109 protein-coding genes and 2 tRNA genes (2 of these 111 only partly in view) are annotated in these 111,931 nt (G+C 62.5%); 53 read left to right on the top strand and 58 right to left on the bottom strand.

Annotated elements, in window-relative coordinates:
- The 5 genes from Q1B16_RS05605 to Q1B16_RS05625 form a co-directional block, all read left to right on the top strand.
- Window positions 1-27 carry the 3' end of a DUF1194 domain-containing protein gene (locus tag Q1B16_RS05605; protein ID WP_299785341.1) on the top strand. It extends 621 nt beyond the left edge of the window, so 27 of the gene's 648 nt are visible here — the last part of the coding sequence; its start codon lies beyond the left edge, outside the window; the stop codon is at window positions 25-27.
- Window positions 28-122: 95 nt separating this feature from the next.
- Window positions 123-626 carry a ClpXP protease specificity-enhancing factor SspB gene (locus tag Q1B16_RS05610; protein ID WP_299785343.1) on the top strand — a complete coding sequence of 168 codons (504 nt, stop codon included), beginning with the start codon at window positions 123-125 and terminating at the stop codon, window positions 624-626.
- A 79-nt stretch (window positions 627-705) separates the two neighbouring features.
- The gene (gene fumC, locus Q1B16_RS05615) at window positions 706-2,100 is read left to right on the top strand and encodes a class II fumarate hydratase (RefSeq protein WP_299785345.1); all 1,395 of its coding nucleotides are present in this window, start codon (window positions 706-708) and stop codon (window positions 2,098-2,100) included.
- An 81-nt stretch (window positions 2,101-2,181) separates the two neighbouring features.
- Window positions 2,182-2,355 (top strand): DUF4169 family protein, encoded by a 174-nt coding sequence (locus Q1B16_RS05620; RefSeq protein WP_299785347.1) that lies wholly within the window; start codon window positions 2,182-2,184, stop codon window positions 2,353-2,355.
- Window positions 2,352-2,594 (top strand): ribbon-helix-helix domain-containing protein, encoded by a 243-nt coding sequence (locus Q1B16_RS05625; RefSeq protein ID WP_299785349.1) that lies wholly within the window; start codon window positions 2,352-2,354, stop codon window positions 2,592-2,594. Before Q1B16_RS05620 ends, Q1B16_RS05625 begins: the two co-directional genes overlap by 4 nt.
- 107 nt (window positions 2,595-2,701) lie before the next feature.
- Here Q1B16_RS05625 and Q1B16_RS05630 read toward each other — a convergent pair whose 3' ends face one another.
- The 4 genes from Q1B16_RS05630 to Q1B16_RS05645 all read right to left on the bottom strand — a co-directional run bounded on the left by Q1B16_RS05630 (window position 2,702) and on the right by Q1B16_RS05645 (window position 5,634).
- On the bottom strand, window positions 2,702-3,919 hold the full coding sequence (locus Q1B16_RS05630; protein ID WP_299786007.1) for an aminopeptidase P family protein: 1,218 nt from the start codon (window positions 3,917-3,919) through the stop codon (window positions 2,702-2,704).
- A gap of 199 nt (window positions 3,920-4,118) precedes the next feature.
- A complete protein-coding gene (locus Q1B16_RS05635) occupies window positions 4,119-4,568 on the bottom strand; it encodes an RDD family protein (RefSeq protein WP_299785351.1) in 450 nt (149 codons plus the stop codon).
- 74 nt (window positions 4,569-4,642) lie between these two features.
- Window positions 4,643-5,065: a DUF2852 domain-containing protein gene (locus Q1B16_RS05640; protein WP_299785353.1), complete on the bottom strand. Its 423-nt coding sequence runs from the start codon at window positions 5,063-5,065 to the stop codon at window positions 4,643-4,645.
- 107 nt (window positions 5,066-5,172) lie between these two features.
- Complete coding sequence (locus Q1B16_RS05645) at window positions 5,173-5,634, bottom strand: YbaK/EbsC family protein (protein WP_299785355.1); 462 nt, start codon at window positions 5,632-5,634, stop codon at window positions 5,173-5,175.
- A 452-nt stretch (window positions 5,635-6,086) separates the two neighbouring features.
- On the opposite strand from Q1B16_RS05645, the gene Q1B16_RS05650 reads away from it, so the two are divergent.
- Entirely contained in the window at window positions 6,087-8,876 is a 2,790-nt protein-coding gene (locus tag Q1B16_RS05650; protein ID WP_299785357.1) for a ribonuclease E/G, read from the top strand.
- A 55-nt stretch (window positions 8,877-8,931) separates the two neighbouring features.
- Here the strand turns inward: Q1B16_RS05650 and Q1B16_RS05655 are convergent, their stop codons facing one another.
- The gene (locus tag Q1B16_RS05655) at window positions 8,932-9,153 is read right to left on the bottom strand and encodes a sulfurtransferase TusA family protein (protein WP_299785359.1); all 222 of its coding nucleotides are present in this window, start codon (window positions 9,151-9,153) and stop codon (window positions 8,932-8,934) included.
- Between the two features lie 103 nt (window positions 9,154-9,256).
- Between Q1B16_RS05655 and Q1B16_RS05660 the strand changes: the two genes are divergently transcribed.
- A complete protein-coding gene (locus Q1B16_RS05660; RefSeq protein WP_299785362.1) occupies window positions 9,257-10,009 on the top strand; it encodes a cytochrome c biogenesis protein CcdA in 753 nt (250 codons plus the stop codon).
- Window positions 10,010-10,122: 113 nt separating this feature from the next.
- Here Q1B16_RS05660 and Q1B16_RS05665 read toward each other — a convergent pair whose 3' ends face one another.
- Complete coding sequence (locus Q1B16_RS05665) at window positions 10,123-10,848, bottom strand: GntR family transcriptional regulator (protein WP_299785365.1); 726 nt, start codon at window positions 10,846-10,848, stop codon at window positions 10,123-10,125.
- 60 nt (window positions 10,849-10,908) lie between these two features.
- Between Q1B16_RS05665 and Q1B16_RS05670 the strand changes: the two genes are divergently transcribed.
- The 17 genes from Q1B16_RS05670 to Q1B16_RS05750 all read left to right on the top strand — a co-directional run bounded on the left by Q1B16_RS05670 (window position 10,909) and on the right by Q1B16_RS05750 (window position 28,184).
- Window positions 10,909-11,697 (top strand): DUF2182 domain-containing protein, encoded by a 789-nt coding sequence (locus tag Q1B16_RS05670; RefSeq protein ID WP_299785367.1) that lies wholly within the window; start codon window positions 10,909-10,911, stop codon window positions 11,695-11,697.
- 1 nt (window position 11,698) lies between these two features.
- Window positions 11,699-12,403 carry a DUF1326 domain-containing protein gene (locus Q1B16_RS05675; RefSeq protein WP_299785369.1) on the top strand — a complete coding sequence of 235 codons (705 nt, stop codon included), beginning with the start codon at window positions 11,699-11,701 and terminating at the stop codon, window positions 12,401-12,403.
- The gene (locus tag Q1B16_RS05680; RefSeq protein ID WP_299785371.1) at window positions 12,404-12,913 is read left to right on the top strand and encodes a DinB family protein; all 510 of its coding nucleotides are present in this window, start codon (window positions 12,404-12,406) and stop codon (window positions 12,911-12,913) included.
- Window positions 12,914-12,992: 79 nt separating this feature from the next.
- Window positions 12,993-14,096, top strand: coding sequence for a dimethylsulfoniopropionate demethylase (locus tag Q1B16_RS05685; RefSeq protein WP_299785373.1), 1,104 nt, complete (start codon window positions 12,993-12,995; stop codon window positions 14,094-14,096).
- Window positions 14,097-14,175: 79 nt separating this feature from the next.
- Window positions 14,176-15,168, top strand: a complete 993-nt coding sequence (gene acuI, locus Q1B16_RS05690; RefSeq protein WP_299785375.1) for an acryloyl-CoA reductase — start codon at window positions 14,176-14,178, stop codon at window positions 15,166-15,168.
- Between the two features lie 286 nt (window positions 15,169-15,454).
- Complete coding sequence (locus Q1B16_RS05695) at window positions 15,455-15,868, top strand: universal stress protein (RefSeq protein ID WP_299785377.1); 414 nt, start codon at window positions 15,455-15,457, stop codon at window positions 15,866-15,868.
- A 72-nt stretch (window positions 15,869-15,940) separates the two neighbouring features.
- The gene (locus Q1B16_RS05700) at window positions 15,941-17,584 is read left to right on the top strand and encodes a BCCT family transporter (RefSeq protein ID WP_299785379.1); all 1,644 of its coding nucleotides are present in this window, start codon (window positions 15,941-15,943) and stop codon (window positions 17,582-17,584) included.
- Between the two features lie 114 nt (window positions 17,585-17,698).
- Window positions 17,699-18,898: an aminotransferase class V-fold PLP-dependent enzyme gene (locus tag Q1B16_RS05705; protein ID WP_299785381.1), complete on the top strand. Its 1,200-nt coding sequence runs from the start codon at window positions 17,699-17,701 to the stop codon at window positions 18,896-18,898.
- 130 nt (window positions 18,899-19,028) lie between these two features.
- On the top strand, window positions 19,029-20,444 hold the full coding sequence (locus Q1B16_RS05710; RefSeq protein WP_299785383.1) for a deoxyribodipyrimidine photo-lyase: 1,416 nt from the start codon (window positions 19,029-19,031) through the stop codon (window positions 20,442-20,444).
- Between the two features lie 165 nt (window positions 20,445-20,609).
- The gene (locus Q1B16_RS05715) at window positions 20,610-21,818 is read left to right on the top strand and encodes a cyclopropane-fatty-acyl-phospholipid synthase family protein (protein WP_299785385.1); all 1,209 of its coding nucleotides are present in this window, start codon (window positions 20,610-20,612) and stop codon (window positions 21,816-21,818) included.
- A 1-nt stretch (window position 21,819) separates the two neighbouring features.
- Window positions 21,820-22,260, top strand: a complete 441-nt coding sequence (locus tag Q1B16_RS05720; RefSeq protein ID WP_299785387.1) for a TrgA family protein — start codon at window positions 21,820-21,822, stop codon at window positions 22,258-22,260.
- 6 nt (window positions 22,261-22,266) lie between these two features.
- Window positions 22,267-23,403: an NUDIX domain-containing protein gene (locus Q1B16_RS05725; RefSeq protein ID WP_299785389.1), complete on the top strand. Its 1,137-nt coding sequence runs from the start codon at window positions 22,267-22,269 to the stop codon at window positions 23,401-23,403.
- A 53-nt stretch (window positions 23,404-23,456) separates the two neighbouring features.
- Window positions 23,457-24,491 (top strand): cysteine synthase A, encoded by a 1,035-nt coding sequence (locus tag Q1B16_RS05730; RefSeq protein WP_299785391.1) that lies wholly within the window; start codon window positions 23,457-23,459, stop codon window positions 24,489-24,491.
- Between the two features lie 5 nt (window positions 24,492-24,496).
- A complete protein-coding gene (locus Q1B16_RS05735) occupies window positions 24,497-26,935 on the top strand; it encodes a DUF3772 domain-containing protein (RefSeq protein ID WP_299785393.1) in 2,439 nt (812 codons plus the stop codon).
- Window positions 26,932-27,651: an alanyl-tRNA editing protein gene (locus Q1B16_RS05740; protein WP_299785395.1), complete on the top strand. Its 720-nt coding sequence runs from the start codon at window positions 26,932-26,934 to the stop codon at window positions 27,649-27,651. Before Q1B16_RS05735 ends, Q1B16_RS05740 begins: the two co-directional genes overlap by 4 nt.
- Window positions 27,651-28,025 carry a hypothetical protein gene (locus tag Q1B16_RS05745; protein ID WP_299785397.1) on the top strand — a complete coding sequence of 125 codons (375 nt, stop codon included), beginning with the start codon at window positions 27,651-27,653 and terminating at the stop codon, window positions 28,023-28,025. Before Q1B16_RS05740 ends, Q1B16_RS05745 begins: the two co-directional genes overlap by 1 nt.
- A 69-nt stretch (window positions 28,026-28,094) precedes the next feature.
- A tRNA-Ser gene (locus tag Q1B16_RS05750) sits at window positions 28,095-28,184 on the top strand.
- A 121-nt stretch (window positions 28,185-28,305) separates the two neighbouring features.
- Here the strand turns inward: Q1B16_RS05750 and Q1B16_RS05755 are convergent.
- Window positions 28,306-28,803 carry an MgtC/SapB family protein gene (locus Q1B16_RS05755; RefSeq protein WP_299785399.1) on the bottom strand — a complete coding sequence of 166 codons (498 nt, stop codon included), beginning with the start codon at window positions 28,801-28,803 and terminating at the stop codon, window positions 28,306-28,308.
- Between the two features lie 134 nt (window positions 28,804-28,937).
- On the opposite strand from Q1B16_RS05755, the gene Q1B16_RS05760 reads away from it, so the two are divergent.
- A complete protein-coding gene (locus tag Q1B16_RS05760; RefSeq protein ID WP_299785401.1) occupies window positions 28,938-29,912 on the top strand; it encodes an SDR family oxidoreductase in 975 nt (324 codons plus the stop codon).
- Here the strand turns inward: Q1B16_RS05760 and Q1B16_RS05765 are convergent.
- On the bottom strand, window positions 29,909-31,486 hold the full coding sequence (locus tag Q1B16_RS05765) for an alpha-amylase family glycosyl hydrolase (protein WP_299785403.1): 1,578 nt from the start codon (window positions 31,484-31,486) through the stop codon (window positions 29,909-29,911). The genes Q1B16_RS05760 and Q1B16_RS05765 overlap by 4 nt on opposite strands.
- Window positions 31,476-32,330 carry an SDR family oxidoreductase gene (locus Q1B16_RS05770; RefSeq protein WP_299785405.1) on the bottom strand — a complete coding sequence of 285 codons (855 nt, stop codon included), beginning with the start codon at window positions 32,328-32,330 and terminating at the stop codon, window positions 31,476-31,478. The genes Q1B16_RS05765 and Q1B16_RS05770 overlap by 11 nt, the downstream gene beginning before the upstream one ends.
- On the opposite strand from Q1B16_RS05770, the gene Q1B16_RS05775 reads away from it, so the two are divergent.
- A complete protein-coding gene (locus Q1B16_RS05775; RefSeq protein ID WP_299785407.1) occupies window positions 32,329-32,859 on the top strand; it encodes a hypothetical protein in 531 nt (176 codons plus the stop codon). The two genes, Q1B16_RS05770 and Q1B16_RS05775, sit on opposite strands and share 2 nt — an antisense overlap.
- Window positions 32,819-34,003: a PRC-barrel domain-containing protein gene (locus tag Q1B16_RS05780; protein ID WP_299785409.1), complete on the top strand. Its 1,185-nt coding sequence runs from the start codon at window positions 32,819-32,821 to the stop codon at window positions 34,001-34,003. The genes Q1B16_RS05775 and Q1B16_RS05780 overlap by 41 nt, the downstream gene beginning before the upstream one ends.
- A gap of 90 nt (window positions 34,004-34,093) precedes the next feature.
- Here the strand turns inward: Q1B16_RS05780 and Q1B16_RS05785 are convergent, their stop codons facing one another.
- The 9 genes from Q1B16_RS05785 to Q1B16_RS05825 all read right to left on the bottom strand — a co-directional run bounded on the left by Q1B16_RS05785 (window position 34,094) and on the right by Q1B16_RS05825 (window position 44,086).
- Window positions 34,094-34,909 carry a metallophosphoesterase gene (locus Q1B16_RS05785; RefSeq protein WP_299785411.1) on the bottom strand — a complete coding sequence of 272 codons (816 nt, stop codon included), beginning with the start codon at window positions 34,907-34,909 and terminating at the stop codon, window positions 34,094-34,096.
- A complete protein-coding gene (locus tag Q1B16_RS05790; protein ID WP_299785413.1) occupies window positions 34,906-35,814 on the bottom strand; it encodes a diacylglycerol kinase family protein in 909 nt (302 codons plus the stop codon). Before Q1B16_RS05790 ends, Q1B16_RS05785 begins: the two co-directional genes overlap by 4 nt.
- A 110-nt stretch (window positions 35,815-35,924) precedes the next feature.
- Window positions 35,925-37,160: a hypothetical protein gene (locus Q1B16_RS05795; protein ID WP_299785415.1), complete on the bottom strand. Its 1,236-nt coding sequence runs from the start codon at window positions 37,158-37,160 to the stop codon at window positions 35,925-35,927.
- A 123-nt stretch (window positions 37,161-37,283) separates the two neighbouring features.
- Window positions 37,284-38,588: an FAD-dependent oxidoreductase gene (locus Q1B16_RS05800; protein ID WP_299785417.1), complete on the bottom strand. Its 1,305-nt coding sequence runs from the start codon at window positions 38,586-38,588 to the stop codon at window positions 37,284-37,286.
- Window positions 38,589-38,739: 151 nt separating this feature from the next.
- Entirely contained in the window at window positions 38,740-41,148 is a 2,409-nt protein-coding gene (ligD, locus tag Q1B16_RS05805; RefSeq protein ID WP_299785419.1) for a DNA ligase D, read from the bottom strand.
- Window positions 41,148-41,984 (bottom strand): Ku protein, encoded by an 837-nt coding sequence (locus Q1B16_RS05810; protein ID WP_299785421.1) that lies wholly within the window; start codon window positions 41,982-41,984, stop codon window positions 41,148-41,150. The genes ligD and Q1B16_RS05810 overlap by 1 nt, the downstream gene beginning before the upstream one ends.
- Before the next feature lie 208 nt (window positions 41,985-42,192).
- Complete coding sequence (locus tag Q1B16_RS05815) at window positions 42,193-42,393, bottom strand: CsbD family protein (RefSeq protein ID WP_299785423.1); 201 nt, start codon at window positions 42,391-42,393, stop codon at window positions 42,193-42,195.
- A gap of 96 nt (window positions 42,394-42,489) precedes the next feature.
- Window positions 42,490-43,743 carry a carbohydrate porin gene (locus Q1B16_RS05820; protein WP_299785425.1) on the bottom strand — a complete coding sequence of 418 codons (1,254 nt, stop codon included), beginning with the start codon at window positions 43,741-43,743 and terminating at the stop codon, window positions 42,490-42,492.
- Window positions 43,744-43,819: 76 nt separating this feature from the next.
- Entirely contained in the window at window positions 43,820-44,086 is a 267-nt protein-coding gene (locus Q1B16_RS05825; RefSeq protein WP_299785427.1) for a hypothetical protein, read from the bottom strand.
- Window positions 44,087-44,399: 313 nt separating this feature from the next.
- Between Q1B16_RS05825 and Q1B16_RS05830 the strand changes: the two genes are divergently transcribed.
- Window positions 44,400-45,323, top strand: a complete 924-nt coding sequence (locus Q1B16_RS05830; RefSeq protein WP_299785428.1) for a dihydrodipicolinate synthase family protein — start codon at window positions 44,400-44,402, stop codon at window positions 45,321-45,323.
- Between the two features lie 35 nt (window positions 45,324-45,358).
- Here Q1B16_RS05830 and ispD read toward each other — a convergent pair whose 3' ends face one another.
- From ispD to Q1B16_RS05850, 4 genes are all read right to left on the bottom strand, one after another.
- Window positions 45,359-46,039 carry a 2-C-methyl-D-erythritol 4-phosphate cytidylyltransferase gene (gene ispD / locus Q1B16_RS05835; RefSeq protein WP_299785430.1) on the bottom strand — a complete coding sequence of 227 codons (681 nt, stop codon included), beginning with the start codon at window positions 46,037-46,039 and terminating at the stop codon, window positions 45,359-45,361.
- A 151-nt stretch (window positions 46,040-46,190) separates the two neighbouring features.
- Entirely contained in the window at window positions 46,191-48,350 is a 2,160-nt protein-coding gene (gene purL / locus Q1B16_RS05840) for a phosphoribosylformylglycinamidine synthase subunit PurL (protein WP_299785432.1), read from the bottom strand.
- Between the two features lie 75 nt (window positions 48,351-48,425).
- Entirely contained in the window at window positions 48,426-48,839 is a 414-nt protein-coding gene (locus Q1B16_RS05845; protein ID WP_299785434.1) for a YbaN family protein, read from the bottom strand.
- Between the two features lie 182 nt (window positions 48,840-49,021).
- Window positions 49,022-49,933: a LysR family transcriptional regulator gene (locus tag Q1B16_RS05850; RefSeq protein WP_299785436.1), complete on the bottom strand. Its 912-nt coding sequence runs from the start codon at window positions 49,931-49,933 to the stop codon at window positions 49,022-49,024.
- 164 nt (window positions 49,934-50,097) lie between these two features.
- Between Q1B16_RS05850 and Q1B16_RS05855 the strand changes: the two genes are divergently transcribed.
- The 7 genes from Q1B16_RS05855 to ccmE all read left to right on the top strand — a co-directional run bounded on the left by Q1B16_RS05855 (window position 50,098) and on the right by ccmE (window position 59,731).
- Window positions 50,098-53,520, top strand: coding sequence for an indolepyruvate ferredoxin oxidoreductase family protein (locus tag Q1B16_RS05855; protein ID WP_299785438.1), 3,423 nt, complete (start codon window positions 50,098-50,100; stop codon window positions 53,518-53,520).
- A gap of 168 nt (window positions 53,521-53,688) precedes the next feature.
- The gene (locus Q1B16_RS05860) at window positions 53,689-54,492 is read left to right on the top strand and encodes a lysophospholipid acyltransferase family protein (protein ID WP_299786010.1); all 804 of its coding nucleotides are present in this window, start codon (window positions 53,689-53,691) and stop codon (window positions 54,490-54,492) included.
- A gap of 32 nt (window positions 54,493-54,524) precedes the next feature.
- The gene (gene murI / locus Q1B16_RS05865; protein ID WP_299785440.1) at window positions 54,525-55,337 is read left to right on the top strand and encodes a glutamate racemase; all 813 of its coding nucleotides are present in this window, start codon (window positions 54,525-54,527) and stop codon (window positions 55,335-55,337) included.
- Window positions 55,338-55,388: 51 nt separating this feature from the next.
- Window positions 55,389-56,417, top strand: a complete 1,029-nt coding sequence (gene argC / locus Q1B16_RS05870) for an N-acetyl-gamma-glutamyl-phosphate reductase (protein WP_299785442.1) — start codon at window positions 55,389-55,391, stop codon at window positions 56,415-56,417.
- A 78-nt stretch (window positions 56,418-56,495) separates the two neighbouring features.
- Window positions 56,496-57,728: a putative DNA modification/repair radical SAM protein gene (locus Q1B16_RS05875; protein WP_299785444.1), complete on the top strand. Its 1,233-nt coding sequence runs from the start codon at window positions 56,496-56,498 to the stop codon at window positions 57,726-57,728.
- 8 nt (window positions 57,729-57,736) lie between these two features.
- On the top strand, window positions 57,737-59,185 hold the full coding sequence (locus tag Q1B16_RS05880; RefSeq protein WP_299785446.1) for a UdgX family uracil-DNA binding protein: 1,449 nt from the start codon (window positions 57,737-57,739) through the stop codon (window positions 59,183-59,185).
- A 96-nt stretch (window positions 59,186-59,281) separates the two neighbouring features.
- Window positions 59,282-59,731: a cytochrome c maturation protein CcmE gene (ccmE, locus tag Q1B16_RS05885; RefSeq protein ID WP_299786012.1), complete on the top strand. Its 450-nt coding sequence runs from the start codon at window positions 59,282-59,284 to the stop codon at window positions 59,729-59,731.
- Between the two features lie 88 nt (window positions 59,732-59,819).
- Here ccmE and eno read toward each other — a convergent pair whose 3' ends face one another.
- The 6 genes from eno to Q1B16_RS05915 all read right to left on the bottom strand — a co-directional run bounded on the left by eno (window position 59,820) and on the right by Q1B16_RS05915 (window position 65,810).
- Window positions 59,820-61,097 (bottom strand): phosphopyruvate hydratase, encoded by a 1,278-nt coding sequence (gene eno, locus Q1B16_RS05890; protein ID WP_299785448.1) that lies wholly within the window; start codon window positions 61,095-61,097, stop codon window positions 59,820-59,822.
- A gap of 79 nt (window positions 61,098-61,176) precedes the next feature.
- Window positions 61,177-62,070 (bottom strand): DMT family transporter, encoded by an 894-nt coding sequence (locus Q1B16_RS05895; protein ID WP_299785450.1) that lies wholly within the window; start codon window positions 62,068-62,070, stop codon window positions 61,177-61,179.
- A 66-nt stretch (window positions 62,071-62,136) separates the two neighbouring features.
- A complete protein-coding gene (locus Q1B16_RS05900; protein ID WP_299785452.1) occupies window positions 62,137-62,547 on the bottom strand; it encodes a Fur family transcriptional regulator in 411 nt (136 codons plus the stop codon).
- A gap of 75 nt (window positions 62,548-62,622) precedes the next feature.
- Window positions 62,623-63,468 carry a DMT family transporter gene (locus Q1B16_RS05905; RefSeq protein WP_299785454.1) on the bottom strand — a complete coding sequence of 282 codons (846 nt, stop codon included), beginning with the start codon at window positions 63,466-63,468 and terminating at the stop codon, window positions 62,623-62,625.
- A 15-nt stretch (window positions 63,469-63,483) separates the two neighbouring features.
- Entirely contained in the window at window positions 63,484-64,266 is a 783-nt protein-coding gene (locus Q1B16_RS05910; protein ID WP_299785456.1) for a DUF533 domain-containing protein, read from the bottom strand.
- A 125-nt stretch (window positions 64,267-64,391) separates the two neighbouring features.
- On the bottom strand, window positions 64,392-65,810 hold the full coding sequence (locus tag Q1B16_RS05915) for a protein adenylyltransferase SelO (RefSeq protein WP_299786014.1): 1,419 nt from the start codon (window positions 65,808-65,810) through the stop codon (window positions 64,392-64,394).
- Between the two features lie 95 nt (window positions 65,811-65,905).
- Here Q1B16_RS05915 and Q1B16_RS05920 point away from each other — a divergent pair, with 95 nt between their 5' ends.
- The gene (locus Q1B16_RS05920) at window positions 65,906-66,445 is read left to right on the top strand and encodes a CBS domain-containing protein (RefSeq protein ID WP_299785458.1); all 540 of its coding nucleotides are present in this window, start codon (window positions 65,906-65,908) and stop codon (window positions 66,443-66,445) included.
- Between the two features lie 3 nt (window positions 66,446-66,448).
- Here the strand turns inward: Q1B16_RS05920 and Q1B16_RS05925 are convergent, their stop codons facing one another.
- Both Q1B16_RS05925 and Q1B16_RS05930 read right to left on the bottom strand, forming a co-directional pair.
- The gene (locus tag Q1B16_RS05925) at window positions 66,449-66,895 is read right to left on the bottom strand and encodes a GNAT family N-acetyltransferase (RefSeq protein WP_299785460.1); all 447 of its coding nucleotides are present in this window, start codon (window positions 66,893-66,895) and stop codon (window positions 66,449-66,451) included.
- Window positions 66,892-67,833: a nucleoside hydrolase gene (locus Q1B16_RS05930; protein ID WP_299785462.1), complete on the bottom strand. Its 942-nt coding sequence runs from the start codon at window positions 67,831-67,833 to the stop codon at window positions 66,892-66,894. The genes Q1B16_RS05925 and Q1B16_RS05930 overlap by 4 nt, the downstream gene beginning before the upstream one ends.
- Before the next feature lie 215 nt (window positions 67,834-68,048).
- Between Q1B16_RS05930 and zwf the strand changes: the two genes are divergently transcribed.
- The 3 genes from zwf to pgi are packed head-to-tail and all read left to right on the top strand — an operon-like array spanning window position 68,049 to window position 71,766.
- A complete protein-coding gene (zwf, locus tag Q1B16_RS05935) occupies window positions 68,049-69,503 on the top strand; it encodes a glucose-6-phosphate dehydrogenase (RefSeq protein WP_299785464.1) in 1,455 nt (484 codons plus the stop codon).
- On the top strand, window positions 69,500-70,177 hold the full coding sequence (gene pgl / locus Q1B16_RS05940) for a 6-phosphogluconolactonase (RefSeq protein WP_299785466.1): 678 nt from the start codon (window positions 69,500-69,502) through the stop codon (window positions 70,175-70,177). Before zwf ends, pgl begins: the two co-directional genes overlap by 4 nt.
- Window positions 70,178-70,182: 5 nt before the next feature.
- Window positions 70,183-71,766, top strand: a complete 1,584-nt coding sequence (gene pgi / locus Q1B16_RS05945) for a glucose-6-phosphate isomerase (RefSeq protein ID WP_299786016.1) — start codon at window positions 70,183-70,185, stop codon at window positions 71,764-71,766.
- Between the two features lie 75 nt (window positions 71,767-71,841).
- Here the strand turns inward: pgi and Q1B16_RS05950 are convergent, their stop codons facing one another.
- Both Q1B16_RS05950 and Q1B16_RS05955 read right to left on the bottom strand, forming a co-directional pair.
- Window positions 71,842-72,333: an acyl-CoA thioesterase gene (locus Q1B16_RS05950; RefSeq protein WP_299785468.1), complete on the bottom strand. Its 492-nt coding sequence runs from the start codon at window positions 72,331-72,333 to the stop codon at window positions 71,842-71,844.
- Window positions 72,334-72,346: 13 nt separating this feature from the next.
- A complete protein-coding gene (locus Q1B16_RS05955; RefSeq protein WP_299785470.1) occupies window positions 72,347-72,775 on the bottom strand; it encodes a cupin domain-containing protein in 429 nt (142 codons plus the stop codon).
- Window positions 72,776-72,886: 111 nt separating this feature from the next.
- On the opposite strand from Q1B16_RS05955, the gene Q1B16_RS05960 reads away from it, so the two are divergent.
- The 5 genes from Q1B16_RS05960 to Q1B16_RS05980 all read left to right on the top strand — a co-directional run bounded on the left by Q1B16_RS05960 (window position 72,887) and on the right by Q1B16_RS05980 (window position 77,442).
- Window positions 72,887-73,510 (top strand): holin-associated N-acetylmuramidase, encoded by a 624-nt coding sequence (locus Q1B16_RS05960; protein ID WP_299785472.1) that lies wholly within the window; start codon window positions 72,887-72,889, stop codon window positions 73,508-73,510.
- A complete protein-coding gene (locus tag Q1B16_RS05965) occupies window positions 73,501-74,043 on the top strand; it encodes a holin family protein (RefSeq protein ID WP_299785474.1) in 543 nt (180 codons plus the stop codon). Before Q1B16_RS05960 ends, Q1B16_RS05965 begins: the two co-directional genes overlap by 10 nt.
- A gap of 82 nt (window positions 74,044-74,125) precedes the next feature.
- The gene (locus Q1B16_RS05970; RefSeq protein ID WP_299785476.1) at window positions 74,126-76,093 is read left to right on the top strand and encodes a heme lyase CcmF/NrfE family subunit; all 1,968 of its coding nucleotides are present in this window, start codon (window positions 74,126-74,128) and stop codon (window positions 76,091-76,093) included.
- Window positions 76,090-76,578 carry a cytochrome c-type biogenesis protein gene (locus tag Q1B16_RS05975; RefSeq protein ID WP_299785478.1) on the top strand — a complete coding sequence of 163 codons (489 nt, stop codon included), beginning with the start codon at window positions 76,090-76,092 and terminating at the stop codon, window positions 76,576-76,578. The genes Q1B16_RS05970 and Q1B16_RS05975 overlap by 4 nt, the downstream gene beginning before the upstream one ends.
- 87 nt (window positions 76,579-76,665) lie before the next feature.
- Entirely contained in the window at window positions 76,666-77,442 is a 777-nt protein-coding gene (locus tag Q1B16_RS05980; protein ID WP_299785480.1) for an enoyl-CoA hydratase-related protein, read from the top strand.
- Here the strand turns inward: Q1B16_RS05980 and Q1B16_RS05985 are convergent.
- From Q1B16_RS05985 to gltX, 3 genes are all read right to left on the bottom strand, one after another.
- Window positions 77,439-77,948 (bottom strand): GNAT family N-acetyltransferase, encoded by a 510-nt coding sequence (locus Q1B16_RS05985; protein WP_299785482.1) that lies wholly within the window; start codon window positions 77,946-77,948, stop codon window positions 77,439-77,441. The two genes, Q1B16_RS05980 and Q1B16_RS05985, sit on opposite strands and share 4 nt — an antisense overlap.
- Window positions 77,949-77,986: 38 nt before the next feature.
- Window positions 77,987-79,282 (bottom strand): citrate synthase, encoded by a 1,296-nt coding sequence (gene gltA / locus Q1B16_RS05990; protein ID WP_299785484.1) that lies wholly within the window; start codon window positions 79,280-79,282, stop codon window positions 77,987-77,989.
- 84 nt (window positions 79,283-79,366) lie between these two features.
- Entirely contained in the window at window positions 79,367-80,779 is a 1,413-nt protein-coding gene (gene gltX, locus Q1B16_RS05995; RefSeq protein WP_299785486.1) for a glutamate--tRNA ligase, read from the bottom strand.
- A gap of 78 nt (window positions 80,780-80,857) precedes the next feature.
- Between gltX and Q1B16_RS06000 the strand changes: the two genes are divergently transcribed.
- Window positions 80,858-82,888 carry a ComEC/Rec2 family competence protein gene (locus Q1B16_RS06000; RefSeq protein WP_299785488.1) on the top strand — a complete coding sequence of 677 codons (2,031 nt, stop codon included), beginning with the start codon at window positions 80,858-80,860 and terminating at the stop codon, window positions 82,886-82,888.
- Here Q1B16_RS06000 and lexA read toward each other — a convergent pair.
- The 7 genes from lexA to Q1B16_RS06035 form a co-directional block, all read right to left on the bottom strand.
- Window positions 82,882-83,580, bottom strand: coding sequence for a transcriptional repressor LexA (gene lexA / locus Q1B16_RS06005; protein WP_299785490.1), 699 nt, complete (start codon window positions 83,578-83,580; stop codon window positions 82,882-82,884). The two genes, Q1B16_RS06000 and lexA, sit on opposite strands and share 7 nt — an antisense overlap.
- A gap of 86 nt (window positions 83,581-83,666) precedes the next feature.
- Window positions 83,667-84,836, bottom strand: a complete 1,170-nt coding sequence (glp, locus tag Q1B16_RS06010) for a gephyrin-like molybdotransferase Glp (RefSeq protein ID WP_299785492.1) — start codon at window positions 84,834-84,836, stop codon at window positions 83,667-83,669.
- Window positions 84,833-85,309 carry a cyclic pyranopterin monophosphate synthase MoaC gene (gene moaC / locus Q1B16_RS06015; RefSeq protein WP_299785494.1) on the bottom strand — a complete coding sequence of 159 codons (477 nt, stop codon included), beginning with the start codon at window positions 85,307-85,309 and terminating at the stop codon, window positions 84,833-84,835. Before moaC ends, glp begins: the two co-directional genes overlap by 4 nt.
- A complete protein-coding gene (gene trpC, locus Q1B16_RS06020; RefSeq protein WP_299785496.1) occupies window positions 85,306-86,109 on the bottom strand; it encodes an indole-3-glycerol phosphate synthase TrpC in 804 nt (267 codons plus the stop codon). Before trpC ends, moaC begins: the two co-directional genes overlap by 4 nt.
- A complete protein-coding gene (locus Q1B16_RS06025) occupies window positions 86,106-86,753 on the bottom strand; it encodes a uracil-DNA glycosylase (RefSeq protein WP_299785498.1) in 648 nt (215 codons plus the stop codon). The genes trpC and Q1B16_RS06025 overlap by 4 nt, the downstream gene beginning before the upstream one ends.
- Before the next feature lie 124 nt (window positions 86,754-86,877).
- Window positions 86,878-87,894, bottom strand: coding sequence for an anthranilate phosphoribosyltransferase (gene trpD / locus Q1B16_RS06030; protein ID WP_299785500.1), 1,017 nt, complete (start codon window positions 87,892-87,894; stop codon window positions 86,878-86,880).
- Window positions 87,891-88,472: an aminodeoxychorismate/anthranilate synthase component II gene (locus Q1B16_RS06035; protein ID WP_299785502.1), complete on the bottom strand. Its 582-nt coding sequence runs from the start codon at window positions 88,470-88,472 to the stop codon at window positions 87,891-87,893. Before Q1B16_RS06035 ends, trpD begins: the two co-directional genes overlap by 4 nt.
- 151 nt (window positions 88,473-88,623) lie before the next feature.
- On the opposite strand from Q1B16_RS06035, the gene Q1B16_RS06040 reads away from it, so the two are divergent.
- Window positions 88,624-90,306 carry a divergent polysaccharide deacteylase family protein gene (locus Q1B16_RS06040; RefSeq protein WP_299785504.1) on the top strand — a complete coding sequence of 561 codons (1,683 nt, stop codon included), beginning with the start codon at window positions 88,624-88,626 and terminating at the stop codon, window positions 90,304-90,306.
- A gap of 43 nt (window positions 90,307-90,349) precedes the next feature.
- On the opposite strand, the gene Q1B16_RS06045 is transcribed toward Q1B16_RS06040, so the two are convergent.
- From Q1B16_RS06045 to Q1B16_RS06055, 3 genes are all read right to left on the bottom strand, one after another.
- On the bottom strand, window positions 90,350-90,997 hold the full coding sequence (locus Q1B16_RS06045; RefSeq protein ID WP_299785506.1) for a DUF1638 domain-containing protein: 648 nt from the start codon (window positions 90,995-90,997) through the stop codon (window positions 90,350-90,352).
- Entirely contained in the window at window positions 90,981-91,154 is a 174-nt protein-coding gene (locus Q1B16_RS06050) for a hypothetical protein (protein ID WP_170102903.1), read from the bottom strand. Before Q1B16_RS06050 ends, Q1B16_RS06045 begins: the two co-directional genes overlap by 17 nt.
- Before the next feature lie 95 nt (window positions 91,155-91,249).
- Window positions 91,250-91,954 (bottom strand): B12-binding domain-containing protein, encoded by a 705-nt coding sequence (locus Q1B16_RS06055; RefSeq protein WP_299785510.1) that lies wholly within the window; start codon window positions 91,952-91,954, stop codon window positions 91,250-91,252.
- A gap of 183 nt (window positions 91,955-92,137) precedes the next feature.
- Between Q1B16_RS06055 and Q1B16_RS06060 the strand changes: the two genes are divergently transcribed.
- On the top strand, window positions 92,138-93,223 hold the full coding sequence (locus Q1B16_RS06060; RefSeq protein WP_299786018.1) for a PA0069 family radical SAM protein: 1,086 nt from the start codon (window positions 92,138-92,140) through the stop codon (window positions 93,221-93,223).
- Window positions 93,224-93,353: 130 nt separating this feature from the next.
- Here the strand turns inward: Q1B16_RS06060 and Q1B16_RS06065 are convergent, their stop codons facing one another.
- The 3 genes from Q1B16_RS06065 to Q1B16_RS06075 all read right to left on the bottom strand — a co-directional run bounded on the left by Q1B16_RS06065 (window position 93,354) and on the right by Q1B16_RS06075 (window position 96,036).
- Window positions 93,354-93,611 carry an N-(5'-phosphoribosyl)anthranilate isomerase gene (locus tag Q1B16_RS06065; RefSeq protein WP_299785512.1) on the bottom strand — a complete coding sequence of 86 codons (258 nt, stop codon included), beginning with the start codon at window positions 93,609-93,611 and terminating at the stop codon, window positions 93,354-93,356.
- Window positions 93,612-93,662: 51 nt separating this feature from the next.
- Window positions 93,663-94,679: a betaine--homocysteine S-methyltransferase gene (gene bmt, locus Q1B16_RS06070; RefSeq protein WP_299785514.1), complete on the bottom strand. Its 1,017-nt coding sequence runs from the start codon at window positions 94,677-94,679 to the stop codon at window positions 93,663-93,665.
- Window positions 94,680-94,827: 148 nt separating this feature from the next.
- On the bottom strand, window positions 94,828-96,036 hold the full coding sequence (locus Q1B16_RS06075) for a bifunctional alpha/beta hydrolase/OsmC family protein (RefSeq protein ID WP_299785516.1): 1,209 nt from the start codon (window positions 96,034-96,036) through the stop codon (window positions 94,828-94,830).
- A gap of 131 nt (window positions 96,037-96,167) precedes the next feature.
- On the opposite strand from Q1B16_RS06075, the gene Q1B16_RS06080 reads away from it, so the two are divergent.
- Both Q1B16_RS06080 and Q1B16_RS06085 read left to right on the top strand, forming a co-directional pair.
- Entirely contained in the window at window positions 96,168-97,031 is an 864-nt protein-coding gene (locus tag Q1B16_RS06080; RefSeq protein WP_299785518.1) for an endonuclease/exonuclease/phosphatase family protein, read from the top strand.
- A 50-nt stretch (window positions 97,032-97,081) separates the two neighbouring features.
- Window positions 97,082-97,843 (top strand): DUF3445 domain-containing protein, encoded by a 762-nt coding sequence (locus tag Q1B16_RS06085; RefSeq protein ID WP_299785520.1) that lies wholly within the window; start codon window positions 97,082-97,084, stop codon window positions 97,841-97,843.
- On the opposite strand, the gene Q1B16_RS06090 is transcribed toward Q1B16_RS06085, so the two are convergent.
- The 3 genes from Q1B16_RS06090 to Q1B16_RS06100 all read right to left on the bottom strand — a co-directional run bounded on the left by Q1B16_RS06090 (window position 97,825) and on the right by Q1B16_RS06100 (window position 100,083).
- The gene (locus tag Q1B16_RS06090; protein ID WP_299785522.1) at window positions 97,825-98,640 is read right to left on the bottom strand and encodes a lytic murein transglycosylase; all 816 of its coding nucleotides are present in this window, start codon (window positions 98,638-98,640) and stop codon (window positions 97,825-97,827) included. The two genes, Q1B16_RS06085 and Q1B16_RS06090, sit on opposite strands and share 19 nt — an antisense overlap.
- A gap of 108 nt (window positions 98,641-98,748) precedes the next feature.
- On the bottom strand, window positions 98,749-99,474 hold the full coding sequence (locus Q1B16_RS06095) for a hypothetical protein (protein WP_299785524.1): 726 nt from the start codon (window positions 99,472-99,474) through the stop codon (window positions 98,749-98,751).
- A 318-nt stretch (window positions 99,475-99,792) separates the two neighbouring features.
- Window positions 99,793-100,083, bottom strand: a complete 291-nt coding sequence (locus Q1B16_RS06100) for a hypothetical protein (protein ID WP_299785526.1) — start codon at window positions 100,081-100,083, stop codon at window positions 99,793-99,795.
- Window positions 100,084-100,393: 310 nt separating this feature from the next.
- Here Q1B16_RS06100 and Q1B16_RS06105 point away from each other — a divergent pair, with 310 nt between their 5' ends.
- Window positions 100,394-100,786 carry a hypothetical protein gene (locus Q1B16_RS06105; protein ID WP_299785528.1) on the top strand — a complete coding sequence of 131 codons (393 nt, stop codon included), beginning with the start codon at window positions 100,394-100,396 and terminating at the stop codon, window positions 100,784-100,786.
- A 54-nt stretch (window positions 100,787-100,840) separates the two neighbouring features.
- Here Q1B16_RS06105 and glnA read toward each other — a convergent pair whose 3' ends face one another.
- Window positions 100,841-102,247 (bottom strand): type I glutamate--ammonia ligase, encoded by a 1,407-nt coding sequence (gene glnA, locus Q1B16_RS06110; protein WP_299785530.1) that lies wholly within the window; start codon window positions 102,245-102,247, stop codon window positions 100,841-100,843.
- A 55-nt stretch (window positions 102,248-102,302) separates the two neighbouring features.
- Window positions 102,303-102,641, bottom strand: coding sequence for a P-II family nitrogen regulator (locus Q1B16_RS06115; protein ID WP_299785533.1), 339 nt, complete (start codon window positions 102,639-102,641; stop codon window positions 102,303-102,305).
- A gap of 169 nt (window positions 102,642-102,810) precedes the next feature.
- On the opposite strand from Q1B16_RS06115, the gene Q1B16_RS06120 reads away from it, so the two are divergent.
- From Q1B16_RS06120 to tig, 3 genes are all read left to right on the top strand, one after another.
- Window positions 102,811-104,451: an NAD(P)H-hydrate dehydratase gene (locus Q1B16_RS06120; protein ID WP_299785535.1), complete on the top strand. Its 1,641-nt coding sequence runs from the start codon at window positions 102,811-102,813 to the stop codon at window positions 104,449-104,451.
- A gap of 90 nt (window positions 104,452-104,541) precedes the next feature.
- Window positions 104,542-104,625, top strand: a tRNA-Leu gene (locus tag Q1B16_RS06125).
- 262 nt (window positions 104,626-104,887) lie between these two features.
- A complete protein-coding gene (tig, locus tag Q1B16_RS06130) occupies window positions 104,888-106,219 on the top strand; it encodes a trigger factor (RefSeq protein ID WP_299786020.1) in 1,332 nt (443 codons plus the stop codon).
- Window positions 106,220-106,380: 161 nt separating this feature from the next.
- Here the strand turns inward: tig and Q1B16_RS06135 are convergent, their stop codons facing one another.
- The 5 genes from Q1B16_RS06135 to rpsR all read right to left on the bottom strand — a co-directional run.
- Window positions 106,381-108,336 (bottom strand): bifunctional 2',3'-cyclic-nucleotide 2'-phosphodiesterase/3'-nucleotidase, encoded by a 1,956-nt coding sequence (locus Q1B16_RS06135; protein ID WP_299785537.1) that lies wholly within the window; start codon window positions 108,334-108,336, stop codon window positions 106,381-106,383.
- A 108-nt stretch (window positions 108,337-108,444) separates the two neighbouring features.
- Window positions 108,445-109,644: a mandelate racemase/muconate lactonizing enzyme family protein gene (locus tag Q1B16_RS06140; protein WP_299785539.1), complete on the bottom strand. Its 1,200-nt coding sequence runs from the start codon at window positions 109,642-109,644 to the stop codon at window positions 108,445-108,447.
- A 355-nt stretch (window positions 109,645-109,999) separates the two neighbouring features.
- The gene (locus tag Q1B16_RS06145) at window positions 110,000-110,788 is read right to left on the bottom strand and encodes a prephenate dehydrogenase/arogenate dehydrogenase family protein (RefSeq protein ID WP_299785541.1); all 789 of its coding nucleotides are present in this window, start codon (window positions 110,786-110,788) and stop codon (window positions 110,000-110,002) included.
- A gap of 310 nt (window positions 110,789-111,098) precedes the next feature.
- On the bottom strand, window positions 111,099-111,752 hold the full coding sequence (gene rplI / locus Q1B16_RS06150; RefSeq protein WP_299785543.1) for a 50S ribosomal protein L9: 654 nt from the start codon (window positions 111,750-111,752) through the stop codon (window positions 111,099-111,101).
- 12 nt (window positions 111,753-111,764) lie between these two features.
- A protein-coding gene (gene rpsR, locus Q1B16_RS06155; RefSeq protein WP_188481679.1) for a 30S ribosomal protein S18 crosses the window boundary here: on the bottom strand, window positions 111,765-111,931 show its 3' portion. Its footprint extends 61 nt past the window's final position; the window shows 167 of its 228 coding nt (coding positions 62-228); the start codon falls outside the window, past its right edge; its stop codon occupies window positions 111,765-111,767.

Raw genomic sequence — 111,931 nt, forward strand, 5'->3', positions numbered from 1 at the left:
CGGGAAATCAGCAATGTCTTTGGTTGAGGGATTTCCGCGTGCGCGGCGACTTTCCCGCAGACGCGCCCTTTCGTTTTCGATTTAATGCAATATGATCGGGGCAGACTCGGGGGATGACGGCCATGACGACTGGCATCAATTATGGAAGACTGATGCATCAGGCGATGCGCGGACTGATCCGGACCGTGCTCGAAGACGTGCAAAAGGACGGTCTTCCCGGCGATCATCACTTCTTCATCACGTTCGACACCGGTCATCCGGATGTCGAAATCGCGGATTGGTTGTCGGACCGCTATCCCGGCGAAATGACCGTGGTGATGCAGCACTGGTTCGACAATCTCGAAGTGGCCGAGGATGGATTCGCGGTGACGCTGAACTTTGGCGATGCCCCGGAACGACTTTATATTCCGTTTGACGCCGTTCTGACCTTCGTTGATCCCTCCGTCGAATTCGGCCTGCGGTTTGAAAGCACCGATGGCGAGGACAGCGAAGAGGGGGCACTTGTCCCCGCGCCGCGCCCGGTGGCCGAGCCGAAAGAGAAAGAGAAGGCGAAGCCGGCCAAACCAGCCGCTGCCTCCGATCGCAAGGACGCCGAAGTGGTCAGCCTCGATACCTTCCGCAAATAGGCCCTGCGCCAGTTTGACAATTGCCTCGCGCGTGGCTTGCCGCTAAACGGCATACAACCGTATACCGCAGGAGGCTTTGATGGCTCAGACCCGCACCGAATCCGACAGTTTTGGCCCGCTCGAGGTGCCGTCCGACAAATACTGGGGCGCGCAGACGCAGCGCTCGATCATGAATTTCCCGATCGGCTGGGAAAAGCAGCCCGTGGCCATCGTCCGCGCGCTGGGCGTGATCAAGAAAGCCTGCGCGCAGGCGAACAAGGCGTCCGGCGATCTTGACGGGCGTCTGGCCGACGCGATCATTGAAGCGGCGGGAGAGGTGATCGACGGCAAGTTCGACGACAACTTCCCGCTGGTCGTCTGGCAGACCGGGTCCGGCACGCAGTCCAACATGAACGCCAACGAGGTGATCGCGAACCGGGCCATCGAGATCCTGGGCGGCGTGATCGGATCGAAAGACCCCGTTCACCCGAACGATCACTGCAACATGGGACAGTCGTCGAATGACACCTTCCCGACCGCCATGCATATCGCCGCCGCGATGATGGTGCGCGATACGCTGCTGCCGGCGCTGGACAAGCTGGCTGCGGGACTTGAGCAAAAATCCGAAGAATTCGCCGACATTATCAAGATTGGCCGAACCCACACCCAGGATGCGACGCCTTTGACATTGGGGCAGGAGTTCTCGGGTTATGCGCACCAGATCCGCATGGGGATCGCGCGGGTGAATGCCTGCCTGCCGGGCATCTACGAATTGGCGCAAGGCGGCACCGCTGTCGGCACCGGGCTGAACACAAAGAAAGGCTGGGGCGAAACCGTCGCGGCCAACATGGCCGAGATCACTGGCCTCCCGTTCGTCACCGCCCCCAACAAGTTCGAAGCACTGGCCGCGCATGACGCGATGGTCTTCATGTCGGGCGCTTTGGCGACGGTGGCGGGGTCTTGCTACAAGATTGCCAACGACATCCGCTTCCTCGGCTCCGGCCCGCGCTCGGGTCTGGGCGAATTGATCCTGCCGGAGAACGAGCCGGGGTCGTCGATCATGCCGGGCAAGGTGAACCCGACGCAGGCCGAGGCGCTGACGCAGGTGGCCGCCCATGTCATGGGCAACGATGCGGCGATTAAGTTTGCAGGCAGCCAGGGGCATTTCGAGTTGAACGTCTACAACCCGATGATGGCTTACAACCTGCTGCAATCCATGCAGCTTTTGGGCGATGCGGCGGACAGCTTTACCGAGCGGATGCTCTTGGGGATCGAGGCCAACGCGCCGCGCATCGACAAGCTGATGAAGGAATCTCTGATGCTCGTCACGGCGCTGGCGCCGACCATCGGGTATGACAACGCGACGAAAGTGGCCAAGACGGCCCACAAGAATGGCACGACGCTCAAGGAAGAGGCGATTGCCCTGGGTTTTGTCGATGCCGAAACCTTTGATCGCGTGGTGCGGCCCGAGGATATGATCGGCCCGAAGGGATAAGCGGGGGCGCGATTTCGAAATCGCGTCGCAAGGCCCTTCGAAGGGCCTTGCGCGTCGCGCGGGGCGGCGTATCTTTCACTCATGAGCAATGTCAGCAACCTCAACCAGTTTCGCAAAGCGAAGACGCGCGATGACAAGCGCGCCGAGGCGGACGCTAATGCGGTGAAGTTCGGGCGCACGAAGGCTCAGCGCGATCTTGAAAAGGCGCGCGCAGCCAAGGCGCGGCGCGATCTGGACGGCAAATCCACGACATGAGCGGCCGACCGGTCAAACGGTCGCTGACGCTTCGGGGGCACCGCACCAGCGTGTCGCTGGAAGACGCGTTTTGGCGGGCGTTCCGCGAGATCGCGGCGGAAAAGGATATGCCGATCAACGCCTTGGCAGCAGAGATCGATGAGGCGCGTGAGATGGATGTCGGGCTCGCCTCGGCCATCCGGGTCTACGTGTTGGGGTGGTACCGGGACCAAGCGTCATCACCCGGCGGGGCCGGGTGATCTGCTGACACTTCCGAGGCTGCCGCCGCGAAAGCGGTGGCAACGCGTCCGCCCGCCCCATGGCGGGCGCGTTCCGCGCCCACCCTGGCGAACGCCAGCGCCCATTATCACCCGATCACATTGTGCTCCGGCCCATAGAGAAAGCCTGTGATATTGTCCGCGCCGTTCTCGGTCACGACAAGAATGTCATGCTCGCGGTAGCCACCCGCTCCGGGCGTGCCTTCGGGGATCCACAGCATCGGCTCAATCGACACCACCATGCCGGGCTCCAGCACCGTGTCGATATCCTCGCGCAGTTCCAGCCCGGCTTCGCGGCCATAGTAGTGGCTGAGGATGCCGAAGGAATGACCATAGCCGAAAGAGCGGTATTCGAGCAGACCCGCATTCGCAAAGAGGCGGTTGATTTCATCACAGACCTGAGCGCAGGAGATGCCGGGACGGATTAGGCTGAGCCCTAGCTCGTGCGCGGCCACGTTGGCCTGCCAGATCCGCAAGGACTCGGCGTCCGGTTCGCCCAGAAACAGCGTGCGCTCCAGCGCGGTGTAATAGGCCGAGATCATCGGGAATGTGTTGAGGCTGAGGATATCGCCATGCTCCACCGCGCGCGTCGTGACCGGATTGTGCGCGCCGTCGGTGTTCAGACCGGACTGGAACCACACCCAGCTGTCGCGAATCTCGCTGTCGGGGAAGCTGCGGGCGATCTCCAACTCCATCGCGTCGCGACCGGCCATGGCGATGTCGATCTCGCGGGCACCGGGTTTGATGGCGTCGCGGATGGCATGGCCGCCGATGTCGGCGATGCGCGCCCCTTCGCAGATCAGGGCAATCTCGGCGGGCGATTTCACCATGCGCGACCGCATCGTGTCGGGCGCGATGTCGATCAATTCGGGCGCATTCAGGAAGCTGTCCAGCGCCGCGCGGGCGGCGAGCGTCAGGTGATCGCCCTCGATACCGACGCGGCGGCCTGCACCGACAAGCGACGCAACGGCGCGCCAGTAATTGTTGCGCTCCCAATCGGTGTAGATGACGTTGTCGCAATGCGCCCGCCGCCACGGCTGACCGCCATCGATATTGGCGCTGACGGTGGTGCAGATGTCCTGCGTGACCACCAGTCCGTAGGGGCGCCCGAAGCTGCAATAAAGAAAGCCGGAATAATAGGCGATGGTCTGCATCGACGTGAGCAGGACTGCGTCCAGTTCATGTCGCGCCATGATGATGCGAAGATCGGCGATGCGGGCGTCGTATTCGGCCTGTGCAAAGGGCAGGGGGGCCTTGTCGCCGTTGTGGCAGGTAAAGGTCTGTGGGCGGTTCGGGGTATCGAACATATCAAAGTCTCCGTACATCTGCCGGGACTCATGCAAAACGCCCGGCATCACATCCGGGCGTTCAGGACGATACGCTTTCTTTGGAAAGCTGCGATGTGGGTCTTGCTCCGACGACGCCATCGTCGGCACATCCATGCGTTCGATGGCAAACCCCGCTGAGTCTGTCAACGGCGGAGGTGCGTGAGATCACGCACCCTACCTACATCCGGCGATTGATGGCCACGGTTCCCAGCACCATATCCGTCAGGCCCTGACCACGTTCGGTGAGGAACATCATCGCGATCGAGATCAGTTGCAGCGGAAACACCGACATCGACACCGTATAGCCCAGCGTGTGCATGAAGGCCTGGCTGAAGTCGAAATGTTCGCCTCGGCTGTCGCGGAACTCGATGGACATGAGGCGCATGCCCCATGTGGCCGACCGGTTGGTGATGGTGGTCACGCGGTAGATGAAGCCGACCACAAAGAACAAGAGCGGCAGGAACCAGAGAGCGATGAACAGGGTCAGCACGACGATCGGCACCACGAGCACTAGGATCAGAGCCGCGTCGATCACCCAGGCCAGACCGCGCTTGATTGTCACGCTGTCATAGAACTCCGGCTGGACCATCGGGTCGGGCAGGTTGGGGTAGGTGTCAGTGGCGTACATTATCGGGAACCAGTGCTTTCGTGAACAGGGCGGATGTGGCCCCGATATGGGGCCACCGGCGGTGTTTTCAAAGATCAGGCGTCTTCGCTTTCGCGGCTTTCCTTGGCCATCTTGGCGCGTTCGTCCATGAACTGATCGAACTCGGCCTTGTCCTTGGCGTCACGCAGACGCTTCAGGAAGGCTTCGAAATTCTCCTGCTCTTCTTCGAGACGACGCAGCGTTTCGGTCTTGTAGGCGTCGAAGGCGCTGTTGCCGGACGAGCGCATCGTCGTAAACTTGGGCGACATGCGGCGGCTGCCGCTACAGGATGAATTGAACATGCGTTTGCTCCAGATCATATAGGCAAGAAGGGCAAGACCGATGGGCCAGAAAAAGATGAAGCCAAGGACCATTGCGGCGATCCAGGCACCTTTGCCTTTGCGGTCCAGCCACGCTTCGGTTTTCGAGAACCAGCCCTGACGGGCGGGAAGAGAGGCGGGGGCGGCGATCGTGCTCATTTTCAACTCCGTTGTTGCGTAATGTGAATGTCTTTCACATTGAATAGATCGGAGCTTGCCCGTGTCTTTGCAAGAGATAATGTGAATGTTTTTTACATTTACTTATTTTATATCGTGAAATCAGATATTTGTGCGTTCGAAATATTTGGAAGAAGGGCTGGATCCAGCGGAAAAACGTGTCGTGGTGTCCCCGCGGCAGCCCAAACGACGTCAAATTCCAGCAATCGCGGGTCCAACCAGGCGCGGGTCAGATGTCCTATCGGAGCGACCCCGCCGATGGCAAAGCCCGTCTGCACCCGGATCAATGTGGCGTCCGCCTTTCCAAGCGGTTCACCGGCACAGGCCGAGGCTTTCTCCGCATCCACCCGATTGCCACCCGCCGTCAGAAACAGAACCGCGTCTTCGCTGGTTTCGGCGCGAAAGATGATGGATTTGGCAATCTGATCGAGATGGCACCCAACGCTGTCAGCGGCTTCCTGCGCGGTGCGGGCCTGTCCCACTTCGCGGATGTCGATCGGCAGACCGGCCGCCTCCAGGGCGGCACGAACACGTTTGAGGCTCTTGCTCATATTGGCGTACTTTCACGTCGTTTGGACCCGTGAAAGGTGATAAGACATAGGTCATGTGCAGAAAAGGTGCGATTGCCCATTGTGCAATCGACCGCTCTCCCCTTATTGTGGACAACAGCCCAATCCGTTTCACGGTATGCGGGCGCAAGAGTTTCGCTGTTCTGAGCATCGGCAGAGTGTCCTGAGTTTCAGAGCAGGCTGATATGGCCCCAAAAAGGCCTTCTACAAATACCTGAGGTTTTAATCGAACATCAGGTTCGCAACGGATGCCGTCACTCTGGTGACAAGCATCGGAGAAGAAACGCGATGCAACGCGCGCAGGACATGAGGCTAGAGCTACGGGGCGTTTCGTCCCGGCCAGCCACTGCGCACGCACTCGCCATGACAAGACACACCCGATCCCGCCCCATGTTCGCAAGACAGGGGCCGCGACGCGTGTGCGAACGGAATTTATGCCCAAGAAAATGCTTATCGACGCCACCCACGCGGAGGAAACCCGCGTCGTGGTGGTGGACGGACACAAGGTCGAGGAATTCGACTTCGAATCCGAAAACAAGCGCCAGCTCGCTGGCAACATCTATCTCGCAAAAGTAACCCGGGTCGAACCGTCGCTTCAGGCGGCCTTTGTCGATTACGGCGGCAATCGCCACGGGTTCCTCGCGTTTTCGGAAATCCATCCCGACTATTACCAGATTCCCGTCGCGGATCGCGAAGCGCTCATGGAAGAAGAGCGCGCCTTCGCGGAATCGCAGGCCCGGCGTGAAGACGAAGACGAAAAGCCCAAGTCCCGCCGGGGACGCGGTCGCAGCCGGTCGCGCGCGGCCAAGTCCGACAGCGACGATGCCGTCGCAACCAAGGATGTCTCGGACGAAATCTCGGGGATGGAGACCATCGACCTGAGCGAGGATGGCGACGACGACGAAGGCCTGTCGCCGATGGAAACCGTCGCGGAAACGCCGGTCGAAGAGCCCGACGATATCGCGTCCACTGACGCCGACGCCTCAGGCCGGAACGGTAGTGACGACGATGACGACGAGGACGCCAAGGCGGAACCGGCGGATCGGGACGAGAACATCGAATCCGTGGCCGACGACGACACGCAGGACGACATTCGCCCCAAGCGCAAGCCACGCCCGAAACGCTACAAGATCCAGGAAGTCATCAAGGTACGCCAGATCCTTCTGGTGCAGGTCGTCAAGGAAGAGCGCGGCAACAAGGGCGCAGCTCTGACCACCTACCTCTCATTGGCCGGTCGGTATTGCGTGCTCATGCCCAACACGGCACGCGGTGGCGGCATCAGCCGCAAGATCACCAACGCGCCCGATCGCAAGAAGCTGAAAGAAATCGCGAACGAGATCGACGTGCCGCAGGGCGCGGGCCTCATCATCCGCACGGCAGGCGCCAAGCGCACCAAGACCGAGATCAAACGCGACTACGAATACCTCCAGCGTCTGTGGGAGCAAATTCGCGAGCTGACGCTGAAATCCATCGCACCGGCGAAGATCTACGAAGAGGGCGACCTGATCAAACGGTCGATCCGCGATCTCTATAACCGCGACATCGACGAGGTTCTGGTCGAGGGCGAACGCGGCTACCGCATCGCCAAGGACTTCATGAAGATGATCATGCCGTCTCACGCCAAGAACGTGAAGCATTACGTCGACCAGATGCCGCTTTTCGCGCGCCATCAGGTCGAGTCGTATCTCTCGGGCATGTTCAATCCAACGGTCCAGCTCAAGTCAGGCGGCTACATCGTGATCGGCGTGACCGAAGCACTTGTGGCCATCGACGTGAACTCTGGTCGGGCCACCAAGGAAGGCTCGATCGAAGAAACCGCTTTGAAGACCAACCTTGAAGCCGCCGAAGAAGTGGCCCGCCAGTTACGTCTGCGTGACTTGGCTGGTCTGATCGTGATCGACTTCATCGACATGGACGAGCGCAAGAACAACGCCGCCGTCGAAAAGCGCATCAAGGACAAGCTCAAGAACGATCGCGCCCGCATCCAGGTTGGGCGGATTTCCGGTTTCGGCCTGATGGAGATGAGCCGCCAGCGCCTGCGCCCCGGCATGATCGAGGCGACGACCCAGCCTTGCCCGGCCTGTCACGGAACGGGCCTCATTCGGTCCGACGACAACATGGCGTTGCAAGTTTTGCGCCAGATCGAGGAAGAGGGCGTGCGCCGCCGCTCGCGCGAGGTGCTGGTCACCTGCCCGGTGTCCATCGCCAACTTCCTGATGAACCAGAAACGCGAACACGTGGCCCAGATCGAAGCCCGCTACGGCCTGTCCGTACGGATCGAAGGCGACGTGCATCTGGTCAGCCCGGATTTCACGATGGAGAAGTTCAAGACGGCGACCCGGGTCGTGCCCGAAGCCGCGCCCGTGGTGTCTGTGGACACCTCGATCATGGATCAGGTCGACGAAGACGCCGCCGATGACGAAGAGGATCAAACCGACTCCGTGTCCGAGACATCGGAAGACGATGATGGCAAGCCGAAAAAGCGCCGTCGCCGGTCACGTCGGGGTGGTCGCGGACGCAACCGCAATCGGGATCGTCAGGACGATGACGAGACCAACGGCGAAAACGACGAGGACAACGGATCGTCCGACGACACGCGTGTCGAGGAACCGGTAGCCGCCAAAGCCGGGACCGACGCGGACGCACAGACAGACGCGGACGCGCCGACCGATGAGGCCGCAGAGAAACCCAAGCGGACGACCCGCAGCCGGACACGCAAGACCTCTGATGGTGTCGCAGCCGAAGCGGCTGCCGCAGATGCGGAAACCTCCGAAAAGCCGGCACCGAAGAAAAGAACGCCGTCCAAAAAATCGGCCAAGAAGGCCGCAGAGGACGGTTCGGCGGATGCCGCGACGTCCGACGATGCGCAAGCGGCGGACGACGCACCCAAGAAGAAGACGGTCACGCGGTCTCGCAAAAAGGCGGATACGGGCGATAAAGCGAATGACGGTGCGAAAGACACTCCGAAGACGACCAAGCCCAAGACGTCCTCGACACGCTCGCGTGCCAAGAAGTCGGAGCCAGCGGAAGAGCCCGCAGTTGCGGCCGCGGCGCCGGTGATCCCGACCGAAGAGATCGCTCCGGTCCCAGAAGTCGCCGCGTCTCAGCCCGAAGCTCCGGCAAGCACGAAGCCCGAACCGGAACCGGTAGGCGCGGGGGCGGATCCGTCGGCAGACGAGTCGCCGAAGAAAAAGCGCAAGGGATGGTGGTCTCTGGGCCGCTGACCCGAACGAATGATCTTCTGAACGCCCCCGTGTCCCGCACGGGGGCGTTTTTCGTTCAGGCTTTCCGGATCACCCAGAGCATCGCGTCGCCCGAGGCGTCACTGCTGACCAGCGTGTGACCCGCCTCGTTGCAGAAGTGCGGCACGTCCACGATGGCTGCGGGGTCATCGGTGAGCACCCGCAATTGGTCACCCGAGGTCAGCCCCATGAGCCGCTTGCGCGCCTTGAGAACGGGCAGGGGGCACAGCAGCCCGGTGGCGTCGAGTTCTTCTGTCATGAGCGGGATTTAGGCGGTTGCAGCGGGGCTGTCCACTCAAACGGCACGATCATGTGACCCCGCGTCGCGTGACAGCGCCGAAGGCTTGGCATATGTCGGGGGCATGTTGGAAGTCCAGATCATAGACGCCGCGCTTTTTCCGGCGATGAGCATTGCCCTGCTGGCCGGGGCCTTGTCATTCCTGAGTCCCTGCGTACTGCCCATCGTGCCGCCCTACCTCGCCTATATGTCCGGGGTCAGCGTGGCCGATATCGAAGCGGGGGGCGAGGGCCGTAAACGCGGCGTCATGGCGGCATTGTTCTTTGTGCTGGGCCTATCGACGATCTTCATCTTGCTGGGATTTACGGCATCGGCGTTCGGCGCGTTTTTCCTCGAATACCAGACACAACTGGCGCAGGCATCGGGGGTCGTCGTGATCCTGTTCGGTCTGCATTTCCTGGGCGTGTTCCGCATCCCGTTTCTGGATCAGGAAGCGCGGTTGGAGGCAGGACAGCAGGGCGGATCGGCGTTCGGTGCATATGTGCTCGGTTTGGCCTTCGCCTTCGGCTGGACGCCGTGCATCGGCCCACAGCTTGGCGCGATCCTGTCGATGGCGGCAAGCGAGGCGTCGGTGACGCGCGGCACGCTGCTTCTGGCGGTCTATGCGGCTGGGCTCGGCATCCCTTTCCTGCTGGCAGCCATGTTCCTGACGCGCGCCATGGGAGTGATGAACCGCATCAAGAAACACATGCGAAAAATCGAACTGGCCATGGGCGCGTTGCTGGTCGTGGTCGGACTGGCGCTCGTCACCGGCGCATTCACCTCCTTTGCCTTCTGGCTCCTGGAAACCTTCCCGGGACTGGCTCTCCTGGGCTAAGGCGCGTCATTCCTTCGAAGGAATGACCGAAACCCGTCAACGGGTTTCCGATCCTTTAGCGGCGGCCGTAGCGCCATGTCCTTCGAAGGATATGGCGAAACTCTTTGAAGAGTTTAGCGCCCCGCCCGAGCCTTCAGAACCGATTGCCCAAGCGTGATCGTGTAGGCTTCAAGCGTTGCCAAGGCCCGTTCCACGCTGGCCACATCACGGCGGTCCAGCCCGGCGACGATGGCGCGGTGCAGGTCGACGATCTCGGCGCGGCTGCGGGCGGTGAAGGTGATCATGTTCATCAGCGGCTGCATCGCCTCGACGCTGCCCGCGAGGTGATAGCTGAGCACCTCGTTGCCCGCGCAATCCACCAAAGCCCGATGAAACGCCACGTCAGACGCACAGAACGCTTCGTCGGTCAGGGAGGGATCAGACTGCCTGTCGATCTCCTCCCGCATCTTGCCCAGAAGAGCGGCCGTCCGCCGTTCCGCCGCCAGCGCGGTGCAACTGCGCTCCAGCGCGTAGCGCGCCTCGCAGGCGACCTGGAAGCTGATCGCGTTCATGCCCAGCAGCAGGGTCGAGGTCGTCGCCTGCTGCGCACGCGCCTCGTCATAGGACAGGTGGTTGACGAAGGCCCCGCCGAACGCCCCGCGTTCGGTACGGATCAGCGACTGCGCCGCAAGCCGCTTCAGCGCCTCGCGTACCGTGGCGCGAGACACGCCGTGCTGATCCGCCAGTTCCGCCTCGGACGGCAGGCGGTCGCCGACCAGAAGCCGCCCCTCGACGATGTCTGAGCGGATCGCATCGGCGATGGTGGCCGAAAGGTTGGGGGTGGCGGTCTGATTTTTCATTTGTCAGACATTTAATTGTCTGACATTCATGACGTCAAGCTGAGTCTACGAGGGCAAGAGATGCAGGGGACAGTTCGCACGATCGGGTGGCTGACGTTTTTCGCCGCTATTCTGGCGTCCTGGGTGTTTCTCTACATGATGGCCGTCGGGATGGACCTTGATCTGCTGGGCCGCCCCGGCCCGATGGGCGAGACCATGCGCAACATGGACCCGCGCATGGACATGGTGATGCCCATGGCAGAATTCGGGCCACTTTTTGCCATGTGGGCGATCATGATGGCCGCGATGATGCTGCCGACGATGGTGCCGACCTTGCGTGCCTACGAAGACCTGATGATTAGCGCCAATGGCACCCGCACCGGCTGGTGGGGTGTGCTGTTGGGCTACTTCGTGGTCTGGGTCGCCTTTGCCGCGCTGATCGCGGGCGTACAGCTTGCACTGCTGTTCGGCGGTGTGATCGACATGCTGGGCATCGGGCGCAGCACGGCGTTTCAAGGTGGCTTGCTGATCGCGGTCGGCGCGTTCCAGTTCACCCGCGCCAAAGAGGTGTGCCACGGCGTGTGCCACAGCCCCATGAGCTATTTCCTGACGCGCTGGCGCACGGGCTTCGATGGCGGGTTGCGGATGGGGCTTGGCCTTGGCGCGTTCTGTGTCGGCTGCTGTTGGGGGTTCATGGCGCTGGGATTTGTCGGCGGCGTGATGAACCTCGCCTGGATGGGACTGGCGACGCTGTTCATGGTGATCGAAAAACTGCCCCAGATCGGGCATTATACAACGAAACCGATGGGGGTTTTGCTGATCGTGGCGGGTGCTGCGGTGATCGGCTGGCCCCTGATGATGGGAGGGTAAGATGGCTGTCAAGAAACGCCCCGACGCGGACCGGTTGCCGGTCAGCCAGAGGATCGATCAGCGGATGGACAACCCCAAGCGGCGGCGCATGACGCCGACGGAATGGGCGATCAAGGGCGAGTTGTTTCTCAACTGCTCCTGCACCGTGTTCTGCCCCTGCGTGGTCAGCCTCGGCGCGCATCCCCCGACCGAAGGGCATTGCTATGCCTGGATGGCCATTGCCATCGACGAAGGGCATTACGAGGGCGAGAGCCTGTCTGGCCTGAACGTGGGTCTGATGGTGGAAATCCCCGGTCGCATGGCCGAAGGCGGCTGGAAAGTCGCGGCCTATGTGGACGAACGGGCCAGCGGCAAGGCCTATAACGGTCTGTTGCAGATTTTCTCGGGTGCTGCGGGCGGAACGACGGGCCTCTTCACCATGCTGGTTAGCGACATCGTGGGCGCCGAGCGCGAGAAGGTCGAGATCGTCCGCGACGGCAAGAAGCGCGGGCTTTACATCGGGCGCAAGATTCAGGGCGAGATCGAGATGATTGACGGCGCAAGCCCGGATCATCCGGTGATGATCACCAATTCCAAATACTGGATGGGGCCAGATATCATCGCCGCGAAAGGTCTGAAGTCGAAGGTGCGCGATTACGGTCGCATCTGGGATTTCGGCGGCAAATCGGCCGAGATCTGCCCGATCGACTGGCACGGGCCGAAATAGATGCACGTCTTCCCGGAATACTGCGTGACCATGGCCCGCTACAACGCGTGGCAGAACAAGCAGCTTCGGGCGGCCTTCGACACCCTGTCCGAGGCGGAGTTGCGCAAGGACCGCGGCGCGTTTTTCGGATCGTTGATGAACACCGCGAACCATCTTTTGTGGGGCGACCGGATGTGGATGGCGCGACTGGGTTTGGGTGATGCCCCGGAAGGCGATCATCTGACGCTCACACCGACCCCGGCGGCCTGGGCAGGGGAGCGTTACAAGACCGATGCGCGGCTCTTGCACTGGGCGGAACGCCTCAACGCGGTCGATCTGAAGGGGATGGTCAAGTGGCGGTCGGTGATGGTCGACCGGGACTTCTCGCACCCGTTCGATCTGTGCGTGATGCACCTGTTCAATCACCAGACCCACCATCGGGGGCAACTCCACGCGATGTTGACCGCCGCCGGGGCCGAGGCTCCGGTGACGGATATTCTGTTCATGCCCGAGGACGGGCCCTGGTTGTGATTTTCGGGATACCGGTCGGCGCTCGCGCGATGCGCATCGCCCCGCCCGCCGTCCCATTCGTTGTGCATGAGGTCTGCGCATGGCATTGATTTCTCCGTCCCGGCGGGTGCGTCGGACCCCCTTTTCCGACGGCAACGAGGCTGCCGGGGTCAAGGCATACACGGTCTATAACCACATGCTCTTGCCGACCGTGTTCCGGTCGGTGGAAGAGGATTATCGCCACCTGAAAGAGGCGGTGCAGGTCTGGGATGTCGCCTGCGAACGGCAGGTCGAACTGCGCGGGCCGGATGCCGGGCGTCTGATGCAGATGTTGACCCCGCGCGATCTGCGGTCGATGTTGCCGGGGCAGTGCTACTACGTGCCCATCGTCGATGAGACCGGCGGCATGCTCAACGATCCGGTGGCGGTCAAGCTGGCCGAGGATCGGTGGTGGATATCCATAGCCGACAGCGATCTTTTGTACTGGGTCAAAGGCCTGGCCTATGGGTTCCGGCTGGACGTCTTGGTGGATGAGCCCGACGTGTCGCCCTTGGCGGTACAGGGGCCGAAAGCCGACGATCTGATGGCGCGCGTTTTCGGCGACACGGTCCGAGACATTCGGTTCTTCCGGTACAAGATGCTGGATTTCCAGGGCCGGTCGCTGGCCGTGGCGCGGTCCGGCTATTCCCGGCAGGGTGGGTTCGAGATCTATGTCGAGGGCAGCGATCTTGGAATGCCGCTCTGGAACGCGCTGATGGATGCGGGCCGCGATCTGGACGTACACGCCGGCTGTCCCAACCTGATCGAACGCATCGAGGGCGGATTGCTGAGCTACGGCAACGACATGACGGACGATAACACGCCGCATGAATGTGGATTGGGCAAGTTCTGCAACACGCAGACCGCCATCGGCTGTGTCGGGCGCGATGCGCTGCTGCGGGTGGCGCAGGAAGGGCCGATCCGCCAGATCCGGGCGATCGAGATCCATGGCGACCGCGTCCCGCTTTGCGACAGGCCGTGGCCGCTGATGGCCGGGGATACGCAGGTAGGGCAGGTGACCAGTGCCGCCTGGAGCCCGGATTTCAACACCAATGTCGCCATCGGCATGGTGCGGATGACGCATTGGGTCGAGGGCACCGATCTGGACGTGTTGCTGCCCACCGAGGTGCGGGCGGCGCAGGTTTGGGAAACCTTCTGGGTCTGAGCGGTTGGGGATGCAAGGCGTGAGGGGCCAGCCCCTCACACTCCCCGGAGTTTTTTGGCAAGATGAAAAGGAGCAAGGCATGTTCAAGGCATTGATCGTTCGCAAGGACGAGGACAGCGGCAAGACGTCAGCGGCGGTGGAAGAGATCGGGCTTGAAGATCTGCCCCAGGCCGAGGTCACGGTTGCGGTCGAATATTCGACCGTGAACTACAAGGACGGGCTTTGCATCGGGCCGGGCGGAGGGCTCGTGCGAAAATACCCGCATGTGCCGGGGATCGATTTTGCCGGCACGGTCGAGGCGTCGGATGATGACCGCTACAAGCCGGGCGACAAGGTGGTTCTGACCGGATGGCGCGTGGGCGAGGCGCATTGGGGCGGCTATAGCCAGAAAGCGCGCGTCAAGGCGGATTGGCTCGTGCCGCTGCCCGATGGGTTGGACACGCGTCAGGCCATGGCGGTGGGCACTGCCGGGTTCACGGCGATGCTGGCGGTGATGGCGCTCGAGGATCATGGCGTCAAGCCGGGGCCGGTTCTTGTGACCGGTGCCGCAGGCGGCGTCGGGTCGGTGGCGACCGCGATCCTGGCCAATCTCGGGCACAAGGTGGCGGCAGTCACCGGGCGGCCGGAACAGTCTGACTACCTCAAGTCGCTTGGGGCGACGCAGATCGTGGCACGCGAAGAGATCAACGAGACGGTCAAGCGACCGCTCGAATCCGAAACATGGGGCGGCTGTGTCGATGCCGTGGGCGGCGCGATGCTGGCCCGCGTTCTGGGCCAGATGGAGTACGGGGCGTCGGTGGCGGCGGTCGGACTGGCCGGTGGCGCGAACCTGCCAGCGACGGTCGTTCCGTTCCTGCTGCGCGGAGTGAACCTTTTGGGCATCGACAGCGTCATGCAGCCCTACGACAATCGCGTTCGCGCCTGGCAGCGGATCGCGAAGGACCTGCCCATGGACAAGCTCGAGGCGATGGTGACACCGGCAACGCTCGCTGACCTGCCAAAGCTTGGGGCCGACATCCTGCAAGGGCAGGTGAAAGGACGCGTGGTCGTCGACGTGGCGGCGGGGGCGTGATGTCGGCTTGGCCCGGAAGGGTCGAATGCGACATGGCCTCTGACTGAGGGCGGGTCAACTCCCACATTCCTTTGGGGGTTTAGCGCGCCTGGCAGTCGCAAACGCGACATAAGCCGCCGCTTCGGTTTGCATCGGGGCGGCGGTTTCGTTTAGGCTTACCCAGCACTGCGGGGTTCCGCATGCCAATATGTTCGTCCGAGCCAGCGGGACGCGCGACTGTCTCGCATCGGTCGGCACGAAAAGACCAGCGCAACGATGCGATGGCACAACTGCAGGAGGGACGAAGGTGTTCGACAAAATCATGGTGCCTGTCGATCTGGCGCATGCAGACAAACTTGACCGAGCCCTGCGCTGTGCAGCCGATCTGGCAACGCAGTACAAGGCCAAGGTGACCTATGTCGGAGTGTCTGCGGCAACGCCGGGATCGGTGGCGCACACGCCCGAGGAATTTGCGAAGAAACTCTCGGCCTTTGCAAAATCCCAGGCGGAAACCCACGGCATCGAGGCGGACTCGCTTGCGCTGACCAGCCATGATCCGACCGTCGATCTGGATCCGACGCTGTTGAAGGCGATCGAGGGTACCGGCGCCGACCTTGTCGTCATGGCAAGTCACATTCCCAATGTCGCCGACTACATCTGGGCATCGAACGGCAGCACCATCGCACGACGCGCGAAAGCGTCGGTGATGCTCGTCAGGTAACGTCCGAGGGAACCAAGACATGGGTTCCGCAGTCATTTTTGGGACATAACAATAACAAGGAGGGGCCAATTCATGGCCGATACGTCAGCAAATCAGGGGATCCCCGAACCCGAGGGCACATCCCAGATTATCGAGACCGAGTACGAGATCGGTCAGGATAATATCGAAACGCAGATCGGGCCCTTCGGTCTTGATATTCACAACCCGGTCTTTCTGGTCTCCGGCATCTGCATCATCGCATTCGTCTTCTACACGCTGGCACTGCCGGAACAGTCCGGTGCGGTTTTCAGCTGGCTGTTCAGCGCGGTCACGCAGGGCTTTGACTGGTTCTTCCTGAGTGCCGCCAATATTTTCGTGCTGTTCTGCCTTCTTCTGATCGTTTTGCCGGTCGGATCGGTCCGGCTCGGCGGGGCCGAGGCGACGCCGGATTACACCTATATCGGTTGGTTCGCGATGCTGTTCGCCGCCGGGATGGGCATTGGCCTCATGTTCTACGGCGTGTCAGAGCCGATGAGCCATTTCGCCTCGTCCATCGGCGGAACGGCCGCCGAGGACGGTGCGCGCACGGACTGGGCACCTCTGGGAGCCGCCGGTGGCGATGAGCAGGCGGCGATCCGTCTGGCCTTTGCGGCGACCATCTTCCACTGGGGGCTGCACCCTTGGGCGATCTACGCTGTCGTGGCTTTGGCGCTGGCGCTTTTTTCCTACAACAAGGGCCTGCCGCTGACGATCCGGTCCGCGTTCTACCCGATCCTCGGGGATCGTGTCTGGGGTTGGCCGGGGCACGTGATCGACACTCTGGCCGTGTTCGCGACGCTGTTCGGCCTTGCGACATCGCTCGGTTTCGGCGCGACACAGGCGAATGCGGGCCTGAACGAGCTTTTCGGTGTGCCGATCGGTTCGACCACCGAAGTCATCCTGATCACTGCGATCACCGCGGTGGCGTTGATCTCGGTTGTGCGCGGTCTTGATGGCGGTGTGAAAGTTCTGTCCGAAATCAACATGGGGCTGGCCGCGCTTTTGCTGCTCTTCGTGTTGTTTGCCGGTCCGACCCTCGCGATCCTCACGGGCTTTGTCGATTACCTCGCAGCCTATCTGACCTACCTGCCGGCACTGTCGAACCCGGTCGGGCGCGAAGACACGAACTTCATGCAGGGCTGGACCTCGTTCTACTGGGCCTGGTGGATCAGCTGGTCGCCCTTCGTGGGCATGTTCATCGCCCGCGTCAGCCGGGGCCGTACCGTGCGTGAATTCATCATCTGCGTGCTGTTGATCCCGTCGATGGTCTGCGTGCTCTGGATGTCGGTCTTTGGTGGCGTGGCGATCCAGCAGGTTGTGCAGGACGGCTACACGGCAGCGCAGGAGGCCCCGCTCGAGCTTAAGCTTTTCAAGATGCTCGACGCCCTTCCTCTGGCCAGCATCACCAGCTTCATCGGCATCGTGTTGGTCATCGTGTTCTTCGTGACCTCGTCCGACTCGGGCAGCCTCGTGATCGACACGATCACCGCAGGCGGCAAGGTCGACGCACCGGTGCCGCAGCGCGTGTTCTGGTGCATCTTCGAGGGCGCGGTTGCAATCGTCCTGCTGCTTTCGGCAGGTGGTTTGCAATCGCTGCAATCCATGGTGATCTCGACGGGCCTGCCGTTCACGGTGGTGTTGCTCATCATGTGTTGGGCAATCTGGAAAGGGCTTCAGGCCGAACGCCGCGCGCTCTGATCCCGATGCGTTTGTGATCTCACCCCGTCCCGGCACGATCCGGGGCGGGGTTTTCTTTTGCGGGCCTTGACCCTGACCGAAAGCCGGGGTCACCTGCGCGCAAGGGAGACCCATATGCTAGATACCGATTTCGTCCGTTCGCAATTCCCGGCCTTCGCCGAACCGTCTTTGGAGGGGCAGGCGTTCTTCGAAAACGCCGGAGGGTCCTATGCCTGCCAACAGGTGATCGACCGCCTGACGCGCTTTTACCGCGAACGTAAGGTTCAGCCGTACGGACCGTACGAGGCGTCCCGTCTGGGCGGCGCGGAAATGGACGAGGCGCGCCGTCGTCTTGCGGCGCTTCTGGGGGTGGAGACAGACGAGCTGAGCTTTGGTCCCTCGACGACGCAGAACACCTACGTGCTGGCGCAGGCGTTCCGGCAGTTCCTGTCCCCCGGCGAGGCGATTGTTGTCACCAACCAGGATCACGAGGCCAATACCGGCCCGTGGCGGCGGCTGGCGGATGAGGGCATCGAGGTTCGGGAGTGGCAGGTCGATCCCGAGACCGGGCATTTGGAGACCGACGATTTGGAGAACCTGCTGGACGAACACGTGCGGCTTGTTTGCTTTCCGCATTGTTCCAACGTGGTGGGCGAGATCAATCCGGTGCTCAAGATCACCGCGCTCTGCCATGCGGCGGGCGCGTTCGTCTGTGTTGATGGGGTGAGCTATGCGCCGCACGGCTTTCCCAATGTCGGCGAGATGGGGCCGGATATCTATCTGTTTTCAAGTTACAAAACCTACGGGCCTCATCAGGGCATCATGGTGATGCGCCGGACTCTTGGGCATCTGCTGCCCAACCAGGGGCATTACTTCAATGCCGATACGCTTTACAAACGCTTCACACCCGCCGGGCCAGACCATGCGCAGATCGCGGCCTGTGCCGGGATGGCCGATTACATGGAGGCGCTTGGCGCGCATCACGGGGTTGGGGCGGGGGGCGCGCATGACCTGATGCGGGACCACGAGGTGCGTCTGCTCCAGCCGCTGCTGGATGCGGTCAAGGACCGCAACTCCGTGCGGCTCATTGGCCCCTCGGAGGCTGGCTTGCGCGCGCCTACGGTTGCACTGGCGCTGAACCGCCCGGCTGCGGATGTGGCGGCGGAGCTTGCGCAACACGGCGTCATGTGCGGTGGCGGCGATTTCTACGCGGTGCGCGCGCTCGAGGCGATGGGGGTGGATATGGACAAGGGCGTGCTGCGTCTGAGCTTCGTGCATTACACCACCGAGGCCGAAGTGACCAAGGCGATCGAGGCATTGGACGCGGTGCTTTAGGGGGCTCTGCCCCCGTCGCGCTTTGCGCGACTCCCCCGAGGTATTTGTAGCCCAAAGAAGGCCGGAGATGCGTTTGACCTTTGGTGTCGCGCGGTTAGGTCGAGACGAAACAGATTTTAAAGGGCAAAGCATGACGTCACCAACTTTGGTATGGATCCGCAGAGATCTCCGTTTGAGCGATCACGCAGCGGTGTCAGCGGCGGTGGAGCGGGGCGGTCCGGTGATCCCGGTTTTCCTGCGGGACGATCTGGTGGACGATCTGGGTGCCGCGCCGAAATGGCGGCTGGGTCTGGGTCTGGATCACTACGCGGCCTCTTTGGAGGACAAAGGCAGCCGCTTGATCCTGCGCTCGGGCGACGCGCGAGCGGTGATCCCGGCGCTTGTGAAAGAGACGGGCGCGGATGCGGTCTATTGGCAACGCGCCTACGACCCGGATGCCGTCGCGCGCGACAAGGACGTGAAAGCCGCACTCAAGGAGATGGAGGTCGAGGCAGAGAGCTTTGCCGGGCACCTGATGTTCGAGCCCTGGACCGTCGAGACCAAGCAAGGCGAGTTCTACAAGGTTTACACACCATTCTGGAAGTCGGTGCGCGACCGATCGGTGTCCGAACCGCTAAGCGCACCGTCCTCCTTACCGGCACCGGAGACCTGGCCCGAGAGCGAAACGCTCGAGGACTGGGCGCTGGGTGTCGCCATGAACCGGGGGGCCGACGTCGTCCGCCCGTTCGTACAGCTTGGAGAGCAAGCCGCTCAGTCCCGGCTTGGGGCGTTTCTGGCATCGAAGGTGGCGGATTATGATCGTACGCGGGACATTCCCGGCATGGACGGCACGTCGAACCTGTCGGAAAACCTGTCTCTGGGAGAGATTAGCCCGGCGCAATGCTGGCACGCAGGTCAACGCGCCAAAGAGGAGGGCAAGGCAGGGGCCGAGACCTTTCTCAAGGAGCTGGTCTGGCGCGAGTTTGCCTATCACCTGATGTGGCACACGCCCCGTATCCTGACCGACAACTGGCGCGAGGAGTGGGAGGCCTTCCCCTGGAACGAGGACGAGCGCAAAGCCGAGGTCAAGGCTTGGAAGCAGGGTCGCACGGGCATCCGGTTCGTCGATGCCGCCATGCGCGAGCTCTATGTCACGGGCCGGATGCACAACCGCGGCCGTATGATCGTGGCAAGCTACCTGACCAAGCACCTCATGTGTCACTGGAAGATCGGGCTGGAGTGGTTCAAGGACTGCCTGATCGACTGGGACCCGGCGTCCAACGCGATGGGCTGGCAATGGTCGGCAGGCTCAGGCCCGGATGCCACGCCCTATTTCCGGGTGTTCAATCCGGTGACGCAGCTCGACAAGTTCGACAAGGACCGGGACTATGTCAGCCGCTGGATCGCCGAGGAGTACGAAAACCCGCACAAGGACGCGCTTGCCTATTTCGAGGCGATCCCGCGCCAGTGGAAGATGTCGGCAAACGATCCCTATCCCGATCCGATCGTGCCACCGGACGAGGGGCGCAAGCGGGCCTTGTCGGCTTACGAGAACAGGTCGTTTTGACGGGACCGTTGTTTTTGCCGCAACGATCCGGCAAAATGAACGAAATCCGCACCTTAGTGACCGGCGCGTCTTGCCTTTGACGGGCCGACGCTACCTTGGGTTAACACTTGCCCGCCCGAGGGGGCTGTGGCTAGTGTCCAGAGACGTAGACAGCGGAAGACCTGCATGATCCTGACAACGACCGAAAACCAACCCAATCTGCCGCGCTATTTCGCTCAGGTCTTCGCGATGGCGGACCGGCTACGGAAGGGAAGGGTGGACTTCATCCTTCCGGACGGGCGCCATTTCCGGGCCGAGGGCGCGGAACCGGGGGCGGTTGCCGAGGTGCATGTGCACAACACCGATCTTTTCGCGCGCCTGATCCGCGACGGCGATCTTGGCTTCAGCGACGCCTATCTCGAAGGCTGGTGGAGCACGCCGGATTTGCAGGCGTTCATGGATTTCGTGCACGGCGAAAACAACGATGTCTATGACAGCTTCCCGGGGATGAAATTTGTCCGCTGGTACGAACAGTTGCGGTTCTGGATGCAGTCCAATTCCAAGCGACAAGCGAAAAAGAACATCAGCTACCACTACGATCTGGGCAACGATTTCTACAGCCTCTGGCTCGACGACACGATGACCTATTCCTCGGCCCTCTTTGAAACCGGACAGGAAAGCACCGAGAAGGCGCAGATCGCAAAATACAAAAGCATGGTCGACCAGATGGGCGCTGAACCGGGCGATCACGTGCTGGAAATCGGCTGTGGCTGGGGCGGGTTTGCCGAATACGCCGCCAAGGAACGTGGCCTCAAAGTCACTGGACTGACGATCAGCCAGGAGCAATACAACTACGCTGTGGACCGGATCGAGAAGGCAGGTTTGTCGGACCGTGTGACCTTCAAGCTTCAGGATTATCGTGACGAAACCGGGCAATATGACGGGATCGCCTCTATCGAAATGTTCGAAGCCGTGGGTCAGAAGTACTGGCCGACATATTTCAATTCCGTTCGGAATTGCCTCAAACCCGGCAAGAACGCGACTTTGCAAATCATCACGGTCGAAGAGTCGCGTTGGGAAATCTACAATCGGGGCGTTGATTTCATTCAGAAATATATCTTCCCAGGTGGAATGCTTCCCAGCCCGGGCGTGTTGCGCAAGGAAATCGAGGCGGCGGGCCTCAACGTGGCCAAGTCGATCGAATTCGGCGAAAGCTATAGCCAGACGCTGCGCCGATGGCACGAAACCTTCAACGAAAAATGGGACCAGGTCGCCAACCTGGGTTTCGATGAGAGATTCCGAAGAATGTGGAATTTCTATCTCACCTCTTGCGCGGCGACTTTTCATAGCGGAAACTGCGATGTAACGCAGATTACCATTACGAGACCAAGCTGACATGCCCACCGCCGCCAAAGCCGTCGCCGCCCTGTGTTTGGCCGCGTTGGGGTATTTGGCGTCGGAACTGGTGAAAACGCTTCTCCCGGAAATCAACAACTTCGGCCGCTTTTCCGAATTCAATGCGCTTGTTGGAGCGGTGGTGGGCTGGTTCGTCGTGGGCACACGCGCGGGACGGGGGACCAAGGATGCCATCGCGAACGGGCTGACAGGGGTGGCGGCCCTGATTTTCTGGGCCGTGTTTTTCCATGCCAGCTACGAGATGATTCAACTTGCCCTGAAGCGCCGGTTCGACGGCCCGGTCGAAGCATTCTCCGCGATTTTCGAGATCGGGATCGAATACGGTGCTCTACTGATGAACCCGATGATGATCGCGACTTTTCTCATCGGGGCGCTGCTGACCGGATACTTCGCGGAATACGCCGCGCGGCAGTGGAAATAAGCTGGTTTGTCCACGCTTTTCTTTTATGGAACCCTGTGCCACGTGCCGCTTCTGGAAGCGGTTCTCGGTGTGCCGTCCGGAGCTTTGTCTCAACGGCTGCAGACGGCGGTCTTGCCGGACCACCGGGTGTCCTGGGTAAAGGACGAGGCCTATCCCATGATCGAAAGAGCCCCCGGCCACGATGCGCAGGGCGTGGTGCTCTTGGGTGTGACCGAGGATGAGGAAAGCCGTCTAAGCTATTACGAAGGCGCGTTTTCCTATCATTTGAGCGAGGTCGGCGTTCGAACGACCGACGGAACTCTTCGTGCCGTGTGTTTCTATCCGATGTCGCAGGATCAAACGCGCGGCGCGCCGTGGGTTTTGGAGGACTGGGTGCGTGGCTGGGGCGAAATGGTCGTTGGGGCGGCGCGGGACGTGATGGCGCGGCGCGCTCGCTACGATGCCGAGACAGCCGGGGCGCTGCGTCCCTTTCTGACGGCGCGGCATTGGTCGCGAATTCTTGCGCGGCGCGGGGCCGGGCCGACGACCCTACGTCATGCGCCGAAGGATGGCGACGTCACGATCCATAAGCGCCACGAAGGCTATCGCGGTTTTTTCGAGCTAGCGGATTTCGATTTCGACCACAGCCGGTTCGACGGCACCCGAAGCCCGACTGTCAGGCGCGAAGCGTTTCTGGCGTTCGACGCGGCGCTTGTGCTGCCCTACGACCCCAAGACCGATCAAATCTTGCTGATCGAACAGCTTAGGTTCGGGCCGATGTGGCGCGGCGATCCGAACCCGTGGGTGTTCGAGCCGATCGCCGGTCTGGTCGATCCCGGAGAAGACCCCGCCGACACGGCACGACGCGAGGCGATGGAGGAGTCCGGCGTGACGCTTGGATCGCTTGAGCCGATGGTTCAGGTCTACGCATCGCCGGGATATTCGACAGAATTTTTTCATTGCTTCCTGTCAGTTACCGACCTTTCTGAATTCACTGCGTCAGCAAATGGCTTGGTATCCGAACACGAGGATATCCGAAGCCACGTTCTGTCTTTCGATGACGCCATGGCGCTGGTTCACTCCGGTGAGATCAACGCGGGGCCGCTGATCATGATGCTCTTTTGGCTGGCGGCAGAACGCGGACGGCTGCGTGCCTCGGCTTGAGTTCCCGTGGCTCCGGGCCTACACCCGAGGGGAACATATCTGACGGGGGCACCATGCGTTTCGCGGGCGATTTGGCCGAGGCGGTCGGCAACACACCATTGATCAAGCTGCGCAAGGCGAGCGAGCTGACCGGATGCACCATTCTGGGCAAGGCCGAGTTCCTCAATCCCGGCCAATCCGTAAAGGACCGCGCGGCGCTGTTCATCATCAGGGACGCGATGGACAAGGGCTTGCTCAAGCCCGGTGGCACGATTGTAGAAGGCACGGCCGGCAACACCGGGATCGGGCTTGCGCTGGTCGGTGCGTCGATGGGCTTCAAGACGGTGATCGTCATTCCCGAGACGCAAAGCGAGGAAAAGAAGGACATGCTGCGCCTTGCCGGTGCACAGCTCGTCGAAGTGCCCGCGGCGCCCTATAAGAACCCGAATAACTACGTGCGCTATTCCGGTCGCCTTGCCGAAGAAATGGCGCGCCGCAGCAACGAGGGTGTCATCTGGGCCAACCAGTTCGACAACGTCGCGAACCGTCAGGCGCATATTGAAACCACGGGGCCGGAAATCTGGGACCAGACCGACGGCAAGGTCGACGGGTTCATCTGCGCCGTGGGGTCCGGCGGAACGCTCGCCGGGGTGGCCGAAGTGCTCCAACCCAAGGGCGTCAAGATCGGCCTGGCCGATCCCATGGGGGCAGCGCTCTATTCCTACTACACCACCGGTGAGTTCAAATCCGAAGGCGGGTCGATCACCGAAGGCATCGGGCAGGGGCGGGTGACGGCCAATCTCGAAGGGTTCAAACCCGACATGGCCTATCAGATCCCCGATGAAGAGGCGCTTCCCATCGTGTTCGACCTGTTAGCAGAAGAAGGCCTTTGCCTTGGCGGGTCGTCCGGGATCAACATCGCGGGCGCCATGCGGCTGGCAAAAGACCTTGGGCCGGGGCACACCATCGTCACGATTCTGTGCGACTATGGCACGCGCTATCAGTCCAAGCTTTTCAACCCCGCGTTCCTGCGCGAGAAAAACCTGCCTGTCCCGGCATGGATGGACGCAGAACCCCAAGACATTCCCACGGTATTCGAGGACGTATGACCCGGATGGTCGCAGCGCTCCGGGCGGCAACGTTTCTTGTACTTTTCGCCGCCGCATCCGTCTCGGCTCAAATCGAAGGGATCAGCTACGACGCCTGGACCGAAGTCGCGGAACGCGCCGAAACCGCCGTGGCCTCGGGCGATGTTTCGACCGACACGCTGGAAGACGTCCGATCCGAGGTTGCCGCCTTCCGCGACCGTTTGCTGGCGCAGCAGAACGCGGGCGATCCGCGCCTGTCGACGTTGCAGTCCCAACTCAATGCGCTTGGGACGCCACCGGAGGATGGATCCGAGGCGGAAGAAATCGCGCAGAGGCGGCAAGAGCTCCAGCGACAGATCAATGAACTGCAAGCGCCCCTGCTACGTGCCGAGGAAGCCTATAATCGCGCCGATGGTCTGATCGCTGAAATCGACGAACTCATCCGCAGCCGTCAAACAGAACAGCTTTTGCGCCGCGGGACAGAGCCGCTGGACCCACGCCTTTGGGGGCCTGCGATCAAAAGCCTGTTCCAGCCGTTACAGGCCATCGTGCAAGACGCGATCACGAACTGGAATTCGCCGACGCGCCGTCAGGCGATGACCGACCAATTGCCGGTGATCCTGTTGCTCCTGGTCTTCTCGGCGCTGTTCCAGTTCCGTGCGCCCAAAGTTGTCGACAGGCTTGGCCGGTGGCTGCGCAACAAGACGCGGCGCGGCACCGGCGTCTGGAGCGCGATCCTGTCCATCCTGCGGATCATGCTGCCGGTCATCGGACTTGTTCTGCTGGTTCAGGCCATCGCCATCTCGGGCATGATCGGTGAACGCGGGGTCGAGGTGATCTACGTTTTGCCCGTCATGCTTTTGGTGGTGCTGGTCGCGCGCTGGCTGGCTGCCGAAACATTTTCGCCGGATGATGACACCAACACCATTGCGCTCTCGCACAAGAGGCGCACCGAAGCCCGGTACTACGTCAATTCGCTGTCCTGGCTGCTCGCGCTCAATACTCTGGTGGCCTACCTGTTCGAGATCGGGGAGTGGAGCATCGAAACCCAGTCTGTGCTGGGGTTCATCATTCATCTTTTCTGCGGACTGATCCTGTTCCGGTTGGGGCAGATCCTGCGCAAGACCGGACCGCAAGAGGTCTCTCTTGAACCGGGTGAAGACGAAACTGCGTATCTGAGCTTTCCTTCGCGGCTGGCGCGCCTTGCCGGGCAGGCCGCGATGGTTGTCGGTGTCGTGGGACCGGTCCTGTCCGCTGTCGGCTATTATAACATCGCCGAATTCCTGATCTTCCCGACCATCCTCACGCTCGGTCTCTTCGCCTTCCTGCTCATTTGTCAGCGTTTCACCCGCGACGCTTATCACCTCGTGACCGGCAACGAGCTTGACGAAAACCAAAGCCTGCTGCCGGTGATCTCCGGCAGTGTCCTGACCCTTGCTGCCTTCCCGATCCTCGCGCTTATCTGGGGCGCGCGGGTGGCGGATCTGACCGAGCTTTGGGCACGGTTCCAGGCCGGTTTTTCGTTCGGCGACACGCGCATCTCTCCGACGGATTTCCTGACCTTCGCCATTGTCTTCGTGATCGGATACGTGCTGACCCGGCTTTTGCAGGGCGGATTGAGGGGCTCTGTCCTGCCTAAGACCCGGCTCGACAAGGGGGGACAGACGGCGATCGTCTCGGGCATCGGGTATCTGGGGATATTCCTGTCCGTCATCATCGCGATCACTGCCGCCGGGATCGACCTGACCGCACTTGCCTTCGTCGCCGGTGCGCTGTCGGTCGGGATCGGTTTCGGCCTGCAAAACATCGTGCAGAACTTCGTCTCCGGGATCATCCTGCTGATCGAACGCCCGATCTCGGAAGGGGACTGGATCGAGGTCAACGGTCAGCACGGCACGGTGCGCGACATCTCCGTCCGCTCGACCCGGATCGAGACCTTCGACAGGACCGAGGTGATCGTCCCAAACGCCGATCTCGTCTCCAACTCCGTCACCAACTACACCCGCGGCAATACGCTCGGGCGTCTGACGGTGGATGTCGGCGTGGCTTACGGCACCGACACCCGCAAGGTCGAGGACGTGCTCTACAAGATCGCCCGCAACCACGAGATGGTTCTGATGAATCCCGAGCCGTTCGTGCATTTCAAAGGCTTCGGCGCGGACTCTCTTGATTTCGACGTGCGCATGATCCTGCGCGACGTCACCAAGATCCTCGTCGTGCGCACCGAGATCAATCACCAGATCACCGAGGCCTTCAAACGGGAAGGAATCGAGATTCCCTTCGCGCAGCGCGATGTCTGGCTGCGCAATCCCGAAGCCTTGCCCGGCGCTCGACCGGAACGCGAGTCACCGCCTGCGACGTCTGACAGCGCGTCTGATGATCAAACGTCGTCGGATCGCGAACGCGCGTCCGACACCGAACGTCCATCCGAGCCTCCCTCAGAGGCAGAGGAGCCACAGCCATGACCGACCCCCTCTATCGCTCCGATCCTTACATGCGTGAAAGCACCGCCCGTGTTATGGGCCACACCGACGAAGGTGGGGTCATCCTGACAGACGCGCTGTTTTACCCCACAGGCGGTGGTCAACCCGGCGACAGCGGCTGGATCGATTGGGACGGCACCACGCTTGTGATCGCCACGACGGTCAAAGGCCCTGACGGACAAAGCATCCTTGTCCCGTCCGAACCGACACGTCTGCCGCCCGTCGGCGCGCATGTCGTCCAGCGCCTCGATTGGGAACGCCGGCACAAGCACATGCGCGTCCACACCGCGCTGCATCTTCTGTCGGTGGTCATCCCGTTGCCTGTCACCGGTGGGTCGATCGGGGCAGGGCGCGGACGGCTCGATTTCATGATGCCCGAACCGCCCGAAGACCGCGACGCGCTCGAAGACGAATTGAACCGCCTGATCGATTGCGACCTCGTGGTCGGCGAAAGCTGGATCACCGATGACGAGCTTGAGGCGAACCCGTCGCTGGTCAAGACAATGTCGGTGCAACCGCCGCGCGGCAGCGGCAGGGTGCGCCTAGTGAGGATCGGAGAGGGCGCCGATCAGGTCGATCTGCAACCCTGCGGCGGCACGCATGTCGCCCGCACCGGCGAAATCGGCCGCGTCGTGTTCGGCAAGATCGAGAACAAGGGGAAACAGAACCGTCGCGTCAACATTGCGCTGGACGAGTGATGCATCGCGGCTTGCTTCTGGCCACCGGGGTCTTCGTGCTGCTGATCGGTGCCGTGCTTCTGGTCGCGCCGCAGGCCTACTTTCAGCTTTACGCCACCGACTATGTGTCCGGCATGGATTTCCCCGCCCGCAGATTCTCACCGGCGGTGCTGGCCTTGGGCGCCGTGCTCATTCTCGCGCGGTCCTTGCAGCCCGGGCCGTTTCTGGCCAACCTTTGCCTGATCTGTGCCCTCGCGTTCCTGGGTGTTGCTGGCACCGGTTTTCTGGCGTGGTCGCAGGGCATCGCCCGCCCGTCCATCCTCGGCGCCGCCGCGATTGAGGTCGTCATCGCAGCGCACTTTCTGTGGGTCTGGCACCGGATGCGCGCGCGCTGATACTTTGTTGTACAATATCTGAACAAACGCCCTTGCATCCCCCCAAGGGTTTCTTCTAAACACCGCCTCGGACAGGTGGCCGAGTGGTCGAAGGCGCGCGCCTGGAAAGTGCGTAGGCGGGAGACCGTCTCGAGGGTTCGAATCCCTTCCTGTCCGCCACTTCCGTACAGCAAACCCGAGAGCAGGTGCCTTGCGCGGTTTTTCAGACCGATCGCCAAAGCAAATTCTGCCGAACGAAAGTTAATTTCTGGCCGACGGATTTGCCCGGCAATGATCCGGTCTACGGTTCCTTCGCCTCGTCGTCATCGTCATGGGCGATGCCTTCGGCAACCTTGATGCCGCGGATGATGATCAAGGCGAGGATGGTGGCCACCACCGCCATCAACCACATTCCGAAACCGGCGCTTAGACCCACACCGGCGGCCAGCCAAAGGCTTGTCCCGGTGGTCAGACCGCGCACCTTGCCTTGCGAGAATACAATCATTCCGGCAGCCAGAAACGCCACGCCACTCGTTACGGCTTCTACCAGACGCAACGGGTCCATTGACACACGGTCCGCTGCGTGGGCGCTGTCATTGAGAACTTCGAGCATAATCAGGCAATACAGCGCCGCCGCCAATCCGACGAGCATGTGGGTCCGCAATCCGGCGGCCCGCCGACGGGTCTCGCGCTCAAGGCCGATCAGACCGCAAAAGAACACGGCTCCCAGAAGTCGCGTGGCGATCACTTGCCACGGGATGGACGTCTGGGCCGAGAGGTCATTCAAGATTTGTTCCATGAGTGCGTTTACCAGCAGGCTTTTGACGATTAACCCCGTGCGATGGCCACGGTTCCGGTCACTGTCTCAAGGAACACTGGCAAGCCTTCTTGCGTTGAGAAGCGAAACTTGCATGACCTAAAGGAGTGAGAGCCGTGACGGAACGTGTTGCCGTGGTTGCCGGGGGATCCGCCGGTGTCGGTCGGGCCGTCGTCTCGTGTCTGATCGACGATGGATACAGTGTCGGCGTTCTGGCGCGTGGTCAGGAGCGGCTTTCCGAGTTGGAAAAGATCTATGGCGAGAAGGTGCTCGCGCTCACCTGCGATGTCGCCGACGCCGAAGCAGTGGCCCGTGCCGGGGCCACCATAGAAGACACGCTCGGGCCCGTCTCCGTCTGGGTCAATGCCGCCATGATGACGAGCTTTTCGCCGTTTCCGAAGATGCAAGCTGACGAATTCCAGCGGATCGTCAACACGACGCTCATAGGCGTCGTCAATGGCACCCGAACGGCACTCGCCCTGATGGAAAAGCGCAATCGGGGGCGGATCGTGAACGTGGGCTCAGGCCTCGGATACCGGTCGGTGCCCTATCAGTCGGCATATTGCGCCTCGAAACACGGAATCAACGGTTTCACGGCCTCGATCCGCTCTGAGTTGATCCGCGAGGGAACAGCGATCACCATCAGCGTTGTCCAATTGCCGGCGATAAACACGCCTCAATTCGATTGGGCGCTCAACAGGCTGTCGAAAAAACCGCAACCCGCGCCGCCGATCTTTCAGCCGGATGTGGCCGCGCAAGCGATCATGCGGGCCGTTTCGGAAGGCGCGCGCGAATATTTCGTCGGCAAATCGGTTCTCGAACTCGTTTTTGGCAACATGGTGTTGCCGTCTTGGCTTGATCGCAAATTGGCCGACAGCGGAGCGGAGATGCAGAAATCGGACGATGATGACCCGGGTGGCCGCCCCAACAATCTGTCCTCTCCGGTGAGCCATATCAGCGCGACGGCGCACGGCCGCTTCGGCAAGGACGCCAAGGAGAGCGCGCTGATCGTGAACGCCGACCGCGCGCGCGTTGCTGCCTTTGCTATACCACCTCTGGCGGCGCTCTTGATCGGTCTGCTGATCGGCTAGGTGCACTTTGACCAGACCGCGCTGCGCGGTGCGATTTGGTCGGACGCGGTTTGTTCCGCGCTGCTTAAGATTGGCGAAAAGGCAGGCACATCCTGCGGTGTATCGGACAGGTTTACAACAAGACTGATGGCCTCCGACGCGCCGATAATCTGCGCATCAAAGTGATCGTCCCGCGAGATGTGGGTTTCTATAGTGCCATCCGCCAACCCAAGCCTGCGTCGCAGCGACAGGGCCGTTTGGTAGAACCGCAGGACCGAGCCGTCGTCTGCCCATTGCTGAGCGGCCGCACCATTCGGTGGACACGTGATCGGCAACCACGGTGTGCTTTTGGAAAACCCGAAATTCGGTTTTGCGCTATCCCACGCCATCGGGGTTCGTGCCCCATCGCGGCCGGGTGGATCGGGCCAGTAGCTTTTGTCGAATGGATCGTGCAACGCCTCAAACGGGAGGTCCGGCTGCACCATCCCCAGTTCCTCGCCCTGATAGAGAAGCACCGGACCGGGCAATGCCAAGATTATCGCGGCGAAGAGCCGGGCGTCCCGCGCGCTGCCATCGCCGAAGCGGCTGACGTGACGCGGTTGGTCATGCGAGGACAGCCACCACGCCAACTCACAAGGCGTCCCCAGCCGCTCCAGAACGTCCGCCAGCACTGTCCCGGTCATACCGCGTTCCTGAAAGTCGATCACGTAGCCCGCATCGAGGCGGTTCGCGCCAGTGAAGCGCCGCAGAATCTCGACCGAACGCGGCCCCTCGTTGACCTCGCCGATGAGGTACGTGTCAGGCCCCGCCCAGTCGCGAATGTCGCGGCTGAACGCAGCGCAATTGTCCGGCAGCATGTCGTAGTCGTGGCGCTGCATGGTATAGGGATTGCTTGCCGGTCCGGGGATGCGGGCCTGTGCCGTGTCAGCGGGGGGATTGTCACGAAATTCCGGGTCGAAATAGAAACTGGTCACGGCATCGTAACGAAAACCGTCGACGCCGCGCGCACGCCAGAACTCGGTGACTTTGCGCAATGCGGCATGAACCTGCGGATTGCGATGGTTCAGGCAAGGCTGACAAGGCAGAAACTGGTGCAGGCAATACTGGCGCCGCTGCGGATGCCATTTCCACGCCGCCTGTCCGAAAAACGCGATCCAGTTGGACGGCGCGCTGCCGTCGGGCCGGGGGTCGGCCCAGACGTACATATCTTCGTACCCCGGCTCTCGTGCGCGCGACTTGAGGAACCAGGGGTGGCGATCAGAGGTGTGATTGAACACCTGGTCGATCATCACCCGCAGGTTCAAGGCATGAGCGCGCTCCACGAGCGCGTCGAAATCATCCAAAGTGCCGAAACGCGGATCGACCCGGCTTTGATCTGCCACATCATAGCCGCCGTCGCACATCGGTGAGACGAAGAAAGGCGATAGCCAGAGGCCGTCCACGCCCAGGCACGCGATGTGATCCAGGCGAGCGATGACGCCGCGCAAATCACCCTCGCCCGTTCCGGTGCTGTCCTGAAACGAGCGGGGGTAGACCTGATAGATCACCGGGTTTGCCGGCCAAAGACCGCGTTTCGGTCGGGGTTCAGCTTCCAACGATCATCCCACCGTTCGGATGCAGGGTCTGTCCGGTGAAATAATTGCCGTCGTCGCTTGCCAGGAAAAGATAGGATGTCGCCACCTCCCAAGGCTGACCGGCGCGCCCCATCGGGACCTGCGTGCCGAAATCCTCGACCATGTCCGCAGGCATCGTACCGGGAATGAACGGCGTCCAGATCGGGCCGGGTGCCACACAATTCACGCGGATGCCGGCTTCGACGAGCTGCGCGGCGACAGAGCGCGAAAACGCGGTGATTGCTCCGCGTGTGGCGGAGTAGTCCACCAACGCTGCATTGCCCTTGAACGCGTTGACGCTGGCAGTGTTGACGATCGCGCCGCCCTTGGGGATGTGGTCGAGCGCGGCCTGCGTGCAAAAGAAATAGCCCATGACATTGCTGTCGAATGTACGGCGCAAATGGTCTTCGGTGATATCGCGCAGGTCTGTTTCCATGTATTGCTGGGCCGCGTTGTTCACCAGAATGTCCAGACCACCCAGCTTGTCGACCAGGGCCTCGACGGCTGCAAACGCTTCGTCCCGCTTGCCGATATCGGCTTTCCTGGCAAAAGCGATGCCGCCCTCGTTCTCGATGGCGGCACAGGTGTCTTGGGCATCTTTGTCTTCTTCAAGATAAATGAGTCCGACCTTCGCCCCCTCGCGTGCGAAGAGCACCGCGACTGCGCGACCGATGCCGCTGTCGCCGCCGGTAATGATAGCGCATTTGTCCTTCAATTTGCCCGTCCCAGGATGGCGCGGCTGCCAATCGGGCGCCGGATCCATCTTGTGCTCGTCCGCGGGCATGCTGTCCTGTTCTTGCGGTGGAATTTTCTTGGTTTCGGTCATGACGATCTCCTTGTCGCTGAGCCTTTGTGTCTCAACCGTCACCGAGATTTCGGGTTCCATGCGCTGCTGGAAAGATGCCGAGATGGGCGGGACGACGAACCTTGCAGCGCCGGTAACCGGGCGTCGTTGTCCGATGAGCGAAGCAGACGCCTGCAAACCCAAAGTCGATAAAGCGTGGTGGCCAAGAGACGGCCGCCGCACGCGCGAGGACAAGAAAAGGCGTTTCGATGCTCCGATTTTCGCGGTTTTTCCCGGATCTTGGAACAGTCGCTGCTGCACGATGGTTGGTAAAACAATCGTCGTGATGAAAGCGGCGATCCCACGTGATGAAAGAAAGAAAGGATTGCGTAATGAAACGGCTTCTTACTACCACAGCCCTTGTTGCCATGACGTCAATGCCTCTTGCTGCGGAACAGCACAGCACCTCTGCAACAAGTGGGAACTCCTCCGTTCAGGTTGGCGAACAAGAGGTTCGCGTCTCCAATCTGATGGACGCAACAGTTTATATGCCACAGGACGTAAGCTCTGATGTGGCCGACGTGCAGATCACCGATGGCGCACCCGAAGACTGGACCGAGATCGGGTCCATCAGCGACGTTTTCGTCGACCAGTCGGGTCAGGTCTCGACAGTGGTTCTGTCACCGAATGACAGCGCCGGTACCGATGCAAATGCGCTTGGCCTCATGATGGACAGCGTGACCGTCAAGACCAGCGAGAATGGGGATCAGATTTTCGTCGTCTACACCGGCGACAAGGTCAGCCTCGAACAAGGTGAAGAGTTCGATCAGGCTCAGGCCGAAGAAGATGGCATGATGTCGGCGAACGATCGGCAGGATGGACAAATGGCGGCATCCGAGTCTGGCACCATGCAGAATGACGCAAATGCCGACAGCAGCCAGATGGCAGATGCGCAGAACGCTGAGATGGAAAGCAACGGTCTGACCATTCGTGCCGCGGAATTGAACGGATATCCGGTTTATGTGCCGGGCGAAGGATCAACCGGTGACGAAATTCCCATGGAAGTGACCGGTGTCGACGATGCGTGGGAGCGTGTTGGCGAAATCGGTAGCGTGGTTCTGTCGCGCGACGGCGAGATCAAATCGGTCACGCTGGATGCCGGCGGTTTCCTCGGCATGGGGGAAAAGGAAGTCGAAACCACGATGGAAGAACTGCGCTTCGTTCGTGACAGCGACGATGACGGCGAATACTTCATCGTATTCACCGGTGACCGCAGCGCACTTGAAGAGCGCGAAGAGTACGACGAAGCAACGTCACGCGAACAGGGCGAACAGCGTCTGACCAACGAGGATATCGCTCGGAGCACGCGGGCGAATGCGCAGGAAACCGGTGAGACGGTCGCCTCGGGCAGCGACAGCGGTGGCGAAGCAGAAACCGAAATCCTCGCAGCCGAGGAACTTGACGGTGCCCCCGTGTACGACTCCACCGGCGAAGAGATCGGTAATATTTCCGAACTTGTCGTCAACGATTCCGGTGAGATCTCGGAAGTCGTGATCGATGTGGGTGGTTTTCTGGGGCTTGGCGAAAAGCCCGTTGCCATTTCCTACACGGACCTGATGATCGACAAATCCGTCGATACGGCATTTGGAGATGTGCGCGTCAGCGTAAATCATTCCCGTGACGAACTGGAAAGTATGGAGCGCTGGACTCAGTAACGGCACTTCCGAAATTTCTTGACCACGAAGGGGACCGGCGAACGTCGGTCCCCTTTTTTTACGCTCTTGTTGTGGTGGATAAGGGGCGCATCAGGGGCGATTGTCTGCCTCTATCGCGCGCCAGCCGGTCTCGCCGCGTTCAAATACAACGCTTTGTTCCTTGTGGAAATGAGCCACGTCCCGGCCGACATAGCGGTCAATTCGGGCCATCGCACCGTCCAGCGTCAGCAGGTTGAAATCGTTTTCCTGACCCCGCAACCGGTTCGAGAGGCCAGTTCCCGCATGCACTTGCAGAACCGCAGGCTCAGTGGGCGCCGAGGCAAATACATCCGCCCGCCAACTGTGAAGATGGCCGGACAGAACGATATCCGTCCCCAGCCGAGCCAATGCCGATATCGCGGCATCCGCGCCGCGCATCAGCTTTTTGCGTTCGCCGGGAAGGTGTTCCAACGGGTGATGGACGACCACGATCCGAAAAGCACTGTCCGGTGTGTCGGCAAAGCCTTGCTCTACGGTCCTGATGTCCTTCGCGTCGAACCAGCCTCGCTGCCAGCCCAGCGGATTGACCGAATTGATACCGATAATCGACCACTCGGGATCGTGCACCTGCGGTTCAAGATCGGTGGAAATCCACTTTCGATAGCGCCGCCAGGGCATGAAAATCCGCTCAGGCAGATTATCAAGCGGGGTGTCATGGTTCCCGGGCACCACGAGCACAGGGCTTTGCAGGCTGTCGATAAGATCACGGGCCTGCTTGAACTGCGAGGCGCGCGCGCGCTGCGTCAAATCGCCGGAAATCGCGACGATATCGGGTGCAAGCGCGTTGATCGTGTCGATCAGCGGGGGTAAAAGCTCGGGTCGGTCGCGCCCGAAATGCAGATCTGAGACATGCAGTAGCCGTTTCATCGTGTGCCTTCGTCTGAGCCCGGAGGCACGATCATATTGAGCGTGTCGTCGCTGAGGCCAATGCGGAAGGGTCCGGTCATGCGACGGCGTTCCCCATCGCACGCAACAAGAAGCTTCGACCGCTCGGTGGTCAGTTCGAAGCGATCACAGCAATACAGGTGGAAATCGCGATGCCGTGCGGCTTTGCCAAGCAACATGGCCGCTGCACTGCGCAACATGCCAAGGCGTCCTTGGTCTGGCGCGACCAGCATCGCCAGCTCGCCGTTTTCGATGCAGTCCGCGCCCTCCATGCCCATATGACGCAGTTGGAACGCATTGTTGAGGACAAAAATCATCGGCGTTCTGACCGTCTCGTTCGTGTCGTTATTCCTGATCGTTACCGTCAGGGGTTTCGGCCATTGAAACAACACCTTGAGAGCCGACCAATAGGCCGCGCCGCGGCTGCGGCCCCAGAAATTGTAGATATCCTCGCGGGATCGGAGGATCTGCGGGTAGAGACCGAAATTCGCGTTGTTCAGAAACACGGTGTCGTTCAAGAGGGCTACCCGCAGCGGCCGACTGTTCCCACGCGCAATGACCGCAACCGCGTCGTGCAGGTTTTGCGGGATATCCAGGGATCGCGCGAAATAATTGAATGTCCCGCGGGGCAGGATGCCAAAGCGACACTCTTTCCCCAAAAGGGCTTGCGCCACGCCACTGATGGTGCCGTCGCCTCCGGCGGCAATCACCGTCGTCGTTCCGCCCTCGATGACACGTGAGACCGTGTCATGCAGCGATTTTGCGGGATCGAGATGGACGATCTGCGGCGATAGACCCACCCGGTCGAACGCGGCCTGAATGTCCGAAGCGCTTGGTCCGGCGTGTTTCTTGCCGGAATGATCGTTGAGCAGAACACAAGGTTGCATGTCGTGTGATGCCGTTTCTGAAGGGGTCCACGCGTCGTGTATGCACTGTCCGCCATCATGCCGGGCAGGCAGGAAGGCCACACGCCATGTCCGCCGGCATGATGATTGGATCAATTGCTTTGCGATGTCTCATCTTCTTCGGACGCTTCACCACTGTTGTCAGAAGTCCCGTTCGCGGTGTTTTCCGCATCGGACCCGTCTTCCGATTGTGTCTCGTCTTCAGCCGGTTCAGTTGTTTCGCCCGAGTTCTGCTCGCCTTGCGCAGTAGCATCCGAATTTTCGGAATTGCCGTTCTGGTTCGTGCTGGCATCCGAGGAAGCGTTTTCGCTGCTGCCTTCGGCGGTTGCGGTGTCGTCTTCATTGGCTGAACTCGAGTCCGCTTGATCGTTAGCCGCGGAGTCCGCTTCCTCGTTCGCCGCAGATGTATCGCTGCCGTTTTCGTCACTTGCCGCAGGTATGTCGTCACCGGTTTCGGTCGTGGTCGCGGATTGTTCTGCGTTGATCGCATCGGTCATACGCTGTTCGATCTCGGCCAGACGGCTTGCGCGTTGATCCACATTCGTGGTGAGCTGTGTGACGAAGGTCTGCAATTCGGAGCGTTGCTCCTGCAACGCCTGAATATCTTCATTCAGGCCCGTCCGCGTCTCGGTCAATTGTGCGACGCTTTGTTCAAGCGTTTTCTGACGCTCGGTCATCTCGGCAAGCTCGGTTTCGATGGCGTCTCGCTCGGACTGGAGTGCATCGCGGGCAGCGGTTTGTTCTTGAACTTCGGTCTCCAAAGTGGCGGCCTCTTCCGACAGGCGTGCCGTGTCCTCGGTGAGGGTGGCCATAGTGTCCCGCAAGTCGGCCTCGGCCACGCGGGCCTCTTCCAGCCGCGTGTTTATGTCTTCGAGTTCTGTTTCCTGCGCGGCGATCTCTTCTTCGATGGCTGCGCGACGGGTGTCGAACGACGCGATTTCCTCGCGCATGGGCGCCACGCGATCTTCGAGGGACGACAGAGTCTCTTCTTGCCGGGCGACCTCTTCATTAAGAGCGTCCCGGCGTGCGGTCGCTTCGTCCAATGCGGCGCGGGTGGTGTCGAGATCGGACTGCGCCGTGGTTGTCTGGCTTGTCAGTTGTTCAAGTTCGGGTCGAAGCGTGTCGATTTCGGTGCGCAATTCATCGACCGTTCCGGCGGCATCCTGCTGTTCCTGCATCTGCAATTCCAGGGTCGCGACCTCTTGGGTCAAGCCTTCGCGCTCCTGCGCACCGGTGACACCGAAATAAATCGCGAGAACCCACCCGATGAACGCCGCCAGGCCCAACAGGAAAGTCTTGTTGCTCGAACTGGTATCGCTGCTGGCCATTGTCTGTCTCCTCGTCTGCAAATGCGCATCAGCGCGCCTTGTAATGATGTGACAACGGCAGGCTGTGGCGCTTGGTTCCCTGTCAGCCCGCATTTGGGGCCCAGAGAGGATAGACTGTCGGCGTCAATCGCGTCCGACGAATTCTTCTGCCGCGCCGGGATGAATGCCAGTGACGGCACGCGTATTGGAACCGACCAAGGCGGCGCCCAGAGCGGTGACGATATCCGGCGCGCTCGTGCCGAGGGCCGCGACACCCAAGAGCCCTTCGGACCCTTCCTTCACTTTCCGCCCGGTGCGTGCGGTCCAGTGCTCCGGCGGTGTCAATGCCGCCTCGATCAGATCGAAATCGACTTCCATCTCGACGTTGTCGAACTGTCCGATCTGCGCGATGGGCGGCATGGTGAACGCGGCACGCGCGACGAAGGAAAGGTCGATCAGGGGCGGGCATTCCGGTCCGTAAAGACGGTGAGCCAGAGTTTCGCCATCGCGCGTGGCCACGGGTGTCAGGGGCAGCCGGTCGGCGCAATCGCCGACGGCGAACACGCCCGGATGCGAGGTCTGCAAACCGTCATCGACGGCGAAGGCCCCGGACTCGGCGGTTTTCAGCGTTTCGGTGAACCCGCCGGGAAGGTCGGTGCGCGGCTCGCGTCCCGTCGCGACGACGACCTGGTCCACCGTGATGGTCGTGCCGTCATCCAACGAGACGCACATGCCGTCTGCCGCTTTTTCGAGCGCGGATGGCGTTTTCCCCAAATGCAGAGTTATACCACGGGCGCGCATCACCTCTGCGGTCAGATGTGCGATATCACTGTCAAATCCGGAAAGAACCCGCTCATTGGGATCGACAAGATGCACCTCTACCCCGAGGCCAGTGAAAATCGACGCGAACTCGCTTCCGATATATCCGGCACCCAATAACGCCAGTGAGCGGGGCAGGGTCGTCCAACCGAAGACGTCATCGCTGGTTTGTGCCAACTCCACGCCCTTGAAATCGGGAATTTTTGGCGTCGCTCCGGTCGCGAGAACAAGAGCGTTTGCCGAATAGGTGTCATCGCCGACTGTCACCGTTCGTGCATCGGTCACAATCGCTGTGCCGAACAGCGTTGTCACACCGGCCTGCCGAAGACTGTCGGAATAGCTTTGACGGATGATCTCCTGCTTCTCGGTGATCCGTTCTTGCAATATAGGGAAATCCGGGCGCGGAGGCGCGGGGGCCAGACCTTGTTCACAGGCGGCACGCAGACGCTCATGCGTCCAAGTGGCCTCCCACATGAGCTTCTTCGGCACGCACCCACGATTGACACAAGTGCCTCCGATGGCATCCTTTTCGATCAGGCAGACGGATGCTCCAAGCTGTGCTGCCGTTGTCGCGAACGCCACTCCGCCCGAGCCTCCACCGATGACGATCGTGTCGAATGTCCGGGTCAAGTTGCGCACTCCTTATGTCATGGAAAACCGGCTGAGGGACCGAGGGTTTGAAATCAAAGCCGACAGGTCCGGCGCCATGGCTGTTGAGCGATTAATTCGCGGGGCTGGCGTTTTGTTCCATCAGCCCTTTCGCTGAGGCGAGACCGCTGGGTCAGGACTTGAGCGCTGCCTCCAGCTTTGCGATCCTGGACTTACTCAAACCGACCGCGTCAGTCATGATATTCGGATCGTCGCGATCCTGCGCCGTTTCCAGATCGAATGCCGCGGCGCTCTTGATCTTTGCCAATTCGTCCCACGTCACCGGCACGGCCACCGGCGCACCGGGGCGCGCGCGCAGGGAAAACGGCGCGATCGCGGTCGATCCGCGTTCGTTGCGCAGCCAGTCGATGAAAATGCGGCCCTTGCGCTTGGCCTTGGACATCTGCGCGGTAAAGCGGTCGGGGTGCCGCGTGGCCAACAGTTCAGCAAAGACGCGGGCATAAAGTTTGACCGTGTCCCAACCCGCGACCCGGCGCAGCGGTACGACCACGTGGATTCCCTTGCCCCCCGACAGCAGCGGCCAGCTTGGCAGGTCGAGGTCCGTCAGCGTGTCGCGGATTTGAATGGCGGCCTCCTTCACATCGCCGAACCCCAGCCCCTCGTCCGGGTCGAGGTCGAAGACCAGACGGTCGGGCCGCTCCAGCCGGTCGCGGCGGCTGCCCCAGATATGGAACTCGATGGTGCCCATCTGTGCTGCGGCGACAAGCCCCTGTGCGTCGGTGACATACATGTAGGGTTCGCGGTTGCCGTCGCTTTCCTCGATCTCCAGTGTCTTGATACCCTCGGGAAAGCCCTTTCCGGCGTGTTTCTGAAAGAAGGACTGGCCCTTGAGCCCGTCCGGCAGGCGCAAGAGCGACAGCGGGCGGTCGGCGGCAGTCTCGAGGATGCGGTCGGCCATCGCCTCGTAATAGCGCGCGACATCGAGCTTGGTGAACTTCGCGCCGGGAAAGACCGGTCGGTCGGCCGAAGAAATGCCGATCCCGGCGACGGGAATGCGGTCGGACACGGCGGGCTCCCTATCGTTGTCGAGTGTCACGCTGCGGGCGGGTTTGTCTTCGCGCAAGCCGTGAAAGACCGCGTGGCGCAGGCGGCCGTCATCGGTGCGTTCGGCATAGGCGATCTCGGCCACCAGTCGCGGGGTGATCCACTGCACGCCGCGCGCCTCGCTTGCGGGCAGATCGGCGGGCGGTGTCTTGCGCGCCAGTGGTTTCATCGCGCTCGCCAGCGCCTCCATCTGGTCGGCGTCGAACCCGGTGCCGACCTTGCCGACATAGACCCAGCCGTCACCGTCCGCCGCGCCGAGGGCCAGCGAGGCGAAGGGCCGCCCGCGCTTGTCGCTTTCCTGCCAGCCGAGGATGACGAACTCGTCGCGCCGTTCGCATTTGATCTTGTACCACGCCTTGGTCCGGGTGCCGCGATAGGGCGCATCCATGCGTTTGGCGATCAGCCCTTCGCCGCCCGCACCGCAGATCGTGGTGAAGGCGTCCTGAGCATTCTCGCGGATCACCGGGGACAGTTGCGCAGGGCCGAGCGGGGGCAGGGGGGAGAACAGCTTGTCCAACGCGGCGCGGCGGTCGGTCAGGGGCTGGTCGGTCATGTCCTGCCCGTCGCGCGACAGCAGGTCGAAGGCATAGAAACGGAACGGCCCGCCCGCGGTGATCGCCTTTTGCAGGTTGGAAAACCCCTGCAACCCGGCGCCCGCGACGATCTCGCCGTCGATCAGCGCGGCGTCGCAGGCGATATCCTCAAAGGCGGGAAGCAGGCTTTCGAACCGGTCGGTCCAGTCCTTGCCGTTGCGGGTGAAGACGCGCGGGCCGTCTTTCCCCAGCGCCAGAAGCGCACGGTAGCCGTCGAACTTGACCTCGTGCCACCAGCCTTCGCCCGCGACCATCTCGGACGAAAGCGTCGCCAGTTGCGGCTTGGCGAAGAGCGGGCGCTTGCCATGATGGGTGTCCAAGGACTGCTTCTCCGCGGTGATCTCGCGGAAGGTCCGGTGCGTGGCGACCGAGCGGCGGTAGCGGGTGACCGGATCGCGCGCGCCGGCGGCGGCGTCATCGGCCTTGGTCAGCAGCCAGTTTTCGCGCTTTTCCCTGGTCTTCATGCGAATGAGATGCCAGTCCCCCGCCAGACGCGCGCCGTGCAGGCGCAGATGAAGGTGGCCCTTGGCCAGCCCCTTGTCCACGGGAATCAGCGGTTCCCAATGGCCGATATCCCACAGCATGACGGTGCCCGCGCCGTAGTTGTCCTTCGGGATCGTGCCCTCGAAGGTCAGGTAGCTGAGCGGATGATCTTCCGTGCGCACGGCAAGGCGTTTATCGCTTGTGTCGAAGGACGGCCCCTTGGTGACGGCCCAGGACAATAGCACTCCGTCCCATTCCAGCCGCAGGTCGAAATGCAGCCGCGTGGCGTCGTGTTTCTGAATGCTGTAGCGCGGGGCGAGGTGACGCGCGGCGTGGGCCTCGGACGGCTCGGGCGTGCGGTCGAAATCCCGCATCTCGATATAGCGGTCGAGGCTGCCCATCAGGCCGATTTCTCGGACCGCGACGTGGATTTCTTCTTGGTCCCGCCGCCGTCTTTCTTGAGGCTTTCCTTCAACGCCGCCATCAGGTCCACCACGTTTTCGCCCGACGCGCCGTCATCGTCCCCGGCCTTGGCGCGGGGCGTTTTCTTGGACTTGCGCTTGCGCTCGATCAGGTCGCGCAAGGCTTCGTCATAGCGGTCGGTAAAGGCGGAAGCGTCGAAGCTGTCGGTCTTGCGATCGATCAGCTGCGTCGCGACCTCAAGCAACTCTTCGTCCGCGGATTCGTCCGCGATCTCGTTGAACAGCGGATCGGCCTCCTTGATCTCGTCGGCGTAATGCAGCGTTTCGAGCAGGATGCCGTCGCCACAGGGACGCAGGGCGCACAGATATTCCTTGCCGCGCATGGTCAATTGCCCAAGACCCACCTTTTCGGCCTGCCGCAGCGCATCGCGCACCACGCGGTAGGCGTCTTCGGCCAGATCGTCGGTGGGGATCACGTAGTAGGGACGGTCGTAGTAAAGCGGCGGAATCTCGGACAGGCCGACGAATTGCACCAGTTCGAGGGTTTTCTTCGTCTCCAGCTTGATCGCGTCCACCTCGTCTTTTTCGAGCAGCAGATATTCGTCGTCGCCCAACTCGTAGCCCTTGAGGATGTCCTCTGTCTTGACAGGCCCGATGCCCGGCACCGTCTTTTCGTAGCGCACGCGCTTGCCGGAGGGGCCGTGGATTTGCCGGAAGCTCACTCGCGCGCCGGATTTGGTGGCGGAATGGATTTCCACCGGAATGCTCACCAGCGACAACCGAAGCTGCCCTTTCCAGACTGCGCGTGATGCCATCATGTCCTCCTTTTTCAACTACCTAACGCCGAATTGAGCGCCAAAGTTGCCTTGCGCCAGTCGAGGGTTGGCGGAGCGCTCTGCGCCACAGCCTTCTTTTGGGCCGTTGATGCCCAGAGCATCTTGTTCTGCGAAGCGCTGATACAAAAAGCCCGCACCCATTGTCCGGGCGCGGGCTGATTCTCGTATCCAAAGGAAGATGGCCTAATCAGGCTGCGTTATTCGACCAAGCGTCGACTTCGCGTTCTGCCTCTTCTTTCGATTTTCCGTATTTTTCCTGGATGGCACCGACAAGCTTGTCGCGATCACCTTCGACCTGTTGCAGATCATCGTCGGTGAGCTTGCCCCATTGGCGCTTGGCTTCACCCTGCATCTGTGTCCATTGGCCTTTGATTTGGTCCCAATTCATGAGTGCCCCCTTTCGGTGTTTCAGTGTTACAGGCAGACAACGACCAGCGCCGCTGGAAGGTTCCTGAACTTTGGCCCGATACGGGCAGATGACCGCTTACCAGAAATGTTCCACCTGAATACCGAAGTTGACGCCGTCGCGACCGTCATAGCCGGACGCGATCCCGCTGTCTTCGGCCGCTTCGTCCCATGCGGCGTACGTGCCATAGACCCGGACCACGGGGCGATCGAAAAAATCGGGCCCCGACGGCTTCCATTCGATCGCGGCTGTCAACTTGCCCAAACTGCGTGATGGCCCGCTTTCGGGGACCACGTGATCGATACCGGCTTCGACCGCGAGATAGGTCTCATCTCTCAACTGCCAGATCGGACGCGCGCCGATGGAATACCAGTCTTCGAGATCGGATCGCACTTCCGCCACGGCAGTCGCCTGAATCGAGAACGCGTCGGACGCGTTCCAGAGATATTGACCGACGCCACGAACTGTCCGCCAGTCATCGGGCGCATCCGCGTCGGAGGCGAAGGACAAAGAGTGGCCCGCGCCCCAACCGGTTTGAAGCGCGAATGTCCAAGCGCCGCCGCGCGGATCTTCGTAGCTCAATTCGGCAGTGACCATCCCGCCGCCGTCGTTTCTGGCATCAAGGTCGTCATCGGGAAAACGGTAGTCCGCGCCCAGGGTGAGCGTCGTGCTGTCTGACAGTGTGATGTCCTCGATCCGCGCGTCCACGCGGGTATAGGCATCGCCGTCGTCCCATGCGCTTTCAAAGCTGCCGCCACTATGGGTGAATACTGCAAGTGCCCCCGTGCCGAACCCGAGTTCGACATCCTCGATCCCGACACCGGTGCCGGTGGCGTCCCAGTAATAGAAGTCGTTGATGTGCACATCGGATCGCTTGTAGAATCGATGCCCGAACCAGATTTGCGCATCGGCAAATGCGCCGCCGCCCAAGACCCGCCGCGCCCCGAACCACGCCTCTTCCCCGTAAAAATCAAAATCGTCGAAGTCGTTTATCGGCGTGCCGACGGCACTGGCCCGCAGGTTGAAGGTGAAGAGGGGGCCGGTGTTTTCGTCGCCAAGGCTCAGGGTGAAGCCGGGTTCGAGATAGATCTCGCATTCATTCCCAAGTCGATATTTGGCCCCGGCACCGGGCAATTGAAAACAGCCCTGATCCTCTCCATCCGATGCTACTCCCAGACCGGCCCGCAGATAACCAAAGCTTTCGAGCCGCGCATTTCCGTTGGTCCCGTCGGTTTGGCCATGTGCGAGGGTTGGACTGATCAGAAGACCGAACCCGACCAACCGGCAGATGGTGTTCAGCGATGTGTGTCTGTTGAAATGAAGCCAAGACATTGTTTTGCCACTGTGTTTCATATCCTGATGCACAAAGGCGAACCGAGGTCGCCAAAGGCCATTGGTTCGCCGAGCCCTAACGCGCGCGAAGCGCAACTCCGAGAAAGATGCCGAAACCGATGGCACCGAGCATGGCGAGTGTCGGGTTTTCCTGCACGAACCGTTTGCCGCGCAGCGATGCCTGGGTTGCGGTGTCGTTGATTTGGCGGTGCGCTTCGTCGGCCACCTCGCGCGCTTGCGTGTCTCTCGCAGTATTTCGTGCCTTGCGAAGTAGCCCCGTCGATCCGGAGCTATCGTTTTGCGGTATGTAGGTTTGGGTCGTGTCGGGATGATAGGTTGTCATGCGACGTCTCCTTTTCCCGGTTTAACCTGCAAATCGGCGGTACGGTTCCGAAACGCGTTTGAAGTTGCCTCAGCGGTGGCGTCACTCGGATCGATGACAGCCATTTCACTCGGTCGCGGCTAACACCACATCATGCCGATATGGCTGGAGCCGCTCGGCAGCCGTGTTCAAGCCAGTGAATATTTCGGCTGTTCCGCTTGCACTTCTGCCGGGATGATTTGAAGTATTGATTCCTGATGCATACCAAGCCATGGGCGGGTGAACTTTTACTCATTCGAACCACCGTGGTTCCTGCGCATGGAGAGGACACACCATGACACAGCTCACCACCGACGCCGCAGGCGTTTACGTCATCGCCGTCACGCCGTTTCACCCCGACGGGCGCATCGATATGGAGAGCTGCGACCGCATGGTGGATTTCTACCTTGAGGCCGGGGCCACGGGGCTGACCGTCCTTGGCATGATGGGCGAGGCCCCAAAGCTGACGGTGGAGGAATCGCGCGACGTGGTGGCGCGCATCCTGACGCGGGTGGCGGGCCGGGTGCCGGTGGTCGTCGGGGTCTCCGCGCCCGGGTTTGCGCAGATCGACGCTCTGACCCGGATGGTGATGGACCTGGGCGCGGCGGGGGTGATGGTGGCGCCGCCGGGCAGCCTGCGGACGGACGATCAGATCGTGACCTATTACACGCAGGTGGCCGACCTTCTGGGCGATGTGCCTTTCGTGCTTCAGGACTTTCCGCTGGCCACAGGCGTGCAGATTTCACCGAAGGTGATCACGCGTATTTTCAATGACGTGCCGACTTGTGTTTGCCTGAAACACGAAGACTGGCCGGGGCTTGAGAAAATCACCGCGTTGCGCGCGCCGGGCATGATCGACCGACGTATCTCGATCCTGTGTGGCAATGGCGGGCTGTACCTTCCCGAGGAAATGGGCCGTGGTGCCGATGGGGCAATGACCGGATTTGCCTATCCCGAGATGATGGTGAGCGTCGTCGAGCACATGAGCAAAGGTGATGCAGATCGCGCGCAGGATATCTTCGACGCCTATCTGCCGCTGGCCCGGTTCGAGCAGCAACCCGGTCTGGGCTTGGCCATTCGCAAGTATACGTTGGCCAAGCGGGGGATCATCGCGCATGACGCGCTGCGCAAACCCGGTGCTGCCTTGAGTGACCTTGCCCGCGCCGAGGTGGATCGCCTGATCGCGCGACAGGAGAAGCGACTGGCGGAGTTGGGGTAGGGTCGATGAGGTGTTCAGGGGAGCGCCCGGATTTATTACTCGGACAGCGTCTGAATGTCCCTTTTTGCCCGTTCGTAATCGGCTTGGGTCGTGATCTTGTAGTTCTGCTCTGACCCGGGCACGAGCGTGACCTGCATCCCGGCCTGACGGGCCACGGCGACGTCATCTGCCCCGGTGCCATCATGGGTTCGGTGGGCCTGCAAGATGCTGTGATACCGGAAACCCTGTGGTGTCTGAGCGCGCCAGAGGCCCTCGCGGGGGATCGGGTCCTTCGCTAAACGACCGTCGGAACTCCAAAGCGCATCGACCACGGGCAGGGCAGCGCAGGCGCCTTCGCTCGTGTGCAGGGCAGTGATTACCTCGCTGATGATCTGTTCAGAGATAAAGGGCCGTGCGGCGTCGTGGATCAGCACTTGGTCAGGCTGGGCATCCTGAAGGCTCTCCAGACCCTCGCGCACCGAGAATGCGCGCGTGGCACCTCCGTCAACCGGGGGGCGCAGACGATCATCGGAGAGATCCCCGAGAGCCTCGTGGAATAGCGCGACATCCCCGGGGTGGATCACGGGCACGACCCAATGAACCGCCGGAACTCGCAAAAAGGCGTCGATGGACAAGCGGATCGGCGTGCTGGTGCCAAGGCTCAGGTATTGCTTGGGCCGTTCGGACCCCATGCGTGTCCCGCGCCCGGCGGCGACAATGATCACGGCAACCGTCACATGGGCACCTGAAAGCCGTCTTGGCAGAGCTGACTGTCCAATCCGCTGCGACGCTTTTCACTCACGTGTGGTTTCCTTCCGATGCCCCTAAAGCCGTATGAAAGTTGAGGATGTCAGACAAGCGGTCTTGCCTGCGGTCGGGCAGGCAGATCTAGGCGAAGTGGCCGGCAAACGCATTGCGGTGCAGGTCGGTCAAGTCGGCCAATGGGGCTTCGGAACCACCGATCCTGACCGTGTCGCCCGTGAACCGGCCCACGGAAGCGATGGGGACGCCCGCCTGACCTGCGGCGATCATCAGCGCCTCGGCCTGGTCGAAATTGCACCCGATAAGGTAGCGGCCCTGATCTTCGCCGAAAAGTTGTGCCTGATCGGTCTCGTCGATCACCACGCCGACACCCGACGCGCTGGCCATCTCGAAGGCTGCAAGCGCGAGACCGCCATCGGACAGGTCGGTGCAGGTCTTGATGAGGTCGCGGTTGTTGCGGATGAATTCGCCGTTGCGCCGCTCCGCGATCAGGTCGACCGCCGGTGCATCGCCATCCTCGCGGTTGAACACCTCATAAAGCAGGGCGGATTGGCCGAGATGGCCGTGTGTCTCACCGATCAGCAGCGCCACATGCCCGTCGCGGGCGCGGCCCAGGATCGGCTCTTCGTCGGCGGCAATCAGACCCACCGCCCCGATGGTGGGGGTGGGCAGGATGCCTTGCCCGTCGGTTTCATTGTAAAGCGACACGTTGCCGGACACGATGGGCATGTCCAGCGCCTCGCAGGCGCGGCCGATGCCCTGGATCGCGCCGACGAACTGACCCATGATCTCGGGCTTCTCGGGGTTGCCGAAATTGAGGTTGTCCGTGGTCGCAAGCGGTTTGGCCCCGACGGCGCACAGGTTGCGGAACGCTTCGGCGACCGCCTGCTTGCCGCCCTCGACCGGGTTCGCCTTGACGTAGCGCGGCGTCACGTCCGAGGTGAAGGCCAGCATCTTGTCGGTGCCGTGAACGCGGATCACGCCCGCGCCCCAACCGGGACCTTCGACCGTGTCGGCCATCACCATCGTGTCGTATTGTTCGAACACCCAGTTGCGGGCGCAGTAGTTCGGGCTTCCAATAAGCGCCTTGAGCGCGTCGATGGGATCGACCGCTGGAACTTCGGCCAGTTGCGCAGGGGCCTCCGTCGGTTCCCAAGGGCGGTCGTATTCGGGGGCAGAGGACGAGAGGCGCGACAGCGGCATGTCGGCCTTTACCTCGCCATGATGAACGATCAGGAACCTGTCTTCGTCGATGGTCTCGCCGACGATGGCGAAATCGAGATCCCATTTGTCGAACACCGCGCGGGCTTCGGCCTCTTTCGCCGGGTCGAGAACCATGAGCATGCGTTCCTGGCTTTCCGACAGCATCATCTCGTAGGCGGTCATGTTCTCTTCGCGCTGCGGCACTTTTTCAAGATCGAGCCGGATGCCGAGCTTGCCCTTGTCGCCCATTTCCACGGCGGAACAGGTCAGGCCCGCCGCACCCATGTCCTGAATGGAAATGACAGCGCCGGTTTGCATCAGCTCCAGACACGCCTCCATCAGGCGCTTTTCGGTGAAGGGATCGCCCACCTGCACGGTAGGGCGCTTTTCCTCGATACTGTCGTCGAATTCAGCGCTGGCCATTGTTGCTCCGCCGACACCATCTCGACCAGTCTTGGCACCCAGATAGACGACAGGGCGCCCCACGCCGCTGGCGGCGGAGTAGAAGATCTTGTCCGCGTCGGCCAACCCTGCGGCAAAGGCGTTCACCAGACAGTTGCCGTTATAGGCCGGATGGAACCGCACCTCTCCACCCACGGTGGGCACACCGAAGCAATTGCCGTAACCGCCGATGCCTTCGACCACGCCATGCACAAGGCGGCGCGTCTTGGGGTGATCCTTTTCGCCGAAGCTGAGCGCGTTCATCGCCGCGATGGGTCGCGCGCCCATCGTGAAGACGTCGCGCAGAATACCGCCCACACCCGTCGCCGCGCCCTGATAGGGTTCGATGTAGGACGGGTGATTGTGGCTCTCCATCTTGAAGACCACGGCCTGACCGTCACCGATATCCACGACGCCCGCGTTCTCGCCGGGGCCGCAGATGACTTGGGGGCCGGTGGTGGGCAGGGTCTTGAGGTGGATCTTCGACGACTTGTAGGAACAATGCTCGTTCCACATGGCGGAAAAGATCCCCAACTCGGTGAAGGTGGGTTCGCGGTTCATGATCCGCAGGATCTCGGCGTATTCATCGGCATTGATGCCGTGCGCGGCGATCAGGTCTTCGGTGATGGCTGGGTCTTGCATGGTGGCAGTCCTGTCGGCAGGCAGTTTGCGGCTTCATAGGACATGACCCGGCGCAGCACAACGACCTGCGGCGGCTCAGGCCGAAGGACGGCTCAGCACGAAGAGCGCCGCCGCGCCAAGGCAAACGGCCTGAATGACAAGCACGTGGTTGGGTACCGCAAAGAGAACGCTGGCCAGAAACGCGGCGCTCATCATGATTACGGCGATTGCCTTGTGCCGAGGGGCGATGGCACCGCGCGTTTCCCAATCCCGGATCGGGCCGCCGAAAACAGGGTGATGCTCGAGCCAGCGCCGCAACCGCGGAGAGCTTTTGCCGAACGCGAAGGCCGCCAGCAAAACGAAAGGCGTCGTCGGCAGCACCGGCAGCGCAATCCCGACCAGGCCCAACACCAAGGCGACAAACCCCAATGTCAGCCAGAACGGACGCGCAAGAAGATCCCAGCGAATTTTGATGTCACGTCTCCCGGGTTGCAGTCGTGCCGGTCGCATGTGCGAAAAAAAGGCCGAGCAAAAAGCTCGGCCGAAGTCCAACAGGGAGGTATGAAGATGATGCACAATTCAGCGCGTCATCTCATAACTGCCAAATATGTCAGCGCCGGCATGTATGGCAAGGGTTGTAGCATATTACATGCGACATTCCCGTTATGCGTGAGGCGCATGGGTCACACTTTTCAGGGCTGCTCCGCTTCCAAAGCCTTGCGTGTCTGGCGGTGTGCAAAAATCTCTTCCTGCACGAAATCGCGGAACGCGGCGATCCGTTTAGATTGTCGCAGCTCTTCGGGATAGGCAAGGAAAACAGGCACTTCAATGGATTCAACGTCCGGCAGAACGCGTTTGACGCTTGGGAAATCCTCGATGATGTAATCGGGCAAAACGCCGATGCCAAGGCCCGAAAGCACGCTTTGCAGCACGCCGAAGTAATTGTTCACCGTCAGCGTCGACCGTATGTCATAGGTCAGCAACTGTTGCACAAGCATCATGCCCGCACTGACCTGCGCTGCACGGGGATTCTGGCAGATCAGACGATGGTTCGCGATATCCTCGATGGTTTCCGGCGTTCCGTTCTCGGCGAGGTATTCCGGCGACGCGTAGAGCCGCATGCGGATCGCCATCAGCTTTTTGCGGATCAGGTCCGCCTGGCTCGGTTCCTTCATGCGCACAGCGACATCCGCCTCGCGCATCGGCAAGTCGAGAACGCGCTCTTCCAGCATCAGGTCGATCTTGAGGTCTGGGTATTTCTCGTAGAGCTTCGGCAGACGCGGCGCGAGCCAGAGCGATCCGAAACCGATCGTCGTGGTGACGCGCAGTTCGCCGAAGACCTCTTCTTCGCTGTCGCGGATGCGCGCGGTCGCGGCCTCGATCCGTTTGTTCATGGACCGGGTGGCGTCAAAGAGCAATTCGCCCTGCTCGGTGAGAATCAGCCCGCGTGCGTGGCGGTGGAACAGAACCGTATTCAACGACTCCTCGAGCGCGCGAATCTGACGTGACACGGCGGATTGCGACAGGTGGAGCGAGTCGCCCGCATGGGTAAGGCTCCCTGCGTCGGCCACCGCGTGAAATATTCTGAGCTTGTCCCAGTCCATCTTGTACACTTTCAATCGTTGGACGCCGTTTACATGACACAATCACATATATGAACGACTTCTTTGTGATCACTGAAAATTCAAAATAAATCTGTGGTAAGGTCAGCATTTATGACCTAAATTTATGCTAAACTACAGGCACATTTCACGCAGGGAGGCGTCAAATGACCAAAGCAGAGATCACACTGAACGACCGCTTCGACCTGGCCAAATCGCCGGTTCTTCTCAACGGCACGCAAGCGCTGGTACGGCTCATGCTGATGCAGAAGGCCCGTGACGTCGCCGCCGGTCTGAACGCCGCCGGGTATGTCACCGGATATCGTGGGTCTCCGCTTGGGGCGGTCGATTTGCAGATGCAGCGCGCGGAACGCTTCCTCAAAGCGGCGGACGTGACCTTCAAGGAGGGGCTGAACGAAGATCTCGCCGTCACGGCGCTCTGGGGGTCGCAACAGGCCGAACTGCGTGGTGAGGGGCGCTACGATGGCGTCTTTGGTCTTTGGTACGGCAAAGGGCCGGGAGTGGACCGATCGGGCGACGCGATGAAACACGCCAACATGGCCGGGACGTCGCCGCATGGTGGGGTGCTCATGGCGATGGGGGACGACCACACGGGGGAATCCTCGACCGTTCTGCACCAATCCGAATGGGCGATGATCGACGCCTACATGCCCGTGGTGTCGCCTGCGGGTGTCCAAGAAGTGCTGGATTACGGGCTCTACGGCTTTGCCCTGTCGCGGTTTTCGGGGCTTTGGGTCGGTCTCAAGACGATGAAGGACACCGTCGAAGTGACCTCGGTCGTCGATGGTCGTCCCGACCGGATGTCCTTTATCACGCCGGACTTCGACATGCCCGAGGGCGGTCTCAACATCCGGCTCGCTGATACGCCGCACGCGCAGGAAGCGCGGATGATCGACTATAAACGCTTCGCCGCCGAGGCGTTCTCCCACGCCAACAAGATGGACAAGCGCGTCTGGGGCAAGCCGGGTGCGAAGATCGGGTTCGTCGCGGCAGGCAAGAACTGGCTTGACCTGGTGCACGCGCTGTCGCTCTTGGGCATTGACGAGGCCGAGGCCGAACGCCTGGGGATCACAACCTACAAGGTCGGCCAGACCTGGCCGCTGGATATGCTGGGCTTCCACGACTGGGCCGAGGGGCTCGACCTGATCGTGGTCGTCGAGGAAAAGCGCAAGCTGATCGAGGTGCAGATCAAAGAGGCGATTTTCGACGACCGCAAGGGCCGCCGCGTTTGGGGCTGGCACAAGGGCGGCGGTGCCGGGTCGATGCACGGGCCGGAGCTTTTCCAGACGCGGGGCGCGCTGGACCCGATCCTGATTGCCGAACGTCTTGGGCAGATCCTGATCGAGGAAGGCCGAGATACGGATCGCATCAAGGCCGGGATGCAAGCCCTTGATGAGGCACGCAAAGCTGACAACGCCGAAGAGATCGCCGCGCGGCTTCCGTATTTTTGTTCGGGCTGTCCGCACAACACGTCGACCAAGGTTCCGGAGGGCAGCCGCGCCTATGCCGGGATCGGCTGTCACTACATGGTGCAATGGATGGACCGGGAAACGCTGGGTTTCACCCATATGGGGGGCGAAGGCGCGAACTGGATCGGCGAGTCGCTGTTTTCCAAAACGCCCCATGTCTTTCAGAACCTGGGCGACGGAACCTACAACCATTCCGGCGTTCAGGCGATCCGCGCCGCTCTCGCGGCGGGCACCACGATCACCTACAAAATCCTCTACAACGATGCCGTCGCCATGACCGGTGGTCAGAAGAACGACGGCGGCCTGACGCCGCAGCAGATCGCGGCGGAACTTCAGGCGATGGGGGTGAAGTATCTCGCGGTCGTCTATGACGAAAAGGAAGACGTGAACTTCAAAGCCTTCCCGCAAGGCATTGAATTCTCGGAACGCGCGGATTTGCAAACCGTGCAGGAAAAGTTTGCAAAGACGCCCGGCGTGAGCGCCATCGTCTATATCCAGACCTGCGCCGCCGAAAAGCGCCGCCGCCGCAAGCGCGGGCAGTTTCCCGATCCAGACAAACGCGTGTTCATCAATACAGATGTCTGCGAAGGCTGTGGCGATTGCGGCGTGCAGTCGAACTGCGTGTCCATCGTGCCGAAAGAAACCGAGCTTGGCCGCAAGCGGGCGATTGATCAGTCGTCCTGCAACAAGGATTATTCCTGCCTCAAAGGGTTCTGCCCGTCATTCATCACGCTTGAAGGCGCGCAGGTCAAAAAGGCCGCCACGGCTGAAATCAGCCTGCCGGACATGCCGGACCCCAGCCTGCCCGCCATCGACGGCACCTGGAACATGGTCGTCACCGGCGTCGGCGGCACCGGCGTTGTCACCATCGGCGCGGTGTTGGCGCAGGCCGCACAGATCGACGGCAAAGGCGCGGGCATGATGGAGATGGCCGGCCTCGCCCAAAAGGGTGGCGCGGTGCATATCCACCTGCGGCTGGCGAACACCCCCGCCGATATCAGCGCCATTCGCGTGGCCACCGGCGAATGCGATGCGCTGATCGGCGGCGATCTGGTGGTCAGCGCCGGGGCCAAGACGCTGGGCCTCATGCGGACGGGCCGCACCGGAGCAGTGGTGAACGCGCACGAGATCATCACCGGTGACTTTACCCGGAACACCGAATTTGCATTGCCAACCGACAGGTTACGCCTCGCTCTTGAAGCGCGGATCAGGGACCGGCTGGACCTGTTCGATGCGTCCGAGCTGGCGAAGGCGACGCTTGGGGATTCGATCTTTTCCAACATGATGATCCTTGGCGCGGCGTGGCAGCGCGGGTTGGTGCCGCTCAGTTATGACGCGATTGTTCAGGCGATCGAACTGAACGGTGCGGCGGCGGAAAAAAACATCCGCGCCTTCGAGATCGGTCGCTGGGCGGTGCTGCACCCCGAAGACGCGGCGCGGGTTGCCGAGCCCAAGGTCATCGCGATGCCCAAGACACTGGACGAGAAGATCGCGTTCAGATTTGACCATTTGGTAAAATATCAGGGCAAGCGCTACGCCAAGCGCTACATCAAGCTGGTCGATCAGGCATCCGATCCCCGCCTGAAAGAGGCGGTGGCGAAAGGGTATCACAAGCTCTTGGCCTACAAAGACGAATACGAGGTCGCGCGCCTGCACCTCGACAGCCGTGCGAAGGCCGCGGAACAGTTCGGTGGCGACTTCAAGATGTCCTTCCACCTTGCCCCGCCGATGCTGTCCAAGACCGGGCCGGACGGGCGCCCGGTGAAAAAGCAGTATGGCGAAGGGATGCTCAAGGGATTCGGCCTTCTGGCGAAACTGAAATGGCTGCGTGGCACGCCATTCGATCCCTTCGGACGCACAGAAGAGCGACGTATGGAGCGGGCTCTCATCAAGCAGTACGAGACGGACATGGCTGAATGGCTGCCGAAAGCGCGGCCCGAGACGATGGATGCGCTGGTCGCGCTGGCCGAACTGCCGCTTCAGATCAAGGGCTTCGGACCGGTCAAGCAGGCCAATGCCGCCAAGGCCGAGAAACGCCGCGAAGAATTGCTGGCGGTGTTGCGCGACGGGGGTGCCGGGTTCAAACAGGCAGCGGAGTGATGCGTCATAAAGGCGTGACACACATGGCATATCTTTGCGGAAAGATCGGGCCGCGCTAACAGGGCGCGGTCCTGTTGCTCTGGAGAGGGAATCGTGACGTCGTCCGCAATCCGTGAATTGTCCTACGCCCATTCCGCGCGGTCGAGACGCGGGCGCGCTCTGATCCGAATGATGGAAAACGCCACCGGCCGGCTGTCGCTCATCAAACGCGCCGCCGGGTATCAGGATGAGGTCGCGCAGGGCCGTGACTTCTGGCAGGTGATGATCGACCGCTACGGGTTGAGCCTCGATGTCATTGGCGGGTCCCTCGATACGATCCCGCGCCAAGGGCCTTTGATCGTCATTGCGAACCATCCTTACGGGATTTTGGACGGGTTGATCCTCGGGCATGTCTTGTCGGTCACGCGCGGGAATTTCCGCATCCTGGCGCACAAGGTGTTCCGCAAGGCCCAAGACCTTGACCGGATCATTCTTCCGGTGGATTTCGACAGTGGCAACGCGGCAGTCGCGCAAAACATAGCAACGCGCAGACTCGCGTTCGATTACCTGGTGCAGGGCGGGTGCATCGGCGTTTTCCCGGGTGGAACCGTGTCGACTGCGGCGCGGCCCTTTGCAAGACCGATGGATCCCGGCTGGCGCAATTTCACCGCGCGCATGATCGCCAAGTCGGACGCGACGGTTCTTCCGATCTACTTCGACGGTCAGACCAGCCGCCTTTTCCAGCTCGCCAGCCATCTGCACTCCACGCTACGCATGGGGCTTTTGCTCAAGGAGTTCCGGAACCGGGTCGATACCCCTGTGCGGATCGTCATCGGTGCGCCCATTCCGGCGCATGAAATCGCGCGACGCAAAAAAGACGCGAGAGAGCTGATGGATTTTCTCCGCAAAGCGACGTATGAGCTGTCTCCAACGCCGTTTGCATCTTTCGACTACGGCTTTGAATTTGAAGACCGGCAGAGGGCGCGGGGCTGATCGCCCACCCTTGCCGAGCGTGCGAGGGCGACATGGCGGTTGGTGTATTCGACAGCGGGCTGGGCGGTCTGACGGTGCTGGATGCCGTGTCCAAGCGTTTGCCCGACGTGCCCTTCGTCTACCTTGGCGACAACAAGCATGCGCCTTACGGCGTGCGCGATGCAAATGATGTCTATTCCCTGACCTGCGCCGCGACGGAACGGCTTTGGGATGCGGGGTGTGATCTGGTAATCCTCGCCTGCAACACCGCCTCGGCCGCAGCCCTGCGCCGGATGCAGGAGAACTGGATCCCCCGTGAAAAGCGCGTGCTGGGCGTGTTCGTGCCGCTGATCGAAGCTTTGACCGAACGGCAATGGGGCGACAATTCCCCGCCGCGCGAGGTCGCGGTCCAACACGTCGCCCTGTTTGCGACACCCGCGACCGTTAGCAGCCGCGCGTTCCAACGCGAGCTGGCCTTCCGCGCCATCGGTGTGGATGTGGAGGCGCAGGCCTGTGGCGGTCTGGTCGACGCGATCGAGGAGGGCGACATGATCCTGGCCGAAGCGCTGGTGCGGTCCCACGTGGATGCGCTCAAGCGGAAGATGCCGACCCCGCAGGCGGCCATTCTCGGCTGCACCCACTATCCGTTGATGCAGGATATCTTCCAGGACGCGCTTGGGCCTGACGTCGCCGTCTACAGCCAGGCCAACCTCGTGGCGGAGTCGCTCGCCGATTACCTCAAGCGCCATCCCAACATGATGGGCTCGGGAGAGCAGTCGATGTTCCTGACCACAGGCGACCCGAAGCGTGTGTCGGATCACGCGACGCAGTTCCTCCGACGACGGATCCAGTTCGAGGCCGCCTGAGCCTCGCCCTTTGCAAGTTTCAATTCCCTTTTCGTCACGGAGAGTGACCCCATGACCTGTAAAATCGCCATCATCGGTGCCAGCGGCTATACCGGAGCCGAATTACTGCGCCTCATCGCCACTCATCCCGACATGGAAATCGCGGCCTTGGCCGCGAATTCCAAGGCCGGGCAGACCATCGCGCAGGTGTTTCCGTTCCTGCGCCATCTGGACCTCCCTACGCTCGTCACCTGGGAAGAGATCGATTTCTCGCAGATCGACCTCTGCTTCTGCGCCCTGCCGCACAAAACCAGCCAGGAGGTGATCTCGAAACTGCCGACTAACCTAAAGACTGTCGATCTGTCGGCGGATTTCCGGCTGCGTGATCCGGCGGCATACGAAAAGTGGTACGGCAACCCGCACGCCGCCGTCGACATGCAGAAAGAGGCGGTCTACGGCCTGACCGAATTCTACCGCGACGCCATTCGGGATGCGCGGCTGGTGGCCGGAACCGGCTGCAACGCTGCGACAGGCCAATACATCCTGCGGCCGCTGATTGCGGACAAGGTGATCGGATTGACCGACATTATCCTTGATCTGAAATGCGCCGTGTCCGGCGCGGGCCGGTCGCTCAAGGAAAACCTGCTCCACGCCGAACTGTCCGAGGGCACAAACGCCTATTCCGTCGGCGGCACACATCGGCATTTGGGTGAATTCGATCAGGAATTCAGTGCTTTGGCAGGCGAAGAGGTGCGGGTGCAATTCACGCCGCATCTGATCCCGGCGAACCGGGGGATCCTTGCCACCTGCTATGTCAGCGGAGAGGCGGGGACCGTGCACGACACCTTGGCCAAAGCCTATTCCGACGAGCCGTTCATCGAAGTGTTGCCGTTCGGCGAAACGCCCTCGACCCACCACGTGCGTGGATCGAATTTCTGTCACATCGGGGTGACGGGCGACCGCATCGACGGGCGCGCGATCGTCGTGGCCGCTCTCGACAACCTGACCAAAGGCTCTTCGGGACAGGCGTTGCAGAATGCGAACCTGATGCTGGGGATCGAGGAAACCACGGGCCTGATGCTCGCGCCCTGTTTCCCCTGAAGGGTATCTGAGGGTCTCTAGCGGATGTGAGCCATCCGCGGCTTGCCTTTGCCGGGTGCGGAACATAATGTGAACATTATGTCCAAGCTCACTCTGCAACAGAAGCTCGCCATCCTGTCGGACGCGGCAAAATACGACGCCTCCTGCGCTTCGAGCGGGGGGCAGAAGCGCGACTCGAAAGACGGGAAAGGCATTGGATCGACCACCGGGTCGGGCATCTGCCACGCCTATGCGCCGGACGGGCGCTGCATCAGTCTCCTCAAGATCCTGATGACCAATTTCTGCATTTACGATTGCGCCTATTGCGTGAACCGCGTGAGTTCGAACGTCGAGCGGGCGCGCTTCACCCCCGAAGAGGTGGTGGAGCTGACGCTGGAATTCTATCGCCGCAACTATATCGAGGGGCTGTTCCTGTCGTCGGGCATCATCCGGTCGCCGGATGACACGATGGCCGACATGGTGCGGATCGTGAAAAGCCTGCGGGAAGAGCACGGGTTTCGCGGCTACATCCATCTCAAGACCATTCCCGACGCCTCTCCGCACCTGATCGAGGAGGCGGGCAAGTTCGCGGATCGACTGTCGATCAACATCGAATTGCCGACCGACAGTGCCGTCAAAACCTACGCGCCCGAAAAAGACCCGAACCAGATTCGACGCGCGATGGCCGATGTGCGAGTGCTCAAGGAGGCGCGGCGCGAAAAGACCTATCGCGGACGCAGCGCGCCGCGTTTTGCACCGGCAGGCCAATCGACCCAGATGATCGTGGGCGCGGACGGCGCCAACGATGCGACGATCCTGCGGACGTCGACACGGCTCTATTCGGGATATCGGTTGAAGCGGGTGTACTACTCGGCCTTTTCACCGATCCCGGATGCCTCGGCCACGCTGCCGCTGATCCAGCCGCCGCTGATGCGCGAGCATCGCCTGTACCAGGCCGACTGGCTGATGCGGTTCTACGGCTTCGATGCGGGGGAAATCACCGCCGCGCAGCCTGACGGCAACCTCGATCTCGACCTCGATCCCAAACTGGCCTGGGCGCTCGAAAATCGCGCGCTGTTCCCGGTGGACGTGAACCGGGCCGACCGCGAGATGTTGCTCCGCGTGCCCGGCTTCGGCACCCGCACTGTCGGCCGTATCCTCGCCACACGGCGGCACCGGTCGGTCCGATGGGAGGATCTCACGCGGATGGGCGCAAACCTGAAATCGGCACGCTCCTTCATCAGCCTGCCGGGGTGGCAGGCGCGGGGGCTGGACACGGCCGATCTGCGCGCGCGCTTTGCACCCCCGCCCGAGCAGCTCGCCCTGTTCTGAGCCGCGTAATGTACCGCATCACCTTGCCCGAAATCGGCACCTTCGACGCCTGGCGCGATGCCGCGCGGCGGGCGCTTGCGGCGAAGGTCCGACCGGAGGACATCCTTTGGCAACGCGGCGCAGGGGCCGCGGACCTCTTCGGCACGGAGGCGACCGAATTCCCCGATGTCGCGTCACCGGACCGCGTCACGGTGCCGAAAAGCTTTCTGTCCACTGTCCGGCTGGCGCTGTGGCACCGCGATCCGGAACGTTTTGCGCGCGCCTACGCGATGCTGTGGGCGCTGCAATCGGCGCCGCGCCTTTTCGAAGATCGCGGCGACCCTCGTGTCTCAAAGCTCAACGCGCTCGCCAAGGAGGTTGGGCGCGACAAGCACAAGATGACGGCGTTCGTGCGCTTTCGCGATACCGGAGACCGCGACGCGCCGCGCCGCCGCTTTGCCGCCTGGTTCGAGCCGTCGCATTTCATCGTGGAGCCAACGGCGCCTTTCTTCGTGAAACGATTTGGCGACATGGATTGGACAATCCACACGCCGGACCTCACGGCGGTGTTCGAAAACGGGGTGCTGCGCTTCGCGCCGGGGATTGAGAAACCGCCGTTGCCAGAGGATGCCACCGAGGAACTCTGGGGCACGTATTTCCGCAACATCTTCAATCCAGCGCGCGTCAAGTTGAAAGCGATGCAGGCGGAGATGCCGAAGAAATACTGGAAGAACATGCCCGAAACCGCGCATCTGCCGGAAATGATTGCAGGCGCGCGCGCCCGTGCCGCCGAAATGCAAGCCGCGGCTCCGACTTTGCCGCCCTTGCGCGCGTCCAGAGTCACCGCGCGCTTGTCGGAGGATCGCCGCGGTCCCGGCGAGGTTCATGGCGAAGACAGGTTGGCCGACGCGCTTGACGCCTGTCGGCGCTGCCCGCTCTGGCAGGATGCGACACAGCCCGTGCCGGGCGAGGGGCCGGTCGACGCGTCGCTGATGTTCGTGGGCGAACAACCCGGCGACCGCGAGGACCTTGAAGGGCGTCCCTTCGTCGGCCCCGCTGGCGCGGTACTGGATCGCGCGCTCGACCAGGCGGGGATTGACCGTGCGACGGTCTATCTCACGAACGCGGTCAAGCACTTCAAATTCGTGCCGCGCGGCAAGCGGCGGGTGCACCAGACGCCAAGCGCGGACGAGATCGACCATTGCCGCTGGTGGCTGGATCTCGAACGGGAACGGGTGCGCCCGGCCTTGATCGTGGCACTCGGTGCCACGGCTCTGCGCGGCCTGACGGGCAGCGGGACGGGTCTGCTCAAGCGGCGCGGCCGGATCGAGATGTCGGGCGATCAGCCCGTCTTCGTCACGATTCACCCCAGCTACCTGCTGCGCCTGCGCGACTCCGATCAGCGTCTGCGCGAGGAAGCGGCCTTTCACGCCGATCTGAGACGCGCGGCCGACCATGCCGCACATCTTGCCGCTTGAACCCGGATCAGGCGCACATGCCGCATATGTCGCGGTTTTCAGATCGCTCTCTTGCGCCTATATTATCGGCAGCCCGATGATGAGGACGCCATGGCACTGAAATCGCTCAAGAAGCAACGCCGCATTCAGGTGATCGCGCTTGCGACGGTCGCGCTGATCCTGTCGACCGCGCTGATCGGATACGGAATGCGCGATGGCATCAACTTTTTCCGCTCGCCCAGCCAGGTTATGGCCGAACCTCCCGCGCCGAACGAAGTGTTCCGCATCGGCGGTCTGGTCGAGGAAGGCTCCATCGTGCGGGGGCAGGGATCGACCGTGTCCTTCAGCGTGACCGATGGCGGCGCGACTGTGCCGGTTGTCTATTCGGGTGTGCTGCCGGACTTGTTCTCGGAGAACGAGGGTATGGTGGGAACCGGGCGCTATGTGAACGGCGTGTTCGAGGCGTCGGAAATCCTCGCCAAGCACGATGAAGAATACATGCCCGCCGAAGTGGTCGATGCGCTGAAGGAACAGGGCGTCTACAAGGAACCCGGCGCGGGCAGCTAAGTCCGGCGCGGGTCTTACCAAATACGGATAAAAAAACCGGGCGCGCAGCGCCCGGCCTGTCGGATTTTCCGAAGGAAAATTCGAACCTCTACCCGCGCAGGATCGACCGTCCTGCGTACTCAGCCGTTTCGGCCAGCATTTCCTCAATGCGGATCAGCTGGTTGTACTTGGCCAACCGGTCAGACCGCGCGAGCGATCCGGTCTTGATCTGCCCGCAATTTGTGGCCACGGCAAGGTCCGCAATGGTGGCGTCCTCGGTCTCGCCGGAACGGTGCGACATCACGTTGGTATAGCGGGCCCGGTGCGCCATATCGACGGCCTTGAGCGTTTCGGTCAGAGTGCCGATCTGGTTCACCTTGACCAGCATGGAGTTGGCGCAGCCGCGTGCGATGCCGTCGGCAAGGCGGGCGGGATTGGTGACGAAAAGATCGTCGCCCACAAGCTGCACCTTATCGCCAAGCACTTCGGTCAGCATGGCCCAGCCGTCCCAATCGTCTTCGGACATGCCGTCTTCGATGGACAGGATCGGATAATCGTTCACCAGCGCCTGAAGATAGGCCACGTTTTCGTCCGAGGTCAGTGTTTTGCCTTCGCCGGCATAAACGTAGTTGCCGTCCTTGAAATACTCCGTCGCCGCGCAATCGAGGGCGAGCATGATATCGTCACCCGGGGTGTATCCGGCCTTTTCGATGGATTTCAGGATGAAATCGAGCGCCTCGCGGGTCGATCCCAGTTCGGGTGCGAAGCCGCCTTCGTCGCCCAGCCCGGTGGACAGGCCCTTGGCGGACAGTTCTTTCTTCAACGTATGGAACACTTCCGATCCCATGCGCACCGCGTCGCGGATGTTTTCCGCCGCAACCGGCATGATCATGAATTCCTGAATGTCGATCGGGTTGTCGGCATGTTCGCCGCCATTGATGATGTTCATCATCGGAACCGGCAGCAGACGCGCCGAGGTGCCACCGACGTAGCGGAAGAGCGGTTGCGCGGTGAAATCCGCAGCGGCTTTCGCGACGGCAAGGCTGACACCCAGAATGGCATTTGCCCCCAGACGGCCCTTGTTGTCGGTGCCGTCAAGTTCGATCATCGTCATATCGATGCCGACCTGTTCGGTCGCGTCGAGCCCCACGATTTCGTCCGCGATCTCGCCGTTCACGGCGGCCACCGCTTCGAGCACACCCTTGCCCATATAGCGGCTCTTGTCGCCGTCGCGCTTTTCGACGGCTTCGTAAGCGCCGGTGGAGGCACCCGACGGCACGGCCGCGCGCCCGATGGTGCCGTCTTCAAGGGTGACGTCGACCTCGACCGTCGGGTTGCCCCGGCTGTCGAGGATTTCGCGGGCGTGGATGTCGATGATGATGCTCATTGCGCTCTGGTCCTGATGCAGCTGCGATTTGAGGGCGGTATAGCAGGGACGGACGTAAAGTAAACTGGGACTGATAGCGCTAACGCGCCGCTTGGGTCCGAAGCTTGTCTTGTTCGAGCGCCAGTTTCCGTTCCCGGTAGAGCGCGTAGAGCCCGGCGGCCAGAATGATCCCGGCGCCCAGCAGGGTCAGCCCGTCGGGGCGTTCACCGAACACGAGGATGCCGAGGCTCATGGTGAAGATCAGCCGCGTGTAGCGGAAGGGCGACACAATAGCGGCTGGCGCCATCCGCATGGCTTGCGTCACGGCGTAATAGCCCAGGGCAGTCACGATGATCCCGGCCGCCATGTGCCAGGCCGAGGTGGGCGTGAGGTCCGCAGGCGCGTCAGTCAAAAGCATCAACGCAAGGCCGATCGGGACGGTCGCCGAAAATCCCCATGTGGCAAGCGAGATCGACGGGATATGCGACGGCGCAAGCCGGGTGATCAGATCGCGCAGGCCCAGCCCGCATACACCCATCACTGCAAAGAGCGCGGCCGGCTCGAACCCCTCGGCGCCGGGACGGATCACCAGCAGCATCCCGACGATGCCAACGAAGATCGCGATCCAGCGGCGCGGTCCGACGGGTTCCTTGAGGAACAGCGCCGCACCCAGCGTGACCACCAAAGGTGCCATCTGCATGATTGCGGCGAAGAGCGACAGGGGAATGACCCCGATGGACAAAACAAGGCCCAGCCCGCCAATGATCTCGAGCCCGCTGCGGGCCAAAACCCACGGGTGCAGCGCATCGCGGCTGATCAGCTTGGCCCGCTGCCATTTGGCGATCAGCACGAAGCAGAGTGTGCCGCCCGCGCTGAGATAGAACATGACATGCCCCGGCGACAGGCTGCGCGACGACAGCTTGATGAACATATCGCTGAGCGCGAGCAGCGCCATGGCGAGGATCATCAGAAGAATGGCACGGACAACAAGCATGTGGCGGGAGCTACGCCTCTTTGCGGGCAGAGGCCAGACCGATTGCACCCTGCGAGGCGGGGCCGCTTATTTCTTGATCGGGACGCCGTACAGCTCGAGCTTGTGCCCCTTGAGCCGGTAGCCGAGCTTTGCCGCGATCTTTTCCTGAAGCGCCTCGATCTCGGGGTCGACAAATTCGATCACGGTGCCGGTGGTCAGGTCGATCAGGTGATCGTGGTGATCGCGTTCCGCGTCCTCGTACCGCGCGCGGCCATCGCCGAAATCGACCTTTTCGAGGATCCCGGCCTCTTCGAACAGTTTGACCGTCCTGTAGACCGTGGCGATGGAGATATTGGGATCGCGGCCTGACGCACGGGCATAGAGTTCTTCCACGTCCGGGTGATCGTCGGCGTCCTCCAGAACCTGTGCGATCGTGCGCCGCTGTTCGGTCAGGCGCAGGCCCTGCGCTTCACAACGGGAAAGGATGGTTTCAGACATCGCCGGGCCTCGTCACTTGGTGCGGCTTGGTTTAGCCAAAGCCGTCGGGCAATGCCATAAGAGCCGCCCGAAAAATTATGTCCGGCGGCGCAGGTGCACAAGATAGATCGCCAGTGACAGGATCACGATGGCGCCGCCGATCAGCATGGTCGCGGATGGCGTTTCGCCGATCACCGCCCACACCCATACCGGCCCCAGTACGGTTTCCAGCAGCAGCACAAGGCTGACATTCACCGACGCCGTGTGACGCGAGGCTTCGGACATGAGGTAGAATGAGAGCGGCAGAACGATAAAGCTTGCCGTGGCGATGGCCCAGGTGGTGCCTGACGTCATGGCAGTGGGTGAGGTGAGGCCGACCGCAGTGATCCCCGCAGGAAGCGATCCGGTGCCGACCGCCGTCAGGAGCGGCATCTCGGGGTTGTGGCGCAGCAGGGTGAAGCTGAGCGCGAGGCTCAGCGCGACGCCAAGCCCGCAGAGCACGCCGATGACGGATGTCGTCGTGACCGCGACATCACTCTTGCCCGTTGTGGCGAGGATGATGCCCACGCTGACCGCCCCTATGGTGAACCATGTCGCCGGGCGGGTGGGCTGGCCATACAGAACGCGTGAAAGGACCGCCGCCCAGATCGGCACCGTTGCGACCGCGATCAGGACAAGGGCGACCGGTGCCAAGGCAATCGCTGGCGCAAAGAGCGACGCGTTTGCCCATTGTGCCAGAACAAGCCCTATACCGGCGGACGAGGCCAGACGCGGGAAAAGGCGCATCTGCCCGGTCAGAACGGCTGCGATCAGGAACAGCGATCCCATCGCCAGACCGCGCCACGCCACAAGCGGCGCGGCCTCCAGCCCCGACAAACGGATCAGAAGCGCGTCCGGGGTGAGGATGAGCACACCCAGACACGCCAGCAAAATGCCCTTCATAAAGCGGTCTCGGTATCAGCTATAGAGCGGCTGAACCCCCATCTGCATGTGCAGCGCGTTGACCGTGGGCTGATCGAGCCCCATCGCCGTGGCGAGTTCATGCAGGTACTGCGCCTCCGCCTGGGAATCGAGCCGGATGGTCATGAGAGAGGCCCCGTAGACCTGCGTGCGCAGTGCGGCAGGCGTGTCCTTGGCCAGAGCTTCGACGTCAATGGGCGCCGCGAGCTGTTCCTGCACGAAGGCGATGTCTTCGGCGTCGGCATCCTCGCCCACGGTTTCGAGGATCTTGGCGCGTTCCGCCTCGTCGATGCCGCCATCGGCTTTGGCGGTCTGGATCATCGCGCGCAGCATGAGAGCGGCGGTTTCTTCGGCCTGCGGTGCGGCGGCACCGGATTTCGCGAACTGGTCCATGAGACCCCCCATGTTCTTGCCGCCCGTCGCCGCCATGCCTCCGGCCGCCGCAAGGATACCGGCAAGGCCCGCACCGCCGCTGCCAGCCATCTGGGACAGCAGCCCGCCCTTGTCACCGGCCGGAGCACCCGCGCCGCCACCCATCAGAGACGACAGGTCGAGCCCCCCGGATTGCAGCTTGTCCATGATGCCGGCCAGCGGATTGTCACCGCTTCCGCCGCCCATCATCTGCCCGAACTGCGCCTGCATCTTGGCCATCGGGTTGTCCCCGGGAACCTGCGCTCCGCCCATGAGGCCACCCAGCCCCTTGCCGCCCGAAAGCGAATCGACACCGCGGGCAGCTGCGTATCCGATGGCCACTTTGGCCAGTGTTCCCATGAGACTCATATCCGTACTCCGATGTTGTTCGGGGTCAGGATGGCAGATTCGCCGTGCTCTGGCGACAGTTGTGGCCCGGGAGTGCAGGGACCCCGGATCGGTTCACGCACCGGGGCATGATCGTGAGCCGGATTTCAGGTGCCGCAGAACGTCGCCTGAACGACCTCGGTCGGCAGGGGACCACGCCGCAGGTCTTCGTAGTCGGGCGCGTCCTCGTAAGGGGCCGCATAGGCAGCATTAAGCCTGTGAAAGAGACTGTCATCGCCGTTTACAGCGGCTTGGATCATCTCTTCGATCCGGTGGTTGCGCGGGATCAGCACCGGGTTCGCGGCGCGCATGGCGCCTTCGGGATCGTCTTCCCCGTCGATCCGCGCGGTCCAGGTTTCGGTCCACTGGTCGAAACCCGTGGGGTCGGCAAACAGGTCGCGCGCGGTGCCGTCGACGAGACCCCGGAAAGTGTTGGTGAAATCGGTCTCCGAATCCTCCATCAGCGCCAGCAGGTTGGTAATCAGCGTCGCGTCTTCCGGCACCGCCTGCGCGATCCCGATCTTCTTGCCGAACCGCGACAGCCATTCGGCGCGGATCATCTCTGGCATGGCGTGGATTTTCGCGGTGAACGCCTCGACCGAGGCTTCGGGGTCGGGCATCAGCGACAGGAGTGCCGTGGCCAGTTGAGCCATGTTCCAGACGATGATATCGGCCTGTGCCGCGTAGCCATAGCGCCCGAAGCGGTCGATGGAGGAAAAGACCGTCGCCGGGTGGTAACTGTCCATGAAGGCACAGGGGCCATAGTCGATGGTTTCGCCCGAAATGCTGCAATTGTCGGTGTTCATCACGCCGTGGATGAAACCAAGGCTGAGCCATTGTGCGACCAGCGCCGCCTGTCTGCGCATCACCGCATCGAGGAAGGTCGCGGGATCGGTTGCTTCAGGGTAGTGCCGCGCGACGGCATAGTCGAACAGGGTCTGCAAAGACGCGATGTCGCCACGGGCGGCAAATACCTGAAACGTGCCCACACGCAGGTGGCTTTGGGCGACGCGGGTGAGCACCGCGCCGGGCAGGGGGCGTTCGCGGACAACTCGTTCCCCGGTGCGCACGGCGGCCAGCGCGCGGGTGGTCGGCACGCCCAGAGCGTGCATCGCTTCGCTGACCACGTATTCGCGCAGCACCGGACCCAGCCAGGCGCGCCCGTCGCCCATCCGGGAATAGGGCGTCCGGCCCGAGCCTTTGAGCTGGATATCCCTGCGGATGCCGTCCTTGCCGACCGTTTCCCCCAAAAGGACCGCGCGGCCATCGCCAAGCTGCGGGTTGTACTGGCCGAACTGATGCCCGGCATAAAGCTGCGCCAGCGGCGACGCGCCGTCAGGCACCGCGTTGCCCGCAAATATCGCGGCAAGCATCGGGTCGTCCAACCCGTCAATGCCGAGCTCACGCGCCAAAGGTTCATTGATCGCGATGAGCGACGGGTCTTTCACCGGTTCCGGCTCGACGCGGGAATAAAAGCTGTCGGGCAGGGCGGCGTAACTGTTGTCGAAGGGAATATGCAGGGTCATGCCCGAGATATAGGACCGCTTGTCGCGCGCCACCAGTGGCTTGCCTTTATGAGATCGGCGCTAGGCTCAATAGAAAGGTAAAAAGGAGTTACGGTATGGCTGCATCGAATACGTACGGGATGAAACTCAAGGATCGTCCGGAATTCTCATCGAAACCGAAACCGTTGTGTTTCCCGCCCACCGCCACGGTCGCAGAGGCCGTGACCGAGATGAGCGCCAAGAATTTCGGATCGGTCGTCGTGGTGGATGCGGATCAGAAGGTGATCGGCATCGCGACGGAACGCGACGTGATGAAAAAGTTGGTGGCGGCGGGCAAGGATGCCCAGAAGACCACGCTGGAAGAGATCATGACCAAGGATCCCCGGCTTGCACGCGAGACCGATGACGTGGTCGACTGGCTACGCATCATGTCGAACGAACGCTTCCGTCGCCTGCCTGTCGTGGACGCAGAGGGGCGTATCCAGGTGATCTTCACGCAGGGCGATTTCGTCAGCTACACATGGCCGGACCTGATCTACCAGGCCAAGGAACTCGCCAAGGCCAGCGTCGGGCGCAATTACCCGGTTTGGCTGATCGGTGGGGGCATCATGCTCTATTCGCTGCTGATGATCATTGTCGTGTCGTCGATCGGCTGACGCTCAAAGCTCGCGTGACATATAGGCATAGCCCTCGCGGGTGAAGAACTTGGCCCGTTCGTAGAAGCGCTTGAGGGTTTCGTTGCCGAGGTCGGCTTCGAGGTGCAACGCCTTGATGCCGCCATCCTTGAGCGCCTTCGCCAGACCGTTGAGCGCGTCCGATCCCATGCCGCGTTTGCGGACAGCGTTGCGTACGAACAATTCGTCCACGATGGCGTCCAAACCGCCGTATTCCACCGACCAGCCGAAGGATACGACCACATAACCCACCGGCGCGCGGCGCGGGCCGATCAGCCAGACAGCACCGTGCGGGCTGCCTTCAAGCAGCGGCAGGATGGCATCGTGTTGATGCTCCGGCGTGGTGTTGAACTGCTGATGCTCGTGGAACGCGGCGACCAGGGGCAGGAGCTTTGGCAGGTCTTCGGGTGTGGCGAGATGAAGGGATCTCATAGCCGGGCCAGCCTTTCCGTAAGAAGAGCGAAGAACCCGTCGGAGTCGATGTCGCCCATGAAGGTTGCATTGGCGGGTCTGTCGGTGACGCCCCACCAGTCGGCGACCGTCATGCCCAGCGTCAGATCAGACCCGGTTTCGATCTCCACATTGATGTGCCGTCCGGTGAACAGGTCCGGGCGGATCAGGTAGGCGGTGACGCAGGGATCGTGCAAAGGCGCGCCCGCGCTGCCGTATTTTTCCTTGTCGAACCGTTCGAAGAAATCGGTCATTTGCGCCACTGCGACGCCGACGGGCGTTCCAAGCGCCCGGAAGGCGTTGTTGCGCGGCTCCGTCACCAACGCCTTGTGCGTCACGTCGAGCGGCATGATTGTGATCGGCGCGCCGCAGGCGAACACGATCTTGGCCGCTTCGGGATCGACATAGATGTTGAACTCTGCCGCCGGAGTGATGTTGCCCACTTCGAAATAGGCACCGCCCATGAGGACGATCTCTTGAATGCGGTTCGCGATGTCGGGCGCGCGTTGCAGCGCCACGGCGATGTTGGTGAGCGGGCCCAGCGGGCAGAGCGTCACCGTTCCCGCGGGTTCGGTGCGCAGCGTGTCGATGATGAAGTCGACCGCATGCTGGTCCTGGAGCGGCATCGTCGGGTCGGGTAGGGACGGTCCGTCGAGGCCGGTCTTGCCATGCACATGCTCTGCCGTGACCAGCTTGCGCGCGATCGGCGCGTCGCATCCCGCGAAGACCTTGGTGTCCGGTTTGCCCGCCAGCTCGCACACGATCCGCGCGTTCTTTTCCGTGAGAGGCAGAGGCACATTGCCCGCGACCGCCGTGATACCCAGGACCTCCAGATCTTCGGGAGAGGCGAGTGCGAGAAGGATCGCGACCGCGTCGTCCTGGCCGGGATCGGTGTCGATGATGATTTTGCGCGGTGGCATCCGTGTCTCCTTAATTGGCGCGGTGGTGACATGCAGGTGCCGCAGGTTCAAGCGCGATGATTGTGGCACGCGGCGCTTTGCCTGCCGGTCCTGTAACCCGATTGCAGCCGCCTGTTTGGGTGGTAGGATGCGCCCATTCGTTGCGAAATAAGTTTACATCTGCTTCGTTAGCGCTAACAAGGCCCGGAGCGAAGCAGAATCGGAAGGACCGCGCCATGGTGTCTCGCGTTATTCCCGTTGATCCGTTTGACCTGGTGATCTTTGGTGGCACGGGCGATCTTGCCCGTCGCAAGATTTTGCCCGGCCTGTTCCGGCGCTTTTGCGCGGGGCAGATGCCAGAAGGCTCCCAGATCATCGGTGCGGCACGATCCGAGATGGGCGACGCCGAGTATCGGGAGATGGTCACGGACTCCATCGCGGAATTCGGCGGCATGCATGCGGGTGAGCCCGAAACACTCGATGCGTTTTTGAAGACGGTGCATTATGTCACGACGGACGCGAAGGGCGATGGCGGCTGGAAAGAACTGAATGGCAAGATGCGCGAAAACCGCGTGCGTGCCTTCTATTTCTCCGTCAGCCCTTCGCTTTTCGGCGATCTGGCGGAGCGACTTCACCGGTTCGGCCTCGCCACGCCGGACAGCCGTATCGTGGTGGAAAAGCCGTTTGGGCACGATCTCGAAAGCGCCAAAGCCCTGAACGCGACGCTTGCCAAGCATTTCGACGAAACGCAGATCTACCGGATCGATCACTATCTTGGCAAAGAGACCGTTCAGAACCTGATGGCCGTCCGCTTTGGCAACATGCTGTTCGAGCCGCTCTGGAACGCGCAATATGTCGATCACATTCAGATCACGGTTGCCGAAACCGTGGGTGTCGGTGGGCGCGGGGGCTATTACGACAAGTCCGGCGCGATGCGGGACATGGTCCAGAACCACCTGATGCAGCTTCTCTGTCTCATCGCGATGGAACCACCGGCAAAGTTCGATCCCGACGCGGTGCGCGACGAGAAACTCAAGGTGATCCGCGCGCTCGAGCCTGTGGATTGGCACCATATCGTCCGTGGTCAATACGATGCCGACGAGGACGGCCCAAGCTACCGCGAGGATGTGGAAGACCCCAAGTCCCGCACCGAAAGCTTCATCGCCATGAAGTGCCACATCTCGAACTGGCGCTGGGCGGGAACGCCGTTCTATCTGCGCACCGGCAAGCGGCTCAAGGCGCGCGCGTCGGAAATCGCGGTCGTGTTCAAGGACGCGCCCCATTCGATTTTCGGCGCGGATGCCGGGCGGCACCGCAACGTTCTCGCGATCCGGTTGCAGCCCAACGAAGGCATGACACTCGACGTGACGATCAAGGAGCCTGGGCCGGGAGGCATGCGCCTTCTGGACGTGCCGCTCGACATGAGTTTTGCCGAGGCGCTGGGCCCCGACGCCGAAGAAGCGCCCGATGCCTACGAGCGCCTAATCATGGATGTGATCCGCGGCAACCAGACGCTTTTCATGCGTGGTGACGAGGTTGAGGCGGCATGGGCGTGGACGGATCCATTGATCGAAGGCTGGCAAGCGCGCAATGATGTGCCCAAACTCTACGATCCCGGCAGCTCAGGCCCCGAAGACGCGCTGATGCTGATGCACCGGGACGGACGGAAATGGCGAGAGGTGAAAGCATGACATATGATTTGCAGACCTATCCCGACCGCGAACTGCTCGCGATGGACCTGGCCAACAAGCTGGCGGGCGATCTGCGTACCATCCTGACCCATGAGGACCGCGTTGTTCTGGCCGTGCCTGGCGGCACGTCGCCCGGACCGGTGTTCGACGATCTCTGCGCCGCCGATCTGGATTGGAGCCGGGTCGACGTGATGCTGACCGATGAACGCTGGGTTCCCGAAGACAGCGACAGATCCAACACGCGTCTGCTGCGCGAACGGCTTTTGGTGGACCGGGCAGCGAAGGCGCGACTGCTCCCGCTCTATGTTCCGGCGCACGAACCCGAAGAGGTGCTCGCCGAGCTTGAATCGCAAATCGTGGACGAATTGCCTTTGGCCGTGGTCCTTCTGGGCATGGGCACCGACCTGCACACCGCGTCGATTTTTCCGGGCGCGGATCAGTTGGACAAGGCGCTCGATCCACATGCGCCGATCCTGGTGCCGATGCGCGCACCGGGCGCGCCGGAACCACGCATCACGCTCAGCGCGCGGGTGCTCAATGAAGCGATGCGCAAGCATGTTCTGATCTTCGGACACGAAAAGCGGGACGCGCTCGAAAAGGCGAAGGGCATGTTGCCCGAAGATGCGCCGATCAATGCCGTTATCGACGGCGCAACGGTCCATTGGGCGGAGTGATGACGATGTGGGACGCCTTGAAATCCGCCGCTGAGGCCGGCCGCGACCGGTCGATCCTTGGTCTCTTTGACAGCGATCCCGACCGCGCCGAGGCGTTCAGCCTGAGCGCGTTGGACCTGCTTTTCGATTACTCGAAAACCCAGATCGACGCGACCACCCGCGACGTGCTGATTGACCTTGCCAAGGCCGCAGAGGTCGAAGCCCGACGCGACGCGATGTTCTCTGGGGCCAGGATCAACGAAACCGAAGGCCGCGCGGTGCTGCACACGGCGCTGCGCAATTTGGATGGCGACGCGGTGCTGGTCGATGGGCAGGACGTGATGCCCGAGGTTCTGGCAACATTGGCGCGCATGGAGAGTATTGCGAAGGATGTGCGCGCGTCCGACATCACGGATGTCGTGAATATCGGCATCGGCGGCTCAGATTTGGGTCCGGCGATGGCCTATCTTGCCCTGTCGCCCTATCGCGACGGGCCGCGCTGCCATTACGTGTCCAACGTCGATGCGGCGGATATTGCGGACACGCTACGCGGGCTCGATCCGAAGAAGACGCTGTTCATCGTCGCCTCCAAAACCTTCACCACCATTGAAACCATGACCAATGCCCGCACGGCGCGCGCGTGGTTGAAGGAACACGGCGTCAGCACCAATGGGCGCTTCATCGCGCTGTCGTCGAACGCCGAGGCCGCCGCCGAGTGGGGCATCCCGTCCGAGCGCGTGCTGGGCTTCGAGGATTGGGTCGGTGGCCGCTATTCCATGTGGGGGCCGATTGGCCTGTCGTTGATGATCGCCATCGGACCGGACGGCTTCAAGGCGTTTCTGCGCGGAGGGCAGGCGATGGACCTGCACTTCCGGTCGGCCGCTCTGCACGAGAACATGCCGGTTCTGCTGGCGCTGGTCGGTGTCTGGCACAATCAGGGCTTGGGCCACGCGACCCGCGCGGTGCTGCCCTATGACAACCGGCTGTCGCGGCTGCCCGCCTATCTCCAGCAGCTGGAAATGGAGAGCAATGGCAAGTCGGTGGCGATGGATGGCGCGACCCTGCCGGTCAATTCCGGACCCGTGGTCTGGGGCGAGCCGGGCACGAATGGCCAGCACGCCTTTTATCAGTTGATTCACCAAGGCACACGGGTGGTTCCCTGCGAATTCATGGTTGCCGCCGAAGGGCACGAGCCCGACCTGCGCCACCACCACGAACTGCTGATCGCCAATTGCCTCGCGCAGTCCGAGGCGCTGATGCGCGGACGCTCGCTGGACGAGGCGCGCACGATCATGGCGAAGAAGGGCCTGACCGGCGACGAATTGGAACGCCAGGCGCGGCACAGGGTCTTTCCGGGCAACCGGCCCTCGACCACGCTGATGATGCCGAAGCTGACGCCAGAGGTGTTGGGCCAGATCATCGCGCTCTACGAACACCGGGTCTTCGTGGAGGGCGTGATCCTTGGCATCAACTCCTTCGACCAATGGGGCGTGGAGCTTGGCAAGGAACTGGCCACATCGCTCGGACCGTTGGTCAGCGGTGATGCACCGGCCGACGGCAAGGATGGCAGCACGCAGGCCCTTCTGGGATACGTAAAACGCTATTCGTAACGCGGGAAAGGGGTTTCGAAACCCCTTTCGGCGCGGTTTGAAAACCGCGTGACACGTACGTTCGAACGTGCTTGGTCAAGGCGCGTCGGCGCGCCTTTCCACCCCGTCCACCTCGTGAAAATGGCGCAGGATATTGGCAGGGATGGGCATGCGCCCGCTGCCGTCGGGCTGCAACAGCACGATCACGCAAGTGAACGCCGCGCGCTTGGTGCCGCCCGCCCAGATCTCCTGCTGCATGGTGAAGCTCGTGTTTCGGTAATCGACCGCGCGTGACAGGATGACGTAATCCTCGTCCGCGCGCATCTCTTGCAGCCAGTCGATCTCGCCCCGCCGGATCACGATGCGCGGCTCGACCGCGTCGTCCTCGTAGCTCGAAATCCCGACATGCTTGAAATAGGCCACACGGGCGCTTTCGAACCAGGTCAGGTAGGCCACGTTGTTGACGTGGTTGAGGGGGTCCAGTTCGGCAAAGCGCACGCGGTCGGCGATGGCCAGCGGCCAGGGATCGGTCACACCGAAGGTGCGCTGCTGGTCCGGAGACAGCGGGGTCAGGTAAGGCACGGTCATGCGCGTCTCCGTGTCAAGTGGCGCGGGGAATGTCAAACCCCGGCGGTGCCAATTCGAAGCCGTCGAACAGGAATGCGGGGCTGACAGTGCAGCCGACCAGCGTCCAGTCGCCGGTGCTGCGCGCAGCCTGCCAGTGATGCGGCGGCACGATGATCTGCGGGCTCTGACCGGCGAAAAGATCCGGCCCGAGAACGTGATCGGTCGTCGGCCCTGCATCCCCTTCCGACAGCGACAAGATCAGGGGCGCACCCGCGTAATGATGCCAGATCTCGGTCGCATCGACCTTGTGCCAATGGCTCCGCTCATCGCGTGACAGCAGAAAGTAGATGCACGTCCCGGCAGGGCGGCCGGGACCGTCCGCGATCCAGGTCTGGCGGTAGTGTCCACCCTCGGGATGCGGGGCAAGGTTCAGGTGGCGAATGATATCTTCTGCGGTTTTCATAATCTTTCCAGATGATTGCGCAACGATCTTGAGAGTGCGCGCGCTGTCTTCGGGCTTCGTTAACGCCAGATTTGCAGTCTTTGCGCGACAGGGCAATCGGGAGGCAATTCGATGCCGCAGGAAACGCAAGGCGTGCGCGCCATCGCGCAGGAGATCGTGGCGCGCGAGGGTGGCTATGTGAACGATCCGGACGATCCCGGAGGGGCCACCAACCATGGCGTGACGATCCACACAATGCGCCGACTTGGCCTTGATCTGACAGGCGACGGGCAGGTGACGACAGCGGATGTCCGGCGTCTGACCCGCGATCAGGCGGTGGGCATTTTCATCGAACACTACTTCACCCGACCCCGGATCGACGATCTGCCAACTCCGCTCCAGCCCGCGGTGTTCGATATGTACGTCAATGCCGGGGCCAACGCGGTGAAGATTCTGCAACGGCTTTTGCGGCAGATGGGCTTCGACATCGCGGTCGACGGTGTGATCGGTCCGAAAACCATCGCGGCGGCGGCACGGGCTATGGCTATGGCACCGGATCATCTGGTCGATGCCTACGGGATCGCGCGGCGCAACTATTATTTCGACCTCGCCGACCGCCGCCCGGCCAGCCGCAAATACGCGCGAACCCGGAAAGGCGGCAAGGGCGGCTGGATCACCCGCGCCGAAACCTTCATCGCCCGGCGCTATCATCTGAGCGCCGAGGCCTTTCAGCAAAGGATTGCAGCATGGGACTGATCGAACAGGTGTTTTCGCTGGTTTTCGGATCCGGGCGCAACGTGTTGCGTGAAACGGCTGAGGTCTTCGTCCCCAACGCCGAAGCGCAGGCGCAGCGCGATCACGGGATGCAGGACGCGGCCTTGCAGCAATTCGCAAGCGAATTCCACGCGCCGCAGCGTGGCTGGTTCGACCGCCTCATGGACGCACTGAACCGCGTGCCGCGCCCGGCGATGGCGTTGGGCACTTTGGGGCTGTTCGTGGCGGCGATGGTGGACCCGGTCTGGTTTGGTGCGCGCATGGCGGGGCTGGCCTTGGTGCCCGAGCCGCTCTGGTGGCTGCTCGGCGCGATCGTCAGTTTCTATTTCGGCGCGCGGCATCAGGCGAAAGGCCAGGAATTTCAACGCGATCTGGCCACTCGGATGACCGTGCCGGTGTCCGACGTGGTGCGGCGGATCGAAAGCCTCGACCATGCGCCAGAGCCGGAACTCCCGGTGCGACCCGATGGCAACGCGGCGCTAGAAGAATGGCAACGGCTCCGTCGAGGCCCGTGACCCCGGTGCTTGCGACAATGTGAACCGTGTTGAGGGCCGAAACCCGTTGGCCACGGCCTGCGCTGCGCCTATACTCTAGCGCATGGTTACAGAACTCGGTCACTTCGCCCTCATCCTCGCGTTTCTCGTCGCGATTGTGCAATCCGTTGTCCCACTTGTGGGCGCGCATAAACGCTGGCCGGGATGGATGGCCGTGGCCGAACCCGCTGCGACGGTGCAGTTCCTGCTGACGGCCTTTGCCTTCGCGGCGCTGACCTATGCCTTCGTGACTTCCGATTTCTCGCTCCGGCTGGTCTGGCTCAACAGCCATTCCGCCAAGCCGATGATCTACAAGATCAGCGGTGTCTGGGGGAATCACGAAGGCTCGATGCTCCTTTGGGTGCTGATCCTGACGCTCTTCGGCGCGATGGCCGCGTGGTTCGGCAAGGGCCTTCCGCCGACGCTGCGCGCCCGCGTGTTGGCCGTGCAATCCGCCGTGGCCGTGGCGTTCTTCGCCTTCATCCTCTTCACCTCCAACCCGTTCCTGCGCCTGGCTGTGCCGCCCTTTGATGGGCAGGACCTTAACCCGCTGTTGCAGGATCCGGGATTGGCCTTCCACCCCCCGTTCCTTTACCTTGGCTATGTCGGCCTCAGCATCTGCTTCAGCTTTGCCGTGGCCGCCCTGATCGAAGGGCGCGTCGATGCCGCCTGGGGCCGCTGGGTGCGCCCGTGGACACTTGCCGCCTGGGTCTTCCTGACCATCGGCATCGCGCTTGGCTCGTGGTGGGCCTATTACGAGCTTGGCTGGGGTGGTTTCTGGTTCTGGGACCCGGTCGAAAACGCGTCCTTCATGCCGTGGTTGCTTGCCGCAGCCCTGCTGCATTCGGCCATCGTGGTCGAAAAGCGCGAGGCGCTGAAAAGCTGGACCATCCTGCTCGCCATCCTCGCCTTCGGCTTTTCGCTGATCGGTACGTTCATCGTCCGCTCGGGCCTTCTGACCTCCGTCCACGCTTTCGCAAACGACCCCGAACGCGGTGTGTTCATCCTGATGATCATGGTGTTCTTCACCGGCGGCGCGCTCACGCTGTTCGCGGCGCGGGCCGGGACGATGGAGGCCAAGGGCGTGTTCGGCGTCGCCAGCCGCGAAAGCGCGCTGGTTGCCAACAACGTCCTTCTCGCGGTGAGTTGTTTCGTCGTCTTCGTCGGCACACTCTGGCCCGTCGTGGCCGAGATGTTCTTCGACACCAAGCTCAGCGTCGGCGCGCCATTCTTCAACATGGCCTTCACGCCCTTCATGGTGGTTCTGGGTCTCCTGCTGCCGCTCGGCTCCATGCTCAGCTGGAAGCGGGCCAAGACGGGGCGGGCGCTCAAGCAACTGCTCCCCGGTTTCATTCTCAGCGTTCTGGTGCTGGGCCTCTTCTGGACGATGCAGACCGGAAACAGCCTGCTTGGCCCGGTGGGCATGTTCCTTGGCGCGTGGATCGTGTCGGGTGCCTTGCTCGACCTGACCAACCGGCTTGGCCAGTCGCGTGACCTGACGCGCCTCTTCCGGCTGCCGCGCGCCGATTGGGGCAAGGCCACGGCGCATATCGGCCTTGGCGTCACCATGGTGGGCATCGCTGGCCTCATGGCGTGGCAAGAGGAAGACATCCGCGTCGCGCAGATCGGCGAACCGTTTCAGGTAGGCGATTTCGAGCTCGAACTGACCGCCGTAAACCAGGTGCGGGGCCCGAATTACTTTTCCACCATGGGCGACGTGATCGTGCGTCAGGATGGAGAGCAGATCGCTTTCCTGAACCCCGAAAAACGCAATTACCCCGTGGCCCAGATGCCGACCACCGAAGCGGCCATCGACTACCGCTTCCTGCGCGACATTTACGTCGTGATCGGCGATCCGCAGGACAACGGCGGCTGGGTGATGCGCACCTATATCAAGCCTCTGGCCAACTGGATCTGGGCGGGGTCCATCCTGATGGCCCTTGGCGGCATCCTGTCCCTGACCGACCGCCGCTTCCGTGTGGCCGCCGGTGCCAAGCGGCAGGCTCCGGCACAGGGGGTTCCGGCGGAATGAGGCTGTCGATCTATCTGCGTTCTTTGGCAATCTTCCTTTGCCTCGCTCTGGCATGGCCCCTGGCCACACCGGTCTACGCGGTTCAGCCGGACGAGATGCTGGAGGACCCGGTGCTCGAAAACCGCGCGCGCGAGTTGTCGCGCGGGCTGCGCTGTGTGGTGTGCCAGAACGAAAGCATCGACGAATCCAACGCTGATCTGGCCCGCGAACTGCGACTGGTGGTCCGGGAACGACTGGTCGCCGGTGACAGCAACGAGGAAGTGCTGGATTACCTTGTCCAACGCTACGGCGAATTCGTGCTTCTCAGACCGCGCACCGATGGCTGGAACATGGTGCTCTGGCTTTCGGGGCCAGCGCTGTTCCTGATCGCGCTTGGGATCGGCATTACGTATATCCGCAGCCGCTCCAACGCCGTCGCACCGACCGAGGCGGGGCTGTCCGAGGATGAGACCGCGCGCCTGAAGGAAATCCTGAAGGACAGCTGATCGGGTGTTGTGACGCCGCGTTGGCCTTTGCCAAAGCGCGCGCTTGTGTGTTTGATGCCCGCGACAGCCTTCAGGAGCACCCGGCGCATGGATTACGACACGATCACCTACGACCTCACCGACGACATCGCGACCGTCACGCTCAACCGACCCGAGGTGATGAATGCACTCAACACCCAGATGCGGGCCGAACTCACCGACGCTGTTCTCGAGGCGGGCAAAACCGCGCGGGTCGTGGTTCTGACCGGGGCGGGCAAATCCTTCTGCTCGGGACAGGATTTGGGGGATCGCGCCAATGCGGCGAATCTCGACTTGGAACGCACCTTGCGCGACGAATACGTGCCGATGCTCCGCGCGATCTACGACTGCCCGGTGCCAACAATCAGCGCCGTCAATGGGGCTGCGGCCGGGGCAGGGGCGAACCTCGCGCTGGCCGCAGATGTGGTCATCGCAAGCGACTCCGCGTTTTTCCTGCAAGCCTTCACCCGGATCGGCCTGATCCCCGATGCCGGCGGCACCTACTACCTGCCGCGCCAGATGGGGCTGGCCAAGGCAATGGGGGCCGCGCTTTTCGCCGAAAAGATCACCGCACGTCAGGCGGATGACTGGGGCATGATCTGGGAAGCCGTGCCCGACGCGACTTTCGCCGAGCATTGGAAATCCCGCGCTGCTCATCTCGCCAAAGGGCCGACCGCCGCCTACCAGCGGGTCAAGCAATCCATTCGCGCGTCGTTCGACAATGATCTAGAAGACCAACTCGCCTTGGAAGCCAAGCTGCAAGGCCAATGCGGCCAGACCCGCGATTTCAAGGAAGGCGTGGTGGCCTTCCTCGAAAAACGCCCGGCGCAGTACGAAGGGCGCTAGGCTGCGCGCTGGTCGGGCTTCAGCGTGAAATACACGCTGTCCGACCATACCCCGTCGACGCAATAGGTGTTCTTGGCCGCGCCGGTCTGGACAAAGCCAGCGGCCCGCAACGTCGCCACGGAGGCGGCGTTCATCGGGTCCGCATCGGCGGTCAGTTGCGGATAGTGCAGGACCTCGAAGAAATAGGGGATCAGCGCCGTCAACGCCTCCGACATCAGCCCTTGCTGCCAATGGTCTGAACGCAGGAGGAACCCGATCTCATCGCCCATGTGCACCCCGGCGCAGCCGATGGCGTGGCCTCCGCGTTCGATGACGAAATAGGTCACAACCGGCTCTGACGAGGCGATCAGCCGATCCAGATGGCGCTTTGTCTTGGCAAGTTCGTCATGCGGCGGAGTCGACCAATAGCGCATAACCAACGGGTCGCTGTAGACCGCGTGCAGATCCTCCAGATCTTCGGGCCGGGCTTTCCGCAGGACCAGTCGTTCGGTGCGCAGTTGGGTCATACGAAAAAGGCCGCCCGAAGGCGACCTTTCCTCACATCTCAGCGATTTTCGATATCGACGTAATCGCGCAGCGTCTCGCCCTGGTAGAGCTGACGCGGGCGGCCGATCTTCATCTGCGGATCGGCAAGCTGTTCTTTCCACTGGGAAATCCAGCCGACAGTCCGGCTCAGTGCGAAGATCGGCGTGAACATGGAGGTCGGAAAGCCCATCGCTTCGAGGATGATGCCGGAATAGAAATCCACGTTCGGGAACAGCTTTTTCTCGGCAAAATAGGGGTCGGCGAGTGCTGCTTTCTCCAGTTCCTTCGCGGTGGCGAGGATCGGGTTGTTCTCCACGCCCAAGAGATCGAGCACCTCGTCCGCCGATTGCTTCATCACCGTCGCGCGCGGATCGAAATTCTTGTAGACCCGGTGGCCAAAGCCCATCAGGCGGAACGGATCGTTCTTGTCTTTAGCACGGGCGATATATTCCGGGATATTCTCGGGCGTGCCGATTTCCTTGAGCATCTCGAGGCAGGCCTGGTTCGCACCGCCATGCGCCGGTCCCCAAAGGCAGGCAATACCGGCCGCGATACAGGCAAACGGGTTCGCCCCCGAGCTTGAGGCCAGACGCACCGTTGAGGTCGACGCGTTCTGCTCGTGATCGGCATGCAGGGTGAAGATACGGTCCATCGCGCGGGCGAGGATCGGATCGACCTGGTATTCCTCGGCCGGTACGGCAAAGCACATATGCAGGAAGTTCGCGGCGTAATCGAGATCGTTGCGCGGATACACGAAGGGCTGACCGATGGAATATTTGTAGGCCATCGCGGCAATCGTCGGCATCTTGGCGATCAGGCGGTGCGATGCGATCTCGCGCTCGCGCGGGTTATTGATGTCGGTGGAGTCATGGTAAAACGCCGACATCGCACCGACCACACCCACCATCGTCGCCATCGGATGCGCATCCCGGCGGAAGCCACGGAAGAAGTTATGCATCTGCTCGTGGATCATCGTGTGCTGGGTGATCGTCTTTTCGAAATGCTCCAACTCTTCTGCCTTGGGCAGATAGCCGTAAAGCAACAGGAAACACACTTCGAGATAGTGCGATTTCTCGGCCAGTTGATCGATCGGGTAGCCCCGGTGCAGCAATTCGCCCTTGTCACCGTCGATGAAGGTGATGGTGCTGTCGCACGCGGCGGTCGAGGTAAAACCGGGATCATAGGTGAACACGCCGGCCTGCGCATAGAGCTTGCGAATGTCGATCACATCCGGTCCGGCAGTGGGGGCATAAATCGGAAGCTCGTAAGAGCTGTCGCCAATGGTCAGCGTCGCGGTTTTAGAGGTGTCAGACATACGTGGTCCCTTCGTCTCAATGCTCTGAACAAAGCGCCCAGAGCCAGCTATCCCAAGCCTCGGCAGATCCCACCATCAAAGGTGTCAGACGTCCCCCGTGGCGGCTGCTTCTGTCAGGCGGGCGATCGTTTCGTCGCGCCCCAGAACCAGCATCATATCGAACACACTCGGCGTCACGGCCCGGCCCGCAAGCGCTGCCCGCATCGGGCCCGCCAGTTTGCCGAATTTGGTCCCGTGCTCTTCTGCAATTCGGGATGTGACGGCTTCAAGCTCGTCGCGCGTCCAGCTAGCATTTTGCAACTGCGGCGTCAACGATTGCAGTATACCACGGGATACCGTGTCGAGCTGCTTGGCCGCTTTCTCTTCCATCTCGATCGGGCGATTTGTCAGAACAAAGTGCGCCTTTTCAATCAGTTCCGGGAAAGTGCGCGCCCGCTCCTTGAGGCAATACATCGCACGACCCATCCCGTCGGCCTGGGCTTCCGTGAGGGCAGGCTCGCCTGCGGCCGCAAGGTAAGCCTGCAATTCATGCAGCAGTGCAGCATCGTCCGCGACGGCGATATGTTGTCCGCTCAGATTCTCCAGTTTCTTGAAATCGAACCGCGCCGGGGATTTGCCGATGCCGCTCAGGTCGAACCACTCTTTTGCCTGATCATCCGTAAAGAATTCGTCATCGCCGTGGCTCCAGCCTAAGCGCGTGAGGTAATTGCGCATGCCCGCCGCCGGGTAGCCCATCGCCTGGTATTCCTCGACACCCAGCGCGCCGTGACGTTTTGACAGCTTCTTGCCATCTGGCCCGTGAATCAGCGGGATATGCGCCCAGATCGGCACGTCCCAGCCCATTGCCGTGTAGATGCCCATCTGGCGTGCCGCATTGTTGAGGTGGTCATCCCCCCGGATCACATGGGTCACGCCCATGTCATGATCATCGACAACAACCGCCAGCATGTAGACGGGTGTGCCGTCGGATCGTAACAGCACCATGTCATCCAGCTGATCGTTGCGGATGGTGACATCGCCCTGCACCTGATCCTCGATCACGGTGCTGCCGTCCTGCGGGGTCTTCAGGCGAATGACATATGGCGCGTCGGGATGCGTGCTCGGGTCGGCATCGCGCCACGGGCTTTGGAACAGGGTGGATTTCCCCTCGGCCCGCGCCGCCTCGCGAAACGCCTCGATCTCGTCCTGGGTCGAAAAACATTTGTAGGCGGCACCCTTGGCAAGCAACTCGTGCGCCACTTCGGCATGCCGTTCGGCCCCTGCGGCCTGGCTGACCACGTCGCCGTCATGGTCCAGCCCGAGCCAGTCCAATCCCTTGAGAATCGCCGCCGTGGCCTCCGGCGTGGAGCGGGCCCGATCCGTGTCCTCGATCCGCAGCAGGAATTTGCCGCCGCGCCCGCGCGCATATAGCCAGTTGAACAACGCCGTGCGCGCCCCGCCGATATGCAGGTAACCGGTCGGAGAGGGGGCGAAACGGGTGACGATCTGGCCTGACATTGGGCGCGTTTACCTTTCGATAACTGTATCGGGAGTAGTCTTAGGCTCTCTTTACCAGCACCATCCACGGGGGCAAGTATGGCGCGGATCTGGTCTGTCATCCCCGACATGCTTCTCGCACAGCGCGGTGGCCTGTTTCCCTTTGTGCCGGTCTTCCTTGGCGTCGGCATCGCCCTCTATTTCGCGCTGCGGATCGAACCGCCGGTCTGGGCGCTCATCCTGTCAGCCGCCCTCGGCGGTTTGGCGCTGATCTGGCACCTGCGCAGCCGTTCCGCATGCGCGCCGGTGATCTGCGCCGTCGCGATGGTGGCCCTCGGGCTCGCGCTGGCAGGAACGCGGGCGCATCTGGTGGCGGGCCCGGTGCTCGACTGGCGCTATTACGGCCCGGTGACGGGCAGGGTGGTTGCTCTCGACCGCTCGGCCTCCGACGCGCTGCGCATCACGCTCGACCGCGTCTGGCTGAGCGAGGTGCCACTTTCCGAAACACCCACCCGCGTGCGCCTGTCGCTGCATGTCAAAGGCGAAATTCTGACGCCGGAACCAGGACAGACGATCATGACCACCGCCCATCTCGGCCCTCCCGGCGGCGCCGTCGAACCCGGAGGCTTCGATTTCCGCCGCCACGCCTGGTTCCTGCGCCTGGGCGCAGTCGGCTATACCCGCGTGCCGCTTGTCCTGTGGGAAGAGGCGGGCCGCGACCGGTTCATCTTCCAGACCCGCATGGCGATCTCGGCCCGTGTGCAGGCCGCGCTGCCCGGCGATACCGGCGCATTCGCCACCGCCATCATCACGGGCGACCGCAGCCCCATCCCCCAGCCGATATTGCAAGCCTTGCGGGACACCAACCTCGCGCATCTGCTGGCGATCTCGGGCCTGCATATGGGGTTGGTCAGCGCCTTTGTGTTCGCAACCCTGCGCCTTGGGCTGTTGCTGACCCCCATTGGCCTGCGTTGGCCGATCAAGAAGATCGCGGCCGGTGGCGCGCTGGTCGTCGCGGCCATCTACCTTGCGCTGTCGGGCGGCAATGTCGCCACCGAACGCGCCTTCGTCATGGTCGCGGTGATGCTGCTCGCCGTCATGGTGGACCGCCGCGCAATCTCTCTGCGCGCGGTGGCACTGGCCGCGCTCATCGTGCTGGTTCTGCGACCCGAGGCGCTGATGGGGCCCGGCTTCCAGATGTCCTTCGCCGCGACCACGGCGCTTGTCGCGATCTTCAGCGCCATCCGCGACAGCTCCCATGACCTGCCGCGCCACCGCCTCCTGCGCGGGGTGGCGTCGGTCGTCCTGTCCTCCGCCATCGCCGGGGCCGCGACCGCCCCCTTCGCCATGGCGCATTTCAACCAGATCGCGCAGTTCGGCCTCATCGCGAATCTTCTGACCGTGCCGCTGATGGGCCTTCTGGTCATCCCGGCGGCGGTTCTTAGCATCCTGCTTATGCCTTTCGGCCTCGAAACCATTGGGCTGTCGCTGATGGGCTTTGGCCTCGACTGGATTCTCGCCGTCGCGCAGTCGATGGCAGGTTGGAGCGGCGCGGTGCGTCCGGTAATGACGCCAGCCCCGCCGGTCCTGCCCCTGATCACGTTGGGAGGTCTTTTCATCGTCCTGTGGCAAGAACGCCTGCGCTGGCTTGGGCTCGCCCCCGTCGCCTTGGCCGCACTTCTCTGGGCCAAGGCAGAGCGCCCACCGATCCTTGTCGCCGAAGGCGGCGCATTGGTCGGGGTGATGACCGATCAGGGCCGCGCCTTGTCCCGCGCGAAAGGGTCAGGCTTCATCGCCGAGGTGTGGTTGGAAAATGACGGGCAGGGGCTCGACCAACCCGCGGCAGCGGCACTTTGGGCAGGCTCCGACACCACGGTCCGTCACATCCACGGCAAACGCAACGCCGCCAGCTATGAGGGATGCACCGACGGTGCGCTGGTGATCGCCAGCGCGAACTTGCCCGCCCGGGCCAACGCACCCTCCTGCAGGGTGCTGGACGCGGCGGCCCTGACCGATCTTGGCAGCCTTTCCGTGACCCGGAAGGACGACGGGACGTGGCACATAGAAAAGGCGCGCGACCGATCCGGCGCGCGCCTCTGGAATGATAAAGCCGTGCGAAACGCTCAGTAGGTGCGGATCAACCCGACCAACCGGCCCTGCACCTTGACCGCACCGACCGGCAGGATACGCGACTCATGCGCCGGGTTCGCCGCTTCGAGGATGATGCTTTCGCCCTTGCGCTTGTAGCGCTTCAGCGTTGCCTCGTACCCTTCGATCTGTGCCACGACGATATCACCATTATCTGCGACCGAGGTTTCCCGGATCACCACGATGTCACCATCGTTGATGCCTGCTTCGATCATGGAGTCGCCTTTGACCTCCAGCGCGTAGTGATTCCCCGCGCCCGAAAGCATCGCGCCCGGGATCGTCACCTTGGGCGGGAGATCGTTGATTTCCTGGATCGGAACACCCGCCGCGATCCGACCCATCAGGTCCACGCCGACCGCATCCGTCGCCTCGACCTCGACCGCATTGGCGGGCGGCGGGACATCCGGCAGATCCCCGTCGATCACCTGCGGTGTGAACCCAGGCCGCTTGGCCGCGAGCGTATCGGGAAGCTTCACAATCTCGATCGCGCGCGCCCGGTGGGCAAGGCGGCGAATGAAACCACGTTCTTCGAGCGCGGTGATCAGGCGGTGAATGCCCGATTTGGAGCGCAAATCCAGCGCCTCTTTCATTTCGTCAAAGCTTGGCGGGACACCGTCGCGCGCCACGCGTTTGCTGATGAAGTTCAGCAGGTCGAGTTGTTTTTTGGTCAGCATTGTCTGCCTCCGCTCGCATGATCCTCACCGTTTGTTCTACTGTTGTTCCTGTTTTGTGTCAAGAATCCGTGAACATGGGCGAAAAATCAACGTATGGGCAGATACTCCACTGTCTCACCGGCCGCGCGCGGTCCGTCTTTCGGGGGCCGAACGATCAGCGCATCGGCCTGACCCAGGATGCTAAGAAGCGAACTGTCCTGAGAGCCAAAGGCCACCAGACCCGGGCCTTCGAACCGCGCCCGCATGTAATGCTCGCGCGGGCCATTGGCGGGCAGGGCCTCGGCCAAAGGGGCGTTTTTCCGAGGTGCCGCCGCTGCCGGCAGGCCCAACATCGCGCGCACCACCGGGGCCACGAAGACATGCCCGCAGACCATCGCCGACACGGGATTGCCCGGCAAACCGATCATCATCGCCTCGCCAAAATTCCCTGCCATCAATGGCTTACCGGGGCGCATGGCCACCTTGTAGAAGCTTTGGTCAAAGCCAAGCTGCGGCGCAAGCCGCGCCACCACGTCATGATCCCCGACCGACGCGCCGCCGATGGTGACAATGAGATCAGCCCCCTTGGTCAACTCGAACGCGGTACGCAACGACGCCTCGTTGTCCCGCGCGATGGGCAAAAGACGCGGCTCTGCCCCCAGATCCCGCATCAGCGCGTGCAAACCCATCGTGTTGGACGCGATGATCTGGTCCGGACCCGGCGTTTCGCCTGGCATCACCAACTCGTCGCCTGTCGAAATCAGCGCAACGACGGGGCGGCGCGCCACCGGCACCTCCGCGACATTCATCGCCGCCATCAGCGCGATGTCGTTGGGTCCGATCACCCGACCCGCACGAACCCGGTCGCCAACTCGAAAATCGCCCCCCGCAGGCCGGATATGCGTGTTGTCCTCGGGCGAGTCGCCAATGGTGATCCAGTCGCCTTCTCGGGTGACATCCTCTTGAATCACAACCGCTTTCGCGCCCCGCGGCACCGGCGCGCCGGTGAAGATCCGCACCGCCTCGCCATGTTTTACCGTTTGGTCAAATCCATGCCCGGCGGCAGCTTCCCCGATCACCCGAAGCCGCAGGCCCGGCGCCACCTCTGTCACCGCGTAGCCATCCATCGCCGACCCATCGAAAGGCGGCTGGTCGCGCGTCGCGGCCACGTCCTCTGCCAGCACCCGCCCATGCGCTTGTAACAGCGGCACCGTCTCGGACCCAAGCGGGCGGGCCAGCGCGAACAGATGCTCCAGCGCCTCCGCGACCGAAATCATTGCGCCTCGTACCGCCCTGATTTTCCGCCATCTTTCAGCATCACGCGGATGCCGGTGATTTCCATCGCCTTGTCCACGGCCTTGGCCATGTCGTAGACCGTGAGCGCCGCCGTCGACACCGCCGTGAGTGCCTCCATCTCGACCCCGGTCTGGCCCGTGGTCTTGACCGTCGCCTCGATCCGAAGGCCGGGCAGGTCCGGCGCCGGTGTCAACTCCACCGCGACCTTTGTCACTGGCAAGGGATGACACAACGGAATCAGCTCGGGCGTTTTCTTCGCCCCCATGATCCCGGCCAATCGTGCAACGCCGATCACGTCGCCCTTTTTGGCGCGACCTTCGGTAATGATATCAAACGTTTCCCGCGCCATCTTGATGTAGCCCTCGGCCACGGCCACGCGCGCGGTCACGGCCTTGTCCGACACATCCACCATGTGGGCGTCGCCCTTGGCGTCGAAATGCGTAAGTCCGCTCATGCCGCCACCGGATCGGCCAGCAGCGCGCGCGTCGCCTCGGCCACATCCGCCTGCCGCATGAGGCTTTCGCCGATCAGGAAACTCCGCGCGCCGTGTGACGCCATGTTGGCAAGGTCGGCGGGTGTGAACAGACCGGATTCCGAAATCAGCATCCGGTCGTTCGGCACGTGCTTCGAAAGTTCACGTGTCGTCTCAAGAGTGGTCTCGAACGTCTTGAGATTGCGATTGTTTACACCGATCAGTGGGGATTTCAGTTCGAGCGCCCGATCCAGTTCATCCCGGTCGTGCACCTCGATCAACGCGTCCATGCCCCAGGCGGTCGCGGCATCCTCCAACTCGGCGGCCTGCGCGTCCGATACGCTGGCCATGATGATGAGGATGCAATCCGCCCCAAGGCTTCGCGCCTCGGCGACCTGGTAGGTGTCATACATAAAATCCTTGCGCAACGCGGGCAGCGACGTGGCCGCACGCGCCACCACGAGGTAGGACTTGTCACCCTGGAAACTGGGCGTGTCGGTCAGCACCGACAGGCAGGTCGCGCCTCCGGCCTCATACGCCTGCGCCAGGGTCGCCGGTTCGAAATCGGCGCGGATCAGCCCCTTGGAGGGCGAGGCCTTCTTGACTTCGGCAATCAACCCGTAGCCCGTCACCTGCGCTGTGCGCAGCGCGGCACCGAAGGGCCGCACCGGGCTTGCGGCCTTCGCGGCGGCCTCAATCTCCGACAAGGGCACGCGCGCCTTGTCGGCGGCCACTTCCTCGAGCTTGTAGGCCTTGATGGTGTCGAGAATGGTTGCGCTCATGGGTCGGTCCAGTTGATCGGGGCGTGTCCCTGTTCTTTAAGCCACGCGTTCACGGTGGAAAAGGGGCGCGACCCGAAAAACCCGCGCCGCGCCGAAAGCGGCGAGGGATGCGCGCTTTGCAGCACCAGATGTCCGTACCCGTCGAGCCGCCGTGCATGGGCGCGCGCATCATTGCCCCAAAGCACAAACGCGCGCGGCCGGTCCGACAGCGCATCGAGCACCTGCGGCACAAGCTTTTGCCATCCCAAGCGCCGATGCCCGCGCGCCTCGAAAGCGGGCACGGTCAGAACGTCGTTCAGAAGCAAGACACCCTGGTCCGCCCAGAACCGTAAGTCCCCATTGGGAGGAACTGAACCCACATCCTCGCGCAACTCCTTGAAAATATTGCTCAAGGACCGGGGCAGGAGCCGCACCTCACCGTCCACCGAAAACGCCAACCCGTGCGCATGGCCGGGCGTCGGATAGGGATCCTGCCCCAGGATCACGACGCGCACATCCTCCGGCGCGCAGGCCTCGAGTGCTGCGAAGACCTGATCGGACGGCGGCAGCACGTCCCGCTTGTCTTTCACCAATGCAGCGTCAATTGCTGGCAGGTCATCGCGAAAGAACGGCAAATGACCCCAATTCGCAGGCGGCGTCAGCATGGCGCGCCTCCAGGGCTTCTTTGGGCTACAAATACCTCGGGGTCTGGGGCAGCGCCCCAGGATTTTCCGTCGACGGAAAATCCGCGATGCGTCGACGCATCGCCCGTCGCGCACCACTCAGCCGTCACGCCTGCTGCGTGATCCGCGCCAACGCCTTGACCCGCGCCTTGGCCGCACCGCTGTCGATGCTTTCGGCGGCCATCTCGGCCCCGGCTTTCAGATCATCCACCTTGTCCGCTACGACCAGCGCCGCCGCGGCATTGAGCAGAACCGCATCGCGATAGGCGCTTTTCTTCCCGTCCAGCAGGGCGCGGAACGCCGCGGCATTCTCGGCCGGGGTGCCGCCCAGGATCTCGCGGAAGGGGTGGGCGGGCAGTCCCGCATCTTCGGGGTGCACTTCGCGTCCACGGATCTTGCCATTCTCCAGCACCGCTACCTGCGTCGGTTCCGAAATCGAGATCTCGTCCGTCCCGTCGCCGCCATGCACCAGCCACGCCTTCTCCGAGCCCAGTTCCTTGAGCGTCTCGGCCATCGGGAAGATCAGGTCGATGGCAAAGGCCCCGGTCAGTTGCCGCGTCACGCCCGCCGGATTGGTCAGCGGACCCAGGATGTTGAAGATCGTCTTCGACCCAAGCTCCTGTCGCACCGGCATGACGTGTTTCATCGCAGGATGATGCATCGGGGCCATCATGAAGCCGATCCCCGCCTCGGCGATGGCGCGCTCCACGATCTCGGGGCCGACCATGACGTTTATGCCCATTTCGGTCAGCGCGTCCGCCGCGCCCGATTTCGACGACAGGTTGCGGTTGCCGTGCTTGGCCACCGGAACGCCCGCGCCGGCCACGACGAAGGCGGTCGCGGTGGATATGTTGAGCGTGCCCATGCCGTCGCCGCCTGTTCCGACGATGTCCATCGCGCCCTCGGGGGCCTTTACCGGCGTGCATTTGGCCCGCATCACCGCTGCCGCCGCCGCGTATTCCGACACGGCCTCGCCGCGCGCGCGCAGGGCCATCAACAGACCGCCGATCTGGGCGGGCGTGGCCTCACCGTCGAACAGGATCTCGAACGCCTGTTCGGCCTGCGACCGGCTTAAGGGGCCTTCGGAGGCGGCGTAGATCAGGGGCTTCATCGCGTCGCTCATGCGGGCACCTTCAACTCGTTGACGAAATTCTGGAGCAACGCGTGACCGTGTTCGGACGCGATGCTTTCGGGGTGAAACTGCACGCCGTGCATTGGCAAGTCGCGGTGGCTGAGCCCCATCACCGTGCCATCCTCCAGCCAGGCCGTCACCTCGAGACAGTCGGGCACGCTGTCCTTGTCCACCACCAGCGAATGATACCGCGTCGCCTCGAAGGGCGAGGGCAGACCGGCGAACACGCCTTTGCCAGAATGGTGCATCACCCCCATCTTGCCGTGCACGATCTCGGTGTGGCGCACCACTGTGCCGCCAAAGGCCTGTCCCAACGTCTGGTGGCCCAGGCACACCCCCAAAAGCGGTGTTTTCGTCTCGGCGGCCGCCAGCGTCAGGGCAAGGCAAATCCCCGCCTGATCCGGGTCGCAGGGGCCGGGCGACAGAAGGATGCCCGCCGGGTTCAGACCCATCGCGTCCTGCACGGTCAGCGCATCATTGCGCACCACCTTCACGTCGGTGCCCAACTCGCCCAGATAATGCACGAGGTTGTAGGTAAAACTGTCGTAATTGTCGATGAGCAGCAGCATGGGGCTTTCTTCTATCTCGGGGCTGGCGGGGCAAGGCGCAATCGCGGTATACATGCGCAGGCAGACCAAGTCGCGTCAAGGGCGCGGGTGGGTCAACCGGCACGACCGAGATGCCGGAGACGCATGAGACGGCAAGGCGAGGGCATTGAGCATGGCAAGAGGATTTTTGTCAGGGGCCATTTGGGGCACGGTCCTGTCTGTGGGCGGTCTTGGGGTGTGGTCCATCATGGCACCGACGCCGACGGGGCAGATGACCGAGGTCCAGCCGTCACCGTCTGACACCGACACGCCCGTGATTGTCGCCGAAACCGAGGACAGCACGCCGACGCCCGATGCGGTCGCTGCCCCGGAAGTCGCTCCGGAACCCGAGACCGACAGCGCGCCCACGGCGTCCACGGACGACACCGATCCGGCTGAAACCACCGAAGATCAGGCGGCGGAGGCTGCGACTGAGCCCGAGGCGGACACGCCGCCCGCCGAACCCGCCCGACGCCCCGCCGACGTGACCGAGGTGGACCCGGACACCCAGACCCCGGACCTGGCCACCCCAAGCGAACTGCAGGACGAGACACCGGAAGAGACCGCTGGCGCGCCGATGCCATCCCCTGACACGGGAGAGGCGATTGCCACGCTCACCGAGCCTGCGGCCCCTGATGCCCCGTCCATCCCCACCGCACCCGGCGCGGACAGCATCCCCGGAACGTCTGGCGCGCCGTCGCTCAGCACGCCGGAGGGCGAAACCGGTCTCAATATCTCGACCGAGCCCGCACAGCCACCGGCCCCAGCGGTGCCGGATGTCGAAACCGCGCTGGTTCCCGATCCCGAACCGACCGAAACACCAGAGGCCGAAGTCGAACCGGCCCCCGCCGCCCCGGAAACGGACGCGCCCGAAACGGATGAGGTCGCAACCGCCGAAGACACCGATCCGGCGGACCGCCCGCAGGTTCGTCGTTTGGTCCCCGCAGCGCCGGAGGGCGCGGAGCCGGAAAGCGCGGAAGAGGACAGTGCCGCGGCGCTTCGGCCCTCCATCGGCCGTCCCGCCGCGTCGCTCACCGACCGCAACCCGGGGAACTCCGCCCGCCTGCCGTCGATCAGCGACGCACCCGAGACCGCGCCAGACGAGGCGGCGGTGACGCCCTCGGCTGACACCGACGGGATGCCGCCGCTGCAACGCTACGCGGCTCAGGTCGACAGCGATCCGTCGCTGCCCAAGATGTCCATCGTGATGATCGACGACGGCACCGGCCCGCTTGGCCCCGACACGCTCGACGGGTTCCCGTTCCCTGTCACTTTCGCGCTCGATCCCGGCCAGCCCGGCGCGGCGGAACGCATGGCCGCCTATCGCGCCCTCGGCTACGAGGTGGCGGCGCTCATTGATCTGCCGGAGGCCGCGCAGCCCACCGATGTGGAGCAGATTCTCGGCGGGGCGACGGCGGCATTGCCCGAAGCCGTGGCCCTGATCGAAGCACCGGAGGGCGGGCTGCAAGCCACCCGCGCGGTCACGGAACAGGCGGCGAGCTATGCCGCGGACAGTGGGCATGGGCTGGTGTTTCTGCCCAACGGGCTGAACACGGCGCAGGCGATCGCGCAGCGCGAAAACGTACCGACAATCAGCATCCTGCGCGATTTCGACGGCGATGGGCAGGATGCCCGCACAAAACGTCGCTTTCTCGATGGCGCGGCGTTCCGGGCGCGGCAGGATGGTGCGGTGGTGATGCTGGGACGGCTGACACCCGACACGCTGTCGGCGCTGGTGCTGTGGAGCCTTCAGGACCGCGCTTCGAGCGTGTCCATGGTCCCGGTGTCGACGCTGCTGCTAGAACAGGCGAACTGACGCGTCGACGCGTCAGGGGTTTTCCGTCGACGGAAAACCGGGCCTAGCCCTTCGGACCGGCCCAGATTCCCATCTGCCACTCCAAATCCCCGTAGCCGGTAAAGCGCCGTTCGAAGGCCAGCCCCAACCGGTCCGCACAGCGTTGCGCGATCTCGGTCAGCTTCGGATCGTCGGTCTGTGCCTGGTAGACCAGCTTTTCGTAATGCCCGAAATACATCTCCCGCAGGTCGGGATGCCGTTCGAGGCCAAGCGGCTTCCAGACGAAAGCGTCGAACTGGCGCGCGAGGAAATCGGTCAGGTAGAAAGCGGTGATCTCGTCACGCTGGGCAAAGGCGTCGTTGCCCTCGAAAAAGCTGTAGCAATGCGGACCGGCGATCATCTCGACCCCCATCTCGGCACAGGCCGCCTCAAGCAACCCGCCAGTGCCGCAATCGGCGTAGGCGACAAAGATGCTTTGATAGGCGTCGCGATGGGCGTGCACGGCATTGCGGACGGCACCCACGATCTTTTCGGGATGATTGTGCAGGATCGCCGGAAGGCAGGTGAGATCCAGATGGGTCCAACCATGTGCATCACGCACCGCCAGGATTTCCCGCGCCAGGGCACCGCAGGCGATGATCAGCACACGACCCGCGCCACGTGCGTCCAATCCCGCATGTGTCAGCGTGGTGTCGTCAGGCAGGCTCGTCATCGCCGGGCACATGGGCAAGACCCCAGCGCGCCAGAAGGCCCAGAGCGATCAGCGCGGGCAAGACCTTGAGAATGCCGAACTGCGCCATGGCCCAAACGGTCAGGCCAGAGGCCGCGATCACGGCCAGGATCATGGAAACGAAGGTGGTCACGGGCATGTTGATCTCCTTGTCCTGAAAATATGGGGCAGATTGATCCATAAGAAAAGGCCTCGCCGGTGGGCGAGGCCGAAAAAGCGTCAATTCGCGCAGTCTTATCCGGCGGCGAGTTGATTGTGCTTGCGCCCGACAAAGGTTTTCGCCGTTTCGACCGCCACCGCGGCGTCGCGGCAATAGGCGTCTGCGCCGATGGCCTTGCCGAATTCCTCGTTCAACGGGGCGCCACCGACCAACACGATGTAATCGTCGCGAATGCCTTTCTCGACCATCGTGTCGATGACGACCTTCATGTAGGGCATCGTCGTGGTGAGCAGGGCCGACATGCCAAGGATGTCCGGCTGTTCGGCCTCGATCGCGTCGAGATAGCTGTCCACAGGGTTGTTGATGCCCAGATCGACCACCTCGAACCCGGCGCCTTCCATCATCATCGACACGAGGTTCTTGCCGATGTCGTGGATGTCACCCTTCACGGTGCCGATCACCATCTTGCCGACGCGCGGAGCACCGGTTTCCACCAGAAGCGGCTTCAGGATGGCCATGCCGCCCTTCATCGCGTTGGCGGCCAGAAGCACCTCGGGGACGAAAAGAATGCCGTCCCGGAAATCGTTGCCGACAATGGTCATGCCCCCGACCAGTGCCTTGGTCAGGATGTCGTAAGGCTGCCAGCCGCGTTCGAGCAGGATGTTCACCGCCTCCTCGATCTCTTCCTTGAGCCCGTCGTAAAGGTCGTCGAACATCTGCTCGACAAGTTCCTCGTCGTTCAGGTCCGCCAGAATGATATCGTCTTCTTCGTCAGCCATGTATGTCACTCCAGACGCCGGCGGTTCGGCCAGCGATTGCTTTTCCGACTATTCGTGGTTTTGCGGCGCAGCCACTTGGTGAAATCCGACATGCGCGCGAACGCAACCGACGCGCATCACCGGGTTGCGTGCCCGATGCGACGCATTCTTGTGGATGTTCCGTTTCTGTTCTACATTCGCGCGATGACCCGATCCGACCGATATGTTGCCCCGGACCAGCGCAAGGGGCGCGGCGCGCTGAGCCGCGACAGCGGGCGGTATGAGCCGTTCCGCAGGGTCGACGAAGCCGACGGCTGGGACATCCCCGAAGACGCGCCGGTTCTGCGCACACACGTGACCGAGCAACGGCCCCGCAGCCTGATCAACCATGTCCAATCGCCCGATCTCTCCTTCGACCGCACGATCAACCCGTATCGAGGCTGCGAACACGGATGCATCTACTGCTTCGCGCGCCCGAGCCACGCGTGGCTGGGCCTCTCGCCGGGGCTGGATTTCGAAACCCGTCTGGTGGCGCGCCCCGATGCGGCGCAGGTGCTCGACCGCGAATTGCGGGCGAAACGCTATCGCGTGGCGCCGATCGCGATCGGTACGAACACCGATCCTTACCAGCCGATCGAACGGGATCGCGAGATCATGCGCGACTGTCTCAAGGTGCTGCACGCCTTCCGCCACCCGGTGATGATCGCCACCAAGGGCACGCTGATCGAGCGGGATATCGACATCCTCTCTGAAATGGCGGCGAACAATCTTGTCCGCGTCGGCATCACGATCACGACGCTGGATGCCAGCCTCAACCGCCGGATGGAACCGCGCGTGCCCAGCCCGGCGCGGCGGCTTGCCACGATCCGGCGCTTGGCCGATGCGGGCATCCCGGTGCGGGTCATGCTGTCGCCCATCGTGCCGGGCCTTACCGATTCCGAGATCGAACCGATCCTGACCGCTGCCCGCGACGCAGGTGCCTCTGCCGCCACATGGGCGATGCTGCGCCTGCCGCTCGAGGTGGCGCCGCTCTGGGAGGCGTGGATGGAGGAACACTATCCCGACCGCAAAGCGCGGGTGATGTCCAAACTGCGCGAGATGCATGGCGGGAAAGTCTACGACGCGGCATGGTTCAAACGCACGCGCGGCGCGGGCGTCTATGCAGAGCTGATCGCGCAACGGTTCACCAAGGCGCGCAAACGGCTTGATCTGGATCGGGATCTGCCCGCGCTCGATTGCAGCGCGTTCCGAGCCCCGCCGCGTGCAGGAGACCAGTTGAGCCTCTTCTGAGCACAGCCCGAGACCCTTCGAAGGGTCTCGCACCGTCCTTCGAAGGACGGGTGCCTCCCATCCAGCCCTTGCACCGCAGGCCAAAGCCTTCGAAGGCTTTGGCCCGTCTTTTCGAAAAGACGGGCACGCCTCACTCGAAAATCCGCACGGGTTCCGCATTGCAGAAGATGACCACCTGTCCCCCGTTGACCACCGCGCGGTAGCCGCGTCGGCGCAGTTCGGCGCGGAACCGGTCCCAGCCCATGATCCGCTCCACATCGCGGGCCTGTCGGCGCACGACGCCGCCCTTGGCCGCAGCCTTGGCGGAAAAGACATGGGCAATCCACTGGTCCGGTTCCAGAGCCGGGGGTGGACGACGGGGCGGGGTGGGCGCAAAGATATCTCGCATGGCGACATGGATGGACCACCGGTGGTTAACATGACGTGAAGGACGGAGCGATCAGGCGCGACGCCGCCCGCGCCGCTCGCGCTTGGGCGCGCCGCTTTGATCGCCGGTGCCGTCGCTGTCCGAGGTGAAGGGACCGATCTCGGCCACGATCTGCTCCAGCGTCGGGGCGTTGCCTCTGGGTGTGCTCTCCAACGCGGCGCGCATGGCGCGCAGATGCTCGGGCATGGTGCCGCAGCAGCCGCCGATGATTTTCGCTCCGGCGTTGCGGGCCAAGACCGCGTAGCGCGCCATCAGCTCGGGCGTGCCATCATAGTGGATGTGGCCCTCGACATATTTCGGAATGCCCGCATTGCCCTTGGCGATAAGCGCGCGCTGCGTGCCCGTGGCGGCGAAGCCCAGAACCGTGCGCAGCAGGTCCGACGCGCCCGTGCCGCAATTGGCCCCAAAGGCCAGCGGCGGGTTGGGCAGGGTTTCGATCATCTCGGCCATGCCCTCAGAGGTCATGCCCATCATGGTCCGCCCCGCGGTGTCAAAACTCATGGTGCCGCACCAGGGCATGTCGGCCAGGGCAAACGCCTCGGCCGCCGCGCGGAATTCCTCCGGCGCGCTGATGGTCTCGACCCACATCACGTCCGCGCCGCCCTCCTTGAGACCTTCGGCCTGTTCGTGAAACATCTCGACCGCATCGGCATGGGACAGCGTGCCCACCGGTTCCATGATGTCGCCGGTGGGGCCGACCGATCCGGCGACGATCACCGGACGGCCCGCCGCATCGGCGATCTCGCGGGCGATCTCGGCCCCGATGCGGGACAATTCCCGCGCGCGGTGCCCCGCGTTGTGCAGCTTGAGCCGCGAGGCGTTCGCGCCGAAGGTGTTGGTCAGGAACAGATCGCTGCCCGCCTCGACCGCGCCGCGATAGAGCGCACGGATGTTGTCCGGTTTGGTCTCGTTCCAGAACTCGGGCGGATCGCCGCTTTCCAGCCCCATGTTGAACAGGTTGGTGCCGGTCGCGCCATCGGCCAGAAGCCAGTCGCGCGTCGAAAGAAGGTCTTGCAGCGGGTTCGTCATGTGAGGCCTGTCGTTCAGAACGTTTGGCCCTGCCTGTCACACTCTGCGTGTTGAGACAAATTCATAATTCTCAACACCATTATGAACCAGGCGCGATATACTCCGTCGACGGAGTGCGCGAAACGCGTCGACGCGTTTTCGTCCGCTCTCAGACCAGCTCGGTTTCGACCCGGCTCGAGGCTTCCAAGGTCTTGTGAACCGGGCATTTGTCCGCGATCTCGAGCAATTTCCGACGTTGTTCGGCATTCAGATCTCCGGTCACGGTGATCCGCCTGCGAAAGAGGTCGATATTCGCCGTGGTCGGCGTGCTGGCGTCCTGTGCGTGCACCTTGTCGTGGCTCACATCCACCGACACGTGCTGCATCGGCCAGCCCTTGCGCCGCGCGTACATGCGCAGCGTCATCGACGTGCAGGCGCCCAGACCGGCGGCGAGCAGCCCGTAGGGCGACGGCCCGCGATTGGTGCCGCCATAGGCCAGCGGCTCGTCCGCCACGAGGTGACGCGGCCCTGCCTGCACATCCTGCAAGAACCCCGCCGCGTCCGCTTCGGAGACCCGCACGATGCCTTCCGGCGCGCCGATGGGCGGGGCGGGCGGGGTCAGCTTCAGGTACCGCCCGACCCAGGCAGCGATGACCTCGGCGGCGTATTCGGCATCCTCGGCCCGTGTGATCAGGTGATCTGCATCGTCCAGCGTGACAAAGCTCTTGGGGTGACGCGCGACGGTGAAGATGTTGGTGGCGTTCGCGATCCCGACCACGCTGTCGCGCGGGGCGTGCATCACCAGCAGCGCCGCTTTCAGGCTCTTGATCGCAGGGGCGAGCGCCTGTGCCTTCACATCCTCGACGAACGCTTTGCCGATGGTGAAGGGCCGCCCGCCAAGATCGACCTCGGCTTTCCCGTCCGCCGCGATATTCTCGAGCGCGTCGGAAAAATTGTGGGTGACGTGTTCGGGATCGAAGGGCGCGCCGATCGTGACCACCGCCTTGATGCCCTCCATCTCGCCCGCCGCGCGCAACACCGCAGCGCCCCCCAATGAATGACCGATCAGCATCGCCGGAGCCATGCCGCGCCCCGCCAGATAGGCCGCTGCGGCGTGCAGGTCCTCGACATTGGAGGTGAAGGTGGTGTTGGCGAATTCGCCCTTGGAATGGCCCAGCCCGGTGAAGTCGAACCGCAGCACGGCAATGCCCATCGACGCCAGGCGCGCGGCGATCCGCCGCGCGGCCGGAATGTCCTTGGAACAGGTGAAGCAATGCGCAAAAAGGGCGGTGGCCAGATGCGGCCCGTCGGGCAGATCGAGCCGCGCCGACAGGGGGTCGCCGGAATGGCCGGGAAACGTGATGCGTTCGGTGGTCATGGTTTGGTGTCCTCGGGCCGGGTCCGGGCGGGGCCAGCGCGGCCCTTTGGTGTTTCGTCAGGTCTAAGAGTGAGGGGCGTGTTGCCCATGTGCAAGCATTGTGTCGGGAGCGTCACAGGATGGTGAGAGCGATGCCATGGATGGTGAGCGGCGGTGCAGCGCTGCTTGCGGCGGCCTTCTTCGGCAGCTTCGCCGGTGCGTTGCATCCGGCGGGTGACAGCCTTGCCGTGTTCCGAATCCCCATCGCGGTCGTCTTCGCGCTCTGGGTGATCTGGTCGACCTGGCCCGCATGGCTTCGCTGGCTGATCGCGGTGCTCTGCATCGCCGCAATGGCGCAGATCGTGGCGCAGAAATACATCTCGCACCCGTCCGGGCCGGTGACGATCTACCAGAAGAACCTGCTGTTCGAAAACGACCGTGTCGCCGAACTGGCCGCCGACATTCGCGCCGCGGACCCGGATATCGTGGCGCTTCAGGAGCTGACCTCGCGCAACGCGGCCCTGGTGCGGGATCTGCGGGCGCTCTATCCCTATCAGGCCAGTTGCGCGCTGGTGGAATGGGCGCGTGTCGCAATCCTGTCTCGCTGGCCGGTCGAGGGCGAGATCTGCATCGAAAACCAAGGTCTTGTCGGGATTCAGGTCGCCGCGCCCGACGGCACCTTCTGGGTTTTCAGCCTGCATGCCTTCTGGCCGTGGCCACACGGGCAGGCGGACCAGTTCGACCGCATCCTGCCGGTTCTGGCCGATCTTGATGATCCGGTGGTGATCGCGGGCGATTTCAACATGGTGCCGTGGTCCCACGCGCTAGGCCGGATTGGCGCGGCGACCGGGACGACGCGCGCCGGGCCGCTCTTTCCCACGCTCATCAAGAAGGGCGCGCCGTTGCCCATCGACCATGTCTATGCGCCGGGCGGCGGGCAGTCGACGGCGCGTCCGCTCCTGGGGTCCGATCACAACGGAGTTCTGGCTCGCGTCTTTGTCTTCGATCCGAACTGAGGCGCGCAAACGGGGTTTTCGCGGCGCCGTGCCGGCGCTATGGCTCGGACATGATCCTTCAGACCCGCTTGCCCTATGACATCCACGCCGCGCGCCCCTTGCCGGGGGTCGCTCCGTTGGGAGAGGAACCCTGGTTTCTCGTGGACGAGGCTTACGCCGCCCAGATGGCCGAGCGATGCCGTCTGCTGCGCGACCGCCGCGAGGATGTGATCGCCACCGATGCGCCTGGCCCGGACGCCGTGTCACACATGCTGGACGCTGTCCTGACGCATCTGCCACCCGAGTTCACACGGACCGGAGACAGCGTACATTGCCCGGACGGGCGGACGGTTATCGTGGACCGTGCCGATCCGTTCGGTTCCTTGGGGCGGATCCTCCAGAACGACATCTGCCTGCTTGAAAAACGGGGCGATGAGCACGTCCTGACCGGCGCCGTCCTCTGTTTCCCGGCCAGCTGGCGACTGCGGGAAAAGATCGGCCATCCGCTGACCCATATCCACATCCCCGTCGCATCCTACACCGACGATATGGCACGCCGGGTGCAGCGGTTGTTCGACGGGGTGCGTCCCGGCCGTCCGATCTGGCGGTTCAATGCGCTCTGGTACGAGGATCCGGCGCTGTTCCAGCCGCGCTCTGCCGCCGAACCGCGTCCGCTCACGAGGGCAGGGCAGACGCCCTATCTGCGCAGCGAACGGCAGGTGCTCTGGCGGTTGCCACAAAGCGACGCGGTGCTCTTCACCATCCACACCTTCATGGTCGCCCGCAAAGACGTTCCGGGCGCCGCGAAGGCGGATCAGCTGCCCGCGCGTTGAGCCGAGTAGACAATGGCGCGCAGGTAGTTTCCGCTGTCGTTCCAGACCGACAGAACATTGAAATTGCGCGTGCCTTCGCCAAAGGGCTGGCCCGCTTGCCAGCCATTCTGGCGCAGCATATTGGCCGCCGTGGCCAGCGCATCGACCGCGTTGTAGGGATCGGCCCGACCGTCGCCATTGCCGTCGACGCGGTAGCGGAGCCAGTTGCCCGCAAGAAACTGCATATGCCCCAATTCACCGGACGGACCACCCTTGGTGCTGGGCGACAGGATCCCCGCATCCACCATCTCGAGCGCGGCGATCGCGTGCGGCTCGAACCGGGGGTGGCGGCGGCAGTATGACGACAGGGTCACCGCACCGTCGACGACAGAGGTGCCGCCCAGGTAGCCGCCCCAGCTTGTCTCCAGCCCCCAGATCGTGGCGAGGATGCCCGCAGGCACGCCGTAATTTCGTTCGATCGACGCGAAGGTGTTGGGGTTTCGCGCGATCCGGTTGCGGGTCTGGGCGATGAAGCTGTCGGCCGTGCTTCCAGACCGTTTCGCGAGAAATTGCGCCGGATCCCCTTGAAGCGTGCCCGTCTGGTTGCCCGGATTGGATTCGAACCGCCAAGTGATGTCCGACAGGCGCGCGTTTTGCAGCGCGCTTAACCCGCGCTGGCCGACACCGGCCGCGGCGGCCTGCCGGGAGAGTGTCTGCTTGTATTGCTCGAACGCGCCCTTGCTCGTGATACACTCGGCGGAATAGGCGGGCAGGGCTGCACACAAGGACAAGCAGGCAGCGGCAATAAGACGACGCATCGGGGCACTCCAACAGAAAACGGTTGAAGCGACGTTAACAAATGCACCGTGCGGGGCAAGCGTGAACCCGCGGGAGGCCTTGGCCGCCCGCGCATTCATCACGCTTGATCAAAGAAGCTCGGGAAAGCTCGGAGCCATACCAGTCTGAGCCAGAACCGCGTAAAGCCCCGCCACGCCAAGCGCCATCGCACCCGACCGGACATCCTCTCCGCGCACGAGGTTGTGAACGATGAGCGGGATCGCCAGCGGCGCCATGATCAGGGCGGTGGTCAGGGACAGCGCCCACGCCGAGAGCCGCATCGGCACAGTCTTGGCCCGGCGCTGCTCCACCTCGAGCAGTTCCACATCCGCGAGATCGATCAACTTGAACTGGCTGCGCAGGGCGCTCATGATCCAGTCATCTATCCGCTCTTCGGTATGGCGGCCATTGCTCCGTGATGTGCCGTTGCCGTGCACCTTGCGCGGAACCACGTGGCGGCGCGGCGGCAGGGACACGACCGTCGGGTCTCCGGTGGTCTTGAAGACCTCGGCATCGATCGGTGTGGTGCCGTCGCACAGAACCGTATGCGCGTCGTAATCCCGGCAAAGCGCAGCGGCGACATTCGTGCAGAGCACAGGGGCCACGTTGCGCGTGGCGACCATGACAAGGCAGGACGCGCCCACCTGATCCAGGACAATGGTCAGCGTGCCGGAGCCGTTCACCGACCAGTCGATGTAATCCCGCGTGATCGGAAGCCTCTTGTGCTGTGCGCCTTGGCATGAAAGCGCATGGTCGACGAAGGATATCACAGACCGGCACACATCATCGCGTTTCGTGTCGGTCACCAAACTCATTACAGTCACATCCGAAGTAGACATCCCCACGTCCTCCTTTGGTGTTTCAGACTGTTAACCCTTGTGAAACTGGCTGTGGATTATGTCCGAATTAGGGATGCAATTCGCCCAAAAGGAGAATTCTGCGGCGTAGAGGGGTGTTAAAGGGGAACAGACGGACATGCGACGGTGATCTTGAGCGAATCGCCCGAGTTGGCATCTATCGCGTCGACCAGCGCGCCGGGGTCCGAGGCCGTGCCGAGAGCTATGCAAAGAGGTTTAGCGAACTTGTTTCAAGCGCGTGCTGGCCCCGTGGCACCGTCACACCGGATTTTGAATCTATTCGGACTGCGCGCCGGCGCTTTCAACTGACACGCTCATATCCGCAAGGGCGTCGTTGGTCTGAGCCAGGTAGATCGTGGCCATCGCGGCACCGATCGGCATGATCACAAGGACTAACACGCCCAAAAGGATATATTTGCCCATCGATCCTTTCGGACCCGAAGCCCGTGCTGCTGCGTCGCCGCCGCGTGGGTGACTGCGTTTTGGCGCGGGAGATTGGGAGACAGCGGACACGCCGCCATTCCTGGCGTTCAATCGTGCGATCCGATCCTCGAAATCTGTGCTCATCGGGTCGTTCCTTCGATAGTTGCCCCAAGGCCCAAACCGATGACTGGACCAGGCGCAAAACTGCCATCGCCATGCGGCACGTGCGGGACGGAAGCGGGGCGATTTCGGGGCAGGGCGTTGCCCGCCAAAGGGTGACTGGAAAAGCGCCGACAGCGAAAAATCCTGCGTTTCAAAAACCGCATGGCGCGAATATGCCGATAAGCCACCGCCCGCGACGCCATACTTGATCGACGGTCAGGGCAGGCGCACGATCAGGCTCAGGAGGGCCCGATTTTGGGGCCGTCCGGTATTTTCAGAAAGGAATTTTCTCATGCCTTCGATGACCGATTACTTGGTTCTCAGTGACGGAGCGTTCACACTGAATGACGGCGAAGCCAAAAACCTCGATTTCACGTTGCCGAACAATTTTACGGTTGGCGTGAACCTGGCAAAGCCGGTTTTGGCTTTCATCATCAACCCAAAGTCCCGCAAGTCCGAAGTGGGCGGCTGGGTCAACCCAACCGTCAGCCCATTCCTGTCCTCCGAACAGGTGATCTCGCTGAGCTGGAACACCGACAATCACGCCGATTACGGATTGTGGGAAGCGATAGACGGTCGCCAGTTCAAGGCGGGCGAAAGCAATCAGATTTCCTTCAAGTCCTGGGACGGACAGGTCGTAATTCGCGATGTCATCCTGTGGTTCCAGCGCGGCGCGGGGGGCTGAACGAAAACGGGCGGCCAAACTGGCCGCCCGTATCGTGTCATGAACCGCTGCGGATCAGCAGCTGTAGTACATGCCGAACTCCACCGGGTGCGGTGTGTGCTCGTAAAGTTCGATCTCTTCCATCTTGAGGTCGATATACCCCGCGATCTGGTCCTTGGTGAACACGTCACCGGCCAGGAGGAAGTCCATATCGGCCTTCAGCTCTTCGATGGCCTCACGCAGGCTGCCGCAGACCGTCGGGATGCCTTCCAGCTCTTCTGCCGGCAGGTCGTAGAGGTTCTTGTCCATCGCCTCGCCCGGATCGATCTTGTTCGCGATCCCGTCAAGACCGGCCATCAGCAGGGCGGCAAAGCACAGGTACGGGTTCGCCGACGGATCGGGGAAGCGGGCTTCGACGCGCTTGGCTTTCGGGTTCTCGGTCCACGGAATACGGACACAGCCCGACCGGTTGCGGGCGGAATAGGCACGCAGAACGGGGGCTTCGAACCCCGGGATCAGACGCTTGTAGCTGTTGGTCGACGGATTGGTGAAGGCGTTGAGCGCTTTCGCGTGCTTCAGGATACCGCCGATGAAGTAAAGCGCTTCCTGGCTCAGGTCGGCATACTTGTCGCCAGCGAAAAGCGGCTTGCCGTCCTTCCAGATCGACATGTTGCAGTGCATGCCGGTGCCGTTGTCGCCGTAGATCGGCTTGGGCATGAAGGTCGCCGATTTGCCGTAGGCCTGCGCGACGTTGTGGATAACATACTTGTATTTCTGAAGCTCATCGGCCTGCTTGGTCAGCGTGCCGAAGATCAGGCCCAGCTCGTGCTGGCAGGACGCCACCTCGTGGTGGTGCTTGTCGACCTTCATGCCCAGACGCTTCATCGTGGACAGCATTTCCGACCGGATGTCCTGACCGTCGTCGATCGGGTTCACGGGGAAGTAGCCGCCCTTGAGGCCCGGACGGTGGCCCGTGTTGCCCATTTCGTATTCGGTGTCGGTGTTCCAGGACGCATCGAGCGCGTCGACCTCATAGGAGACCTTGTTGATCTTGTTCGAGAACCGCACGTCGTCGAACAGGAAGAACTCGGCTTCCGGGCCCCAGTAGGACACGTCACCGATGCCCGAGGATTTCAGATAGGCTTCCGCCTTCTGCGCGGTCGAGCGCGGGTCGCGGTCATAAGCCTCGCCTGTGTCAGGCTCAACGATGGAGCAATGCACGCAGACCGTCTTTTCAGCGTAGAACGGGTCAATATACGCGCTCTCGGTGTCGGGCATCAGTTTCATGTCGGAGGCTTCGATGGACTTCCAGCCGGCAATGGAGGAGCCGTCGAACATGAAGCCTTCTTCCAGAAAGTCCTCGTCCACCTCGTCGGCAATCACCGTCACGTGCTGCAGCTTGCCGCGCGGGTCGGTAAACCGGATGTCCACGTAGGCGACATCTTCGTCCTTGATCATCTTGAGAAGCGCTTCAGTGCTCATTCTCTCTTCCCTTTCACTGAGTTTGGGTCGTTGTTCGTTGGGTCGTGGCGCAGGATCAGAGTGCGTCGGATCCGGATTCACCAGTACGGATGCGGATCGCCTGTTCGACGGGCGACACGAAAATCTTGCCATCCCCGATCTTGTCGGTCTTGGCGGCGTCGACAATGGCCTCGATGGCCCCGTCGACCTGGTCGTCGTCGAGAACCACCTCGATTTTCACCTTGGGCAGGAAATCAACCACATACTCGGCTCCGCGATAGAGCTCCGTGTGTCCCTTCTGGCGGCCGAACCCTTTGACTTCCACGACGCTGAGGCCCTGAATGCCGGCGTCCTGAAGGGCTTCTTTCACCTCGTCGAGTTTGAAGGGTTTGATAATGGCTTCAATCTTTTTCATGGCGGGTCCCTCGCTCCTGCGTTGGGGTCGTCAGACCACTTCTCTTTGAGGGCCACAATCGCCTAGGGTAAATGAAGCCGCGACGGGCGTTGGGATTGAAATACTGCGCTCAAAAAATGTGCATAATGCACAAAAGATACGCAGAACTGAATCGCATAAGGGATCACGCATGGCCGAATTGCTCACCTCTGCCCAAATGCGCGCCATCGAACAGGCCGAAATCGAGTCGGGCACGGTCTCGGGCCTGCAACTGATGGAGCGCGCCGGACGGGGCGCCGTTGAGGCCGCGCTCGCACACTGGCCCGAATTGCGCCAAGGCGCACACCGCGCATTGATCCTGTGCGGACCGGGCAACAATGGTGGCGACGGCTTCGTCATTGGGCGGCGGCTTCGGGATCTCGGCTGGGACGTCGATGTCTTTCTTTATGGTGACGCGAGCAAACTGCCGCCGGATGCGCAAGCCAATCACGATCTCTGGCAAACCATGGGCAGCGTGTCGCCGTTCGAGCCGACGGAAATCTGGGGCCGCGACCGGCCGGACGTGTTTGTCGATGCGGTGTTCGGAACGGGGCTGACCCGACCTCTCCCGCAGGACCTGGCGATGGTGCTCGAGGACCGGATGATGGGCAACTGGCCTCGCGGTTCCATGATCCGCCGACTGGCGATCGATTGCCCCTCGGGCCTGAACCTCGACACAGGGATGATCCCGAACGCGCAGCAGGACGAAAAGCCGAGGGTCAACTCGGCCCATCTCACCGTGTCGTTCCACGCGCTCAAGGCAGGGCACAAGCTGGCTCTTGGCCCGCAGCTTTGCGGCGTCGTGAAGGTGGTCGATATCGGCCTTCGCGGCGACGGCCCGTCCGAACGCGCCATGATTGGCACCGCGCCCGATCCCGAACGCGCCCGTCTTGTCGCTCCCGATTTCGCGCACACATCGCTGCCGCTGCGCATCTGGCCGGGCGCGACAGTCGCCAAGCTGCGCGGGCAGGGGCATAAATACGACTATGGTCATGTGATGGTTCTGGCCGGCGGTCCGGGACGCGGCGGCGCGGGGCGTATGGCCGCGCGCGCCGCCCTGCGCGCCGGGGCCGGGCTGGTGACGGTACTGTGCCCACCCGAGGCGCTTCCGGAAAACGCGTGCCACCTCGATGCCGTGATGCTGCGCGCCTGTGGCGATGCCGATGCCTTTCGCCAAATCCTGGATGACCGGGTCACGGCGCTCTGTCTTGGACCGGGTCTGGGCACGGGGCCGGACACATGCGATCTGGTGGCCGCTGCGCTGGCGCACCGCCGGGGCGATCGCGGCTGGCGCGACCCTGCCGTGGTGCTGGATGCCGATGCGCTGACCTCGTTCCAGGACGATCCGGATGCCCTTTTCGCGCTGACCCATCCGCGCACGGTGCTGACACCCCATGAAGGAGAGTTCGCGCGGCTCTTTCCCGATCTCGCGCAATCGGAACGCGGCGACTGGTCGAAGATCGACGTGGTGCGCGCGGCGGCGGACCGGGCAGGCTGCATCGTTTTGCTCAAGGGCGAGGACACGGTGATCGCCCAGCCAGGGGGCGGCGCGTCGGTACACAGTGCGACGGGGGATCGCGCGGTCCCGTGGCTGGCGACGGCCGGGGCAGGCGACGTGCTGGCCGGGTTGATTGCCGGGCTGGCGGCGCCCGAGACCGCGCCCGATCTCTTCTGCGTGACCGAAGCGGCGGTCTGGCTGCATTGCGAGGCCGCGCGCCAGTTCGGACCCGGACTGATCGCGGAAGATCTGCCGGACATCCTGCCCAAGGTTTTCTTAACGCTCGCCGCCTAAGAATCTTCGTAAGATTCTCAGGCCACCGAATTTTCCGGACGAAAATTCTTCTCGCATCGGTGCCACAGCTTTGCTAGTGACCTGCGCAATGCGGGTGTGGCGGAATTGGTAGACGCACCAGATTTAGGTTCTGGCGCCTTTGGCGTGGGGGTTCGAGTCCCTTCACCCGCACCATCTTGGTCATATCGGTTTCTCCGTGCGGCGCGATTCTGACGTGGCGCGCGAATTGGTTCTCAGATGTACGCCGTCCGTACCAACGCGCACCGCAGCCGAAACGCCCGGACACCGCCTGACAGACCATTTCACATTCGGACCTTGGCGCGCGCAACGGGGTCTTCATTTCCCGCTTGCACCACTTCCGTCCCACCACTAAGACGCGGTGGATTTTGACCGCCGCGGACGCCTCCGCGGCCCCTATGCAATGGATAAGGACGACATGCAGGTCACCGAAACCCTCAACGAAGGCCTCAAGCGCAGCTACTCGATCACCGTTTCGGCGGACGAGCTTGACGCGAAGGTCAATGAAAAACTGAAAGAAGCGCAGCCCGAGATCGAGATGAAGGGCTTTCGCAAAGGCAAGGTGCCGATGCCGCTGCTGAAAAAGCAGTTCGGCCAGCGCCTTTTGGGCGAAGCCATGCAGGAAACCATTGACGGCGCGATGTCCAAGCATTTCGAGGACTCGGGCGACCGCCCGGCGCTCCAGCCCGAGGTCAAGATGACCAACGAGGACTGGAAAGAGGGCGACGACATCCAGGTCGATATGTCCTACGAAAAACTGCCCGAGATGCCCGAGGTCGATCTGTCCTCGCTGAAGCTCGAAAAGCTTGTGGTCAAGGCGGGCGACGCCGAAGTCGATGAAGCGCTGGCGAACCTCGCCGAGACCGCGCAGGACTTCAAGGACCGCAAGAAGGGCTCCAAGGCCAAGGACGGCGATCAGGTCGTCATCGACTTCCTGGGCAAGGTCGACGGTGAGCCGTTCGAAGGCGGCGCTGCCGAGGATTATCCGCTGGTTCTGGGCTCGGGGTCGTTCATTCCCGGCTTCGAAGAGCAGCTTGTCGGCGTGAAGGCCGGTGAGGAAAAGAACGTCGAGGTGAAGTTCCCCGAGGAATACGGCGCGGAAAACCTCGCCGGCAAGGATGCGGTGTTCGAATGCACCGTGAAGGCCGTCAAGGAACCCGTCGCCGCCGAGATCAACGACGAGCTGGCCACCAAGTTCGGCGCCGAGGATCTGGCCGCGCTGAAGACCCAGATCGCCGAGCGTCTGGAAGCCGAATATGCCGGCGCGGCGCGTCAGGTGATGAAGCGCGAGTTGCTGGATCAGCTGGACGAGAAGGTCTCTGTCGACCTGCCGCCGTCGCTCGTCGAGGCCGAGGCCAAGCAGATCGCGCATCAGCTCTGGCACGAGGAAAACCCGGATGTGCAAGGCCACGACCACCCCGAGGTCGAACCGACCGAGGAGCACACCAAGCTGGCCGAGCGCCGCGTCAAGCTGGGCCTGTTGCTCGCCGAGCTGGGTCAGAAGGCCGAGGTCGAAGTGACCGACGCCGAGATGACCCAGGCGATCATGAACCAGGCGCGGCAGTATCCCGGCCAGGAACGCGCCTTCTTCGACTTCGTGCGCCAGAACCCGCAGATGCAGCAGCAACTGCGCGCGCCGATCTTCGAGGACAAGGTCGTCGATCACGTGGCCGAACAGGCGAGCGTGACCGAGAAGGAAGTGTCCAAGGACGAGCTTCAGAAGGCTGTCGAGGCGCTTGACGAGGAGTAAGACCTGCTTGGGTTTTGACATGCAAAGGCCGCCTTTCGAGGCGGCCTTTTCGTTTGTCAGGATCGGATCGGCGGGGCCGATCCGACCGGGTGGGGGCTCTGCCCCCGTCGCTTCGCGACTCCCCCGAGGTATTTTCAGCCCAAAGAAGCCGCAGCGGCGCGTCAGAGCGTCATGCGGAAAAGCGCGAAACCGGCGTCATTGGTGCCCGCCTCTTCGAGGGTCATGCCCTCGAGACTGTCCGCGTATTTCGCGCCTGCCGGGCCGGTTTCGAAGATCACGCTGGTGTCCTCCATCGGGGCAAAGCGCCAGTTGAAATCGGCCTTGGGGTCGATGGTGCCTTTCTCCACGATGTAGCGCACGATCACGTCGCGGTTGGTGTCGGGGCCCTCGAAGACAATGGTGTCGCCGGTGCCGGGGAAGCTGCCACCGCCGCCCGCGCGGTAGTTGTTGGTGGCGATGATGAATTCCTGATCCGGGTCGATCGGCGCGCCGTCATAGGTGAGGTTCACGATGCGGTTGGCACCTTCGTTGATCACCGCGCCGTCGCGGTCGAATTTCGACGGTTGGCTGAGGTCGATCTGGTAGCTGACCCCGTCGATGACGTCGAAATTGTAACTTGGGAAGTCGGGGTTCAGGAGCGGCGCATCGGTGGCGCCGGGATCGACCTGGTTGAACATGCCCGCCGAGCGTTCCAGCCAGTCCTTGACCTGCGCGCCGGTCACGCGCACGGCGCGGACGGTGTTGGGGTAGAGGTAGAGGTCGGCCACGTTCTTGATCGCCACATCGCCCACCGGTACGTCGGTGTAATAATCCGGCCCGCCCCGGCCTCCCGCCTTGAACGGCGCGGCGGCCGAGAGGATCGGCAGGCCCTCGTGCGGCGTGCCCTGCATCATCTGTTCGATATACCAGGTCTGGGCGTTCGACACGATCTGGACGGACGGATCGTCGGCCACCAGCGCGAAGTAGCTGTGCAGCGGGGCGGCGGTCTTGCCCACGGCGCGGCGGACATAGGCCAGGGTTTCCTCGTGGTCCGTCATCGTCGCGTCCAGCACCGGCTGGTAGTCTTCGACCAGCGCCGTGACCGAGCGGTCTTCGTTGCGCTGCGCGATCGGGCGCGCCTCGGATTGGTGGCTGAGCACGCGCCAGCCGTCGCCGTCGCGTTCCAGCATCAGGTCGATAAGGCCCATATGACTGCCCCAGAACCCGGCCATGACGCCCGGTTTGCCATTGATCGTGCCCGCCGCCGGATCGAGGCCCGGCAGGTCGTCATAGGTCGACGAGGGGAAGACGAGGTGCGAATGCCCGGTCAGGATCACGTCGATCCCGTCCACCCCTGCCAGCGGGATGGAGGCGTTTTCCATCATGTCCTCGGCCTCCGCCGCGCCGATGCCGGAATGCGAGAGCGCGATGACGATATCGGCGCCTTCCTCGCGGATTTGCGGGACATGGGCGCGGGCCGCTTCGAGGATGTCGCGCGCGGTCACGTTGCCTTCAAGGTGGCGGCGGTCCCAGGTCATGATCTGCGGCGGCACGAAGCCGATTAGGCCGATGCGGATCGGATGGGTGTTGCCTGCACCATCGGTCAATTCGCGGTCGAGGATGACATAGGGCGGCACCAGCGTCGTGTCCTCGCGCGGGGTGGCGCCTGCGGTCTTGACCACGTTGGCCGAGACCACCGGGAAATCTGCCCCTGCCAGCGCCTTCATCAGGAAATCCAGACCGTAGTTGAATTCATGGTTGCCCAGCGTGGAGCCGTCGAAGCCGAGCACGTTCATCGCGGTGATGATCGGGTGCATGTCGCCATCCTTCATCCCGCGCTCGTAGGCGATGTAATCGCCCATCGGGTTGCCTTGCAGGAAATCGCCATTGTCGAGCAGGATCGAATTCGTCGCCTCGGCGCGGATGTTCTGGACGATGCTGGCGACGCGGCTGAGGCCCACCGTGTCGGACGGGCGGTCGCCGTAATAATCATACGGGTGCACGTGGACGTGCAGATCGGTGGTTTCCATGATGCGCAGATGCGCCTGGTTGCTTTGCGCGCGCACCGAGAACGGATGCAATGCGAGAAAGCCGGCGGTGCTTGCCAGAAATCCACGGCGGTTGAGATGCAGAGCCATGATCGTGTCCCCCTGTTTCGGATGGTTCCGGGACAAGGCTAGGCCAGAACACGCCTCGCCGGGTAGCGCTTTCGTCATGCTGGCGTGAAATTGCCAGTGTCGGGCATGTCAGAGGTGCAGCTCGCCCGAATAGGTGGCGAAGCGTGCGATCTCGTCGGGCAGGGTGGTGATGCCGAGTCCGGGCGCGTCGGAGAGCGTGAGCGTGCCTCGGTTGGTCGCACCCTGCCACGGATCGAACGCATCGCGCAGGGGATTGGGGTTCACGTCGACCTCGAGCAGCCCGTCGCCCTCCGCCGCCGCCAGCAGGTGCGCCGAGGCGATCAGGCCGATGCCCCCGCCCAGGAAATGCGGGCAGTAGCGCAGCCCCGCGTCGCGGATCGCCTGTGCCACGGGCCAGCAGCCGCTGAACCCGCCCCATTTGGCGATGTCGGGTTGCAGCACGCCGAAAACGCCGGTGGCGATGGCATCGGCAAAGCCGCCGGTGCCGGTGATGTTCTCGCCCCCCGCCAGCGGGATATCGGTCTGGTCGGCCAACGCGCGCCAATGGGTGAGCGACGCATCGGCGGGCAGCGGTTCTTCGAGCCAGCCGAGGGACAGGTCAGCGCAAGCGGCGAGGAAACTTTCCGCCTCGGGCAGGGCCCAGGCCTGATTGGCGTCGGCGCAGAGGGTCTCATCGGGTTTCAGGTCGTGGAATAGCTGTGTCAGCAGGGCGGTATCACGGGCCGTGTCGAAGCCGACCTTGACCTTGAAGCTGCGGAACCCGGCGGTGCGGCTTTGGGCGATCTGATCGCTTGCCTGCGCGATGGCGATGCCGCTGGCGTAGCAGGGGACGGTGGCTGCGGCCTCGGGTTTGAGGAACTGGGCCACGGACACCCCTGCGCGGCGGGCTTCGAGATCGGTCATGGCCGTATCCAGCCCGGCGATCACCTGCCGGAACGGCCCCCATTCGCCGCATTGCAGGGCGCGGATATGGGTCTTGTCGGTGAGTTGAGTGAAAAGGTCGCGCGCGCCGTCGAAGGACTGGCCGAGCAGGAGGTCGGCCATGTCTTCGACCACCAGACGTGCGCGGTGTTCGGCCCCGGCGGCGGGCCAGTTGGCGAAGATCTCGCCCCAGCCGAAAGCGCCGTGATGGTCTTCCAGCCGCACGAAGACGGCAGGGCGGTTGTGCATGACGCCGAAGGATGTGGCCACCGGTGACGCGACGGGCACGCGGTAGGCGGAAACGGTGATGCGGGACAGGGTGATGGTCATGGGGGCAGGACAGCAGGACGCGCCCGCAAAGGCAAGCCGTTGCTGGCAGATCGTCATGTGCAGTGCCCGTTTGTCGAACCGGGTGGTGGGCAGGACTGCCCACCCTACGCATTTGGACCACAGACGTGAAAAAGAGGTGACGTCACCTGAGTTGGGTGGACATCCTCTCCCCCTTGCAGAGCCTTCGGAAAGGCTCCGAACCTGTACCCCGAAGGGCCTTTCGAGACGCGTCTCTCATGGTCTGAACGCACATATAGCGTCCGCAGAGAGAGGGTAGTCGCCTTGGGTGTTCCGCCGAAAGACGGAACGGATGTCGGATCCGATGCGGGGGTTATCCGGGGGAGAGGTTAAGCCGGTGGAAATGGGGCGTTCGGAGGGGTGCGGGACGGAACTGATCTTCGATTCTGCTCCGTCAATATCCGGTTCCATTGTGTGGCGGTGTCTTCAAAGCCGTGTCCAGCTCGACACTCAAACTTGCGGCCAACCCGAAAAACCGTCGCCGCACGGTCTCGGCATACGGATTGGCCTTCTCAATCGCCTCGAAGACTTCGGGCGCATCATGCTGAACCATGGAAATCGCCTCGGACAGCAAGTCAAAGCTCTTCGTGGTCATGCCGGTTGGCAGTGGTCCCATTCTCAGCAGTACTTTGGCGATGAGATGCGTCAACCCTTGAACAACTGCGGCTTCTTGGTCGTGATCGTCTGGTGTCGTCATGATGACGGTCAAACCCAGAGACTTTCGTAAAAACGCAGCCAGTCTCGCGTGTCGTATTCCCTGAATGGGGCAGACCGCAATTTTCAGACTCTTTATGCCTGTCATGGCGCTCTGAGGGCCGAACAAGGGGTGAGTTGCTACGATGTCTACGTGGTTCGGCAGCAGTCTGCGCATGATTTCCGAGGGAACGACTTTGACTGAACCGACATCGACAACCAGCGCGCCGGGTTTACAAGCACCCGCGATCTCGCCGACGACTTGTTCGAATGAAGACACTGGTGCCGCGATGAGGATCACGTCAGCCTGCGCGACCGAGTTCAATGATGACAGGCGCACGCCAAGTCGCTTTGCGACCTTGGCAACGTCCGGGGACGGATCGTAAGCGGTTATTTCGAAATGCTCGCCCAAATGCAGGGCTGCAAGTTGTCCGAATGCACCAAACCCCACGATGCCTAGCGACGGGTTTCGACTTCTGGTGTTGTTCATGTTCTCGACCTTTGAATTTGCCGCCCGGCACAAGGTCGCTTGTCTGTTGACCGCTGTTAGGGGCAGCGGACACGCATTGATAAATGACCCGCAGCTATAGAGGCTGAGGGTAATAGTTCTGCGATGCGGAAAGCAGTTTCATCATGCCGTGTGCGATACGGCACCAAAGGTGTCTGAGTCAACGAAGTTGCCGCCTACCAGGCATTGGCAGGCGCGCAGCATTCTGCAATTTGCGCTCGAACCAGGCGCAGGGCATAAAAAAAGCCCCGCCAGCGATGGCAGGGCTTCATGATCACGTCTGTGACGTGTCTTACTTGTCGTCGTCCAGCTTCTCGTCCAGCTCGGCCTTTTCCTGCACCGCAGGTTGGTCCGTGCGCTGTTCGTCCGCGGTTTCCAGCTCGTCGAGCTGGGCGGCACCGATGTCGTCGAACAGTTCCTGGATTTCGAATTCCGCCTGGGCTTCTTCCTCGGCGGCCAGTTCCTGGATGGATTTGCCCGACGCCTGAAGCTCGGCCTCTTCGGGGGAGCGGGCGACGTTGAGTTCGATCGTGACCATCACCTCGGGGTGCAGGTGCACCTCGACCTCGTGCAGACCCAGCACCTTGATCGGGGTGCGGATGATGATCTGCTTGCGGTCGAGCTTGAAACCCTCTTCGGTGGCGACATCGGCCGCGTCGCGGGTGGTGACGGAGCCATAGAGGTTGCCGCCGTCCGACGCCTGACGAATCACGATGAACTGCTGTCCGCCAAGACGGTCGGCCATCGCTTCGGCTTCTTTCTTGGTTTCCAGGTTCTGTGCTTCGAGCTGCGCTTTCTGGTTTTCGAAGGACGCGATGTTCTCTTTCGAGGCGGTCAGCGCCTTGCCCTGCAACAGCAGGTAGTTGCGCGCGAAGCCGGGCTTGACGTCGACGACGTCGCCCATCTGGCCAAGCTTGGCCACGCGTTCCAGAAGAATGACTTGCATGTGCGTGTCTCCTTACTTCACTGCGTAGGGCAGCAGGGCGAGAAAGCGGGCGCGCTTGATCGCACGGGCCAGCTCACGCTGTTTCTTTTGCGACACGGCTGTGATGCGCGAGGGCACGATCTTGCCGCGCTCAGAGATATAGCGCTGCAACAGCTTGGTGTCTTTGTAGTCGATCTTGG

It is taken from the genome of uncultured Marivita sp. (genome assembly GCF_947488135.1).
GTDB lineage: Bacteria > Pseudomonadota > Alphaproteobacteria > Rhodobacterales > Rhodobacteraceae > Marivita.

Bases quoted from the DNA above. Each gene is read 5' to 3' on its own strand.
- Q1B16_RS06065 (WP_299785512.1), bottom strand. From the start codon at position 93,611: ATGCGAGATATCTTTGCGCCCACCCCGCCCCGTCGTCCACCCCCGGCT.
- Q1B16_RS06095 (WP_299785524.1), bottom strand. From the start codon at position 99,474: ATGAGTTTGGTGACCGACACGAAACGCGATGATGTGTGCCGGTCTGTG.
- glp (WP_299785492.1), bottom strand. From the start codon at position 84,836: ATGATTTCGGTCGCGGAGGCGCTGGAGCATCTGTTCGCGCTGGCCCGC.
- Q1B16_RS05730 (WP_299785391.1), top strand. From the start codon at position 23,457: ATGCGTTTCGCGGGCGATTTGGCCGAGGCGGTCGGCAACACACCATTG.
- Q1B16_RS06055 (WP_299785510.1), bottom strand. From the start codon at position 91,954: ATGGCTGACGAAGAAGACGATATCATTCTGGCGGACCTGAACGACGAG.
- gltA (WP_299785484.1), bottom strand. From the start codon at position 79,282: ATGTCTGACACCTCTAAAACCGCGACGCTGACCATTGGCGACAGCTCT.
- Q1B16_RS05675 (WP_299785369.1), top strand. From the start codon at position 11,699: ATGGCTGTCAAGAAACGCCCCGACGCGGACCGGTTGCCGGTCAGCCAG.
- glnA (WP_299785530.1), bottom strand. From the start codon at position 102,247: ATGAGCACTGAAGCGCTTCTCAAGATGATCAAGGACGAAGATGTCGCC.
- Q1B16_RS05745 (WP_299785397.1), top strand. From the start codon at position 27,651: ATGCATCGCGGCTTGCTTCTGGCCACCGGGGTCTTCGTGCTGCTGATC.
- Q1B16_RS06040 (WP_299785504.1), top strand. From the start codon at position 88,624: ATGGCAAGAGGATTTTTGTCAGGGGCCATTTGGGGCACGGTCCTGTCT.
- Q1B16_RS05900 (WP_299785452.1), bottom strand. From the start codon at position 62,547: ATGTCTGAAACCATCCTTTCCCGTTGTGAAGCGCAGGGCCTGCGCCTG.
- Q1B16_RS06000 (WP_299785488.1), top strand. From the start codon at position 80,858: ATGGCGCGGATCTGGTCTGTCATCCCCGACATGCTTCTCGCACAGCGC.
- Q1B16_RS05705 (WP_299785381.1), top strand. From the start codon at position 17,699: ATGCTAGATACCGATTTCGTCCGTTCGCAATTCCCGGCCTTCGCCGAA.
- Q1B16_RS06080 (WP_299785518.1), top strand. From the start codon at position 96,168: ATGCCATGGATGGTGAGCGGCGGTGCAGCGCTGCTTGCGGCGGCCTTC.
- Q1B16_RS06085 (WP_299785520.1), top strand. From the start codon at position 97,082: ATGATCCTTCAGACCCGCTTGCCCTATGACATCCACGCCGCGCGCCCC.
- Q1B16_RS05910 (WP_299785456.1), bottom strand. From the start codon at position 64,266: ATGAGTCTCATGGGAACACTGGCCAAAGTGGCCATCGGATACGCAGCT.
- Q1B16_RS06105 (WP_299785528.1), top strand. From the start codon at position 100,394: ATGCCTTCGATGACCGATTACTTGGTTCTCAGTGACGGAGCGTTCACA.
- Q1B16_RS05855 (WP_299785438.1), top strand. From the start codon at position 50,098: ATGACCAAAGCAGAGATCACACTGAACGACCGCTTCGACCTGGCCAAA.
- tig (WP_299786020.1), top strand. From the start codon at position 104,888: ATGCAGGTCACCGAAACCCTCAACGAAGGCCTCAAGCGCAGCTACTCG.
- Q1B16_RS05685 (WP_299785373.1), top strand. From the start codon at position 12,993: ATGGCATTGATTTCTCCGTCCCGGCGGGTGCGTCGGACCCCCTTTTCC.
- Q1B16_RS05620 (WP_299785347.1), top strand. From the start codon at position 2,182: ATGAGCAATGTCAGCAACCTCAACCAGTTTCGCAAAGCGAAGACGCGC.
- Q1B16_RS06050 (WP_170102903.1), bottom strand. From the start codon at position 91,154: ATGCCCGTGACCACCTTCGTTTCCATGATCCTGGCCGTGATCGCGGCC.
- Q1B16_RS05880 (WP_299785446.1), top strand. From the start codon at position 57,737: ATGTACCGCATCACCTTGCCCGAAATCGGCACCTTCGACGCCTGGCGC.
- Q1B16_RS05795 (WP_299785415.1), bottom strand. From the start codon at position 37,160: ATGGCCAGCAGCGATACCAGTTCGAGCAACAAGACTTTCCTGTTGGGC.
- Q1B16_RS05830 (WP_299785428.1), top strand. From the start codon at position 44,400: ATGACACAGCTCACCACCGACGCCGCAGGCGTTTACGTCATCGCCGTC.
- Q1B16_RS05710 (WP_299785383.1), top strand. From the start codon at position 19,029: ATGACGTCACCAACTTTGGTATGGATCCGCAGAGATCTCCGTTTGAGC.
- Q1B16_RS05860 (WP_299786010.1), top strand. From the start codon at position 53,689: ATGATGGAAAACGCCACCGGCCGGCTGTCGCTCATCAAACGCGCCGCC.
- Q1B16_RS05810 (WP_299785421.1), bottom strand. From the start codon at position 41,984: ATGGCATCACGCGCAGTCTGGAAAGGGCAGCTTCGGTTGTCGCTGGTG.
- Q1B16_RS06035 (WP_299785502.1), bottom strand. From the start codon at position 88,472: ATGCTGCTGCTCATCGACAATTACGACAGTTTTACCTACAACCTCGTG.
- Q1B16_RS05925 (WP_299785460.1), bottom strand. From the start codon at position 66,895: ATGAGATCCCTTCATCTCGCCACACCCGAAGACCTGCCAAAGCTCCTG.
- Q1B16_RS05670 (WP_299785367.1), top strand. From the start codon at position 10,909: ATGCAGGGGACAGTTCGCACGATCGGGTGGCTGACGTTTTTCGCCGCT.
- fumC (WP_299785345.1), top strand. From the start codon at position 706: ATGGCTCAGACCCGCACCGAATCCGACAGTTTTGGCCCGCTCGAGGTG.
- purL (WP_299785432.1), bottom strand. From the start codon at position 48,350: ATGCAAGACCCAGCCATCACCGAAGACCTGATCGCCGCGCACGGCATC.
- Q1B16_RS05950 (WP_299785468.1), bottom strand. From the start codon at position 72,333: ATGACCGTGCCTTACCTGACCCCGCTGTCTCCGGACCAGCAGCGCACC.
- Q1B16_RS05700 (WP_299785379.1), top strand. From the start codon at position 15,941: ATGGCCGATACGTCAGCAAATCAGGGGATCCCCGAACCCGAGGGCACA.
- Q1B16_RS05975 (WP_299785478.1), top strand. From the start codon at position 76,090: ATGAGGCTGTCGATCTATCTGCGTTCTTTGGCAATCTTCCTTTGCCTC.
- murI (WP_299785440.1), top strand. From the start codon at position 54,525: ATGGCGGTTGGTGTATTCGACAGCGGGCTGGGCGGTCTGACGGTGCTG.
- Q1B16_RS05625 (WP_299785349.1), top strand. From the start codon at position 2,352: ATGAGCGGCCGACCGGTCAAACGGTCGCTGACGCTTCGGGGGCACCGC.
- Q1B16_RS05655 (WP_299785359.1), bottom strand. From the start codon at position 9,153: ATGACAGAAGAACTCGACGCCACCGGGCTGCTGTGCCCCCTGCCCGTT.
- Q1B16_RS05845 (WP_299785434.1), bottom strand. From the start codon at position 48,839: ATGCGACCGGCACGACTGCAACCCGGGAGACGTGACATCAAAATTCGC.
- Q1B16_RS06025 (WP_299785498.1), bottom strand. From the start codon at position 86,753: ATGCTGACGCCGCCTGCGAATTGGGGTCATTTGCCGTTCTTTCGCGAT.
- Q1B16_RS05970 (WP_299785476.1), top strand. From the start codon at position 74,126: ATGGTTACAGAACTCGGTCACTTCGCCCTCATCCTCGCGTTTCTCGTC.
- Q1B16_RS06120 (WP_299785535.1), top strand. From the start codon at position 102,811: ATGGCCGAATTGCTCACCTCTGCCCAAATGCGCGCCATCGAACAGGCC.
- Q1B16_RS05930 (WP_299785462.1), bottom strand. From the start codon at position 67,833: ATGCCACCGCGCAAAATCATCATCGACACCGATCCCGGCCAGGACGAC.
- Q1B16_RS05635 (WP_299785351.1), bottom strand. From the start codon at position 4,568: ATGTACGCCACTGACACCTACCCCAACCTGCCCGACCCGATGGTCCAG.
- Q1B16_RS05665 (WP_299785365.1), bottom strand. From the start codon at position 10,848: ATGAAAAATCAGACCGCCACCCCCAACCTTTCGGCCACCATCGCCGAT.
- trpD (WP_299785500.1), bottom strand. From the start codon at position 87,894: ATGAGCGACGCGATGAAGCCCCTGATCTACGCCGCCTCCGAAGGCCCC.
- gltX (WP_299785486.1), bottom strand. From the start codon at position 80,779: ATGTCAGGCCAGATCGTCACCCGTTTCGCCCCCTCTCCGACCGGTTAC.
- Q1B16_RS05980 (WP_299785480.1), top strand. From the start codon at position 76,666: ATGGATTACGACACGATCACCTACGACCTCACCGACGACATCGCGACC.
- Q1B16_RS05825 (WP_299785427.1), bottom strand. From the start codon at position 44,086: ATGACAACCTATCATCCCGACACGACCCAAACCTACATACCGCAAAAC.
- Q1B16_RS05610 (WP_299785343.1), top strand. From the start codon at position 123: ATGACGACTGGCATCAATTATGGAAGACTGATGCATCAGGCGATGCGC.
- Q1B16_RS06075 (WP_299785516.1), bottom strand. From the start codon at position 96,036: ATGACCACCGAACGCATCACGTTTCCCGGCCATTCCGGCGACCCCCTG.
- Q1B16_RS06115 (WP_299785533.1), bottom strand. From the start codon at position 102,641: ATGAAAAAGATTGAAGCCATTATCAAACCCTTCAAACTCGACGAGGTG.
- Q1B16_RS05720 (WP_299785387.1), top strand. From the start codon at position 21,820: ATGCCCACCGCCGCCAAAGCCGTCGCCGCCCTGTGTTTGGCCGCGTTG.
- argC (WP_299785442.1), top strand. From the start codon at position 55,389: ATGACCTGTAAAATCGCCATCATCGGTGCCAGCGGCTATACCGGAGCC.
- Q1B16_RS05820 (WP_299785425.1), bottom strand. From the start codon at position 43,743: ATGTCTTGGCTTCATTTCAACAGACACACATCGCTGAACACCATCTGC.
- Q1B16_RS05630 (WP_299786007.1), bottom strand. From the start codon at position 3,919: ATGTTCGATACCCCGAACCGCCCACAGACCTTTACCTGCCACAACGGC.
- Q1B16_RS05735 (WP_299785393.1), top strand. From the start codon at position 24,497: ATGGTCGCAGCGCTCCGGGCGGCAACGTTTCTTGTACTTTTCGCCGCC.
- rplI (WP_299785543.1), bottom strand. From the start codon at position 111,752: ATGCAAGTCATTCTTCTGGAACGCGTGGCCAAGCTTGGCCAGATGGGC.
- Q1B16_RS06045 (WP_299785506.1), bottom strand. From the start codon at position 90,997: ATGACGAGCCTGCCTGACGACACCACGCTGACACATGCGGGATTGGAC.
- Q1B16_RS05965 (WP_299785474.1), top strand. From the start codon at position 73,501: ATGGGACTGATCGAACAGGTGTTTTCGCTGGTTTTCGGATCCGGGCGC.
- bmt (WP_299785514.1), bottom strand. From the start codon at position 94,679: ATGACGAACCCGCTGCAAGACCTTCTTTCGACGCGCGACTGGCTTCTG.
- Q1B16_RS06135 (WP_299785537.1), bottom strand. From the start codon at position 108,336: ATGGCTCTGCATCTCAACCGCCGTGGATTTCTGGCAAGCACCGCCGGC.
- Q1B16_RS05640 (WP_299785353.1), bottom strand. From the start codon at position 5,065: ATGAGCACGATCGCCGCCCCCGCCTCTCTTCCCGCCCGTCAGGGCTGG.
- Q1B16_RS06090 (WP_299785522.1), bottom strand. From the start codon at position 98,640: ATGCGTCGTCTTATTGCCGCTGCCTGCTTGTCCTTGTGTGCAGCCCTG.
- moaC (WP_299785494.1), bottom strand. From the start codon at position 85,309: ATGAGCGGACTTACGCATTTCGACGCCAAGGGCGACGCCCACATGGTG.
- pgl (WP_299785466.1), top strand. From the start codon at position 69,500: ATGACATATGATTTGCAGACCTATCCCGACCGCGAACTGCTCGCGATG.
- Q1B16_RS05755 (WP_299785399.1), bottom strand. From the start codon at position 28,803: ATGGAACAAATCTTGAATGACCTCTCGGCCCAGACGTCCATCCCGTGG.
- Q1B16_RS06100 (WP_299785526.1), bottom strand. From the start codon at position 100,083: ATGAGCACAGATTTCGAGGATCGGATCGCACGATTGAACGCCAGGAAT.
- Q1B16_RS05740 (WP_299785395.1), top strand. From the start codon at position 26,932: ATGACCGACCCCCTCTATCGCTCCGATCCTTACATGCGTGAAAGCACC.
- Q1B16_RS05715 (WP_299785385.1), top strand. From the start codon at position 20,610: ATGATCCTGACAACGACCGAAAACCAACCCAATCTGCCGCGCTATTTC.
- eno (WP_299785448.1), bottom strand. From the start codon at position 61,097: ATGAGCATCATCATCGACATCCACGCCCGCGAAATCCTCGACAGCCGG.
- ligD (WP_299785419.1), bottom strand. From the start codon at position 41,148: ATGGGCAGCCTCGACCGCTATATCGAGATGCGGGATTTCGACCGCACG.
- lexA (WP_299785490.1), bottom strand. From the start codon at position 83,580: ATGCTGACCAAAAAACAACTCGACCTGCTGAACTTCATCAGCAAACGC.
- Q1B16_RS05915 (WP_299786014.1), bottom strand. From the start codon at position 65,810: ATGACCCTGCATATTCCCTTCGACAACAGTTACGCCGCCCTGCCCGAC.
- Q1B16_RS05660 (WP_299785362.1), top strand. From the start codon at position 9,257: ATGTTGGAAGTCCAGATCATAGACGCCGCGCTTTTTCCGGCGATGAGC.
- Q1B16_RS06145 (WP_299785541.1), bottom strand. From the start codon at position 110,788: ATGAACAACACCAGAAGTCGAAACCCGTCGCTAGGCATCGTGGGGTTT.
- Q1B16_RS05780 (WP_299785409.1), top strand. From the start codon at position 32,819: ATGGACGCAACAGTTTATATGCCACAGGACGTAAGCTCTGATGTGGCC.
- Q1B16_RS05895 (WP_299785450.1), bottom strand. From the start codon at position 62,070: ATGCTTGTTGTCCGTGCCATTCTTCTGATGATCCTCGCCATGGCGCTG.
- Q1B16_RS05650 (WP_299785357.1), top strand. From the start codon at position 6,087: ATGCCCAAGAAAATGCTTATCGACGCCACCCACGCGGAGGAAACCCGC.
- Q1B16_RS05815 (WP_299785423.1), bottom strand. From the start codon at position 42,393: ATGAATTGGGACCAAATCAAAGGCCAATGGACACAGATGCAGGGTGAA.
- Q1B16_RS05645 (WP_299785355.1), bottom strand. From the start codon at position 5,634: ATGAGCAAGAGCCTCAAACGTGTTCGTGCCGCCCTGGAGGCGGCCGGT.
- Q1B16_RS05790 (WP_299785413.1), bottom strand. From the start codon at position 35,814: ATGCAACCTTGTGTTCTGCTCAACGATCATTCCGGCAAGAAACACGCC.
- Q1B16_RS05680 (WP_299785371.1), top strand. From the start codon at position 12,404: ATGCACGTCTTCCCGGAATACTGCGTGACCATGGCCCGCTACAACGCG.
- Q1B16_RS05785 (WP_299785411.1), bottom strand. From the start codon at position 34,909: ATGAAACGGCTACTGCATGTCTCAGATCTGCATTTCGGGCGCGACCGA.
- Q1B16_RS06060 (WP_299786018.1), top strand. From the start codon at position 92,138: ATGACCCGATCCGACCGATATGTTGCCCCGGACCAGCGCAAGGGGCGC.
- Q1B16_RS05850 (WP_299785436.1), bottom strand. From the start codon at position 49,933: ATGGACTGGGACAAGCTCAGAATATTTCACGCGGTGGCCGACGCAGGG.
- trpC (WP_299785496.1), bottom strand. From the start codon at position 86,109: ATGAGCGCAACCATTCTCGACACCATCAAGGCCTACAAGCTCGAGGAA.
- Q1B16_RS05770 (WP_299785405.1), bottom strand. From the start codon at position 32,330: ATGACCGAAACCAAGAAAATTCCACCGCAAGAACAGGACAGCATGCCC.
- Q1B16_RS05775 (WP_299785407.1), top strand. From the start codon at position 32,329: ATGACGATCTCCTTGTCGCTGAGCCTTTGTGTCTCAACCGTCACCGAG.
- Q1B16_RS05905 (WP_299785454.1), bottom strand. From the start codon at position 63,468: ATGAAGGGCATTTTGCTGGCGTGTCTGGGTGTGCTCATCCTCACCCCG.
- Q1B16_RS05875 (WP_299785444.1), top strand. From the start codon at position 56,496: ATGTCCAAGCTCACTCTGCAACAGAAGCTCGCCATCCTGTCGGACGCG.
- Q1B16_RS05985 (WP_299785482.1), bottom strand. From the start codon at position 77,948: ATGACCCAACTGCGCACCGAACGACTGGTCCTGCGGAAAGCCCGGCCC.
- Q1B16_RS05955 (WP_299785470.1), bottom strand. From the start codon at position 72,775: ATGAAAACCGCAGAAGATATCATTCGCCACCTGAACCTTGCCCCGCAT.
- acuI (WP_299785375.1), top strand. From the start codon at position 14,176: ATGTTCAAGGCATTGATCGTTCGCAAGGACGAGGACAGCGGCAAGACG.
- pgi (WP_299786016.1), top strand. From the start codon at position 70,183: ATGTGGGACGCCTTGAAATCCGCCGCTGAGGCCGGCCGCGACCGGTCG.
- Q1B16_RS06140 (WP_299785539.1), bottom strand. From the start codon at position 109,644: ATGACGATCTGCCAGCAACGGCTTGCCTTTGCGGGCGCGTCCTGCTGT.
- Q1B16_RS05960 (WP_299785472.1), top strand. From the start codon at position 72,887: ATGCCGCAGGAAACGCAAGGCGTGCGCGCCATCGCGCAGGAGATCGTG.
- zwf (WP_299785464.1), top strand. From the start codon at position 68,049: ATGGTGTCTCGCGTTATTCCCGTTGATCCGTTTGACCTGGTGATCTTT.
- Q1B16_RS05920 (WP_299785458.1), top strand. From the start codon at position 65,906: ATGGCTGCATCGAATACGTACGGGATGAAACTCAAGGATCGTCCGGAA.